At 56.7% G+C, this 115343-nt stretch carries 99 protein-coding genes (2 of these 99 only partly in view); 52 read left to right on the top strand and 47 right to left on the bottom strand.

Annotated elements, in window-relative coordinates:
* The 4 genes from ubiG to nrdB form a co-directional block, all read left to right on the top strand.
* Positions 1 to 192: the 3' end of a bifunctional 2-polyprenyl-6-hydroxyphenol methylase/3-demethylubiquinol 3-O-methyltransferase UbiG gene (gene ubiG, locus AC2D8U_RS04955; RefSeq protein ID WP_484617945.1), read on the top strand. Its footprint begins 522 nt before the window's first position; the window shows 192 of its 714 coding nt (coding positions 523–714); the start codon falls outside the window, past its left edge; the stop codon is at positions 190 to 192.
* 3 nt (positions 193 to 195) lie between these two features.
* Complete coding sequence (locus AC2D8U_RS04950) at positions 196 to 867, top strand: HAD family hydrolase (RefSeq protein ID WP_484617944.1); 672 nt, start codon at positions 196 to 198, stop codon at positions 865 to 867.
* Between the two features lie 364 nt (positions 868 to 1231).
* The gene (gene nrdA / locus AC2D8U_RS04945) at positions 1232 to 3547 is read left to right on the top strand and encodes a class 1a ribonucleoside-diphosphate reductase subunit alpha (protein WP_484617943.1); all 2316 of its coding nucleotides are present in this window, start codon (positions 1232 to 1234) and stop codon (positions 3545 to 3547) included.
* Between the two features lie 21 nt (positions 3548 to 3568).
* Entirely contained in the window at positions 3569 to 4705 is a 1137-nt protein-coding gene (gene nrdB / locus AC2D8U_RS04940) for a class Ia ribonucleoside-diphosphate reductase subunit beta (RefSeq protein WP_484617942.1), read from the top strand.
* Positions 4706 to 5002: 297 nt separating this feature from the next.
* Here the strand turns inward: nrdB and AC2D8U_RS04935 are convergent, their stop codons facing one another.
* The gene (locus AC2D8U_RS04935; protein ID WP_484617941.1) at positions 5003 to 6454 is read right to left on the bottom strand and encodes a sulfatase family protein; all 1452 of its coding nucleotides are present in this window, start codon (positions 6452 to 6454) and stop codon (positions 5003 to 5005) included.
* 223 nt (positions 6455 to 6677) lie between these two features.
* Here AC2D8U_RS04935 and AC2D8U_RS04930 point away from each other — a divergent pair, with 223 nt between their 5' ends.
* The gene (locus tag AC2D8U_RS04930; protein ID WP_484617940.1) at positions 6678 to 6956 is read left to right on the top strand and encodes a 2Fe-2S iron-sulfur cluster-binding protein; all 279 of its coding nucleotides are present in this window, start codon (positions 6678 to 6680) and stop codon (positions 6954 to 6956) included.
* Positions 6957 to 7096: 140 nt separating this feature from the next.
* Here AC2D8U_RS04930 and AC2D8U_RS04925 read toward each other — a convergent pair whose 3' ends face one another.
* Together AC2D8U_RS04925 and AC2D8U_RS04920 are read right to left on the bottom strand one after the other, a co-directional pair.
* Positions 7097 to 8020: a sensor domain-containing diguanylate cyclase gene (locus AC2D8U_RS04925; RefSeq protein ID WP_484617939.1), complete on the bottom strand. Its 924-nt coding sequence runs from the start codon at positions 8018 to 8020 to the stop codon at positions 7097 to 7099.
* Between the two features lie 251 nt (positions 8021 to 8271).
* Positions 8272 to 10290 carry an oxidoreductase gene (locus AC2D8U_RS04920; protein WP_484617938.1) on the bottom strand — a complete coding sequence of 673 codons (2019 nt, stop codon included), beginning with the start codon at positions 10288 to 10290 and terminating at the stop codon, positions 8272 to 8274.
* A 228-nt stretch (positions 10291 to 10518) separates the two neighbouring features.
* Between AC2D8U_RS04920 and sppA the strand changes: the two genes are divergently transcribed.
* Together sppA and ansA are read left to right on the top strand one after the other, a co-directional pair.
* Positions 10519 to 12351, top strand: coding sequence for a signal peptide peptidase SppA (sppA, locus tag AC2D8U_RS04915; protein WP_484617937.1), 1833 nt, complete (start codon positions 10519 to 10521; stop codon positions 12349 to 12351).
* Between the two features lie 108 nt (positions 12352 to 12459).
* Positions 12460 to 13470 (top strand): asparaginase, encoded by a 1011-nt coding sequence (gene ansA, locus AC2D8U_RS04910; RefSeq protein WP_484617936.1) that lies wholly within the window; start codon positions 12460 to 12462, stop codon positions 13468 to 13470.
* A gap of 61 nt (positions 13471 to 13531) precedes the next feature.
* On the opposite strand, the gene AC2D8U_RS04905 is transcribed toward ansA, so the two are convergent.
* The 4 genes from AC2D8U_RS04905 to AC2D8U_RS04890 form a co-directional block, all read right to left on the bottom strand.
* Positions 13532 to 13804, bottom strand: coding sequence for a YeaC family protein (locus AC2D8U_RS04905; RefSeq protein ID WP_484617935.1), 273 nt, complete (start codon positions 13802 to 13804; stop codon positions 13532 to 13534).
* Positions 13804 to 14127 carry a zinc ribbon domain-containing protein gene (locus tag AC2D8U_RS04900; protein ID WP_484617934.1) on the bottom strand — a complete coding sequence of 108 codons (324 nt, stop codon included), beginning with the start codon at positions 14125 to 14127 and terminating at the stop codon, positions 13804 to 13806. The genes AC2D8U_RS04905 and AC2D8U_RS04900 overlap by 1 nt, the downstream gene beginning before the upstream one ends.
* Positions 14128 to 14234: 107 nt before the next feature.
* Positions 14235 to 14732, bottom strand: coding sequence for a TlpA family protein disulfide reductase (locus tag AC2D8U_RS04895; protein ID WP_484617933.1), 498 nt, complete (start codon positions 14730 to 14732; stop codon positions 14235 to 14237).
* 65 nt (positions 14733 to 14797) lie between these two features.
* Positions 14798 to 16222, bottom strand: a complete 1425-nt coding sequence (locus tag AC2D8U_RS04890) for a glyceraldehyde-3-phosphate dehydrogenase (RefSeq protein ID WP_484617932.1) — start codon at positions 16220 to 16222, stop codon at positions 14798 to 14800.
* Between the two features lie 235 nt (positions 16223 to 16457).
* On the opposite strand from AC2D8U_RS04890, the gene AC2D8U_RS04885 reads away from it, so the two are divergent.
* The gene (locus tag AC2D8U_RS04885; protein ID WP_484617931.1) at positions 16458 to 17243 is read left to right on the top strand and encodes a DUF2989 domain-containing protein; all 786 of its coding nucleotides are present in this window, start codon (positions 16458 to 16460) and stop codon (positions 17241 to 17243) included.
* Positions 17244 to 17478: 235 nt separating this feature from the next.
* Complete coding sequence (gene gap, locus AC2D8U_RS04880; protein WP_484617930.1) at positions 17479 to 18489, top strand: type I glyceraldehyde-3-phosphate dehydrogenase; 1011 nt, start codon at positions 17479 to 17481, stop codon at positions 18487 to 18489.
* Positions 18490 to 18551: 62 nt separating this feature from the next.
* Here the strand turns inward: gap and AC2D8U_RS04875 are convergent, their stop codons facing one another.
* The 6 genes from AC2D8U_RS04875 to zwf form a co-directional block, all read right to left on the bottom strand.
* Positions 18552 to 19442 (bottom strand): hypothetical protein, encoded by an 891-nt coding sequence (locus AC2D8U_RS04875; protein ID WP_484617929.1) that lies wholly within the window; start codon positions 19440 to 19442, stop codon positions 18552 to 18554.
* 98 nt (positions 19443 to 19540) lie between these two features.
* Positions 19541 to 20920: a cytochrome C biosynthesis protein gene (locus AC2D8U_RS04870; protein ID WP_484617928.1), complete on the bottom strand. Its 1380-nt coding sequence runs from the start codon at positions 20918 to 20920 to the stop codon at positions 19541 to 19543.
* A 200-nt stretch (positions 20921 to 21120) separates the two neighbouring features.
* Entirely contained in the window at positions 21121 to 21762 is a 642-nt protein-coding gene (locus AC2D8U_RS04865) for a bifunctional 4-hydroxy-2-oxoglutarate aldolase/2-dehydro-3-deoxy-phosphogluconate aldolase (protein ID WP_484617927.1), read from the bottom strand.
* Positions 21763 to 21771: 9 nt separating this feature from the next.
* Positions 21772 to 23577, bottom strand: coding sequence for a phosphogluconate dehydratase (gene edd, locus AC2D8U_RS04860; RefSeq protein WP_484618384.1), 1806 nt, complete (start codon positions 23575 to 23577; stop codon positions 21772 to 21774).
* 2 nt (positions 23578 to 23579) lie between these two features.
* Positions 23580 to 24269 carry a 6-phosphogluconolactonase gene (gene pgl / locus AC2D8U_RS04855; RefSeq protein ID WP_484617926.1) on the bottom strand — a complete coding sequence of 230 codons (690 nt, stop codon included), beginning with the start codon at positions 24267 to 24269 and terminating at the stop codon, positions 23580 to 23582.
* 2 nt (positions 24270 to 24271) lie between these two features.
* A complete protein-coding gene (gene zwf, locus AC2D8U_RS04850; protein WP_484618383.1) occupies positions 24272 to 25687 on the bottom strand; it encodes a glucose-6-phosphate dehydrogenase in 1416 nt (471 codons plus the stop codon).
* A gap of 311 nt (positions 25688 to 25998) precedes the next feature.
* Between zwf and AC2D8U_RS04845 the strand changes: the two genes are divergently transcribed.
* The 5 genes from AC2D8U_RS04845 (at position 25999) to AC2D8U_RS04825 (ending at position 31800) form a co-directional block, all read left to right on the top strand.
* Positions 25999 to 26850 carry a MurR/RpiR family transcriptional regulator gene (locus AC2D8U_RS04845; protein WP_484617925.1) on the top strand — a complete coding sequence of 284 codons (852 nt, stop codon included), beginning with the start codon at positions 25999 to 26001 and terminating at the stop codon, positions 26848 to 26850.
* 1049 nt (positions 26851 to 27899) lie between these two features.
* Entirely contained in the window at positions 27900 to 29336 is a 1437-nt protein-coding gene (pyk, locus tag AC2D8U_RS04840) for a pyruvate kinase (RefSeq protein ID WP_484617924.1), read from the top strand.
* A gap of 399 nt (positions 29337 to 29735) precedes the next feature.
* Positions 29736 to 30923: a PP2C family protein-serine/threonine phosphatase gene (locus AC2D8U_RS04835; RefSeq protein ID WP_484617923.1), complete on the top strand. Its 1188-nt coding sequence runs from the start codon at positions 29736 to 29738 to the stop codon at positions 30921 to 30923.
* The gene (locus AC2D8U_RS04830; protein WP_484617922.1) at positions 30920 to 31240 is read left to right on the top strand and encodes an STAS domain-containing protein; all 321 of its coding nucleotides are present in this window, start codon (positions 30920 to 30922) and stop codon (positions 31238 to 31240) included. The genes AC2D8U_RS04835 and AC2D8U_RS04830 overlap by 4 nt, the downstream gene beginning before the upstream one ends.
* Positions 31241 to 31332: 92 nt before the next feature.
* Positions 31333 to 31800, top strand: coding sequence for an ATP-binding protein (locus AC2D8U_RS04825; protein ID WP_484617921.1), 468 nt, complete (start codon positions 31333 to 31335; stop codon positions 31798 to 31800).
* A 162-nt stretch (positions 31801 to 31962) separates the two neighbouring features.
* On the opposite strand, the gene serS is transcribed toward AC2D8U_RS04825, so the two are convergent.
* From serS to lrp, 6 genes are all read right to left on the bottom strand, one after another.
* Complete coding sequence (gene serS / locus AC2D8U_RS04820; RefSeq protein ID WP_484617920.1) at positions 31963 to 33252, bottom strand: serine--tRNA ligase; 1290 nt, start codon at positions 33250 to 33252, stop codon at positions 31963 to 31965.
* A 13-nt stretch (positions 33253 to 33265) separates the two neighbouring features.
* Entirely contained in the window at positions 33266 to 33640 is a 375-nt protein-coding gene (crcB, locus tag AC2D8U_RS04815) for a fluoride efflux transporter CrcB (protein ID WP_484617919.1), read from the bottom strand.
* Entirely contained in the window at positions 33633 to 34961 is a 1329-nt protein-coding gene (locus tag AC2D8U_RS04810; RefSeq protein WP_484617918.1) for a replication-associated recombination protein A, read from the bottom strand. The genes crcB and AC2D8U_RS04810 overlap by 8 nt, the downstream gene beginning before the upstream one ends.
* On the bottom strand, positions 34958 to 35563 hold the full coding sequence (gene lolA / locus AC2D8U_RS04805; protein ID WP_484617917.1) for an outer membrane lipoprotein periplasmic chaperone LolA: 606 nt from the start codon (positions 35561 to 35563) through the stop codon (positions 34958 to 34960). The genes AC2D8U_RS04810 and lolA overlap by 4 nt, the downstream gene beginning before the upstream one ends.
* Positions 35563 to 38001, bottom strand: a complete 2439-nt coding sequence (locus AC2D8U_RS04800) for a DNA translocase FtsK (RefSeq protein ID WP_484617916.1) — start codon at positions 37999 to 38001, stop codon at positions 35563 to 35565. Before AC2D8U_RS04800 ends, lolA begins: the two co-directional genes overlap by 1 nt.
* A 151-nt stretch (positions 38002 to 38152) precedes the next feature.
* Positions 38153 to 38662 carry a leucine-responsive transcriptional regulator Lrp gene (lrp, locus tag AC2D8U_RS04795; RefSeq protein ID WP_484617915.1) on the bottom strand — a complete coding sequence of 170 codons (510 nt, stop codon included), beginning with the start codon at positions 38660 to 38662 and terminating at the stop codon, positions 38153 to 38155.
* Between the two features lie 181 nt (positions 38663 to 38843).
* Between lrp and ald the strand changes: the two genes are divergently transcribed.
* The 4 genes from ald (at position 38844) to cydC (ending at position 44431) form a co-directional block, all read left to right on the top strand.
* A complete protein-coding gene (ald, locus tag AC2D8U_RS04790) occupies positions 38844 to 39962 on the top strand; it encodes an alanine dehydrogenase (RefSeq protein ID WP_484617914.1) in 1119 nt (372 codons plus the stop codon).
* Positions 39963 to 40070: 108 nt separating this feature from the next.
* A complete protein-coding gene (gene trxB / locus AC2D8U_RS04785) occupies positions 40071 to 41030 on the top strand; it encodes a thioredoxin-disulfide reductase (RefSeq protein ID WP_484617913.1) in 960 nt (319 codons plus the stop codon).
* Positions 41031 to 41076: 46 nt separating this feature from the next.
* Complete coding sequence (gene cydD, locus AC2D8U_RS04780; RefSeq protein WP_484617912.1) at positions 41077 to 42774, top strand: heme ABC transporter permease/ATP-binding protein CydD; 1698 nt, start codon at positions 41077 to 41079, stop codon at positions 42772 to 42774.
* Positions 42767 to 44431 (top strand): heme ABC transporter ATP-binding protein/permease CydC, encoded by a 1665-nt coding sequence (gene cydC, locus AC2D8U_RS04775; RefSeq protein ID WP_484617911.1) that lies wholly within the window; start codon positions 42767 to 42769, stop codon positions 44429 to 44431. The genes cydD and cydC overlap by 8 nt, the downstream gene beginning before the upstream one ends.
* 50 nt (positions 44432 to 44481) lie before the next feature.
* Here the strand turns inward: cydC and AC2D8U_RS04770 are convergent, their stop codons facing one another.
* Entirely contained in the window at positions 44482 to 44952 is a 471-nt protein-coding gene (locus AC2D8U_RS04770; RefSeq protein WP_484617910.1) for an outer membrane lipoprotein, read from the bottom strand.
* A gap of 50 nt (positions 44953 to 45002) precedes the next feature.
* Here AC2D8U_RS04770 and aat point away from each other — a divergent pair, with 50 nt between their 5' ends.
* The 3 genes from aat to infA all read left to right on the top strand — a co-directional run bounded on the left by aat (position 45003) and on the right by infA (position 46699).
* Positions 45003 to 45716: a leucyl/phenylalanyl-tRNA--protein transferase gene (gene aat / locus AC2D8U_RS04765; protein WP_484617909.1), complete on the top strand. Its 714-nt coding sequence runs from the start codon at positions 45003 to 45005 to the stop codon at positions 45714 to 45716.
* Complete coding sequence (locus AC2D8U_RS04760) at positions 45709 to 46410, top strand: arginyltransferase (protein WP_484617908.1); 702 nt, start codon at positions 45709 to 45711, stop codon at positions 46408 to 46410. The genes aat and AC2D8U_RS04760 overlap by 8 nt, the downstream gene beginning before the upstream one ends.
* Positions 46411 to 46480: 70 nt before the next feature.
* A complete protein-coding gene (gene infA / locus AC2D8U_RS04755) occupies positions 46481 to 46699 on the top strand; it encodes a translation initiation factor IF-1 (RefSeq protein WP_484617907.1) in 219 nt (72 codons plus the stop codon).
* Positions 46700 to 46786: 87 nt separating this feature from the next.
* Here the strand turns inward: infA and clpA are convergent, their stop codons facing one another.
* Both clpA and clpS read right to left on the bottom strand, forming a co-directional pair.
* Positions 46787 to 49075 (bottom strand): ATP-dependent Clp protease ATP-binding subunit ClpA, encoded by a 2289-nt coding sequence (gene clpA / locus AC2D8U_RS04750; RefSeq protein ID WP_484617906.1) that lies wholly within the window; start codon positions 49073 to 49075, stop codon positions 46787 to 46789.
* A gap of 25 nt (positions 49076 to 49100) precedes the next feature.
* Positions 49101 to 49397, bottom strand: a complete 297-nt coding sequence (gene clpS / locus AC2D8U_RS04745; RefSeq protein ID WP_484617905.1) for an ATP-dependent Clp protease adapter ClpS — start codon at positions 49395 to 49397, stop codon at positions 49101 to 49103.
* Positions 49398 to 49611: 214 nt separating this feature from the next.
* On the opposite strand from clpS, the gene cspD reads away from it, so the two are divergent.
* The gene (cspD, locus tag AC2D8U_RS04740; RefSeq protein WP_484617904.1) at positions 49612 to 49821 is read left to right on the top strand and encodes a cold shock domain-containing protein CspD; all 210 of its coding nucleotides are present in this window, start codon (positions 49612 to 49614) and stop codon (positions 49819 to 49821) included.
* A 248-nt stretch (positions 49822 to 50069) separates the two neighbouring features.
* On the opposite strand, the gene icd is transcribed toward cspD, so the two are convergent.
* Both icd and AC2D8U_RS04730 read right to left on the bottom strand, forming a co-directional pair.
* The gene (gene icd / locus AC2D8U_RS04735) at positions 50070 to 51323 is read right to left on the bottom strand and encodes an NADP-dependent isocitrate dehydrogenase (RefSeq protein WP_484617903.1); all 1254 of its coding nucleotides are present in this window, start codon (positions 51321 to 51323) and stop codon (positions 50070 to 50072) included.
* Between the two features lie 136 nt (positions 51324 to 51459).
* Positions 51460 to 53718 (bottom strand): NADP-dependent isocitrate dehydrogenase, encoded by a 2259-nt coding sequence (locus AC2D8U_RS04730; RefSeq protein WP_484617902.1) that lies wholly within the window; start codon positions 53716 to 53718, stop codon positions 51460 to 51462.
* Positions 53719 to 53870: 152 nt separating this feature from the next.
* Between AC2D8U_RS04730 and rluE the strand changes: the two genes are divergently transcribed.
* The 6 genes from rluE to AC2D8U_RS04700 all read left to right on the top strand — a co-directional run bounded on the left by rluE (position 53871) and on the right by AC2D8U_RS04700 (position 59455).
* Positions 53871 to 54551: a 23S rRNA pseudouridine(2457) synthase RluE gene (gene rluE / locus AC2D8U_RS04725; protein ID WP_484617901.1), complete on the top strand. Its 681-nt coding sequence runs from the start codon at positions 53871 to 53873 to the stop codon at positions 54549 to 54551.
* On the top strand, positions 54548 to 55009 hold the full coding sequence (locus AC2D8U_RS04720; RefSeq protein ID WP_484617900.1) for an NUDIX domain-containing protein: 462 nt from the start codon (positions 54548 to 54550) through the stop codon (positions 55007 to 55009). The genes rluE and AC2D8U_RS04720 overlap by 4 nt, the downstream gene beginning before the upstream one ends.
* Before the next feature lie 84 nt (positions 55010 to 55093).
* The gene (mnmA, locus tag AC2D8U_RS04715; RefSeq protein ID WP_484617899.1) at positions 55094 to 56197 is read left to right on the top strand and encodes a tRNA 2-thiouridine(34) synthase MnmA; all 1104 of its coding nucleotides are present in this window, start codon (positions 55094 to 55096) and stop codon (positions 56195 to 56197) included.
* A gap of 14 nt (positions 56198 to 56211) precedes the next feature.
* Complete coding sequence (gene hflD, locus AC2D8U_RS04710; protein ID WP_484617898.1) at positions 56212 to 56823, top strand: high frequency lysogenization protein HflD; 612 nt, start codon at positions 56212 to 56214, stop codon at positions 56821 to 56823.
* A gap of 32 nt (positions 56824 to 56855) precedes the next feature.
* A complete protein-coding gene (purB, locus tag AC2D8U_RS04705; RefSeq protein ID WP_484617897.1) occupies positions 56856 to 58223 on the top strand; it encodes an adenylosuccinate lyase in 1368 nt (455 codons plus the stop codon).
* Positions 58224 to 58324: 101 nt separating this feature from the next.
* Positions 58325 to 59455, top strand: coding sequence for a ribosomal protein uL16 3-hydroxylase (locus tag AC2D8U_RS04700; RefSeq protein WP_484617896.1), 1131 nt, complete (start codon positions 58325 to 58327; stop codon positions 59453 to 59455).
* A 70-nt stretch (positions 59456 to 59525) separates the two neighbouring features.
* Here AC2D8U_RS04700 and AC2D8U_RS04695 read toward each other — a convergent pair whose 3' ends face one another.
* Complete coding sequence (locus AC2D8U_RS04695; RefSeq protein WP_484617895.1) at positions 59526 to 62126, bottom strand: COG1361 family protein; 2601 nt, start codon at positions 62124 to 62126, stop codon at positions 59526 to 59528.
* 556 nt (positions 62127 to 62682) lie between these two features.
* Complete coding sequence (locus AC2D8U_RS04690) at positions 62683 to 63099, bottom strand: DUF4826 family protein (RefSeq protein WP_484617894.1); 417 nt, start codon at positions 63097 to 63099, stop codon at positions 62683 to 62685.
* A 201-nt stretch (positions 63100 to 63300) separates the two neighbouring features.
* Here AC2D8U_RS04690 and AC2D8U_RS04685 point away from each other — a divergent pair, with 201 nt between their 5' ends.
* The 5 genes from AC2D8U_RS04685 to AC2D8U_RS04665 all read left to right on the top strand — a co-directional run bounded on the left by AC2D8U_RS04685 (position 63301) and on the right by AC2D8U_RS04665 (position 68648).
* A complete protein-coding gene (locus AC2D8U_RS04685; RefSeq protein WP_484617893.1) occupies positions 63301 to 64332 on the top strand; it encodes a Glu/Leu/Phe/Val dehydrogenase dimerization domain-containing protein in 1032 nt (343 codons plus the stop codon).
* Positions 64333 to 64585: 253 nt separating this feature from the next.
* Positions 64586 to 66754, top strand: a complete 2169-nt coding sequence (locus AC2D8U_RS04680; protein WP_484617892.1) for a right-handed parallel beta-helix repeat-containing protein — start codon at positions 64586 to 64588, stop codon at positions 66752 to 66754.
* Between the two features lie 143 nt (positions 66755 to 66897).
* On the top strand, positions 66898 to 67506 hold the full coding sequence (locus AC2D8U_RS04675; RefSeq protein ID WP_484617891.1) for a type III secretion system chaperone family protein: 609 nt from the start codon (positions 66898 to 66900) through the stop codon (positions 67504 to 67506).
* A gap of 402 nt (positions 67507 to 67908) precedes the next feature.
* Positions 67909 to 68322 carry a lactoylglutathione lyase gene (gloA, locus tag AC2D8U_RS04670; protein WP_484617890.1) on the top strand — a complete coding sequence of 138 codons (414 nt, stop codon included), beginning with the start codon at positions 67909 to 67911 and terminating at the stop codon, positions 68320 to 68322.
* Positions 68323 to 68324: 2 nt separating this feature from the next.
* On the top strand, positions 68325 to 68648 hold the full coding sequence (locus AC2D8U_RS04665) for a DUF1294 domain-containing protein (protein ID WP_484617889.1): 324 nt from the start codon (positions 68325 to 68327) through the stop codon (positions 68646 to 68648).
* Positions 68649 to 69034: 386 nt separating this feature from the next.
* Here the strand turns inward: AC2D8U_RS04665 and AC2D8U_RS04660 are convergent, their stop codons facing one another.
* The 10 genes from AC2D8U_RS04660 to AC2D8U_RS04615 form a co-directional block, all read right to left on the bottom strand.
* Complete coding sequence (locus AC2D8U_RS04660; protein ID WP_484617888.1) at positions 69035 to 69514, bottom strand: hypothetical protein; 480 nt, start codon at positions 69512 to 69514, stop codon at positions 69035 to 69037.
* Positions 69515 to 69639: 125 nt separating this feature from the next.
* Entirely contained in the window at positions 69640 to 70647 is a 1008-nt protein-coding gene (gene ruvB / locus AC2D8U_RS04655) for a Holliday junction branch migration DNA helicase RuvB (protein WP_484617887.1), read from the bottom strand.
* A gap of 12 nt (positions 70648 to 70659) precedes the next feature.
* On the bottom strand, positions 70660 to 71277 hold the full coding sequence (gene ruvA / locus AC2D8U_RS04650; protein WP_484617886.1) for a Holliday junction branch migration protein RuvA: 618 nt from the start codon (positions 71275 to 71277) through the stop codon (positions 70660 to 70662).
* 241 nt (positions 71278 to 71518) lie between these two features.
* Positions 71519 to 72715 carry a DEAD/DEAH box helicase gene (locus tag AC2D8U_RS04645; RefSeq protein WP_484617885.1) on the bottom strand — a complete coding sequence of 399 codons (1197 nt, stop codon included), beginning with the start codon at positions 72713 to 72715 and terminating at the stop codon, positions 71519 to 71521.
* Positions 72716 to 72953: 238 nt separating this feature from the next.
* Complete coding sequence (locus tag AC2D8U_RS04640; RefSeq protein WP_484617884.1) at positions 72954 to 75980, bottom strand: glycoside hydrolase family 2 protein; 3027 nt, start codon at positions 75978 to 75980, stop codon at positions 72954 to 72956.
* Positions 75981 to 76280: 300 nt separating this feature from the next.
* Positions 76281 to 77861 (bottom strand): methyl-accepting chemotaxis protein, encoded by a 1581-nt coding sequence (locus tag AC2D8U_RS04635; RefSeq protein WP_484617883.1) that lies wholly within the window; start codon positions 77859 to 77861, stop codon positions 76281 to 76283.
* A gap of 194 nt (positions 77862 to 78055) precedes the next feature.
* The gene (gene ruvC / locus AC2D8U_RS04630; RefSeq protein WP_484617882.1) at positions 78056 to 78577 is read right to left on the bottom strand and encodes a crossover junction endodeoxyribonuclease RuvC; all 522 of its coding nucleotides are present in this window, start codon (positions 78575 to 78577) and stop codon (positions 78056 to 78058) included.
* Positions 78574 to 79320 (bottom strand): YebC/PmpR family DNA-binding transcriptional regulator, encoded by a 747-nt coding sequence (locus AC2D8U_RS04625; protein WP_484617881.1) that lies wholly within the window; start codon positions 79318 to 79320, stop codon positions 78574 to 78576. The genes ruvC and AC2D8U_RS04625 overlap by 4 nt, the downstream gene beginning before the upstream one ends.
* A gap of 100 nt (positions 79321 to 79420) precedes the next feature.
* Positions 79421 to 81187, bottom strand: a complete 1767-nt coding sequence (gene aspS / locus AC2D8U_RS04620; protein WP_484617880.1) for an aspartate--tRNA ligase — start codon at positions 81185 to 81187, stop codon at positions 79421 to 79423.
* 549 nt (positions 81188 to 81736) lie between these two features.
* Entirely contained in the window at positions 81737 to 82420 is a 684-nt protein-coding gene (locus tag AC2D8U_RS04615; protein ID WP_484617879.1) for a GGDEF domain-containing protein, read from the bottom strand.
* Between the two features lie 152 nt (positions 82421 to 82572).
* Here AC2D8U_RS04615 and cmoA point away from each other — a divergent pair, with 152 nt between their 5' ends.
* Genes cmoA through AC2D8U_RS04585 form a run of 6 tightly spaced genes read left to right on the top strand, consistent with a single transcriptional unit; the run spans position 82573 to position 88986 of the window.
* Complete coding sequence (gene cmoA / locus AC2D8U_RS04610) at positions 82573 to 83304, top strand: carboxy-S-adenosyl-L-methionine synthase CmoA (RefSeq protein WP_484617878.1); 732 nt, start codon at positions 82573 to 82575, stop codon at positions 83302 to 83304.
* Complete coding sequence (cmoB, locus tag AC2D8U_RS04605; protein ID WP_484618382.1) at positions 83301 to 84290, top strand: tRNA 5-methoxyuridine(34)/uridine 5-oxyacetic acid(34) synthase CmoB; 990 nt, start codon at positions 83301 to 83303, stop codon at positions 84288 to 84290. Before cmoA ends, cmoB begins: the two co-directional genes overlap by 4 nt.
* 7 nt (positions 84291 to 84297) lie before the next feature.
* Positions 84298 to 85032 (top strand): ATP-dependent zinc protease family protein, encoded by a 735-nt coding sequence (locus AC2D8U_RS04600; RefSeq protein ID WP_484617877.1) that lies wholly within the window; start codon positions 84298 to 84300, stop codon positions 85030 to 85032.
* Between the two features lie 12 nt (positions 85033 to 85044).
* Positions 85045 to 86550, top strand: coding sequence for an inactive transglutaminase family protein (locus AC2D8U_RS04595; protein ID WP_484617876.1), 1506 nt, complete (start codon positions 85045 to 85047; stop codon positions 86548 to 86550).
* Positions 86550 to 87506, top strand: coding sequence for an alpha-L-glutamate ligase-like protein (locus tag AC2D8U_RS04590; protein WP_484617875.1), 957 nt, complete (start codon positions 86550 to 86552; stop codon positions 87504 to 87506). Before AC2D8U_RS04595 ends, AC2D8U_RS04590 begins: the two co-directional genes overlap by 1 nt.
* A complete protein-coding gene (locus AC2D8U_RS04585) occupies positions 87487 to 88986 on the top strand; it encodes a hypothetical protein (RefSeq protein ID WP_484617874.1) in 1500 nt (499 codons plus the stop codon). The genes AC2D8U_RS04590 and AC2D8U_RS04585 overlap by 20 nt, the downstream gene beginning before the upstream one ends.
* On the opposite strand, the gene AC2D8U_RS04580 is transcribed toward AC2D8U_RS04585, so the two are convergent.
* Positions 88965 to 89585: an FMN-dependent NADH-azoreductase gene (locus AC2D8U_RS04580; protein ID WP_484617873.1), complete on the bottom strand. Its 621-nt coding sequence runs from the start codon at positions 89583 to 89585 to the stop codon at positions 88965 to 88967. The two genes, AC2D8U_RS04585 and AC2D8U_RS04580, sit on opposite strands and share 22 nt — an antisense overlap.
* Before the next feature lie 110 nt (positions 89586 to 89695).
* Between AC2D8U_RS04580 and AC2D8U_RS04575 the strand changes: the two genes are divergently transcribed.
* The 7 genes from AC2D8U_RS04575 to AC2D8U_RS04545 all read left to right on the top strand — a co-directional run bounded on the left by AC2D8U_RS04575 (position 89696) and on the right by AC2D8U_RS04545 (position 97006).
* The gene (locus tag AC2D8U_RS04575) at positions 89696 to 90613 is read left to right on the top strand and encodes a LysR family transcriptional regulator (protein WP_484617872.1); all 918 of its coding nucleotides are present in this window, start codon (positions 89696 to 89698) and stop codon (positions 90611 to 90613) included.
* 128 nt (positions 90614 to 90741) lie between these two features.
* Positions 90742 to 92106: an alanine/glycine:cation symporter family protein gene (locus tag AC2D8U_RS04570; RefSeq protein ID WP_484617871.1), complete on the top strand. Its 1365-nt coding sequence runs from the start codon at positions 90742 to 90744 to the stop codon at positions 92104 to 92106.
* Positions 92107 to 92167: 61 nt separating this feature from the next.
* On the top strand, positions 92168 to 92980 hold the full coding sequence (gene rhlP, locus AC2D8U_RS04565) for a rhombotarget lipoprotein (protein WP_484617870.1): 813 nt from the start codon (positions 92168 to 92170) through the stop codon (positions 92978 to 92980).
* Between the two features lie 223 nt (positions 92981 to 93203).
* Positions 93204 to 94226, top strand: coding sequence for a CDF family Co(II)/Ni(II) efflux transporter DmeF (gene dmeF / locus AC2D8U_RS04560; RefSeq protein ID WP_484617869.1), 1023 nt, complete (start codon positions 93204 to 93206; stop codon positions 94224 to 94226).
* Between the two features lie 34 nt (positions 94227 to 94260).
* Positions 94261 to 94569 (top strand): hypothetical protein, encoded by a 309-nt coding sequence (locus AC2D8U_RS04555; protein WP_484617868.1) that lies wholly within the window; start codon positions 94261 to 94263, stop codon positions 94567 to 94569.
* 278 nt (positions 94570 to 94847) lie between these two features.
* Entirely contained in the window at positions 94848 to 95918 is a 1071-nt protein-coding gene (gene rsgA, locus AC2D8U_RS04550; protein ID WP_484617867.1) for a ribosome small subunit-dependent GTPase A, read from the top strand.
* Positions 95919 to 96331: 413 nt separating this feature from the next.
* Positions 96332 to 97006 carry a hypothetical protein gene (locus AC2D8U_RS04545; RefSeq protein WP_484617866.1) on the top strand — a complete coding sequence of 225 codons (675 nt, stop codon included), beginning with the start codon at positions 96332 to 96334 and terminating at the stop codon, positions 97004 to 97006.
* An 89-nt stretch (positions 97007 to 97095) separates the two neighbouring features.
* On the opposite strand, the gene AC2D8U_RS04540 is transcribed toward AC2D8U_RS04545, so the two are convergent.
* On the bottom strand, positions 97096 to 97989 hold the full coding sequence (locus AC2D8U_RS04540; protein ID WP_484617865.1) for a LysR family transcriptional regulator: 894 nt from the start codon (positions 97987 to 97989) through the stop codon (positions 97096 to 97098).
* Between the two features lie 105 nt (positions 97990 to 98094).
* Here AC2D8U_RS04540 and AC2D8U_RS04535 point away from each other — a divergent pair, with 105 nt between their 5' ends.
* A complete protein-coding gene (locus tag AC2D8U_RS04535) occupies positions 98095 to 98694 on the top strand; it encodes a short chain dehydrogenase (protein ID WP_484617864.1) in 600 nt (199 codons plus the stop codon).
* Positions 98695 to 98730: 36 nt separating this feature from the next.
* On the opposite strand, the gene AC2D8U_RS04530 is transcribed toward AC2D8U_RS04535, so the two are convergent.
* The 3 genes from AC2D8U_RS04530 to AC2D8U_RS04520 are packed head-to-tail and all read right to left on the bottom strand — an operon-like array spanning position 98731 to position 101770.
* Complete coding sequence (locus tag AC2D8U_RS04530; RefSeq protein ID WP_484617863.1) at positions 98731 to 99876, bottom strand: ABC transporter permease; 1146 nt, start codon at positions 99874 to 99876, stop codon at positions 98731 to 98733.
* Positions 99873 to 100808: an ABC transporter ATP-binding protein gene (locus AC2D8U_RS04525; protein ID WP_484617862.1), complete on the bottom strand. Its 936-nt coding sequence runs from the start codon at positions 100806 to 100808 to the stop codon at positions 99873 to 99875. Before AC2D8U_RS04525 ends, AC2D8U_RS04530 begins: the two co-directional genes overlap by 4 nt.
* Positions 100805 to 101770, bottom strand: coding sequence for an HlyD family secretion protein (locus tag AC2D8U_RS04520; RefSeq protein ID WP_484617861.1), 966 nt, complete (start codon positions 101768 to 101770; stop codon positions 100805 to 100807). The genes AC2D8U_RS04525 and AC2D8U_RS04520 overlap by 4 nt, the downstream gene beginning before the upstream one ends.
* Before the next feature lie 237 nt (positions 101771 to 102007).
* Here AC2D8U_RS04520 and AC2D8U_RS04515 point away from each other — a divergent pair, with 237 nt between their 5' ends.
* From AC2D8U_RS04515 to AC2D8U_RS04500, 4 genes are all read left to right on the top strand, one after another.
* Positions 102008 to 102547: a hypothetical protein gene (locus tag AC2D8U_RS04515; protein WP_484617860.1), complete on the top strand. Its 540-nt coding sequence runs from the start codon at positions 102008 to 102010 to the stop codon at positions 102545 to 102547.
* Positions 102544 to 103584, top strand: a complete 1041-nt coding sequence (locus tag AC2D8U_RS04510; RefSeq protein WP_484617859.1) for a S66 family peptidase — start codon at positions 102544 to 102546, stop codon at positions 103582 to 103584. The genes AC2D8U_RS04515 and AC2D8U_RS04510 overlap by 4 nt, the downstream gene beginning before the upstream one ends.
* Before the next feature lie 369 nt (positions 103585 to 103953).
* Complete coding sequence (locus AC2D8U_RS04505; protein WP_484617858.1) at positions 103954 to 105327, top strand: sulfatase-like hydrolase/transferase; 1374 nt, start codon at positions 103954 to 103956, stop codon at positions 105325 to 105327.
* Positions 105328 to 106057: 730 nt separating this feature from the next.
* On the top strand, positions 106058 to 106783 hold the full coding sequence (locus AC2D8U_RS04500; RefSeq protein ID WP_484617857.1) for an HAD family hydrolase: 726 nt from the start codon (positions 106058 to 106060) through the stop codon (positions 106781 to 106783).
* A 35-nt stretch (positions 106784 to 106818) separates the two neighbouring features.
* On the opposite strand, the gene AC2D8U_RS04495 is transcribed toward AC2D8U_RS04500, so the two are convergent.
* The 5 genes from AC2D8U_RS04495 to AC2D8U_RS04475 all read right to left on the bottom strand — a co-directional run bounded on the left by AC2D8U_RS04495 (position 106819) and on the right by AC2D8U_RS04475 (position 113519).
* Entirely contained in the window at positions 106819 to 107361 is a 543-nt protein-coding gene (locus AC2D8U_RS04495; protein WP_484617856.1) for a TrmH family RNA methyltransferase, read from the bottom strand.
* Between the two features lie 747 nt (positions 107362 to 108108).
* Positions 108109 to 108720, bottom strand: a complete 612-nt coding sequence (locus tag AC2D8U_RS04490; protein ID WP_484617855.1) for a hypothetical protein — start codon at positions 108718 to 108720, stop codon at positions 108109 to 108111.
* Between the two features lie 300 nt (positions 108721 to 109020).
* Positions 109021 to 109521: a hypothetical protein gene (locus AC2D8U_RS04485; RefSeq protein ID WP_484617854.1), complete on the bottom strand. Its 501-nt coding sequence runs from the start codon at positions 109519 to 109521 to the stop codon at positions 109021 to 109023.
* Between the two features lie 135 nt (positions 109522 to 109656).
* Positions 109657 to 111417 (bottom strand): UvrD-helicase domain-containing protein, encoded by a 1761-nt coding sequence (locus AC2D8U_RS04480; protein ID WP_484617853.1) that lies wholly within the window; start codon positions 111415 to 111417, stop codon positions 109657 to 109659.
* A gap of 2 nt (positions 111418 to 111419) precedes the next feature.
* On the bottom strand, positions 111420 to 113519 hold the full coding sequence (locus tag AC2D8U_RS04475; protein WP_484617852.1) for an ATP-dependent nuclease: 2100 nt from the start codon (positions 113517 to 113519) through the stop codon (positions 111420 to 111422).
* Positions 113520 to 114012: 493 nt separating this feature from the next.
* Here AC2D8U_RS04475 and AC2D8U_RS04470 point away from each other — a divergent pair, with 493 nt between their 5' ends.
* Complete coding sequence (locus AC2D8U_RS04470) at positions 114013 to 114351, top strand: cytosolic protein (protein WP_484617851.1); 339 nt, start codon at positions 114013 to 114015, stop codon at positions 114349 to 114351.
* A gap of 503 nt (positions 114352 to 114854) precedes the next feature.
* On the opposite strand, the gene AC2D8U_RS04465 is transcribed toward AC2D8U_RS04470, so the two are convergent.
* Positions 114855 to 115343, bottom strand: the 3' end of a protein-coding gene (locus tag AC2D8U_RS04465) for a beta strand repeat-containing protein (protein ID WP_484617850.1). It continues 3882 nt past the right edge of the window; the window shows 489 of its 4371 coding nt (coding positions 3883–4371); its start codon lies beyond the right edge, outside the window; the stop codon is at positions 114855 to 114857.

The following is a 115343-nucleotide window of genomic DNA, read 5'->3' as shown; positions in this document are numbered from 1 at the left end:
GTACTGCCCAAAGGCACTCACGACTACAACAAGTACCTGCGCCCTTCCCAGTTGATCCGCTGGTGTGAAGAGGCCGGCTTGCAGGTACGTCATGCCGACGGCATGCGCTACAACCCCCTGACCGAAACCTTCAGCATGAGCCGGTCGACCAAGATCAACTATCTGATCCACGCCACTAAGCCGGAGATCTGAGCCTTGACCAAGCCTTTTAAAGGGGTACTGTTCGATCTCGACGGCACCCTACTCGATACCGCGCCCGATCTGGGCCGGGCCGCCAATGTGGCCCTGGCCCAGTACGGCTATCCGCCCATCAGCATGACCACCGCCGGTGAGGTCAGTTCTCACGGTACGGGGGGACTCCTTGGTGCGGCATTGGGAGGCCTGTTCACCCGCACCGATGTCGCCCCGTTACGCCGAGCCTTGTTGCAAGCATACCGACAAGCCTTGAGCGTCAATACTCAGGCATTTGCACAGATAGAGCCCCTGATCCATGCCCTGGATCAAGCCGATGTGCCCTGGGGGATCATCACTAACAAGCCTGGTTGGCTGACCGATCCCCTGCTCGATCAGTGGCCGCTGTTTAAACAATCACGCTGCCGGATCAGTGGTGATACCCTCAAGGTTGCCAAACCCCATCCCGAGCCCATGTGGCTGGGCGCCGAACAGTTGGGCCTGGAGTCCAGCGCCATCCTCTATATCGGTGATGCGGAGCGGGATATGGAGGCCGCACAGCGGTCCGGCATGACCGGCGTCATTGCCCTCTGGGGCTATCTGCGTCCCGAAGACCAACCCCACCTCTGGCCCGCTCAACACGCCATCGAGTCCCCGCTGGCGATCCTGGATCTGCTCGGTTTACCTAACGCATAAAATTGCGCCACTCAAGTCAGCCATCAAAAAAATCTTTGGTGGCTGATTTGTTAACCAAGTGCAGCGAAACTCCCCCTCCTGAGGCATATCATGGTAAGGCGCCACTAACCTGGCGGCAGCGATCACACTTTATGCACAATATGTCCACAGATCTATCTATTGAATCACGCGTCAAACCGCCCTATCTTGTAGTCAAGATCCTGACACATACTAGATATAGTGTTACAGATCGCTCATCAAACACAATTGCTTGACGCCAGCAGCATGGCGCAGCACACGGAGTGGATCAGACACAATGCCCCAATTGTGAGGTCTGATCGGCTCCCTTTTGACTTTCACAGGGACCAGGCGAGCGCGAACGTCAATGAACAGCAACCTTCTAGTAACAAAACGGAACGGGCGGCAAGAGCCCATCGATCTGGAGAAGATCCACCGGGTGATCTATTGGGCCGCCGACGGGCTCAACAATGTCTCCGTCTCTCAGGTGGAGCTGGCCGCACACATCCATTTTTACGACGGCATTGAAACCGAAGCGATCCATGAAACCATCATCAAAGCTGCCGCCGATCTGATCAGCGCCGAGGCGCCAGACTATCAGTACCTGGCCGCTCGCCTGGCGGTCTTCCACCTGCGCAAGAAAGCGTACGGACAGTTCAAGCCACCGCACCTGTACGATCATGTGGTCAAACTGGTCGAAGCGGGTCGCTACGACCCCCATATCCTGGCGGATTACAGCTTTGAAGAGCTGGACGAACTCAACCGCCATATCGATCACTGGCGCGATACCAAGTTCTCCTACGCTGCCGTTAAACAGCTGGAAGGCAAGTATCTGGTGCAAAACCGGGTCACCGGCGAGGTGTTTGAAAGCGCCCAGTTCCTCTACATGCTGGTCTCGGCCTGCCTGTTTTCGCACTACCCGAAGGCGACCCGGCTGGACTACGTCAAGCGTTTCTATGACGCCACCTCCCTGTTCAAGATCTCCCTGCCAACCCCAATCATGAGCGGAGTGCGCACCCCGACCCGCCAATTCAGCTCCTGTGTGCTGATCGAGTGTGGAGACAGCCTGGATTCCATCAACGCCACCTCCAGCTCCATCGTCAAGTACGTCAGCCAGCGGGCCGGGATCGGGATCAATGCCGGTAACCTGCGCGCCTTGGGCAGCCCGATCCGCGGGGGCGAAGCGTTCCACACCGGCCTGTTGCCCTTCTTCAAACATTTCCAGACCGCAGTGAAATCCTGCTCTCAAGGGGGCGTACGCGGCGGGGCCGCCACCCTGTTCTACCCCCTGTGGCACCTGGAGGTGGAAGATCTGCTGGTACTGAAGAACAACCGGGGCACCGACGCCAACCGCATTCGCCATATGGATTACGGCGTGCAGATCAACCACACCCTGTATCAGCGCCTGGTGGACGGCGGCGAGATCACCCTGTTCTCCCCCTCCGACGTGCCCGGCCTGTACGACGCCTTCTTCGCCGATCAGGCCGAGTTTGAACGGCTCTACTGCCAGTACGAGCAGGATGACAGCATTCGCAAGAAGCGGGTCAAGGCGATCGAACTGTTCAGCCTGATGATGCAAGAGCGTGCCAGCACCGGACGGATCTACATCCAGAACGTGGATCACTGCAACACCCACAGCCCGTTCGATCCCAAGGTGGCGCCGATCAAACAGTCCAACCTGTGTCTGGAGATCGCCCTGCCCACCAAGCCTTTGTCCCATACCGAGGACGAAAGCGGTGAGATCGCCCTGTGCACCCTCTCCGCCTTCAACCTGGGGGCCATCGACAGCCTGGATGAATTGGAGGAGCTGGCGGAGCTGGCCGTTCGTGCCCTGGACAACCTGCTCGATTACCAGGACTACCCCATCAAGGCGGCGAAGATCAGCACCATGAACCGCCGTACCCTGGGGGTGGGTGTCATCAACTTCGCCTACTACCTGGCCAAGCGCGGCAAGCGCTACTCCGACGGCAGTGCCAACAACCTCACCCATAAAACCTTTGAGGCGATCCAGTACTACCTGCTCAAGGCCTCCAACAACCTGGCCAAGGAGAAGGGGGCGTGCCCGGCCTTTAACGAGACCACCTACGCCCAGGGCATTCTGCCCATCGACACCTATAAAAAGGCGCTGGATCAGATCTGCGACGAGCCGCTGCACCTGGATTGGGAGTCACTGCGGACCGAGATCCGCGAGCATGGCCTGCGCAACTCCACCCTCTCGGCGCTGATGCCATCGGAGACCTCTTCACAGATCTCCAACGCCACCAACGGCATCGAGCCGCCCCGTGGCCTGATCAGCGTCAAGGGCTCCAAGGATGGGGTGATGAAGCAGGTGGTCCCCGGGATCGAAGAGCTGGCCGAACGCTACGAACTGCTCTGGGATATCCCCAGCAACGAGGGCTACCTGCAGCTGGTGGGCCTGATGCAGAAGTTTATCGATCAGGCGATCTCCGCCAACACCAACTATGATCCCGGCCGCTACGAGGGTAACCGGATGCCGATGAAGACCCTGCTCAGGGATCTGCTGCTGGCCTACCGCTACGGTCTTAAGACCCTCTACTACCAAAACACCCGGGACGGTCAGACCGACGCCCAAACCAGTAGCAAAGGCAACGGACAAAACACCGCCACCGTCGTCATTGAAGACGCCGAGGACGATTGTGCCGGCGGCGCCTGCAAGATTTAACGCTGGGATTTAGGAGATATCATGAGCCATCAATACAGTACTTTTTCCCGGATCAATAACGACGCCACCGCCGAGCCCATGTACCTGGGCAACCCGGTTAACGTGGCCCGTTACGATCAACAGCGTCACCGCATCTTCGAGGATCTGATCGAGAAGCAGCTCTCCTTCTTCTGGCGTCCGGAAGAGGTGGACGTCACCCAGGATCGCATCGACTTCAATGCCCTGCCCGATCACGAGCAGCATATCTTCCTGTCGAACCTCAAGTACCAGACCCTGCTGGACTCCATTCAGGGACGCAGTCCCAACGTGGCGCTGCTGCCCCTGGTTTCCCTGCCTGAGCTGGAAACCTGGATTGAGACCTGGTCCTTCTACGAGACGATCCACAGCCGCTCCTACACCCACATCATCCGCAACATCGTCAAAGATCCCGGCGTGGTGTTTGATGACATCGTGGTGAACGAGGAGATCCTCAAGCGGGCCGGCGATATCAGCCACTACTATGATGATCTGATCAGCGAAACCCAGCGGTACCAGCAGTTTGGCCCGGGTGACCACCAGATCAACGGCGAGACCGTGACCATCAGCCTACGGGGCCTGAAGAAGAAGCTGTACCTCTGCCTGATGTCGGTCAACGTGCTCGAAGCGGTGCGTTTCTACGTCTCCTTCGCCTGCTCCTTCGCCTTTGCCGAGCGGGAGAAGATGGAGGGTAACGCCAAGATCATCCGTCTTATCGCCCGGGACGAACAGCTCCACCTGGTGGGCACCCAGCATATGATCAACCTGATGGCCGACGGCCGGGACGATCCCGAGATGGCGGAGATCGCCATCGAGTGCCACGCCGAGTCCATCGAGATCTTCCGCCGCGCCGCCGAGCAGGAGAAGGCCTGGGCCGGCTACCTGTTCAAGGACGGCTCCATGATGGGGCTGAACCAGCAGATCATCGAAGACTATGTGGAGTTCATCACCAACGAGCGGATGGCCGGTCTGGGCCTGGCGCCCATCTTCGACAAGCGCACCAACCCCCTGCCCTGGATGAGCAAATGGCTGGAATCCGACGCCGTGCAAGTCGCGCCCCAGGAGGTGGAGGTCAGCTCCTACCTGACCAACCAGATCGACAAGGAGATCAGCGACGAAGATCTCGCCGGCTTCGAGCTCTAATCGTCCGGTAACGATACACAAAATCACCCAAGCAACCGGCACTTGGGAGCACAAAGAAGGCGAGCCGTTGCTCGCCTTTTTATGGCCATACTGACTACTGGAGATCGCTAAACGCCGACTTTAGCGCCTCAAAAAGGAGCTGCTGGAGAGGCAACCACATTACCGTCGATGCCCTCCTGCTAGCCGGGGATGATCCGGGTCGCCAACTGGCAACCAGTGCCATCGTCTTGATCCAGATCCAGGGCTAACGCCGTCCCAAGGCACCCTCCCCTTTAAGGCCGAGGTAACTCCAATGGCTCACTCCTTCGCGACCATCTGTTTTGGATTAGTGGACTGTAAATGGCGATTCTTTTCGAGTTGCTCAGTCAGATGCACAACCAGATCCGGCATGCGGCCTGCCAGATTGTTCGTTTCACCCGGATCAGCCTCGAGATCGAACAACTCTATTGCCTCGTACGTGCCGTTATTATGGCGTCGATATTGTTTTGCATGTCTCTGTATCGCCTCTTTGCTATGGCGCAATAACTTCCATTTTCCTTGGCGAATACCGATCAGCTCTCCTTTAGCAGAGAAAAATAACAGCTTGTCCCGAGGAGACTGCACAGCATCCCTATCTGACAGTAAGGCACTAATGTCGTAGCCATCCAGGACCTGATCCTCGGGGAGTTCGGCGCCGATCAGTGTTGCTAAGGTTGGGTAGAGATCTAGGGTTGAAGCCATTTGGTCGCGCACCTTGCCTTGAGCGATTAAACCCGGACCCCAGAAAACTGCAGGGACTCGCATTCCTCCTTCCCAGGAGAAAAACTTACCGTCGCGTAAAGGCCCGGCGCTACCAACCGAACCTGATTTTGGCCCTTTACCTATGGATAACCAAGGGCCGTTATCCGAGGTATAAATCACCAAGGTATTCTCATCTATCTCGGCGTCGCGAAGCGCCTGGACAATCTGTCCAGTACTCCAGTCGAGTTCGGCTATCGCATCACCGTAGGGGCCATAATCCGATGTACCAACAAACTCCTCACTTGCACCGATCGGTACGTGAGGCATGGTATGAGCAACATAAAGGAAAAATGGCCCGTCTTTGTGGGTACGAATAAAGGAAACCGCGCGCTCGGTGAACCTCTGAGTCCAAAGGTTTTGATCGGCGGGAAATTCAATCACTTCATTGCCTTCCATCAAAACCCCACGCTGATCTGATCCCTTGATCTTATCCAGCATATTCTCACGGCTACGGCCTTCTCGGAACACCACACCATCTGCCAGTTTTAAGTGGGCACTCATTACCATATCGTTGCTATAGGGCGTTCCATAGTAACTATCAAACCCTCGCTGCAGAGGCAAAAGCTCCTGTGTGTGGTGCCCCAGGTGCCACTTACCTATCATTCCGGTGGCGTAGCCTTGTTGTTGAAAGAGCTGGGGCAATAACACGAGGTTAGGATCTAACCCATGCTTCGAATGAGGAAACACGACACCATTGCCCAGTCCGATTTTGGTTGCATACATGCCGGTCAACAACGAGGCTCGAGATGGAGTACAGACCGACTGGGATACGTAGAAATCCGTGAAGCGAACCCCTTCTTTTGCAAGGGAGTCCAGTGCTGGGGTATTGATCCTATCTGCCCCATAGCTACCAAGATCACCATACCCTTGATCATCGGCCAGGATCACGATGACATTCGGGGCCGAATGGGCAGCAACAGCCGTACAAACCATTCCTAACCCTAAGCTATAGCGTATTATCTTCAGCATTTTACGTATCCTTGTAATGCTTGCGTGGACCAACTGCTAACGCTAACAAACCGCATGAGCGTACAAATGTAAAGACCTATCCAATGGACAAAGGCTATCCGTTGACGATGGCCACTGAGCAAAAATCCAACGAGCGGCCAATAAGCAACCTGCAAATGTCTCGGTAAAATCGGTTTGTTCTGCTAGGCAACTGCCTATAATCTTGCTCTCAATCAGCAGAACAATGACGTCATCCAGATCCCTGCCAATGAATCATAAAATAACTTTAAATACTGAAACTTGGGTTCATAAAGAAGGCGAACCCTTACTCGCGTCTCTAACACCCAGGGGTCACTACAGTGAATGTCAAAATGGCTATTGCGGGGCTTGCAAGACTCGGCTGGTCAGCGGCGAAGTACGCTACCTCACGCCGCCCATGGCCTACACCCGCCCCGGTGAGATCCTGCCCTGCTGCTGTACCCCGACCTCAGCACTGGTGTTGCATCAACCCGAGAGCACCTGACGACCGACATCGATGTCCCCTCTCCTTTCTTCCGTAAGGAGGTCAAAAGTCAGAGTGTAAGCCTCGGGCGCAGCGAACTGCCAAAACAGTGGTTCGACGTACGCCTGCTTTTGCCAGGACGAGAATCTCAGCGTCTGAAGTTACACGCCTTCGAGTTCCCTGAGATCCAGCCTGACGCCACGCTTTGCCCCACGTTTGGCTTGATACATCTGTTGATCGCTTCTCTCGATCAGAGTGGTGCAATCATCCATTTCATTGGCCAGGCTAGCCCCGATGGACACAGTGATCCGGATCTGCTCCCCAGCCTCCATCAGGTACCCTCCCCGGATCAACCGGTTTAAACGGGTAGACACCCTCGTTAATTCCGGCTCGCTGATATAGGGCAGGATCCCGACAAACTCGTCCCCCCCCCAGCGGCCGAAGGTATCGTAGGGACGACTGTTGGTGATCAGTGTCTGGGCGACATAACGCAGGACCTTATCCCCCACCAGGTGGCCATAGCTGTCATTGATCTGTTTGAAGTTGTCGATGTCAATAAAGAGTACGCCCAGACCTAGCCCAGTCTGGCGCTCCTCATCGAGCCGGCGCTGCAGTTCACCATCCAGATAACCCCGATTAGGCAATCGGGTCAATTCATCAACCAGCAAGCGCTTTTCCAGCTCCTTGAGCCTTAAGTTATTGGCTGCCTGATGGCTAATATCACTGAACAGTTCAATACCACCGATCACCTGACCTTCGGCGTCAAACAGCGGGGTAATTCGTACCGATACAGGTACCCTGTGCCCCTGCTTGTGATGCAGATAGACCTCGGCGGTACGGGGCTGACAATCCGTCATGGTATTGACCAAAGGGCAGTTGGTCATGCAGAGCTGATTACCCTCACAATCGATGTGAGTCAGAATGTTGTCCGAACAGGGACGTCCCACCACTTCGTCGGCGCTAAAGCCTGAGATCGCCTCCGCCGCCTTGTTCCAGTAGGTGATCACCCGGTCCTTGTTGACGAAATAAAAGCCGTCGTACAAATTGCTGACAACCGACTCCCAGTTGGCATCGCTGATCTTCATCCTTTAACCCTGTGCAATTACAACTCTATGGGTCTATCCAACGGAAAACAGCGTCCGAAGACGCCGTTCACTAGAAAAACCCTGTTTAGTTCAATACTTTACACAGGAGAGAAAGGAAAAATGCGATCCCCATCGGAGTAATGAAATTCGGTGTCAGAATGGCTGGTCCCGAGGATAAAAGAAACTGCAGGGGACCTTTATCGCCGTCCCCTGCAGTGGCTAAAAGCCAAATGATCCGCAAGTACGTATCCTCATAACGCCGCCACCACCTCCAACGCCTGGCGGATCGCCCGCTTGGCGTCCAGCTCCGCCGCCACGTCGGCGCCACCGATCAGGTGATAGGGGATCCCCTGCTCCTCCATGGCATGGGCCAGCGCTCGATTCGACTCCTGGCCCGCACACAACACCACGGTATCGACGCTCAGGCACTGGGACGTATCACCCAACCTGATGTGCAGCCCCTCCCCGTCCAGACGCTCATACTGCACTCCGGTGATCATATTAACCCCCCGATCCTTGAGCACGGCACGGTGGATCCAGCCCGTGGTCTTGCCCAGGCCAGCTCCCGGCTTACTGGTTTTGCGTTGCAACAGGGTGATCTCCCGCGCCGACTCGAAAGCGCTGCCATGTCGCTCGGTCAGACCGCCGTTGTTGTCATAAGCCAGATCGACCCCCCACTGGGCCCGCCATTGCTTGGGGTGCAAGGTTGGCGAGGCATGGGGCTCGGAGAGGTACTCGGCCATATCAAAGCCGATCCCCCCGGCGCCGATCAACGCCACCCGCTGCCCGGCTTTCACTTCCCCCCTGAGTACCTGCTGATAGGTCACGGCATGCTCAACACCGGGGAACTGGGGGATCCTGGGCACGACCCCCGTCGCCAGCACAACCCGATCGTACTCTGTCATCTGCTCCGGCGAGACCGCCTCGCCCAGGCGAAGCTCCACGTCGAGCGTCTGCAAACGGTGCTTGAAGTAGGCCAGCGTTTCCTGAAATTCCTCCTTGCCCGGGATCTTCGCCGCCAGATTAAACTGGCCCCCGAGGTTCTCGTTAAGCTCAAACAGAGTCACCTTGAACCCCCGCTCGGCGGCATAGCAGGCACTGGCCATGCCCGCCGGCCCGCCACCGACCACGGCAACCGTCGTCGGCTTTTCAACCGGAGTCAGGCTCAGCTCGGTCTCATAACAGGCAAAAGGATTCACCAGACAGGTGGCACGTTTAAGCTTGAAGGTATGATCCAGGCAGCCCTGGTTACAGCCGATACAGATGTTGATGTCGGCACGCCTGTCGGCAGCCGCCTTGGCAACAAAGTGGGGATCCGCCAGCATCGGCCGGGCCATGGAGACCATGTCCGCCTGCTCATCGGCCAGGATCTGCTCAGCAACCTCCGGCGTGTTGATCCGGTTGGTGGCCACCACGGGGACACTGACGTGCTGACGCAAACGTTGGGTGATCCCGGCAAATGCGCCCCGGGGAACACTGGTGGCGATGGTGGGGATCCGCGCCTCGTGCCAGCCTATCCCGGTATTGATGATATTGACCCCATCTTGTTCCAGCCACTTGGCCAGCTGCACCACCTCCTCCCAGCTGTTACCCCCCTCCACGAGATCCAGCATGGAGAGGCGGAAGATGAGGATAAACGCCTCACCCACAGCCTCCCGGATCGCCCGAACTGTCTCAAGCACGATCCGCGCGCGCCCCTCAAGGCTGCCACCGTAAGCATCATGACGTTGATTGGTGGCTCGGCACAGGAACTGGTTCAGCAGGTATCCTTCCGATCCCATGATCTCCACACCGTCATAACCCGCCTTTTGGGCCAGCCGAGCACAGCGGGCGTAGTCCTTGATGGTCTTGCGGATCCCAGACAGGCTCAGGGCCTTGGGCTTGAATCGGGAGATGGGGGACTGGATGGCACTGGGCGCCACGCACAGGGGATGGTAGCCGTAGCGACCGGCATGGAGGATCTGTAAGCAGATCTTACCCCCCTCGGCGTGCACCGCTTCGGTGATCTGTCGATGTTTTCGGACCTGCCAGCCGAAGGAGAGCTGGCTGGCATGGGGATAGAGACGGCCACGGAAGTTGGGGGAGATCCCTCCGGTGACCATCAGGCCAACGCCTCCTCGAGCACGCTCGGCATAAAAGGCCGCCAGCTTGGCAAAACCGCCCCGCTCCTCCTCCAGGCCGGTATGCATCGAGCCCATCAGCACCCGATTGTTTAATTGTGTAAAGCCCAGATCCAGCGGGCGCAACATATTGGGATAGGGGTTGCTCATCCTTAAACACCTGTTTGAAACTTTTGTTCCAGACTACTGCGTACTGTCGAGCAGCTCAAGTTTTCCTCAAAAACGACCGGACGATCACTTCTTTGCCCCGTCACCCTCGATGGGTGGAGCAAAAGCCGCCAGGAAGTGCTGATTTATCAAAAAGCCTTACAATTGGCACTCCCCATTGCCAGACCGGTTGCGATAGCATAGGGATACGCTCAATACCCAGGGACAAGCATGTCGACCCAACCCTCAATGTTCATGCGATTCATCAAGTTGATCGGATCGCTCATCAATACCTTCCGCCGCATCGTGGTGAACCTGGTGTTCTTTCTGGTGCTCGGCGCCCTGCTGGTTCTGTTTGTCCAGGAGGACACCGCCGAATTAGAGCCCGGCGCCGCACTGGTCCTTCACCTTGATGGCATCGTCGTCGAGCAGAAGCGTGAACTCGATCCCTTTGAGATCCTCACCGCCGATGCCGACGGGCCCAGGGAGATCCTGCTGGCCGATCTGCTCATGGCCATCGAGAAAGCCGCTACCGATCCTCGGATCAGCGGCCTGGTGTTGCGACCGGGTAATCTGGTGGCAGGCCTGGCCAAGCTGGATGATATCGGCCAGGCGATTGAGCGCTTCAAGGCCAGCGAGAAGCCGGTATTGATGCAGGCCGGTTACCTGGATCAGAGCAACTACTTCCTGGCCAGCTTCGCCGACGAGATCCAGCTCAATCCCGGCGGCATGGTGGCGATTGAGGGGATGGGGATCTACCGCCTCTACTACAAAGAGGTGTTGGAGAAGCTGAAGATCAACACCCACCTGTTCCGGGTCGGCAAGTACAAGTCGTTTGCCGAGTCCTACACCGAAGATGGGATGTCTGATCCGGCGAAAGAGGCCAACGAGGCGCTGCTGGGCGATCTGTGGGGCAGTTATACCCAGACCGTGGCGGCAAATCGCGACATTGATGCCGATCTGCTGAGCCTGGATCTCGATACCCTGGCACAACAACTCGCGCAGCATCAGGGGGACTTTGGCAAGCTGGCCCTGGAAAAGGGTTTGGTGGATGCCCTGATGACCGATGTTGAGATGCGCGATCAGCTGGTCCAGCGGTTCGGCACCCGCAAGGGTAAAGATGACGAGATCAAGGCCATTGGCCTGGACGGCTACCTCAGCCATGTCAAACCACAAGGGAGTTCCCAGGCCGACAACCAGGTCGGGGTGATCGTCGCCAAGGGGATGATCCTCAACGGAGAGCAGCCCGCCGGCACCATAGGCGGCGTCAGCACCGCCCGCCTGCTGCGCCAGGCCCGCCTTGATGACAAGATCAAATCCGTGGTACTGCGGATCGACAGTGGCGGCGGCAGCGCCTTCGCCTCAGAGCAGATCCGCCAGGAGCTGTTGGCCCTGCAACAGGCTGGCAAGCCCGTGGTCGCCTCCATGGGCAGCGTCGCCGCCTCCGGGGGTTACTGGATCGCCGCCAACGCCGATCACATCTTCGCTCAGCCCAACACCATCACAGGCTCCATCGGGATCATCAGCCTGATCACCACCTTCGAGGAGGCGGCTGAAGCGATTGGTGTCCATGCCGACGGTGTGGGCACGACAGAGATGGCAGGCCTCAGCGTCCTGCGCCCCCTGCCCGACGGTTTCAAGACGGTGTTGCAGTTGAACATGAACAAGGGTTACCGGGACTTTATCCAGCTGGTGTCCGAAGCTCGTAACATGAGCCTGGAAGCGGTGGACGCCGTGGCTCAGGGCCGTGTATGGAGCGGTCAGGCGGCATTGGGCCTGGGGCTGGTGGATGAACTGGGAGGCCTGGAAGAGGCACTGCAGACCGCGGCCAACCTCGCCCAGCTGGACCAGTTTGAACCCCGGATTATCGGCCCTAAGCTCAGCCCAGAGCAGGAGTTCATGCAACAACTGTTTGGCCAGGCCAGCGCCTGGCTGCCCGCCGCGCAACCCTCTACCCTGGAGCAACTGGGCCAGCAGCTGCTGGCGCCCCTCAAGATGCAGCTGGAGCTGAACGATCCCAAACACCTGTATCTGCTGTGTCTGGAGTGCCAAAACCCTCTTTAATGGGGTGGCGGCAAGCCATTTGAACTGATAGCCCGGCCCTGTGCCGGGCTTTATTTTCTGCCGCCGACCGCTATAATCCCGCCATCTTACTGATTCAGGTTCTCCTCTATGCAACGCAAACGGATCTACGTCGCCTATACGGGCGGCACTATCGGCATGCAACACACTGAGCACGGCTTTGCCCCGGTGGCCGGTTTTCTGACCGAAAGCGTTCGGGCCAACCCGGAGTTTCAGCGCGATGAAATGCCGGAGTTTGAGATCCACGAGTACGATCAGTTGATCGACTCCTCCAACATGAGCCCGGATGATTGGCAATTGATTGCCGACGATATCGCCGCGCACTATGACGAGTTTGACGGCTTCGTGATCCTCCATGGTACCGACACCATGGCGTTCACCGCTTCGGCTCTCTCCTTTATGCTGGAGGGTCTGAATAAACCGGTGATCGTAACCGGCTCCCAGATCCCCCTGGCCCAGCTGCGCAGTGACGGCCAGCAAAATCTGCTCAACGCTCTGTATATCGCGGCCAACTACCCCATCGCCGAAGTCTGCCTGTTCTTCAACAATGTACTGCTTCGCGGCAACCGCTGTACCAAGGTCCATGCCGACGGATTTGCCGCCTTCGGCAGCCCCAACATGGCCCCGCTGCTCAAGGCCGGGATTGAGATCCGCATGGGATCCGAAGCCCTACCTCCGGTGGAAGGCCGCCAGTTGACCGTGCATGCCATTACCCCCCAACCCATTGGTGTGGTCACCCTTTATCCGGGGATCAGCACAGAAGTGATCGCCAATATGCTGCAGCAGCCGGTCAAGGCGCTGATCCTGCTCTCCTACGGCGTCGGTAACGCCCCTGAGCGTGCCGACCTGCTGGCGCTGCTCAAGCAGGCACAGGAGCGAGAGATCATGGTGGTCAACCTGACCCAGTGTTTGCAGGGCAAGGTCAATATGTCTGGCTATGCGACAGGTAATGCGCTCTCCCGTGCCGGGGTGATCTCCGGATTCGATATGACCACGGAAGCGGCCCTGACCAAACTGCACTTCCTGCTGTCCCAGCCCCTGAGTTACAAAGAGCGCTGTCATCTAATGCAGCTCTCCCTGCGCGGCGAGTTGAGCCAGTAGGCCTGGAGAAAACGAAACGCCCCGGCAATGCCGGGGCGTTTTCTTATGCACACAGATCTTGCTACTCAGGCTTGAGCGTGGTGATCCGCTCCTCTTGGAACTGGCGCTTCAATTCATCCTTGGACAAGTGATTAAGCTGGCCCTGACTGCCCACCGTCAGATGCTGCGTCTGCTGTGCATGCCGAGACTGCCACAACATCAGCGCCTGCATGGCGCTGTCCCGCTGCGACGGGCTGACCGCGCTGCCATCAGGCCATTTACCCAGCTCGACGGCCTCCTGCAATCTTGCCACCATTTCAGGGGTCAGGCTGTCTACCGTCCGTTGCCAATCCATTAGCGTCTCCTTTTTGCCAAAATAAGCCTTACCCGGGTCACCAGATAGAAAACGGATCCCGCAGCCATTGATGTCATACCGACGTTTTGCCGCCAGCCCTGTGCCGCTTCACCACCCCACCACCATAAAGCAAAACCGCCCACCAGCAGGAACATGGAGATGAAGCTGTGGGTCATCAGGCGCTGCTCATCGTGGATCGCCTTGAGCCGGGCGGCACGTTCTAGTGCTTCTGGATCGGCAGAGAGACTCTGTTTGCAGTGGGGACAATGGGGGGCTTTATCGGAAATTCGTTTGCCGCAGGCGGCACATCGGATCAACGCCATCGGGCACTCCGTATTGGGAAACTTTCCGCCCAATATACTGAACCCGAACTCCGGCGGCAAAAGATATAACCTTTGCCAGCTCCATCCCAGGCATTAGTCAAAGGGGGTTACAGCACATCGAACCACTTGAGATACAAGGCCAACATCCAACCTGGCATATAGCCGGTACGCCGGGCCACCACCTGTCCCTCAGCATCGATCACGACATAACTGGGAAACGCCTGGATCCCCAGCGCTTGGGCCAGTGCCGGAGTACCGAGCAACACGGTCTCGGGATCGATCTCGTTCCCGACAAACTCGGCCACTTCCGCCACCGAGCCATAGGACAAGGCAACCGGCACCAGGCTGGGGTGATCTTCATGAATATCGACCACGCCCCCCATGGTCAGATCACAGATGGCACACCAGGGCGCAAACAGGTAAAGCAGTTGGGCATGGCCATCACTGGGCAACACCTGCTCCCCGCCGTGCAGATCCGTCACCACCATAGGGGCCAGGTTGGTGCCGACCTTGATCATGCCATAGGCCCGCCACTGACCGACAAACCAGAACACCAGCGCCATGATACAGCCATAGATCACGGCATTTCTTAACAGTTTTTCCATTAGCTTCCGCATTCACCAAAAAGGCCGGCCCAGGGGCCGACCTTCATTGCTGGACCTAATGGCGATTATGGCAGGGACAGGGCATTGACTCCCAGCATTTTCTGCATCACCTGGACCACCTGACAGCTGTAACCAAACTCGTTGTCGTACCAGACATAGAGCACTGCCCTGTCGCCATCGACAATGGTGGCTTCGGAATCGACGATCCCGGCGAAACGGCTTCCCACCAGATCCGTACTGACGATCTCGCTGGACGCGGTAAAGTCGATCTGATTTTGCAGCGGCGAATGCAGGGACACCCAACGCAGATACTCGTTCATCTCGTCGCGACTGGTGGCCTGCGCCAGGTTGAGGTTCATGATCGCCATGGACACATTGGGCGTCGGTACCCGGATCGCATTACCCGTCAACTTACCCTTCAACTCAGGGAACGCCTTGGCAACAGCCTTTGCCGCCCCGGTGGAGGTGATCACCATATTCAAAGGGGCGCTGCGCCCACGTCGTTCCGCTTTGTGGTAGTTGTCGATCAGGTTCTGATCATTGGTATAGGAGTGGACCGTTTCCACATGGCCGCTGTTGATCCCGAACTTGTCGTAGATCGATTTGAGCACAGGCGTAATGGCATTGGTGGTACAGGAGGCGGCAGAGAGGATGGTGTCCTCATCGCAAACCGTATCGTCATTCACCCCGTACACCACGTTTTTGATCTCGCCCTTGGCCGGGGCCGTCAGCAACACCTTGGCGGCACCCTTGGACTTGAGGTGCTGTCCCAATCCCTCTTCATCACTCCAGATCCCGGTATTGTCCACCACCAGAGCGTTGTCGATACCGTACTGGGTATAATCCACCTGATCCGGGCTGTCGGCATAGATCACCTGGATATAGGTTCCGTTGGCGATCAGAGCACTGTTTTCGCCATCCACCTCGATAGAGCCATTGAAAGGCCCATGGATCGAATCCCGACGCAACAGGCTGGCGCGCTTATCCAGATCACCGTTTCGGCCGCCCCGCACCACGATAGCCCTCAACCTCAAGGTATTGGAGACACCGGTACGCTCAATCAGTAAGCGGGCCAACAGGCGACCAATCCGGCCAAAGCCGTATAACACCACATCCCTGGGCGCCAACTCCTTGTCCAGCGCCGGTGCCAGTTGCTCGGCCATATACGCATCAATCTCACCGGCGTCATTGTGGTTGCGCCAATAGTTCACCGCCAATTTACCGATATCCACCCTGGCATGCTTGACGTTCAGACGACTTAAGGACTCGACAAAGGGAAAGCTTTCTCTGAGCCGCAACTTATTGCCTTCATATTTTTTCACTAGGCGGTGGGCCTTGGTGATATCTATGGTCGAGGCATTGAGCAGTGGCCGCCCATAGATCAATACTTCGACCCCTTGATTACGGTACAGCTTGCCGATCAGTGGCTGCATCGCCTCAGCCAGTTCGAAGCGTTCCTGCCAACTTTGAAGGTACTTATCTGCGGTCATGGTACGGATCCTAATAATGCGTCCCGCATCGGCACGTGTCCGGGGGAACATTTATCCAATTTCACTCAAGTGTCACGCCCAGCACAGGCACTGACGTCCAAAATTTATACAGACATTCTACAAATTTGGTGGACAGCATTCCACAAGGAGCCACTGACTAAGGTGTTGCTAAATAACCCTTTTCTTAGGAGGCTTGGTGATTTTGTGGTTATATTACGCGATAACTAGAATCAAATTGGCCTGGGCAATTTTTATCCTTTTGCTCATACCGGGTTGTGATCGAGCCATTCCCCTCGCTCAGATCTGTCGGCAGTCACCCCAGTTGTGTGTCGATACCAATACCAACGGATGGTGCCGCCATTCTCGGGCCGATCTTATCCAGGCGCGCTATCAATATCAGCAGACTCGCCACCCGGAAGCCCAGTACCAGGCCCTCCTCGCCCTCGAATCCCACACCAGTTGCATGGAACGCCTCAGTGCAGTCGTCCCGACTAAACGGCGTCTAACCGATGCCAGAAATGTCCACTTCTTGCTCGCACAAAAGGCACTGGCTCGACTACAGGCGCAAACAAAGAACGACCCGGATCCTGTGCTAAGTCTCTACCATTGGAGCCGATTTGGCGATACGTTGGCCAAACAGAGATTTCTGAGCATCGAACGAAGGAACGGCTTATCCACCCCCTTGGCCTGGCACCTCGCCGGTGTCTACTACATAGATCAAGATCCGCAAAAAGCGCGCCGTTACCTTCTTGCAGCCGTGACCAACAGGCCGATCGATCGACGACAACATCACACCTTACTGCGCACCCTTCACTACAGCTATCGCAACATCGATAGCGGCCACGAAGGGTTCATTTTTGCCTGGCTGGCCGATGGCCAAGATCCGGACTTCGATGTCGAAGCCAATGCCAACTTTTACGCTATCCCTTCGGGCCAAATCCCGAGCTTGATCGATCAGGCCGAGACCATTGCCGACGCCTTGGAAGCGGGTGAGTTTGATCCAACCCACTTTGGCCTGTAATCAACTTTCATTCTGAATGTCCGTTTCTTGACCAAACTCACCCTTCTGAAGCCCAGCCTGTGGCAGATTCAAAAGACTCAGGTCAAACCCTGTACTAGAGTTGTTTGCGTCGGCAAAAAAAAGCTTTTTTTTATGTTTGATTACCAACAATTTGCGGTCTGTCGCTTTGCGACCCGCCAAATTTAATGTAACTTTACTACAAAATTAAACTGCTAACTTAACTAGGACTACCAGGATGATTAAGGTTGCCATTAACGGTTACGGTCGTATCGGCCGTAACGTAGTACGCGCTCTGTACGAGAGCAACAAAGACTACCCAATTCAGATCGTTGCTATCAACGATCTGGGCGACGCGGCTATCAACGCTCACCTGACCAAGTACGACACCGTACACGGTCGCTTCAACGCCGAAGTTGAGCAGGTTGAAGGCGGTATCAAGATCAACGGCGACGAGATCAAGACCTTCTCCGAGCGTAACCCTGCCGACCTGCCTTGGGCTGAGCTGGGTGTCGACGTTGTTTTCGAATGTACCGGCATTTTCACCACCAAAGAGAAGGCTTCTGCTCACATCTCTGCCGGTGCCAAGAAAGTGATCATCTCCGCCCCAGGCAAACAGGTTGACGCCACCGTAGTTTACGGTGTGAACCAAGACGTTCTGACCTCCGACATGACCGTGATCTCCAACGCGTCTTGTACCACCAACTGTCTGGCCCCGTTTGCCAAGGCTCTGCACGACGCCGTTGGCATCGAGAACGGCCTGATGACCACCATTCACGCCTACACCAACGATCAGCGTCTGTCTGACGTTTACCACACCGATCTGCGTCGTGCCCGTGCTGCCGCTTCCAACATGATCCCAACCGCTACCGGTGCCGCTGCGGCCGTTGGCCTGGTGATCCCTGAGCTGGCTGGCAAACTGGACGGCGGAGCGGTACGCGTACCGACCCTGAACGTTTCCGTGGTTGATCTGTCCTTCGTTGCCAAGAAAGACACCAGCGTTGAAGAGATCAACGGCATCATTGAGAAAGCCGTTGCCGCCAACCCTATCCTGGCTGAAGTCCTGTACGTAAACCACGAGCCGCTGGTTTCCTCTGACTTCAACCACTGCCCAGCGTCTTCCGTTTTCGACGCCACTCAGACCCGTGTATCCGGCCGCCTGGTTAAGGTAATGTCCTGGTACGACAACGAGTGGGGCTTCTCCAACCGCATGCTGGACAACGCCGTTGCCCTGATGAACGCCAAGTAAGTTCATCCCCTGCGGATCAAAAAAGGCATCGCTACGGCGATGCCTTTTTTATATCCGCTCCCCTACTCGGCATCCTGCCACAGTGGCTGCGCACTCACTGTCTGGTAATCCCCACGCAAGATCCCCCATAGATCCAAAGGTGCGATGTCGGGATTATGCCAATCCAGGCTATGACGACTCCCGTCCAGCTGAATACAGGGCACAGAATAGCGCGAATTGCGTCGTCCCATGCTGTCCAGACGTCCCAAATACTGAGTGACCGCAGACAAACCACTCGGAAACTCTGCGACAGCGCCCAGGGTGATCATCTCGACTCGGCTCAATCGCGCCAGGGCAGTGGGATCCTGACTGATGGCATGGAGTGCAGTCGCCATCAGCAAGCCGCCTTTGGAGTGCCCCAAGACACTCTGTACACTGCGCTGGGGATCACTCAACACGCGATACAGGGACCAGAGATCGGGTGCTCCTCGTACCAGGCCGACTTCCCAGAGCGCTTCCAGACCCGTGAGAAAGGGATTAGGCCACCAGGGGAAATGCAGCCGTCGGCCGATACGTCCTAGCGCTTTGATTTGATTGTGGCCACCCAGACCCAAATACCCTTCTAACCCCTCCTGCACGAGATCCTGCCTGCCATAACCGCAGACGATTGCAGCAACGGGTTCATTATGATGATCGGCCACCACACGGGCCAGCGCCGCAGCGCCCAGATCTGAGCTGCCCACACCGGCCAGGGTAAACCTCCGGATCAAGGGGCCCGGCTCCGCTCGAAACGTTCGATAGGAGCAATAACGCCTTAGCCTAACCGCGCCACTTCTCTTACCCGGCTCCACAACCAGGATCGTCCCCTCACGGGAACACTCGCTGCCCAGCCAGGCTTGCTCTGCCTCACTGAGATCCGAGATGGGGTAATAATACCGATCCGGATCAGACAGCACCTCGTTCCATTCCTGCACCATAGCATCCTTGTCCGTGTGTAATTCAGCCCTTTACCGATAAATCAGCAGCCAGACACTCGCTCCATCCATCACTTCTTATCCATGCCGCCCAGGGTTCAGGGTTCATCCCGTAAGCGCCGGGGCCAGTAACGTCTTACCAGTACGACAAACGTCGTTGCCACCACAGAGCCTAAGATCAGCCCGATGGCCACGCCTGCATCCTGCAATGCAGTGGGATCCAGCAACAACATCGCGCCCATGCCCAACATCATCATGCCGGACATCAGCTTCAAGGTCTGCCCCTCTTTCTCGGTTAATTTGCGTTTGCCCATGGTCGCGGCAAACAACAGGACAATGGTAGCCAGGGGAACGACGTAGACCAGGTTATAAAAAACCAGGTAGAAATAGTGCTCGGCAGAAGTCAGGCTGTGCATCGACAGCACGCTGGTATAGATCATCGGAAAGCCAGCGGTGCATAACAGCTCATAGGCATTGGCCAGGATCGCCAACACGACACTGCCCCCAATCATCACCGGCAGGCTAGAAGCCTTGGTCAACTGCCCCATCCGCTTGATCAAACTGCTGCGATTCTCCGCCGACATGGAGAGTGAGACATCGCCTTTCTGAGTCGCATACTCACGAACATTAACTGCGCCGGCAAAGACCGCCAGGCCGCCGGCCACCATCATGATGCGGCCCCCTCCGGAGCCACCAAGCCATAAAAACAGGTTGAGCCAGGCGGCCATAAAGAGGAAATAGATAAACCCTGAAAAGAAAACAAAGATCCCGCCGACGATCAACATCCGCGATCGGCTGCGAGCATTCACCATAATGGACAGTAAAAACAACAGGACAAAGAAAGCGCAGGGATTAAAAGCATCCACTCCACCCAGCACCACGGTCAGCATCGGCAGCGACAATTCCTGAGGGGACACCGCGCCGAACAGTGGCAAGGTTACTTGGGGAACCGATGGCGCCAGGGTCGCTTCCTGGATCCCACAGGTACCAGTCTCCCCGGCCCCCTCCCCTTCGCAGGTCCCAAACAGTCCCTGAGGCTCACGGGCGCCATACAGGGCACTCTCATCCTTCGAGGGTTCGAGTTGCCCCCCCTGAGCCTGAAAGCATTGTTTAAGCCTCTGTACCAGGAAGCGACCCGTGTCTTCGGCACTGAGAAACCCGACACTGGCCTGGCCACAGTTGGCAATATAGGGTACCGAGCTGGGGGCCACACCGGTTTCTTTGGCCAGGATCTGCCAAAACTTCGAGACTCCCGGGTCCGCCACATTCATCGCCTTAAGATCAACCCAGGGATAGACGCTGGCCACCTCCTGCAAAAAGGGGTGAGCCTTGGCGCAATGAGGGCAGGTATCGGAGTAAAACAGGTAGAGGGTGATCTGTGGCTCGCCCTTCGGATCCGGCTGGCTCCAGGCTGGCGGACTGGCGCTCAAAGAGGCACTACACAGGGAAAACAGCAAAGCCATCACTAGGCGCATCATGATATATCCTTAACGATTGCACTCAATCTGTGCTTGAACCTAGAGTACGTTAAAATCCTATAGTTCTTTTTTACCACCAATGATGTTGCAACTTTGTTGCCACAGTCACGCTTTTTGTTCCCGTACAGAAGTTTGCTTCATATTTCATAAAAAAACGGCGCCCAATCGGGCGCCGTTTTCTCTTCAAGCCAGGAGTGTAATTACTTCACACCGGCCAAAGCTTCTTTAGACAGCTGGGTGATCTTATCCCAGTCACCGTTTGCCATGGCATCGGTTGGGGCGACCCAGGAGCCACCACAGGCTTTCACTTGCGGGATAGCCAGGTAGTCGTTGTAGTTGTGCAGACCGATACCGCCGGTTGGGCAGAAGGTCAACTGAGGCAGAGGGCCCAGGATGGATTTCAGGGCTTTAACGCCACCGTTGGCTTCCGCAGGGAAGAACTTCAGGTGATCGTAGCCGTGCTCCAGCGCCTGCATGGCGTCGGAAACGGAAGCCACGCCCGGGATCAGCGGGATGGAGCGCTCTTTGGCCGCCTTCAGCAGGGTCGGAGTCGCCCCCGGAGAGATGGCGAACTGGGCACCGGCCTCGATCACCTGGTCCAGGTGCTCGGCGGTCAGTACGGTACCGGCACCCACCAGAGCTTCTGGCACGGCTTCACGGATGGCGCGGATCGCTTCCACTGCACACTCGGTACGCAGGGTGATCTCCAGGATCTCGATGCCACCGGCGACCAGGGCTTTAGCCAGGGGAACCGCTTCTTCCAGCTTGTTGATCACCATAACCGGCACAACCTGGGAGCGAGCAAAAACCTCAGCGGGTTGCATTTGCCATTGGTTACTCATAATTCTTCCTTACTTAATTACTGCGGAGGCACCCTGGTCCGGGCGGCCCAGCATGGTACGGAAACGGGCGAACAGATCGCGGCCGCAACCGATGTCATTGGCGCTCAGATCCACGGCCGGGATCTCGCGCTGGTTTAGTTCTTGTTCTTCAACCAGCAAGTTCAACTCACCGGTTTGCGCGTTCAGACGCACCAGATCGCCGTTCTGGATCTTGGCGATCAGACCACCGTCCAGGGCTTCCGGAGTCACGTGGATGGCGGCAGGCACCTTACCAGAGGCACCGGACATACGACCGTCGGTAACCAAGGCCACCTTGAAGCCACGATCCTGCAGTACCGCCAATGGTGGCGTCAGCTTGTGCAGCTCTGGCATACCATTGGCTTTCGGGCCCTGGTAGCGCACGACTACGATGCAATCCTTGTCCAGCTCACCGGCTTTGAACATAGGCTCCAGGTCGTACTGGGACTCGATCACCACGGCCGGGGCCTCGACGATCTGATGCTCCGGCTCGACGGCAGACACCTTGATCACCGCGTTGCCCAGGTTGCCGTTAAGCAACTGCATGCCACCGGTGGCCTGGAACGGGTTGTCGATAGGACGCAGTACGTCCTCATCACCGGACTGCTGCGGGCCATCAACCCACTGCAGCTTGCCGTCCACCATGGTCGGAACCTTGGTGTAGAGCTCCAGACCTTCACCTACGATGGTCTGAACATCCTCGTGGATCAGGCCACCCTTACGCAGCTGAGCCATCAGGAACGCCATGCCACCAGCCTGGTGGAAGTGGTTGATGTCAGCCTGACCGTTCGGGTACACACGCGCCAGCAGAGGGGTCGCGGCGGACAGTTCGGCAAAATCTTCCCAGGTCACGATCACGCCTGCGGCGCGGGCCATGGCCACCAGGTGCATGGTCAGGTTGGTGGAGCCGCCGGTAGAGAGCAGCGCTACGATACCGTTGACCACGGACTTCGCGGAGTAGATATCGGCCATCTTACCTGTGCCGTTCTGAGCGTTGCGGCACACCAGTTGGGCCGCCGCATCGGTCAGAGACTCACGCAGATTGCCGGATGGCGGTACGAAGGAGGAACCCGGCAGTTGCAGGCCCATGGCTTCGACAGCCAGCTGGTTGGAGTTGGCAGTCCCGTAGAAGGTGCAGGTGCCAGGGCTGTGATAAGAAGCAGACTCGGCTTCCAGCAGCGCCTCTTCTCCCACTTTACCCTGGGCGTACTCTTGACGTACGCGGGCTTTTTCCTTGTTTGGCAGGCCGGACGGCATCGGACCGGCTGGAACCAGTACGGTCGGCAGATGACCGAAGCTCAGCGCCCCCATCACCATACCTGGGATGATCTTGTCACACACGCCCAACTGAAGGGTACCGTCGAACATGTTGTGAGACAGGCCTACGGCAGTGGCCATGGCGATCACTTCACGGGACAGCAGGGACATCTCCATGCCCGGCTGACCCTGGGTCACACCGTCGCACATCGCAGGAACGCCACCGGCGACCTGAGCCACGGAGCCCACTTCACGACAGGCTTTCTTGATCTGCTCTGGGTAGGTCTCATAAGGCTGGTGCGCAGACAACATGTCGTTGTAAGAGGTCACGATGCCAATGTTGGACTTATTCAGGGCCTTCAGATCGGCCTTGTCAGCCTTGCCACACGCGGCGAAACCGTGGGCCAGGTTAGAGCAGCCCAGAGTGCCACGAACCACGCCCTTGGCTTCCTGAGCCGCCATGTTGGCCAGGTACTGAGCACGAGTCTCTTTACTGCGCTCAATGATGCGATCGGTGATCGCCTTAATTTTCGGGTTCAGCATTACGCTTCGCTCCAGTATACGTCGACAGGGGCCTGCTGAAGAACAGCACGAATAGGCAGTTCACGGGCATCATCGCCCGCCAGAGCCGCATCCAACACGTCCTTCTTACCTTGACCGGCAATGTGCAGGTAGGTATTGCGCGCTTCCAGGATCGCCTTCAGAGACAGGGTGATCCGAGCGTGCGGGGCCTTGGTCGGGTGGGTGGCCAGCAGCAGTTCTTCGGTGCCAAAGCCCTCTTCCAGCTGATCACAGCATGGGAACAGGGAGGCCGTGTGGCCATCGCCGCCCATGCCCAGGATCACCACGTCAAAGGGACGACCAAAGGCGGACAGGCGTTCGGTGGCTTCCGCCAGGCCCTCTTCCGGTGTGGGGTGGCCGGTCACCGGAGAGACATAGTTGGCAACCGCTGCCTTGTTCTGGACCAGGTTGTCTCGAACCAGACGATCATTGGAATCGGCGTGATCCGGGGCAACCCAACGCTCGTCCACCAGGGAGATGTTGACCTTGGCCCAATCGATGTCGATCTGGTTCATCGCCTTGAACAGTGGCAGCGGCGTGCCGCCACCGGAGACAAACAGGGACGCGCTACCGCGCTCGGCAATGGCCTCGGCCAGTTGCTTGGTGATCTTGTCTGCCAGGGCAACAACCAGCTCTTCGCCTTTGGCAAAAGTGTGCATGTTAGCAGTCATGCTTACTCCTCCCAGGCGCGGCCGTCGCGGGTGATCATCGCCACAGAGGCAACCGGACCCCAGCTGCCTGCCGGGTAGTTCTTCGGCGGCTCGTTGGAGGCTTCCCAAGCGTTGAGGATGGAATCACACCAGGTCCAGGCCTGTTCCACTTCATCGCGACGAACAAACAGTGCCTGGTTACCCAGCATGCACTCGAGCAGCAGACGCTCGTAGGCATCGGCGATGCGCTCGTTCTTGAACGTATCAGAGAAGGAAAGATCCAGCTTGGTAGTCTGCAGACGGGTGGTGGAATCCAGACCAGGAACCTTGTTCATCATCTGGATCTCAACCCCTTCGTGAGGCTGCAGGCGAATGGTCAGTTTGTTCGCTGGCAGATCACGATAGAGATCTTTGTACAGGTTGTGAGGCGGGTTCTTGAAGTGAACCACGATCTCGGAATGCTTGGTCGGCATGCGCTTACCGGAACGCAGGTAGAAAGGCACGCCAGCCCAACGCCAGTTGTCGATGTCCACGCGCATGGCTACAAAGGTTTCGCAGTTGGACTCGGTGTTGGCGCCCTCCTCTTCCAGGTAACCCGGTACGGACTCACCCTTGAGGAAACCTTTGGTGTACTGGCCGCGAACGGTGTTTTCGTAGATGTTGCTTTGATCGATCGGGCGCAGGGACTTAAGTACCTTTACCTTCTCGTCACGGATGGAGTCGGCATCCAGGTTCACCGGCGGATCCATGGCAACCAGAGACAGTACCTGCAGCAGGTGGTTCTGGATCATGTCGCGCATCTGACCTGCATCGTCGAAGTACCCCCAACGACCTTCGATCCCGACCTCTTCGGCCACAGTGATCTGCACATGATCGATGGTGCGGTTATCCCATTTGGAGGAGAACAGGGAGTTAGCAAATCGCAGCGCCACCAGGTTTTGTACGGTTTCTTTGCCCAGGTAGTGGTCGATGCGGTAGATCTGTTTCTCTTCGAAATATTCGGCAACCTGATTGTTGATCACCTTAGAAGATTCGAGGTCGTTGCCGATTGGCTTTTCCAAAACAACTCGGGTATCAGACTTGATGAGCCCATTTTCTTTCAGACAGTTGCCGATGGCACCATAGATGGAAGGCGGGGTTGCGAAGTAGTTCACCATCACACTGTTCGGGTTCAGGATATCTTTCAACCCTTCGAAACCCTCAGGAGCAGTAAAGTCGGTGGCGTAGTAGGCCAGACGCTTTACAAACCGCTCAACCACTTTCGTTTCGAGCCCTTCTTTAACAAAGGTGTTCAATGCCTTACGTACAGCATCAACGTACTCTTCCTGCGCCATCGCACTACGCGCGATGCCAACAATACGCGTGTCCGCGTGCAACAGTCCTGCGCGATCCAGTTGGTACATGGCTGGCAGCAACTTACGTCGCGCCAAGTCGCCCATGGTGCCAAAAAGCACAAAATCGCAGGATTGGACTGATGAATCTGTGTTAACAGCCACTTCCGTCTCCTCTTGAGGGCGGTACACCCGCCCAAAATGTAATTTAGCTACATTAGAATGAAAATTTGCCACTGATGCAAGGGCCAAGCACGCATGGACACTGGCTAAATTACAATTGTGTTAGTAAGATACCGAAAATGCGATCAGGGCCATATTGATTGCATGGCACTACGCCTTATATTAGCAACCAACGCCGTTGCTCCAGTGATGGACCAAGTAAACAATAGCCCACGGATTAGAGTCATAGCCGTTTTATGAATACGATCGATAAGATCCAGAAAAATCTGGCCAATTTCAGCAAGTCGGAACGCAAGGTCGCAGAAGTGATCCTGGCGGATCCCCAGCTGTCGATTCAGTGCAGCATCGCCACCCTGGCCAAAATGGCCGACGTCAGTGAACCGACCGTTAACCGGTTCTGTCGCCGACTCGATACCAAGGGCTTCCCGGATTTCAAACTCCATTTAGCGCAGAGCCTGGCCAATGGGACGCCGTACGTCTCCCGACATGTCGAGGCCAATGACAGTGCCGAGGCCTACACCAATAAGATCTTCGAATCTTCCATGGCGGCACTGGACAGTGCAAAGCAGACGATAGACCCTCAGGCTATCAACCATGCGGTGGACATGCTCACTCAGGCCGATCAGATCTCCTTCTTCGGTTTGGGGGCTTCGGCAGCCGTTGCTCACGACGCCCTGAATAAATTCTTCCGCTTCAATATCCCGGTCTCCTGCTTCGACGATGTCTTGATGATGCGGATGAGTTGCATCAACGCCCGGGACGGCAACGTCATAGTGCTGTTTTCCCACACGGGCCGTACCAAGGCTCTGGTCGAAGTGGCTCGCATGGCCCGTGAAAATCACGCCCAGGTGATCGCCCTTACCGCCAAAGACAGCCCTCTGGCGAAGGAATGCACCCTGGCCCTGACCATGGATGTACCCGAGGATACGGACCTCTATATGCCGATGGCGTCGCGCTTGGCCCAGATGGTTGCCGTCGATGTTCTGGCAACGGGTTTCACCCTGCGCCGGGGACCTCGCTTCCGGGAAAACCTGAAACGGGTAAAAGAGTCACTCAAAGAGTCTCGCTTCGAAAAACCCAATCAGTGATCAAAAAGGCATCCATCAGGATGCCTTTTTTGTGGTTCTTCGCGCCCCCCAGGAGAATAAGGGTCGCACCAGGCCGACTCTGGCCGAAGCCCTGCCGCACCGGGTGGCAATTAGGATATGCCCCCAATGAAGGCTCAGAGGCGTCAGGGCGGAGCGCGCATCCGGCAGCAGCCCTTGTGTTAGTGGCTTATCAGCCCCCCTGCTGTCGCGGCACGGATGCTTCCTGCGCGGTACCACACCAACGGGACGAATCCCCTCGGTGAACCGCGATAGGCACTTGCCCGCCAGGGCGACCACACAGGTCGGATAACCTACGCGCCACCAAAGCCGTCACCAGTGAGAATCCCGGTCACAAAACCGCGATGAGCCTTGTTGTATTGCTAAAGGGTAACCGCTACGAAGCTAGAGCTGCTGGCTGATCCCCTGAGAGGTCGCCATCTTCTTGCCCTACAAGGGCCGTGTCTGATCCATGGCCATCAGAGAGTGAGCACGACGCTTCATGCGCAGAGCCTGGCTGAGGCTAGCCTCGGGCTCAGTCTAAGGTGGCCTGTACCCTTACCTTTGGTGGCACAACACACCTGGGACCCCCTCACACAGCAAAGTGCCATCTCGGATATCTGCAGAAAATGCCCACAGTATGGCCGAGCCTGTCTCAGTTTCGCTGGTGTGCCTTGAAAACCACCCTGAGTCTGACCGAATTCAGTGATGTGTAAGGGTAACAATCAGCACATTGGTGGCCGAGATATCGTTAGCAACAAGCATTTCTAATCGGCTAAGTCATGAGGATCACTCATCCCCTCAGCCCCCTTGCCTTCTCCACTGATCGTGCGGTTCGATTCAGTAAAATTGCAACCGGCCATCAAAGTTTAAAACCCTGGGCGAACCTCACAAAATCGAACAATACTCTTAACAAGTGGCCAACTTGTGTGCATTCTGTTCTGAATACGTATTCAACACCGATTACTGCCTTGAACTGAATGTTGTTTTATTCCAAAGTTGGAGACAATTTTTTAACTATGCTCACTGACGACCAAGTAATGGAGCCACGCATGCTCAGAAGAACCAAGATAGTAACCACCCTGGGACCCGCCACGGATCGCGATAACAACCTAGAAAAGGTGATCCTGGCTGGCGCCAATGTGGTCCGTATGAATTTCTCCCACGGCAGCCCCGAGGATCACATCGAGCGCGCCAACAGCGTTCGAGCCCTGGCGGCAAAACATGGCCGACATGTCGCCATTCTTGGCGATCTGCAAGGCCCCAAGATCCGGGTCTCAACCTTCAAAGACGGCAAGATCCAACTTGGCATTGGAGATCACTTTGTCCTAGACAGCGCCATGGGCAAGGGAGAGGGAACCCAGGAGCGTGTCGGCCTGGACTACAAAGAGCTGCCCAATGACGTCGCCCCCGGCGACATCCTGATGCTGGATGACGGCCGGGTGCAGCTCAAAGTTGAGAAAGTCGAAGGCACAGAAGTCCATACTACAGTGACCGTTGCCGGGCCACTGTCCAATAACAAGGGGATCAACAAACTCGGCGGGGGCTTATCCGCGCCAGCCCTGACCGATAAGGACAAGGCCGACATTCTGACTGCAGCCAAGATCCAGGTTGAGTACCTGGCCGTCTCCTTCCCCCGCACAGGTGCCGATCTGGACTATGCCCGCTCTCTGGCACAACAGGCCGGGCTCAACGCCGCCATCGTTGCCAAGGTCGAGCGTGCCGAAGCCGTCGCCACCGATGAAGCCCTGGACGATGTGATCCTCGCCTCCGACGTGGTGATGGTGGCCCGTGGCGATCTGGGTGTGGAAATTGGTGATCCCGAGCTCGTTGGCGTGCAAAAGAAGATGATTGAGCGTAGTCGGGCCCTCAATCGTGTCGTGATCACTGCGACCCAGATGATGGAATCCATGATCTCCAGTCCCATGCCTACCCGTGCGGAAGTGATGGATGTGGCCAACGCCGTACTCGATGGCACCGATGCAGTAATGTTGTCCGCCGAAACCGCCGCAGGCGACTTCCCGGAAGAGACCGTTCAGGCTATGGCCCGGGTCTGTATTGGGGCGGAAAAACACCCCAGCGTATCGGTCTCCAGTCACCGACTGAGCGAAAAGTTTGACTCGGTTGAAGAAACCATTGCCATGGCAACCATGTACGCAGCCAACCATTTGCCTGGGGTAAAAGCGATCCTGGCCCTTACCGAGTCAGGCACTACACCGCAATTGATGAGCCGGATCACCTCGAACCTGCCGATCATTGCCCTCTCTCGCCATGCCAATACCCTAAACCGTTTGGCTCTCGTCAGAGGGGTAGCCCCGGTTTACTTCGATTCCAGCGCTTATAACGAAGACAGTATTGCCCAGGCCGCGCTTGAGTGTGTCAAAGCCAGTGGCCTCGTAAAAAGTGGCGATCTGCTGATGATGACCAAAGGCGATATGATGGAGACCATCGGTGGCACCAACACCTGCAAGATCGTGACCGTCGCTTAACCGCCGGTCCTTTCCTGCTACCCAGGGAGCCCGTATGGGCTCCTTTTTATTTGTCACTCCCTCACTCACTGCCCTACCTGGTATTGCTTCCAGAGCAATGCCCGCTCCAATTCCTTACCTCTTTAAAACAAAAGTTAAGACACTGAACAAACAGAGATACACCAATTTATCCTGAACAAAAATTGGGAAGCCTCAAGCGCTCACCCCATCATGAGTTGCCGAGCTAACCTTGCTCCCTCCGTAAGCGGTTCGCAATCAGAAGAGCATTCACCCTAGTCACAGGATGAACTTCACGCCAAAAAAGTCACACTCATATCGTCAACGAGTTGCTGGATAAAAAATCTTCAACTAGCGTTAGGGCAGTGACTACAGGATCTTGTGCATCAAACGGATTTATATATGAAAATTTTGCTTGTCGAGGATGCTAAAGACGTCCGCCAAGCGCTCTGTGCAACGCTAACCCATTTTGGCTATCAGGTTCTGACGGCTGAGGATGGTATCGATGCCCTGATAACGTTAGAGCAGAACCCCAAGATCCAGATGGTGGTGTCCGACATCAGAATGCCAAGGATGGATGGACACACCTTATGCCGGGAACTCAAAGGAGATAACAAACCCTTCCTCTATTTCATCATGCTTTCATCCCATGACCAGCCGGATGAGATCGCCCATGGTTTGCATATTGGAGCCGATGACTTTGTCGGCAAGCAAGCTCCCTTGACCGAGCTCAAGGCCCGCATCGAGGTGGGACGACGCATCGTCAAGCTCAATAATCAACTCAGAGAGCAAAACGATCAATTACATCAAGCCTATGACAAAATTGAAAAAGATCTCCTTATGGCTGCTGATCTGCACAAAAGTATGTTGCCCAACCATAACAGCCTGCCCACGACTCAATTTGCATGGTTTTGCCAGAGTTCGGCCTTCCTTGGGGGGGATATGTTCGACTATCAACAATTGGATGAAACAACCCTCGCCTTCTACCTGCTCGACGTATCCGGACACGGCGTTCCCGCCGCCCTACTCTCCTTCACACTGAAGTACGCCCTGTCTCCGAGCCAAGAAGGAACCACCCTGCTCAAACGCCCCCTGCAAAGTCCCCCCTATTACGAGATCCTCGAGCCCATCGAGGTCGTATCCAAGCTCAATCAGCGCTACATTTCCCAAGGCAATAATGCCCAGTATTTCACCATGATCTATGCCCTGTTCAACATAGAAACCGGAGATCTCACCCTATGCCAAGCGGGTCATCCTGGCCTGGTGCATCAGAGCACCGACACCACTCAAGAGCACAGCCAAACGGGCTTCCCCGTAGGCCTATTACCAGAAGCCCAATTCGAGCAGTTTAAGCTAACACTCACCCCCGGCGATCGACTCTACCTGTTTTCCGACGGCGTTATCGAGTGCTTCAACGCCAACCAGGAAGAGTTCGGTACAACAAGGCTGATCCAGTTACTCGAAAGCCAGCGGGATATTGAACTTAGGAAGCAAACCGAGGCGGTCCACTCCGCCTTGCTCGACTGGCATGAGGGTGGGTCATTTGATGACGATGTGGCGTTTCTTGCCATTGAGTGGCAGGGCAAATGATGACGTTATCCACCCGGGTTGAACAAGGCAGGCTGATAATTACTCTCGATGTTGAGCGTCTGGATGCCGCCTCCGCCGTCAGGCTCAAGCAGGCCATGGAAGAGTGGGCCATAACACAACACGCTCGACTAACACTCGATCTGTCCAGTGTAAATTTCATGGATTCCAATGGTTTATCAGCACTGATCGCGCTGTACAAGAACGTCAATATCGAGCAAATAGAGATAGTCGGACTGCAGCCACCGGTTCGCCAACTGTTCCGTCTTACGCGCATGGATCAGATATTCCAGTACGATAGCGACTCCGGCGCACATTAAGACCGAGTCCTGGACAGTACTCAAAAAGCACTAGATCAATGAAGCCCAACCAGAGTGCCGAATACACCAATAAGGAACAACAGGAAGCCACTATGAACAGGGAACTCACGCTCAGCGGCGAAGCCTCCTATGAAACCGTCGCAATGATTGCCAAAGCCATAAGTGGCATGTACCACCTGACTGTCCTTCCTGCCGTTGACATCGATATGGTAGAACTCGCCGTAGTTGAAGTGGGCAACAACACCGTAGAGCACGCCTATAAAGAAGAATCCAGCCAGTTTATATGGGCCAAATTCAAGTACAGCCGATCCAGCGTTGCCATCACCATCTCAGATGAAGGAGATCAGATCCCGGATGGGATTGTCCGCCAACTGAACCAGGCTACCCTGCCCGAGATGGATCCGACACTGCCCGAAACCTGGTCGACCTCGGGTCGAGGCTTTGGGATCATTAATCAGGTTATGGATGAAGTGCGATACTTTCAGGCCAACGGTAAGAACCACTTTGAGATGATCAAATACGTCAGCCAGTTCGTTAAGGAAGGGAGCACTCGGGCATAAAAATGCCGGCCCGAAGGCCGGCAAGATCAGAGCCAGTGTATGGCCCAGGTGTACAAGGCGCCTGCGAATAGGCGGGATGCAATCAGTAGAAAAACCGTGATCACCGCCAGATAAAGCACAGAGCGCACCCAGCGCTGCTCTGGACTCATTAACCGCCCTTAATCACCCGATATGGGTTTGACCCGCCATGTAGGGCTGGAGGGCCGCAGGGATCTCGATACGACCATCTGCTTGCTGGTAGTTCTCCAGGATAGCAACCAGGGTACGACCCACGGCCAGGCCGGAGCCATTGAGGGTATGCAGCAGCTCAGGCTTCTTCTCACCGGTACGGCGGAAGCGCGCCTGCATACGGCGGGCTTGGAAGTCCCCCATGTTGGAACAAGAAGAGATCTCCCGGTACTTGTTCTGGCTGGGTACCCAGACTTCCAGATCATAGGTCTTGGTCGCACCAAAGCCCATATCACCGGTACACAGCACCACTTTGCGGTACGGCAAGCCCAGCAACTGCAGGACCTTTTCCGCCTGACCGGTCAGCTCTTCCAATGCCGCCATGGAGTCCTCAGGCTTCACCAACTGCACCAGCTCAACCTTGTCAAACTGGTGTTGACGGATCAAACCACGGGTATCACGACCGGAAGAACCGGCCTCCGAGCGGAAACAAGGGGTATGTGCGGTCATCTTCACCGGCAGATCCGCTTCATCCAGGATCTCATTCCGCGCAAAATTGGTCAGTGGAACTTCTGCAGTCGGGATCAGGGACAACACACGGTCGGTGTCTTCGGACAGGGGCTGGGTGTGGAACAGATCTTCACCAAACTTGGGCAACTGGCCGGTACCAAACAGACTGTCGGCGTTCACCAGGTAAGGGACGTACATCTCCTGGTAGCCATGCTCGGTAGTGTGCAAGTCCAGCATAAACTGAGCCAAGGCACGATGCATTCGAGCCACCTGGCCACGCATCACCACGAAGCGGGAGCCGGACAGCTTTGCAGCCATGGCAAAATCAATGCCGTTGACACCTTCACCGACGTCAACATGGTCCTTAACCTCAAAGTCAAACTGACGGGGCTCTCCCCAAGTCAGCACTTCGACGTTCTCATCCTCATCGGCGCCTACAGGCACAGACTCGTCAGGCAGGTTAGGGATCCCCGCCGCAGCCTGATCCAGCTCTGCCAGCAGTTGAGCCAACTCAGCTTTCTTGGCATCCAACGCCGCACCCAGATCGGACACTTCGGCCAGCAAGGGGGCGATATCTTCGCCCCTTGCCTTGGCCTGGCCAATGGACTTGGAGCGACTGTTGCGATCGGCCTGGAGCTGCTCGGTTTCCACCTGCAGCGACTTACGACGCTCTTCCAGTTCGGTCAGGCGGGTTACATCCAAGATAAAGCCACGAGTGGCCAATCGCTCAGCGGTTTGCGCCAGTTCGGCGCGCAGGTATTTGCTGTCTAACATATCGCTCTTTTTATCAGCTTTGAGAAGTGACCAGCTGCTGACCGAGATAAACCATGCCCAGGCACAGTCCCACGTTCAGCAACACGTTCATCAGGGCCTTAAACCACTCTCCCTGCTGCATCATCAGCAGTGTTTCATTGGAGAAGGTGGAGAAGGTCGTCAGGGCTCCCAGCATGCCGACACCAATAAAGGCTTTCAGTGCCGGTGAGACGCTGGCGGTCATGGTCAGGGCGTATAATGCCCCCATGGCAAAGGAGCCCACACAGTTAACCACCAGTGTACCAAAGGGAAACCCGGTTCCGAATAGCCTCAGGGCAAGAATTGAGGTGCCATAGCGCAAACTGGCGCCAATTGCGCCGCCACAGGCGACGGCAATGAGGTTATTCATAACGCTTTTTTTCACTCGTTTGATTGAGCTGGGCCAAATAACGCAGCTTTTCCGCGATTTTTTTCTCCAGCCCACGTTCGGTGGGTTGATACAAGCGCGTTCCCTGTAACGCTTGTGGCAGGTAGATCTCACCCGCAGCATAGGCACCGGGCTCGTCATGGGCATAACGGTACTCCTCACCATGTCCCATGGATTTGAGCAGGGCGGTCGGCGCATTGCGCAGATGCACCGGCACCTCCAGATCGCAAGTGTCCTTAGCCAACTTCTTGGCCGCCGAAAATGCCCGGTAAACCGCATTACTTTTCGGCGCACAGGCCAGGTAGACCAAGGCTTGGGCGATGGCCCGCTCCCCCTCCGCCGGGCCGACCCGATGGAAGCAATCCCAAGCGTTCAGCGCCACCTCCATGGCACGAGGATCCGCATTGCCCACATCCTCCGAGGCGATGGCCAGGGCCCTGCGCGCCACATAGAGGGGATCCCCACCACCGGCCAGGATCCGCGCATACCAGTAGAGGGCCGCATCAGGATCGCTGCCCCGCACCGATTTGTGCACGGCGGAGATCATGTCGTAAAACTGATCCCCCTTGTTATCAAAACGGGCCACCGGCTCGCCAGCGACCTCAGCCAGCTGTTCCAGGGTCATGGCGCCCTGCCCTGCCAACTCGGACATCAACTCAAGCAGGTTAAGGGCACGGCGGGCATCGCCATCGACCAAGGCCGCCAGCGCCTCGGACACTTCCAGAGGCAGTGTCAGTCCTTTCCCCCCCAGGCCGCGCTCCCCATCTTCCATTGCCTGCCTCAGGATCCGACCAATCTCCTCCGCCGTCAGGCGTTTGATCAGGTGAACCCGAGCACGGGATAACAGGGCGTTATTGATCTCAAAAGAGGGATTCTCCGTCGTTGCCCCGACGAAAATAACCGTGCCATCTTCGATATGGGGCAAGAAGGCATCCTGCTGGCTCTTATTGAAGCGGTGCACCTCGTCAACAAACAGCAGGGTCTGTCGACCGTGAGTCGCCGCGATCTCCTTGGCCTTGTCGATGGCCGAGCGGATCTCCTTGACCCCGGAGGTCACCGCCGAGATCCGCTCAACATGAGCGTTACAGTGGCTGGCGACCAACTCGGCCAGGGTGGTTTTCCCCGTCCCCGGGGGGCCCCACAACAGCATGGAATGTGCCCGGCCTGCCTCCAGAGCCTGGCGCAGTGGCTTGCCCTCGGCCAACAGGTGGGACTGGCCAATATACTCCTGCAGATCCCGTGGCCGCATTCGCGCGGCTAAGGGACGAAAGTCCGGGCCAAAGTTGAAGCTCATGCTACTCATGGGGTGCGCTGATCGTCCACCAAAGTGCCAGGAGGCGGCGTAAAGGCGAAGCGTTCCGGTGCCAGTGCGGACGTGGCGAACTCCGACAGGAGCATCAGAGTACGGGTACCCTGGGCATCGACCAACTGCAGCCGGTCGATCTGCGCCCCGGTAAAGCAGACCGACATCTGGATCTGGCCCCCCTGCTGATCGTTGAGCTCAAAGCAGTCGCCCGTTTGCTCAACCTGCCAGCGGGCCCACACCTCAGGCTCCTGTGATGACAACAGGGTAAGGGGCGTTTGATCCAGGGTGTCAGCCACGGACGTGACGATCACCTGCTCCACATAGGGATCGTAAAACCACACCGCCTCCCCATCGCTGATCAGGGTCAGCGGTTCGGGATCATTTTGCTCCCAGAGGAATTTCATCGGCGCCTGCAGGGCAAGCTGTCCGGTACTTTCCTGCACCAAGTTATCGTCAAAGTCATACGCTTGTTGAGTAAATACAGCGGTAAACTGGGGCAAAGCCGCCAGTTTCGCCTTAAGCTGCTGCGCATCGTCGGCAAAGACCGCGAAGGCGGGCAGCAGGGTACCCAGTAACAGGGCACTAACGGGTTTCATCATCAATTTTGTCCTGGAACCAATACTTCCCGGTTACCGTTGTGGCCCGGGGCACTTACCAAACCGCTCTCCTGCATCTGTTCGACCAGTCGAGCAGCACGGTTATAGCCAATCTTCAATTTACGCTGAACGCTGGAGATCGATGCGCGACGCGATTCAATCACGAAGGCCACCGCCTCGTCATAGAGGGGATCCTGCTCACTGTCGCTGCCACTCGCCTCACCGGGCAACAGGACAGATTCGCCACCACTCTCCCCCGACAGGATCTCATCCACGTACTGGGGTTTACCACGGGCACTCCAGTCGGCCACCACCTTGTGCACCTCATGGTCATCAACAAAGGCACCATGCACCCGGATCGGAACCCCGGTGCCCGGCGGCAGGTAGAGCATGTCGCCCTGGCCCAGAAGCTGCTCCGCCCCCTGTTGATCCAGAATGGTTCGTGAATCGACCCGGCTGGACACCTGGAAAGCGATACGGGTGGGGATGTTGGCTTTGATCAGGCCGGTGATCACATCCACCGACGGCCGCTGGGTCGCCAGGATCAGATGGATCCCTGCCGCCCTCGCCTTTTGCGCGATACGGGCAATCAATTCTTCCACCTTCTTGCCGACGATCATCATCATATCGGCAAACTCATCCACCACCACCACAATGGAGGGCAGTTTCTCCAGTTCGGGAGCCTCGGTCTCCATGGACTGTTCCGGCTTCCAGAAGGGATCCTTGAGCGGTTCACCCCGCTCCTGGGCCTCGAGGATCTTAGCGTTGTAGCCCTTGAGGTTACGTACTCCCATAGCCGACATCAATTTATAGCGACGCTCCATCTCCCCGACACACCAGCGCAGGGCGTTGGACGCCTCCTTCATATCGGTCACCACCTCACACAGAAGGTGCGGGATCCCTTCATAGACCGACAACTCCAACATTTTGGGATCGATCATGATAAGGCGAACATCTTCCGGTTTCGATTTATATAACAGGCTGAGGATCATCACGTTGACCCCAACGGACTTACCGGAACCCGTGGTGCCGGCCACGAGCAGGTGGGGCATCTTGGCCAGATCCACCACCACCGCCTGACCGGAAATGTCCTGGCCCAGGACCATGGTGAGGTTGGAGTTGGCCTCCTCGAACGCCCCGGAACCCAGCACATCGCGCAGGTACACGATCTCGCGACTGCCGTTCGGCAGCTCGAGTCCTATCACCGACTTGCCGGGGATCACCTCAACCACGCGCACACTGACGGCCGACAGGGCCCGAGCCAGATCTTTCGCCAGGTTGGTGATCTTGGAGACTTTGACCCCGGGGGCCAGATCCAGTTCAAATCGGGTGATCACCGGCCCCGGATGGACATCGACCACCCGAGCTTCAATGCTGAAATCTGCCAGCTTGGCTTCGACCAGTCGGGCTATCCCATCAAGCTCCTCTTGAGTGATGGGGTTTTGCGACTTATGAGGGCGGTCAAGCAGCTCCAGGGTCGGCAGGGGTGTGCTGGGCACAACCAAGGGGGCCTTGCCCGACAGCGCACGCTCCTTATTCAAAGCCGTCTCCAAATAGGGCTCCAGCACCGGCTCGGGAGTCGCGTCTAGCGGCAGGAGGGCGTCGATAGATTCCTCTACCTGCCAGGGCACACTCAATTCGGGTTCCTTACGCTCTGCCGACACCGTTGCCACTACTGGCTCAGCGCGAGACTGCGCCAATGGCGCAGAGAGTGCCTCAGGCACCGGCTCATTAACGCCCGCTGTCGCCAATGCGGGTTCAACCCCATCCTGACCACGCCCTTTGAAGCGCTCAAACACCTCCATAAAGCCACGGGTATCCTCACTGTCCTGAGATTCCTGGCTGAAATGCTTAGGTAGATGCCATAGCCAAAGGCACAGGGCGATCACGCTGGCGCCAACCCAGTCGGCCAAGGTCAGCCAACTGATCCCTGTCATCAGGGTAAATCCGGCAGCAATAAAGCACAGTAGGATCAGCGTGGTACCAATGAAGTTGAAGATTGGGAGGGTTGCCGCTGCGATGACATCCCCGAGTACCCCACCGGCGGAAAAATAATGGATATCATCGGCATTGAGGGATGCCAGGGTGGCGACGCTAAGTACCGTCAGCAAAAATCCGATCAGGCGCAAACCAATGGAAAAATAATCCAGTTCGGTCAGGTGGTAAGCCTGGTGAAACACCAACCAGCCGATCAGAGCCACCACAAAGGGGAGCATAAAAGCGGTGATCCCGAAAACAAACAAGAGCACATCGGCGATCCAGGCCCCCGCCATCCCCATGGCGTTGCGCACTTCACCGTCCCACGCCACCTGGCTCCATCCAGGATCGGCCGGATGATAGGTGGCCAGGGCAAACAAAGTAAACAGGGCAGCCAGGGTGGTGAGGATCAACCCCCCTTCCAGCAATCGCTGCCAGCCAGTCAGGGGCTGTAACTTGGTCATCGAGCGCCTTAGCATTAAAAAAGGGTAAACGTAGCGCTACCTTAGCAAACTCATCGGGTCGATGCATGGCTCCGCGGTGCGCCCGCTCAGGGAAACAACAAAAAAGTGCCCCGTAGGGCACTTTTTGTGATTCCGCTGGAAGAAACGCGCCTCATGCAAGGCTTGCCGCCCCGGACGCTATCTGGACTCGACTGGTCTGTTTGACCTCTTCCATAACCACATAGGTACGGGTGTCTTTGACCGATGGCAACTTCAGCAAAGTCTCCGACAGTAGACGTCGGTATGCGGTCATATCGCTCACACGAGTTTTCAACAGGTAATCAAAGTCACCGGACACCAGGTGACACTCCTGCACATCTTCCAGCTCCATCACGGCACGATTGAACTCGTCAAACACCTCTGGAGAGTCCCGATTGAGCGAGATCTCGACGTACACCAACAAAGACGCACCCAAATAATGCGGGTTCACCTGAGCGGTATAACCTAGGATAAAGCCCTGCCTTTCCAAGCGCTTGACCCGCTCCAAACATGGTGTCGGACTCAAGCCTACTCGCTTAGACAACTCGACGTTTGAGATCCGCCCATCCCGTTGCAGTTCATTCAGGATGTTTCGGTCGATCCGATCAAGTTCTTTCAACGGCTTTTTCTTGTTATACGCCATACTAACTTCCTTTATTCCCGTCTTTTGCGAGATTTTCTTCCATTTGCACCGAGATATAGTGAGGGAAATGCTCCCAATCGCAGAATATACTAAATTTGCTGTTGAGGCCAAGTGAAACATAACAAATTGTTTTCAAAGGTAAGCAATTCGCTAATAACCCAGAATGGAGGCAGGTAAAACAATGATTATCGGTGTACCTAAGGAGATAAAAAACCACGAATACCGGGTTGGAATGACACCCGGAAGCGTGGGCGAGTTAGTGCAAAGAGGCCACACCGTACTGATTGAAAGTCAGGCCGGCAGTGGGATCGGTTGCTGCGACCAGGATTATGTGGAGGCGGGTGGTCGCATCCTTCCTCACGCATCAGAGGTGTTTGCCCAGGCGGAGATGATTGTCAAGGTAAAAGAGCCTCAGGCGATCGAACGGGCCATGTTGCGACCCGGCCAGCTCCTCTTCACCTATCTGCATCTGGCACCGGATCCTGAGCAAACGCGCGATCTGGTCAACAGCGGCGCCACCTGTATTGCCTATGAAACCGTCACGGATAGTCAGGGCGGCCTCCCCCTCCTAGCCCCCATGTCTGAAGTGGCCGGACGCATGTCTATCCAGGCTGGCGCCCAGGCCCTGGAAAAATCCAATCTCGGCCGCGGCATGCTGCTCGGTGGCGTACCCGGTGTAGAGCCCGCTAAAGTGGTCATCATAGGTGGTGGCATGGTGGGGCGTAACGCCGCCTTGATGGCCGTGGGCATGGGCGCCGATGTGACCATTCTGGACCGCAATGTCAATGTGCTGCGAGAGCTCAACACCCAGTTTGAAAACCGCGCCAAGGTGATCTATTCCACCGCCGAGGCCCTGGACAAACACGTGACGCAAGCCGATCTGGTGATCGGTGGCGTATTGATCCCCGGCGCCGCAGCCCCAAAACTGGTGACCCGCGCCCATATCGCACAAATGAAACCTGGCGCCGCCATCGTGGATGTTGCCATCGATCAGGGGGGCTGTGTCGAAACCTCCAAACCCACCACCCATCAGGACCCCATCTATCTGGTGGATGACGTCGTACATTACTGCGTGGCCAACATGCCCGGCGCCGTACCACGCACCTCCACCTTTGCCCTGAACAACGCCACCCTCCCCTTTATCATTGCCCTGGCAGAAAAAGGCCCGACTCAGGCCATGCTGGATGATCCCCACCTCATGGGTGGCCTGAATGTCATTGACGGTAAGATCACCTGCAAAGAGGTGGCACACGCGCTGCATCTTGAGTATTACGATCCGGCCGAGTTGCTAAAAGCCTGATAAGGGTAATCGATTTAACCATTGAAACGGGCGCTACTGCGCCCGTTTCTTTTGCCCGGTCTTTTACATACAATCGCCGCTACGCGAATGCACAACTCGGAGTACCAGATGAGCGAAGCCAAACACTGCCAACTGTTGATCCTGGGATCAGGCCCTGCCGGTTATACCGCCGCAGTGTATGCCGCCCGGGCAAACCTCAATCCTGTCCTGGTGACGGGAATGCAACAGGGCGGACAGCTCACGACCACCACGGAAGTGGAAAACTGGCCCGGCGATCCCACGGATCTGACCGGCCCCGGCCTGATGGAGCGGATGCACGCCCATGCCGAACGTTTCGACACCCAGATCCTGTTTGATCACATCAACGAAGTGGATCTGGCCAACCGGCCGTTTCGCCTTAAAGGTGACAATGGGGAGTACACCTGTGATGCGCTGATCATCGCCACCGGGGCCAGTGCCAAGTACCTGGGTCTGGCGTCCGAAGAAGCCTACAAGGGCAAAGGCGTTTCCGCCTGTGCCACCTGTGATGGATTCTTCTACCGCAACAAGCCGGTTGCCGTGATTGGTGGGGGTAATACGGCCGTGGAGGAAGCCCTCTACCTGTCCAATATCGCTTCCCAGGTCCATCTGGTGCACCGTCGTGACAGCTTCCGAGCCGAAAAGATCCTGGTTAAGCGGCTGATGGAAAAAGTCCAGAGCGGTAATATTGTGCTCCATACGGATCGTACTCTGGACGAAGTTCTGGGCGATCCCATGGGCGTCACCGGGGCCCGCATCAAGGACACCCGCAGTGATGCCACCGAGGAGTTGAAGGTAGACGGCGTCTTCGTTGCCATCGGCCACAGCCCCAACACCGGGATCTTCGAAGGCCAGCTGGCCATGAAGGATGGTTACATCGTGGTCAACAGTGGCCTCAACGGTAATGCGACCCAGACCTCAGTACCCGGCGTTTATGCGGCTGGCGACGTCATGGATCACACCTACCGCCAGGCGATCACCTCCGCCGGTACCGGCTGCATGGCCGCCCTGGACGCTGAACGTTTCCTCGACGGCCTGGGCCAAAGCTAATCCACCGGAGTGAATCAAAGGGGCCTTTCCGGCCCCTTTTTGCTGTATGAAAACAATTAATGAGAAAGAAAGTCTGGCGTGGTTGCGTCAGGCCGCCGTCGCCGGACGCAACTGGAGCACCCTGGCACTGCTATGTGGTTATGCCAATGGCCTACTGCTCATCGGCCAGGCCTGGCTTTTGGCAGGGCTGCTTCATGGCCTGATCATCGATGCCCGATCACTGAACGAATTCACCTCACACCTGCTGCTGCTCGCCCTGCTCTTTCCCGGCCGAGCCGGGATCGTCTGGGCCAAGGAGTACTGTGGTTTTCAGGCGGGTGCTCAGGTAAGGCAAACCCTACGCGAAGGCTTGCTGGCACGCCTGGATGCCTTGGGACCGGCCTTTGTCCAGCAAAGGGCGGCGGGCAGCTGGAGCAGCCTGTTGCTCGAGCAGACGGAAAAGATCCAGGAGTTTTATGCCAAATATCTGATTCAGGTTCGGCTGGTCGCCCTGATCCCCCTGACCATCCTACTCCTGGTACTGCCCCTAAACTGGGCCGCCGGGCTGATCTTCCTGTTTACTGCGCCCCTGACCGTACTCTTTATGATCCTGGTGGGGATGGGTGCCGCCGATGCCAACAAGCGCAATTTCCTGGCCCTGGCCCGACTCTCCGGCCACTTCCTGGACCGCCTAAAGGGACTGCCGACCATACGGCTGTTTGATCAGCTGGAGGCAGAAGCGGACAAGATGGACCACGCCAGTGAACAGTTTCGCCTGCGCACCATGGAGGTGTTACGCATGGCCTTCCTCTCCAGCGCCGTGCTGGAGTTCTTTGCCTCCATCTCCATCGCCGTGATCGCCGTCTATTTTGGCTTCAGCTATCTGGGCGAACTTAATTTTGGTCATTATGGTGCGGGCGTCACCCTGTTCAGCGGCCTGTTTATCCTGATGCTGGCCCCGGATTTCTTCCAGCCGTTTCGCGATCTGGGTACCTACTACCATGCTAAGGCGGAAGCCGTTGGTGCAGCCGATGAACTCCGTACCCTGATGGCCCAGCCGCTGCCCAGCAAGGACAGTGCCGAAGCATGTGAAGAGCAGACGCAGATCGCCATCGAGGCCCGGGATCTGGTGGTTCTGGCTCAGGATGGCACTGTGCTGACATCACCCTTGAGTTTTTCTCTGAAGGCGGGACAGAGCCTGGCCCTGGCCGGTCCCACCGGCTGTGGAAAAACCTCAGTAATGCAGGCACTGATGGGGATCCTGCCCTACCAGGGATCACTCCAGATCAATGGGACCGAGATCGATCAGTGGCAACGAACTCAGTGGCTGCGTCATATCACCTGGCTGGGGCAAAATCCCAAGCTGATCTACGGCTCCGTTGCTGACAACTTGCGCTTGGCCAACCCTGAGGCCAGCGATGCTCAGCTGTGGCAAGCTTTGGACGCCGCCCACGCCACTGAGTTTGTCACCCGCCTGCCCGGGCAGTTGAACTATCGCATTGAAGATCGTGCCGGTGGCCTGTCCGTCGGTCAGGCCCAGCGGATCGCCATGGCCCGGGCCCTGCTCAAACCCGCTCCCCTGCTGCTGTTGGATGAGCCAACCGCCAGCCTGGACAGCCACAGTGAAGCATTGCTTCAGGAGAGCCTGCGTCAGGCCATGAAGGGCCGTACCACGGTCACCATCAGCCACCGAGTACAACAGCAGCAGGAAGCCGATCTGTGCCTGTTCCTTACTCCATACAGCCAGGAGGCCAGCCATGACTGAGCTACTGCCCTTCTTACGCCTGTTTCGCCAGCACTGGCAGCGACTCGCCCTCGGAGCCGGACTCTCCCTACTGACCCTGTTGGCCAGCATCGGACTGCTCTCCCTCTCAGGTTGGTTTATTGCCGCCAGTGCGGTTGCCGGCCTGGTGATCAGTCGCAGCAGTGAGTTTAACTACATGATGCCTGCCGGTGGCGTACGCGGTCTGTCCATTGCCCGCACCGTCGCCCGCTGGGGCGAGCGGGTGATCAGCCATGATGCCACCTTCCGCCTGCTCACCACCCTGCGCAGTTGGTTCTTCCGTCGCCTGGGCCTGCTTTCCCCGGCTCAGCTGGCCAAGTGGCGAGATGCCGACGTACTCAACCGTATGGTGGCCGATGTTGATGCACTGGATCACCTGTACCTGCGCCTGATCACGCCTGTGGTTGCCGGCAGCCTGGCGATCCTCGGCGTCTCGGTCCTGCTGGCCTGGATCGATCTGCGACTCGGCCTCACCCTGGCCGCCGTCCTGTTCAGCCTGCTGTTACTGCTGCCCCCCCTGTTCTATCGACTTGGTCGCCGTCCCGGCGAAGCCCTGGCCCGGGCGCACGCCGACTATCGTCAGGAGCTGGTGGATTACCTCGATGGCCAGACCGAGATGCTGGTGTTTGCCGCCGCCGAGACACAGCGCCAACGCCTGGGCCGCACCGAGCGCAGCCTGCTTCAGGCACAGCGTCAGATGGCCAGCCTGACCGGGCTCTCAACCGGCTTGCTGACCCTGCTCAACGGCTACCTGTTGCTCATGATGCTATGGCTGGCCAGCAGCCAGCTGGATCTCAACGGCTCTCAAGGTCCCCTGCTCGCCCTGGTGGTGTTTGCGACCCTGGCCAGTTTCGAGGCGTTAACCCCGGTCGCCACAGCATTCCAACACCTGAGCCATACCCTGGCCGCTGCCCGCCGCCTGACGCCTATCCTGGAAACGGCGGAGGCGTCCCACTATGGTAACAGGCCCAAGCAGGCGAGCCAGGGGGCACTGAGCCTGCAGGGCCTGCATTACCGCTATCCATCGGGACTGGATCCTGTGATCCGGGATCTCTCCTTGGAGCTGGCTCCCGGCGAGAAGATCGCGCTGATCGGCCAGACCGGCTGTGGCAAGTCGACCCTGTTACAACTGCTGTGTCGAGAGGTTGAGCCTGAAGCCGGTCAGATCCTGCTCAATGGTGCATCCATCCAGTCCTACCAGCACAATGCCCTGCGCAGCCAGATCTGCCTGATCAGCCAGCGAGTGCATATTTTCAATGACTCACTGGCCAATAACCTGAGGCTGGCGGCTCCCGATGCCACCGATGAGGAGCTGGTCAAGGTGCTCAAGCTGGTCAAACTGGAGCTCCTGCTACAGGGCCAGGGGCTGGGGCAATGGTTGGGTGAAGGGGGACGGCAGCTGTCCGGGGGCGAGCAGCGCCGCATCGGTCTGGCCAGGGCCCTGTTGCATCCGGCCGAACTGCTGCTGCTGGATGAACCTACGGAGGGGCTCGATGATGCCACCGAGCGGGAGATCCTCAACTGTCTGTTTGACCACAGGCCCGAGCGAAGCCTGCTCTACGTCACCCATAAGGACGCGGCGCTGTCGCGTATGGACCGGGTGCTGCGTATGGAGAGCGGGCGTCTGCGCCCGGCCTGATAAACGGGTAACACAAACGGGCGGCCTCAGGGCCGCCCGTTTACCTAAGCTCAATAGGCTTTGTCGACCCGAACCTGGCCTCCACGCAGATAGACGATGCGGACCAGATCACCGGCCATAAACCGCATTCCCGGATCAAAGTCCTGCACCACCATTACGCGTTCTCCCTGCTCCGACAGGATCATCATCTCTATCAGCCGGTATCTCTGGGTCTGGTAGGCCGGTGAGCGTCGATCGGCGATCCCTGCCCCCGCTAAGGCACCAAGAATGGTCGCCACATCCCGCCCTGAGCCGCTGCCAAACTGGTTTCCGATCACACCACCGATCAACGCCCCACCGAACACCTTCCAGCCCCGGCTCTGATCCGCCACCAGCTCCTCCCGGGTGATCTCCCGAACCGATTCCACGTCACCATACACCACCTGGTCAACAGGCACCGCGGTATTACGGTTATACTTGGCCCAGACGGGTCCGGACAGGATCGTGGACAGCAAGAGTATCGACAACACTCCGATCCTCATGTCATGCTCCTTATGGTTCAATCAGTCTCGCGGATAGTAATTAGGGTAACATGCTCAACGCCGTTCAGTATCTCGATTATCAGGACGCTTCCTTCCCATCTCCTCAACTTGCGCTGGAGGATCCTAACGGCCTGCTGGCCATCGGCGGCGATCTCTCGCCCCGGCGACTGATGCAGGCCTACCGGGAGGGGATCTTTCCCTGGTTCAACGAGGGCGACCCCATCCTCTGGTGGAGCCCGGATCCTCGCGCCATCTTTGATCCCAAGGCCATACGCCCCAGCCGCAGCACCCTCCGCAGCGTCCGCCGTGGTAGTTGGCACTACAGCATCAACCAGGCTTTTGATCAGGTGATTGCCCAGTGCGCCGCACCTCGAAGCAATGAACCTGGCACCTGGATCTGTACGCCCATGCGCCAAGCCTACCAGGCGCTGCACCGCCTGAACCTGGCCCACTCGGTGGAGATCTGGCAACAGGAGCAACTGATCGGTGGACTCTACGGTGTCTCCGTCGGCGGCGTCTTTTGCGGTGAGTCCATGTTTCATCGACAGACGGATGCGTCCAAGGCAGCCTTCTGGGCCCTGGGACAGGAGAGCCATCGCCTAGGCTGCGAACTGATCGACGCCCAGATCATCAACCCCCATCTGTTGCGACTGGGTGCGACCAGCGTTTCCAGAACGGATTTTCTCGCCCATTTACATCAGCTTAGAGATAAATCGGTCGACTGGAGCCATTGGTCGGTTACACAGGGGCGATTCGATGTCTGATATAGCGCACATAAGAATGGGCTTAAGCGGTACTTTTGCCTGCAGTTATCTGGCCGACTGCCAAGAGCAACTGCTGCTTAACTATGATCCGGTCGACGTCCACCAGTATGGACAACTGTTGGCTTTGGGATTCCGGCGCTCTGGCACACAGATCTACCGGCCCCACTGCCCCCAATGCCAGGCCTGTCAGCCAATACGACTGCCCGTCGATCGGTTTCGGCCCAGTCGATCACAAAAGCGGGTGATCGCCAAGAACCAGGATCTCCAATGGCGCGTCACCCTGACGCCGCAACCCTACCATTACCGCCTCTATCACCATTACATCGCCCAGCGGCACAAAGACGGCTCCATGTACCCCTCTTCCGATCAACAGTATGACCGTTTCCTGTTGTGCCACTGGGCACAGGTGCTGTTTCTCGAGGCCTGGCTGGAGGATGAGCTGGTTTTGGTGGCCGTAACCGATCTACTGCCCCAGGCCCTGTCCGCCACCTACACCTTTTTCAAGCCCGAGTTGGCGGCCCGCTCTCTGGGTACCCGAGCCGTCTTGGCTCAGATCGCCCTGGCCCAGCAATTGCACCGCCAGCACCTATACTTGGGCTACCAGATAGACACCTGCCAGAATATGGCGTACAAAAGGCAATTCCAGCCAGCTGAGTACTTTAATGGCCATGGCTGGTCGAACCGGCCACGCTAATGGCTTTACAGCGCAGTGCTTTTACGGCATGATACGCGCGATTTTTCTTATCTAATGGGATGTTTGCTCGATGGCAAAAGAAGACAGTATCGAGATGCAAGGCACAGTCCTTGAGACTCTGCCTAATACCATGTTCCGCGTGGAGCTGGAAAACGGACATGTGGTTACTGCCCACATCTCCGGCAAGATGCGTAAGCACTACATTCGCATTCTGACCGGTGACCAAGTGACTGTAGCGTTGACTCCATACGATCTGACCAAGGGTCGCATCGTGTTCCGCTCTCGTTAATACGGTCATCCCCACAAAAAAACCCGGTAGCTACCGGGTTTTTTTGTGGGCTCGGGCCGTGTCGAGACACGGCCCAGGGCTCAAGGCTCAGTCGGTCGCCACCGGCAGTTTGTTGCTCAGATAACTGAACACCAACTCCCCATCCTTGACGTCGATCACCACGTCGCCTCCCTTCTGTAGCTGACCAAACAGGATCTCATTCGCCAGCGGCTTCTTAACCTGCTCCTGTACCAGACGCGACATGGGTCTTGCCCCCATATTGCGATCATAGCCCTTCTCAGCCAGCCAAACCCTTGCCTCGGCCGTCACCTCCAGATGCACACTGCGTGAGTCCAGTTGCGCCTGCAGTTCCACCAGGAACTTATCAACCACCTTGGCAATCACCTGCATATCCAAGTGATTAAACCAGACGATGCCATCCAGACGGTTACGAAACTCCGGAGTAAATACCCGGTTGATCTCACTCAAGGCATCATGGCTGTGATCCTGCTGTTTAAAGCCGATAGACTTGCGCACAGTTTCCTGAACCCCGGCGTTGGTGGTCATCACCAGGATCACGTTACGAAAATCGGCTTTCCGGCCATTGTTGTCGGTCAGGGTCCCATGATCCATCACCTGCAACAACAGGTTGTAGACATCAGGGTGGGCCTTCTCGATCTCATCAAGCAGCACGACCGAATGGGGGTGCTTAAGCACCGCATCGGTCAGCAGGCCGCCTTGATCGTACCCAACGTAACCTGGGGGGGCACCAACCAGGCGGCTGACGCTGTGACGCTCCATATATTCAGACATGTCAAAGCGGATCAGCTCAACCCCCATTTGACGCGCCAACTGGGCGGTCACCTCTGTCTTCCCGACCCCGGTGGGGCCAGCAAACAGGAAGTTACCCACGGGTTTACCTTCGTTACCCAAGCCACTGCGCGCCAAGCGGATTGCCGCCGTCAGGGCGTCGATGGCGGGATCCTGGCCAAACACCACCATTTTCAAGTTGCGATCCAGGTTGGCCAACACCTCCTTGTCGGTTGCCGACACGGACTTGGCCGGGATCCGCGCGATCTTGGCAACAATCGCCTCAATGTCACTGACGGAGATGGTCTTCTTACGCTTGGACGAGGGCATCATCGCCATCCGGGCACCCGCCTCATCGATCACATCGATCGCCTTGTCCGGCAGTTGACGTTCGTTGATGTGCTTATCGGAGAGCGCGGAGGCCGCACTCAAGGCCGACTGGGTATAACGTACCTGGTGGTGCTCCTCATACCGGCTCTTGAGGCCCATCAGGATCTGAGTGGTTTCCGCCACACTGGGCTCCGACACATCGATCTTCTGGAAGCGACGGGCCAGGGCACGATCCTTTTCGAAGATCCCCTGGTACTCCTGGTAGGTGGTCGAGCCAACACAACGCAGCTTGCCGCTGGAGAGCAGAGGTTTAAGCAGGTTGGACGCATCCATCATCCCGCCTGAAGCCGCCCCGGCACCAATGATGGTATGGATCTCATCAATAAACAGGATGGCATTGGGATCTTTTTGCAGTTGCCGCAACACCGCCTTAAAACGTTTTTCAAAGTCGCCCCGATATTTGGTCCCTGCCAACAGGGCCCCCATATCCAGGCTATAGATGGTGCACTCGGCCATCACTTCAGGCACATCTTCCTGGGTGATACGGTACGCCAGGCCCTCAGCGATGGCCGTTTTACCCACCCCGGCCTCACCCACCAGCAGTGGATTGTTCTTGCGACGACGGCACAACACCTGAATGGTCCGCTCGACCTCTTCCTGACGCCCGATCAGCGGGTCGATCTGACCGGCAATGGCCTGCTTGTTGAGGTTGCTGGCAAAGTTCTCCAGGCGATCCCCGGAGGCCTCCTCCTCCTTCTCCATACCCAGCCCGGGGCTGTCTTGCGCTTCGCTGTCATTGCCCAGATCCGGCTCTTGCTGATCGCGCTTCACCACGCCATGGGCAATAAAATTCACCACATCCAATCGGGTCACATCGGATTTACGCAGCAGGTAGACCGCCTGAGACTCCTGCTCAGAGAAGATGGCCACCAGTACATTGGCCCCGGAGACCTCATTGCGCCCACTGCTTTGCACGTGAAAGACCGCACGCTGAAGCACCCGCTGGAATCCCAGGGTCGGCTGGGTCTCCCGATCATTGTCATCTTCCGGGATCAGGGGCGTGGTCTGTTCGATAAAGACCTCAACTTCATTACGCAAAGCATCCAAGCGTGCGCCACACGCCAGTAGGGCCTCCTTGGCAGATGGATTATCCAACAAGGCGAGCAGCAGGTGCTCAACCGTCATAAACTCATGACGGCTGCGCCGGGCCTGCTGGAATGCCGTATTGAGCGTTACTTCAAGGTCTTTATTCAGCATAGATGCTATCCCCCTCAGTCATCATTCAGGCTTGTTCGGTGGAACACAGCAGCGGGTGCTGGTTCTCTCGGGCGTACCGATTCACCTGAGCCGCTTTGGTTTCAGCGATGTCCAATGTGAACACGCCGCACACGCCTTTCCCCTTATAATGGACCGTTAACATCACTTCTGTCGCCTTTTCTTCCTCCATATTGAAAAAACGTCTCAGGATCTCCACCACAAACTCCATCGGCGTATAATCGTCGTTGTTCAGGATCACCTTATACAGCCTGGGTGGCTCCAGGGCCTGTTCCAGTTTTTCCTTCTCTACAACCTGTTCCATTTCGTATTGCTTGCTCATAGCAGAAGCTTAATCACTCACTTATAAGAAATAACTCGGGAGCAAATATTTCTTGACTCCGGTGTTATCCTTTTGTTAATTGGTATTGGTACAGCGCTTAAGCGCTGACATTTTTCCAGCCCTCATCTGACGTTATAGGGTTTGCGAGAAGTGATTACAAGATACATGGGAAGGACACAGCAGAGGAAGTCGAGGTATGGCTCAAGGAACGGTAAAGTGGTTCAATAATGCAAAAGGGTTCGGGTTCATCTGTCCAGACGGAGGTGGCGATGACGTGTTTGCGCACTATTCAACCATTGATATGGACGGCTATCGCACATTGAAGGCTGGACAGGAAGTACAGTTTGATATGCAGAAAGGTCCGAAGGGGATGCACGCCTCCAACATTCAGCCGGCCAATAAGTAACTCGTAACTCCAACTAGAAAAAGCCGACCTTAGGGGTCGGCTTTTTATTGTGCTCCAGACGATGGCAACTCAGGGATTCCCTGCCTGAAGCCAGGACAAATCACCATCCCCAGCCCGGTCGCGGAGCTGCCCTCGGAGCATCGACAGTGTTAACTTGAAAGGGGCTCTCTTGGCTCATCGGCAAGAAACAGCGACAACCGAAAACGGACGACACAATGCCGTCCGCTGTCCAGCTCTGCCGACAGTCCCTACATCTGCTCAATCACCGCGTCGCCAAACGCAGAGCAGCTGAGCAGGGTCGCTCCCTCCATCAAGCGCTCGAAGTCATAGGTGACCGTCTTGGCAGCAATGGTCCCCTCCATACCACGGATGATCAGATCGGCGGCCTCGGTCCACCCCAGGTGACGAAGCATCATCTCTCCGGAGAGGATCAGGGAGCCCGGATTGACCTTGTCCTGTCCGGCATACTTGGGAGCCGTGCCATGGGTCGCTTCAAACAGGGCAACACCGTCACCGATGTTGGCACCGGGGGCAATACCGATCCCACCGACCTGGGCGGCCAGCGCATCGGAGATGTAATCCCCGTTGAGGTTCATGGTCGCAATCACATCGTACTCGGCCGGTCTCAGCAGGATCTGTTGCAGGAAGGCATCGGCGATCACGTCTTTAACCAGGATGGTCTTGCCGGACTTGGGGTTGGTGAATTCGCACCAGGGGCCGCCATCCACAAGTTGAGCACCAAACTCCCGCTGTGCCAGCTGGTAGCCAAAGTCCTTAAAGGCACCCTCGGTGAACTTCATGATATTGCCCTTGTGAACCAGGGTCAGGGAGTCGCGGTCATTATCGATCACATACTGAAGGGCCGCCCGGACCAGACGCTCGGTCCCCTCCTTGGAGATCGGTTTAACCCCGATCCCGCAGTTATGCTCGAAACGGATCTTGGTCACCCCCATCTCCTGGGTCAGGAAGCGGATCACCTTGTCCGCCTCCGCCGTTCCTGCCTGCCACTCGACCCCGGCATAGATATCCTCGGAGTTTTCCCTGAAGATCACCATATCGGTCAACTCGGGTTGTTTGAGTGGGCTTGGCGTCCCCTGGTAGTAGCGGACCGGGCGTAAGCAGGTATAGAGATCCAACTGCTGACGCAAGGCCACGTTCAAAGAGCGGATCCCCCCGCCCACCGGGGTGGTCAACGGCCCCTTGATCGCCACCTTGTACTCCTGGATCGCCGCCAGCGTCTCCTCCGGCAACCAGGTGTCGGCCCCGTAGAGCTGGGTGGATTTCTCACCACAGTAGATCTCCATCCAGTGCAGTTTGCGCGCACCGCCATAGGCTTTCTCTACGGCCGCATCGAGCACCTTACGCATGGGGGGGGTGACGTCAACGCCGATCCCATCTCCCTCGATATAGGGGATAATAGGATGGTCGGGCACCAGCAACGCACCCTGGTCGTCAAGCCCGATGATCTGCCCGTCGACGGGCCGTTGGATCTTGGATTCCATTGAGCACTCCTTGTGTTCTAAAGGGATCTCACTTGCGAGTTCATTCCTTAGGTTACTGTGCTTTATTGCTCCTCGCCAGAAAGAAAAAACCGCCGGAAAATCCGGCGGTTTTGTCAATTCGCTAAAGGTCGAAGCTTCAGGCGGATTCGGTCATCCCCACCTGCTGAACGATGGAGCCGGCAAAGGCGCTCAACGCCTGGTTGAAGGTGGCACTGGGGCGCATCGCCTTGTCGAGCAGGGCGCGATCCCCGTGGTAGTACCCTGCCATCTCCACCGGCTGACCCTGTGCGGCGTTTAGCTCCGCCACAATGGCGACCTCCTGCTCGCTCAAGGCTTCTGCCAGGGGGGCAAACAGCACCTGAAGCTCCCGATCCTCGGTCTGGGCCGCCAGGACCTGTGCCCAGTAGAGAGCCAGGTAGAAGTGGCTGCCCCGGTTGTCCAGTTCACCCACACGCCGGGACGGTGACTTGTTCTCCTCCAGGAAACGGCTATTGGCCACGTTCATCGCCTCCGCCAGGACCTTGGCCTTGGCATTGCCGGTTTGTGCCGCCAGCTCTTCAAGCGAAACGGCAATGGCCAAAAACTCACCCAGGGAGTCCCAGCGCAGGTGGTTCTCTTCCACAAACTGCTGTACGTGCTTAGGCGCACTGCCCCCGGCACCGGTCTCAAACAGGCCGCCACCGGCCAACAGGGGCACGATAGAGAGCATCTTGGCAGAGGTGCCCAGCTCCAGAATGGGGAACAGATCCGTCAGGTAGTCGCGCAGTACGTTACCGGTCACCGAGATGGTATCTTGACCCGCGTGCACCCGATCCAGGGTGTAGCGCACCGCATCAACCGGAGAGAGGATCTTGATGACCAGTCCATTGGTGTCGTGATCCTTGAGATACAGATCCACCTTCTTGATCAAATTGGCATCGTGCGCCCGGGCCTGATCCAGCCAGAATACCGCCGGGTTCCCGGTCAACTTGGCGCGCTTCACCGCCAGCTTGACCCAATCGCGGATCGGCGCATCCTTGGTCTGACACATGCGCCAGATATCCCCGGCTTCCACGGCATGGGACAGCAGCACCTCACCGGCCTGGTTCACCACGCGTACGGTACCGGCCTGAGCCAGTTTGAAGGTCTTATCATGGGAGCCGTACTCTTCGGCTTTTTGCGCCATCAGACCGACGTTGGAGACGTTGCCCATGGTGACCGGATCAAAGGCACCGTGCAGCTTACAAAACTCGATGGTCTCCTGGAACACACCGGCGTAACAGCGATCCGGGATCACCGCCTTGGTGTCCTGCTGCTGATCATCCTTGTTCCACATCTGGCCGGAGCTGCGGATCATCGCCGGCATGGAGGCATCGATGATCACATCGCTGGGTACATGCAGGTTGGTGATCCCTTTATGAGAATTGACCATGGCCAGATCCGGGCCATTGGCGTAGGCCGCCTGCAGATCCGCTTCCACTTCGGCGCGCTGCGCCTCAGGCAGATTGGCGATTTTGGCATAGACATCGCCCAAGCCGTTGCTGACATCGATCCCCAGCTCGGCAAACCGCTCACCATGCTTGGCAAACACATCGGCAAAGAACGCCTCGACGCAGTAACCAAACATGATGGGATCGGACACCTTCATCATGGTGGCTTTCAGGTGCAGGGAGAACAGGATCCCCTTCTCCTTGGCGTCCTGGATCTGCTCGGCGAAGAAGGCCTTGAGCGCCTTGGCACTCATGCGGGAGGCATCGATCACCTCACCGGCCTGCAGCGGCGTGGACGCCTTAAGCGTGCTGACGCTGCCATCGGCAGCAACAAATTCGATCTTTACATCATCCGCTTCGGCGCAGACATGGGACTGCTCACTGCCGTAGAAATCGCCGTCGGCCATATGGGCCACATGGGATTGTGAGTCGCGGGACCAGGCGCCCATGGAGTGGGGATTGGCCTGAGCATACTGTTTCACTGCCTGGGCAACCCGACGATCCGAATTCCCCTCGCGCAATACGGGGTTAACCGCGCTGCCCAGAACCTTGGCATAACGAGCCTGGATTGCCTGTTCCGCCTCATTCTGCGGCTCAGACGGATAGTCGGGAATGGCAAAGCCCTGGGACTGCAGCTCGGCGATCGCCGCCTGCAACTGAGGGATGGACGCAGAGATGTTGGGCAACTTGATGATGTTGGCCTCGGGCGTCTTGGCCAGTTCGCCCAACTCCGCCAGAGCATCCGCCATACGCTGCGATTCGGTCAACTGCTCAGGGAAGCCCGCCAGGATCCGGCCCGCCAGGGAGATATCCCGAGTCTCCACGTCGACCTGTGCTGCCGTGGTAAACGCCTTGACAATGGGCAACAGCGAGTGAGTCGCCAGCGCAGGGGCTTCGTCCGTATAGGTGTAGATGATCTTTGACATAGATTGCGTGTCCTTTTTTCCTTGTCCCGTCCAGCGATCTGAGTCGCATTTGTTGTTTTTCTGTCGCGGCGCATAGGATAGACCAATCAATCTGTGAGGGAAATGCCATAATGTGCTAGTCCCAAAGGATCAGATCACGATAAAATCACCTTATGCATCAAAGTAATAGTTCAAGAAGTGGTCGGTCCACTACTGGTACCCCGTCCCGAAGTGCCCGTCGCGGCAAGGCCCAGCGCTCCAGAGCGCCGGCAAATCGGCCACAGGGTCAGACCAAACGGCCCACCGCCGGGCCCCGCAAGATCGTACTGGTCAATAAACCCTTCGACGTCCTGACCCAGTTTACCGATGGCCAGGGACGCCAGACCCTGGCCGATTATGTGCCGATCCCGGAGATCTACCCGGCGGGTCGACTCGATAGGGATTCCGAAGGGCTGGTTCTGCTGACCAACGACGGTGTGCTGCAGGCCAAACTCACCCAACCGGGCAAGAAGACGAGTAAAACCTACTATGTGCAGGTCGAGGGGATCCCCTCGGACGACGCCATCGAGGCCCTGTGTCACGGCGTAGAGCTCAAGGACGGTTTGACCCTGCCCGCCAAGGTGAGAAGGGTCGCCGAGCCCCAATGGCTGTGGCGGCGCGAGCCCCCCATCCGTGAGCGCAAAAACATCCCCACCAGCTGGCTCGAAGTCACCCTCACCGAAGGGCGCAACCGCCAGGTTCGCAGGATGACTGCCCATATTGGTCACCCCACCCTGAGGTTGATCCGCTACCGGATCGGCAACTGGACCCTGGATGGTCTGGCGCTGGGCCAGTATCGGGAGCTTACCCCTTGACCCAGCGCTTCCTGCCCCACGTCACCGTCGCTTGCGTGATCCACAGCCAGGATCACTACCTGCTGGTGGAGGAGGTGATCGACGGTGAGCCGGTACTCAATCAAGCCGCTGGCCACCTGGAGGCGGATGAGACTCTGGAAGCGGCCTGCCGCCGAGAGATCTGGGAGGAAACCGGCCTGACCCTGTCACCCAGCCAGTTGATCGGCATCTACCAGTTTATCGCCGCCGATGGCACGCCATTTGTCCGCTTTACCTTTGCCGCCCAGATGCCAGCGCCGATCCCCTGCCAGCCCAGGGATCCCCAGATCCGCCGCTGCCTCTGGCTGACCCTTGACCAGTTAAAACAACAGGCTGGGCGTTGCCGAAGTGCCCTGGTGATCCGCACCATCGAAGATCATCTCAAGGGCCACTCCCTGCCAATAGAGCAGGCATTGCACAACCGACTCTTTCACGGCTAAGCGCATTGGCGATTGCCCCTCACTCCGTGGTAGAATGCGGCCCCCTAAAACACTTGTGTTCGATCTTTGAAGCCCAAAAACGTTATGTCTGAAAACCGCAATAAAAAGGTGATCGTCGGTATGTCCGGCGGCGTCGATTCTTCCGTTTCCGCCTACCTGCTGCTGCAACAGGGCTACCAGGTGGAAGGTCTGTTTATGAAAAACTGGGAAGAGGACGATTCCGAAGAGTACTGCGCTGCGGCGGAGGATCTGGCGGACGCCCAGGCGGTGTGCGACAAACTCGGGATCGAACTGCACAGCGTCAACTTCGCCGCCGAGTACTGGGACAATGTGTTCGAGTACTTCCTGGCAGAGTACAAGGCCGGGCGAACCCCGAACCCGGATATCCTGTGCAACAAGGAGATCAAGTTCAAAGCCTTCCTGGAGTTTGCCGCCGAAGCGCTGGACGCCGATTACATCGCCACCGGCCACTATGTGCGTCGTCGCGATAACAAGGATGGCAGCGTCGAGATGCTGCGCGGCCTCGATGGCAACAAAGATCAGAGCTACTTCCTCTACACCCTGGGGGAAGATCAGGTGGCTCAGACCCTGTTCCCCGTGGGTGAGCTGGAGAAGCCCGAAGTGCGCCGCATCGCCGAAGAGCAGGGTTTGATCACCGCAGGTAAAAAGGATTCCACCGGGATCTGCTTTATCGGCGAGCGTAAATTCAAAGACTTTTTGGCCAAGTACCTGCCGGCTCAACCCGGCAAGATCGAAACCTGTGAAGGCGAAGTGGTTGGCCAGCACGAAGGCCTGATGTATCACACCCTGGGTCAACGCAAGGGCCTGAGGATCGGCGGCATGAAGAACGCCGGTGATCAACCCTGGTACGTGGTCGATAAAGACCTAGAGCGCAATGTCCTGGTGGTTGGCCAGGGCAGTGACCACCCTCGCCTCTTTTCCAACGGCCTTGTCGCGGGGCAGCTGGACTGGGTCGACCGTAAGGGTCCCCAGCAGACCACAGAGATGACGGTAAAGACCCGCTACCGCCAGCAGGATGTGCCCTGCACCGTTACCCCTCTGGGCAATGGCGAGCTGGAAGTGCGTTTCCACGAGCCGGTCAGCTCGGTCACTCCGGGCCAGTCCGCCGTCTTCTATCAAGGTGAGGTTTGCCTGGGTGGCGGCATCATCGAACGTGTCATCCGCTAAGGACAAAAATAATAATGACCGAACTGCAACTGCGTACCATGGCGTTTGCCGGGATCTGCCAGGCCATTCACCAGGTTCGTGAGATCGCCCGTTACGGCAAAAGCGACGATGCCCTGCTCGGCGCCAGCATCCAATCTATCCTCGCCACCGATCCGGAACGTCCGCAGGACGTGTATGGGGATGCCGATCTGCACCACGGCTACCAGGTCGTGGTGGATCAACTGGGTGATGGCCAGCGCAAAGACGTTGATCTGACCCGCTACCTGGTGGGGATCCTGGCGCTGGAGCGCAAGCTGGCCAAGAAGCCGGCCGCCATGAATATGCTGGCCGAGCGCCTGTCCCAGGTAAAACGCCAGACCGCCCACTTCGAGGTGACCGACGAGCAGGTGCTGGCGAATCTGGCCTCCGTCTACTCCGACGTGATCAGCCCCCTGGGTGCCCGGATCCAGGTGGTGGGCGCCCCCATCCAGCTGCAGCAGAACCTCAACCAATACAAAATTCGTACCCTACTGCTTGCCGCGATCCGCTCTGCGGTCCTGTGGCGACAGCTCGGTGGCAAACGCCGCCAACTGGTGCTGTCCCGCAAGGCCCTGGTGCATACCGCAGCGCAAGCCATTAAAAACTAAAAATGACCAACCCCATTTCTCAAGGAGTCATCATGGAACTTTCCGCCCTGACCGCCATCTCCCCGGTAGATGGTCGCTACGGCAGCCGCACCGTTGAACTGCGCAGTATCTTCAGCGAATTCGGCCTGGTTAAATACCGCGTTCAGGTAGAAATTTCCTGGCTGAAACTGCTGGCCACCTGCCCGGAGATCGCCGAAGTACCTTGCTTCAGCGAAGCCGCCATGGCCCATCTTGATGCCATCAACGACAACTTCTGCGAGGCCGATGCGGCCCGTGTGAAGGAGATCGAGCGCACCACCAACCACGACGTGAAAGCGGTTGAGTACTTCCTCAAGGAGCGCATCGCCGATAACGCCGAGCTGGCGGCCGTAGGTGAATTCGTTCACTTCGCCTGTACCTCCGAGGACATCAACAACCTGTCCCACGCCCTGATGCTGCACAACGCCCGTGAGCAGGTGATCCTGCCTCAGCTGAACCAGCTGGTGGACGCCATGTTCGAACTGGCCAAGCGCTACGCCCGCATCCCTATGATGGCCCGTACCCACGGTCAGCCTGCCTCCCCCACCACCATGGGCAAGGAGATGGCCAACGTGGCCATTCGTCTGCAACGTCAGGTGAAGCAGATCAGCGAAGTTCAGCTGCTGGGTAAGATCAACGGCGCCGTGGGTAACTACAACGCCCACCTGTCCGCCTACCCGAACGTCGACTGGCATCAGCTGTCCGAGCGCTTCGTCACCAGCTTAGGGTTGACCTGGAACCCCTGGACCACCCAGATCGAGCCCCACGACTACATCGCCGAGCTGTTCGACGCCATGGCCCGCTTCAACACCATCCTGATCGACTTCGATCGCGACGTGTGGGGCTACATCGCCCTGGGTCACTTCAAACAGAAAACCATCGCCGGTGAAATTGGCTCCTCCACCATGCCGCACAAGGTGAACCCGATTGACTTCGAAAACTCCGAAGGCAACCTGGGTCTGGCCAACGCCCTGTTCCAGCACCTGGCCGCCAAACTGCCGATCTCCCGCTGGCAGCGCGATCTGACCGACTCCACGGTGATCCGTAACCTGGGTGTTGGTGTGGGCTACTCCATGATCGCCTACCAGGCCACCATGAAGGGGATCTCCAAGCTGGAAGTGAACGAGCAGTCTCTGCTGGACGAGCTGGACAGCAACTGGGAGTTGCTGGCCGAGCCGATCCAGACCGTGATGCGCCGCTACGGCATCGAAAAGCCCTACGAGAAGCTCAAAGAGCTGACCCGCGGCAAGCGCGTCAACCAGCAGATCATGGCCGACTTTATCGACGGTCTGGAGATGCCAGACAGCGTCAAAGCCGAGCTCAAGCTGCTGACCCCGGCCAACTACATCGGCCGTGCCGTTGAGTTTGTTGAGTCCCTGTAAGACGCTGCCTTGATGCGATAAAACGCCGCCCAGACTGAATCGGTCCGGGCGGCGTTTTTGTATTGACCAACCTCCGCAAGAGAAGGAAAAGGGAAGATCCCATGTCCTACCCACTGCAACTGAATATTGACGAGTTTCTCTCACACTATTGGCAACAAAAGCCCGTACTGCTGCGACAGGCCTTTACCGACTTTGTCGATCCGATCGAGCCGGACGAACTGGCGGGGCTGGCACTGGAGGAGGGGGTGGCCAGCCGCATCGTCATTCGTGATGGCGATAACTGGCGCGGCGAGTCCGGCCCCCGTGAAGAGTATGACAGCCAGGGGACCGAGAACTGGCAGCTGCTGGTGCAGGCCATCAACCACTACCTGCCCGAAGCCCAGGAGTTGGCCCAGGCCTTTCGTTTCCTGCCGGATTGGCGTTTGGATGATGTGATGGCCTCCTTCGCCGTCCCCGGCGGCGGCGTCGGACCCCACATCGACAACTACGACGTGTTCATCATTCAAGGCCGGGGACAGCGCCGCTGGCAGGTGGGCGATCGCGGGATCCATGCTCCCCGCCCCAACAGCCAGGGCATGGCGTTGGTTGAGGATTTTGCCCCCATCATCGACGAAGTGATGAACCCGGGAGATATCCTCTATATCCCCCCGGGATACCCCCACTGCGGCCAGACCCTCACCCCATCCCTCTCCTACTCCGTCGGCTTTCGCGCCCCGAGCCAACAAGAGTTGATCTCCGCCCTGGCCGATACTCTGATGGATCAGGATCTGGGACAGGTCCGCTTTACCAGCGACCGCGAGCCAAACAACCCGGCTCAGATCACGCAGGCAGATCAAAACGGCATGGCCAAGCTGGTCAACACCCTGGTGGCCGACCCCGATCTCTGGCCTCCCCTGCTCGGCACCCTGCTCAGCCAGAACCGGTTCGAACTGGCACTCTGGCCACCGGAAACAGCACTGACCCTCGACGATCTCCATGATGCCCTCAACAAGGGGGCAGCCCTGCAGCGGATCGGCGGGCTCAAGGTGCTGCAACTGGAAGGCGACTCGGCCAACCGGCTGTTTATCGATGGTCAGTGTTGGTGCCTACCGGATGCGCTGCGCACCGAGGCAAACCATCTGGCGGAGTGTGATCGGCTCAAAGCGGGAGATCTGGCTCGCCTGCTGGCCGAACCGGCAGCCGCCAACGAGCTGCTGGACTGGATCAACCTGGGTTACTGGTATCTGGATTGAGCCCTGGGCGCCGTGTAAAAGAAACGCCCCGGTATCAAACCGGGGCGTTATTACACGAGCCTAAACCTCCTTATGGAGTGATCTTGAGGATGTTCTGCAGGGTGATGGTGTGCTGCAGCGGCGTTACCGCATTGCCTTCATTATCCTTCGCCACCACTTCCACCTTGGAACTGATATCGCCATTGAAGTCGATGCTGCGCACGAAGTAACAGCTGTAGACATCATCATTGCTGGCTGTGCCATCGGCCGCTGCCAATTCAGGCCCAGGTGCTGAGCCGAAGGTGTCGGTCAGGATACAGGCAGGAGTGCTGCCAGGGGCCAGGTTAAAGTCAGCAGGATCCGCATGGTAGGCGGGCAATGAGATGTTGGCATTGCTTTGCCCCAGGATATGCTGAATGGACTCAATATCCACGGCTTCCGGTGACAGGTTGGTCACAGTGATCTTGAACAGCACCACAGCATGGGTCGCTTCGTGAACCACGGTCGCGGTGGGATCCCGGTTGATGATATCCACCGAGGCGGGGGCTGTAGCCGTGATCTTCGGCCCAGTGGGATCATCCACATCCACACCGGTCACCTTGGCCAGGTTGTCTTCGCTGTCGCCCACATCGCCGATGGGGTTACCGCCACTGTCCAGGCCCACGGTTCGCGTGAGGCTACAGGTAAAGGTCTCATCTTTCGCCAATTCGACCGGATTGCCACTGTTGGCGTTAAGCAGAGTCTTGCCTCCCGTATCCTTACAGTCATTGGTGATATTGGCGATGGACAAGACTGTGCCATCCACCAGGGTGATGGTGTCCTCCAGCTTCTCCAGTCGAGCCGTATCAGCGAAGGTAGTGATGTTTTTGATCACGAAGGTGTAGGTAACGCTGCCTGACGGTTCCATGACCGAACCCGGCGAGGGTGTCTTGGTCAGCTGCAGGGTTGGCGGCGTGTTGGTGACGGTCACCAGGGCCGGATCACTGGCCTCAGCAGTCCCGCCTTCGTCGTCGGAGACCTTCACCACAGCCTTGTTGTGTTCAACATCGCCGTCATTACCGGCGGCACCGTCGACAAACAGGCTGAAGGAGCAGGTCTTGACGTCGCCGGGTGCCATGGTCACGCCGGACAGATCATCACAGGTATTGCTGCTGTCGGTCCAGGTCAGCAGGTTATAGTCACCGCTGCCGTTACAGCTCACCGTACCCACCATGCCACTGGTAGAGATGTAGTCCTCCAGGCAATCCAGGGTGACCGTATCGGAGTCGCTGGGGTTGGTGATGGTCAGATCGTACTTCACCACCGCACCGGGCTCTGGCACGGTCGTTGGGGTTACCACCTTATCGATCTCAATCTTCGGTGGAACATCGATCACTGCGGTCAGTGCGGTATCACTGCCGGAGGTCGACTCATTGGTTTCCGAGGTCCCTACAACCGTGATGCGATCATAGAAAGTTCCCAGATCGGACCCACTGCGCTCGCCCCCGATAAAGCGGGTAAAGCTACAGCGAACGAAGTTTGGCGTGGCCAGTTCGTTATCGTCCACCTGGGCGCGCAGCAGATCACTGCTGGGATCCCAGACAACGCCCGTGGTCGTTGGGGTCGCCGTCAGTGTCTCCGGATACTCCAGACAGGCCAGATCGGCCACGTCGGTAAAGAGATCCAGGCTGCTATCCGGGGTATCATAATCCCCATCCACAGGTGCCGACCCGCCTGTCCAGTAGTTCAACAGATCATCGGTCAAGCTGTCCAAGGTGATGTCATTGCCAAACAGAGAGGGGTTGGCAAAATCAAAGGTCACGGTCGCAGTAAAGCCCGGCTCCTTACCCGAGGCGGGGCTGATGTTTTTCACCACGGTCAGGGGCGGAGTGGGTACCTTGATCGGTACGGAGAAGTCATCATCACAGTTACACTTGGAGGGCGAGCCTGGATAGGCATCTTCGGGATTGTCACAGTACTCGTCGGCCCCCGGCTGACGCCAGCTCAGACAGACCGGCAGATCCAGATCGCCATCCTTGTTTTTGTCGACACACTTGGTGGTAACGGTAATGGCGAAGAACTGGGGGCTGGTGAAATCATCGATGTCACCACAAAAATCCTGTCCCGAGCCGTCACTGGGGATCACACAGCTATTGTTTTTCCCTGAGCAATCCTTGTCCTCATTACAAACCTGGCTGGTATCCTCGCTGCAATAACCGATCTCGCCATCGAGATCGTTCAAGTAACCGTTGCTGTCACTGAACAGTGGGGCGGTCGAGACCTGACAGGAACCAAATTTGGCGTTGGCCTGGCCGTCGGTGGCAAACCAGACGCCCAGATCGTGTCGCTCCTGGGCACTCAACTCAAATTGAAATACGGCGGAAAAGGTGACGTCCTCACCCGCCGTACACTCATCGACGCCATCATTGGGGTCGGGATCGCCTGCGGTGATCTCGATATCACTGACCGAGGCCACCCGAATATCGTTGGAGGTACAGGTTAATCCACTGATCCCATTTTGACTGGCGACATCCTCCATGCAGGCATTTTGCAGATCCGGCAGGCGTTCACTGCTGGTGGGGGCAAAAGGCGCATTGCCGGAGATCTTCCAATCGTCTGTGGGCAGGGTGGACGTGGCGGAAACCGAAGCGGCAAACACCACCCCGACGGCCGTCGCAATCACCGTCGGACGAATTAGCGTTCGTAAGCGCATATCGAACTCCTAGGGGACACTCTTAGACAGGTTTACCTTCGTGGTTCCAGTGGTACGAAGACATTCACCCAACAAAAGGGAGACCCTGTTTTTCAGCACGATACAGCCGCAACATGCCGTTGTGACCTTCGCATGCCGTTGATCCATAAGCTACACAGGGCAGCTTGTTTAAAAGGAAAGTTGGAGGATTATTCCGGGTAACAGCGCCTGAAAACGCGCGCTGTTACCCTTGCTCGTATGAAAGCGGGTAACCCGACTGGGTAAGAGAAAATCGGCGTGATCCATCATGGCCTCCTGGGCCGGTTCGTCACAATAATTCGGTGGCCAAAGTAGATACGCATCAGGGATCTACGGCCAACAGCCTGGTGAACAAGATCAACCGCTTCAGATCCTAGCCCAGCCTGAACGGGTTTCAAGCCGCTTAGAACAGCACTTTTTTAACTGTCAGAATTACTGAGTGAAATAGTTTCGAATTTTTGATCGCTGTTTCCTGCCTGCGGACAAACCGAAAGAGCCACTCAATTGAGTGGCTCTTTCGGTTTGGACCGAGAGTCCATTATCCGTTGACCGCCATCTCTCCCCAGAGTCGGTCCTCGCGGTGCAGATCGGCCAGGCCATGGGCCTTGCTGATCATCAGCTTCGCCAGCCGATGCTGAGTGTCATCATGGCTGCGAGAGAGGTTCTCCGCCTTGAGTTGCCAGTTCAGGGAGAAGTGGCGCACGACTTCCCGGGCGTCGGTGGCGGCACTTTCCGGGATCAGATCCGTGGGCAGATCGCCGCTGATCACCCAGAAGCGACGCTTGCCCGGCCCGCTCTCCTCCAGTTTCCATATGGCGAGAAAAGGGGGCAAGATCCGGCTCTCATTCTCCAGTACTTTTCCCGGTAACACGCCCTTCTCCGCCAGGAAGCGATTGGCTTTTTGAAACTGCTCCCGAACCCAGGCCTGCTCTTGTTGTGGTGTGACTCTATCCATGGCCTTTTCCTTCTTCGGCTTACCGCGTTCCACTGCGGCCACTCTCCCTAACCACCAAGTTAATGTCAAGCAAGCTTGCCAGGTCAGTCAGCAGCGCTTGAGAGTGGACACTGGGTCGTGACCGGTCTCATTGATAAGGTGCGTGCATACTCATAAGCACAGCGTTAGACGCATAGGCTTCACGATAAGGGAGACACTCAGGTGGCGATCTTTTCTCACCCCTCTTTCGATCAGCACGAACAGGTGCTCTTTGTCCACGACAAGGCCTCGGGCCTCAAGGCGATCATTGCCATCCATGACACCAGCTTGGGGCCCGCCGTTGGCGGGTGCCGCATGTGGCCCTATGACAGCGAGGATGAAGCGCTGACCGATGTGCTGCGCCTCTCCCGTGGCATGACCTACAAGAATGCCCTGGCCGGGCTGGCCTTTGGCGGCGGCAAATCCGTGATCATTGGCGATCCGAACTCGGACAAGTCCGAAGCCCTGTTTCGTGCCTTTGGCCGGGCCGTCCACGCCCTCGGAGGACGCTATTACTCGGCAGAGGACGTGGGGATCGACACCGCCGACATCATGATCGCCCATCAGGAAACCCCCTATATGGCGGGACTTGAGGGTAAGAGTGGCGATCCCTCCCCCTTCACCGCACTGGGTACCTTTGTGGGGATCAAAGCCGCGGTGAAACACCGGCTGAACAAAACATCACTAGAGGGGCTTAAAGTTGCCGTACAGGGCCTGGGACATGTGGGTTTCGCCCTGTGTGAACATCTTCACCGGGTCGGCGCCGAGCTGGTGGTGTGTGATCTCAGTGTCAAACAGCTCGACCGGGCGGCGACCGAATTGGGGGCCGAGATCGTCGGCTTGAATGAGATCTATCGACAAGCGGTGGACGTGTATGCCCCCTGCGCCCTGGGCGCCACCCTCAATGACGACACCATTCCCCAGTTGAAAGCGAGCATCGTCGCCGGCTGTGCCAATAATCAATTGGCCGATCCTCACCATGGGCTAATGTTGCGCGATCTCGGGATCCTCTACGCCCCGGACTATGTGATCAACGCCGGCGGGATCATCAATGTCTCCTTCGAACGTGACTACAATGCCGATGCCTCAAAGGGCAAAATTCACAAGATCTACGACACCCTGCTTAGGATCTTTGAACAGGCCGAATTGACGGGAAATACCACAGAGCAGGTGGCCGATGAGATGGCCCGAACCATTATTTTGGCCCGGCGTTGAACCCGAGACAGGGCTCTGGCCGCCGCTCTCCCCGAGCCGAAGTTCGAACCCTGGGCCCGACCGCCCCATCCCAGGATGCCCTCGCCAGGCATGATCGCCCTCCTTCCTATCCTGGCTATGTCAGCGGTTCAAAAAAACACCTCAGACAAAAATGTAACCTAAGCCACAGTTACTGAGTGATTTTTAGTGTTATCTTGTATTTTCAACTGCTTAACAATACCAATTTCAAAACAATAAGGAGAAAAAGGCTTCCATGAAAGGATCGATAACAGCCGTGGTATTTGGGGTATCGCTGGGCTTTGCCGGCATCACCCATTCCGCCGAGCTTTACCTGTCGCCCCAGGGAGATGATAGGGCCAAAGGTAGCGAGAAGGCCCCACTTGCCACCCTGGCCGAGGCCCAAAGGCGTGTTCAGCGTCTGTTAAACAAGGGCGAAGATGAGATCCGGGTTCATCTCGCTTCGGGTCGATACCGGCTTGAGGCCCCCCTGGAGTTCGGGCCCAAGGATGCGGGCACTGGCTCGCAGAAGGTGATCTATCAAGGTCCTGAGAACGGGTTCGCCGAGCTCAGCGGTGGCTTGGCGCTTTCCGGCTGGCAGCCTGTCGCAGGGTCGCCGCTGTGGCAACTGCCCCTTCCCCAGGAGGCCGTTGCCGACGACTGGCAACTGCATGCCCTGTGGATAGACGGGCAACGGCAAACCTTGGCGCGCTGGCCCAATGCCGACGCCGATCAGCCAATCTACAATGTGCTTGCCAATGATGTCGCCAAAGACTGGAGCCGATACGCCATCACCATCGAAAACGGCGAGGGCCTGGCCAATGTCGCGGATCTCAACCAGGTCCGCCTGCGGGGCTACAAGGTCTGGGCCAGTACCCACAAGCTGATCGAGTCCTATGATCCGGACAGCCGGGAGCTGGTACTCAAGCCGCCCCATGCGCCAGCCCCCTCGTTTAACCGGCTGCGCGCCCACAGCGCCTACTATTTCGAAAACGATCCCAGCTTCCTGGATCAGCCCGGCGAATGGTTTTACGACCGTAACTCCCAGATCCTCACCTACTGGCCCCACGCCGACATGGATCTGCGCCAAAGCGATACGGTGATCCCTCGTCTAAACACCTTGGTGCGGATCCAGGGCACGCCGGAACAACCGGTCGAGAACCTGCATTTTAGAAACATTCGCTTTTCTCACACGGATTTCCAGTACCCGGAGCACGGCTTCGAGGGCGGCCAGTCGGCGGTCAGCTACGAGCTGACGACTGAGATAAAGAGTAAGCTCAGAGCCGAACTCGACACCGCAGTGGATCTGCAATACACCAACAACGTCAGTTTCGAAGCCACCGAGTTTAGGAACCTGGCCACCAATGGCCTGACTTTCGGCATAGGTGCCCGGCACAGTTCGGTTGAAGGCTCCGAATTTACCGATATCGGTGCCAATAACATCCAGGTTGGTCTCAACAACCCCAATCCGGATCAGCCCGAGCATATCCGTATCGCCAACAACTACATCCATGACTCCACCATCACCTTCTGGAGCGGGATCGGGATCTCCGGCAAATACGCCAACGACATCGACATCACCCACAACACCCTGCGCAACCTGGCCTACAACGGGATCAGCATAGGTTGGCGTTGGGATGACACACCCACGGGTACCGAGCGCTACCGGGTGACCCACAACCATATCTCCCATATGGTGCAGCAGGTCAATGACGGCGGTGGTCTCTACACCCTGGGCTACCAGCCCGGCACCCTGATCTTCGAAAACGTGATCCACGATATCCATCGCGGGATCACCCATCATGGCGTTGCGAACCGGGGCGTGTTCTTCGATGAGGGCAGCAAAGGCTACTACGTACAGGACAATATCCTGTTCGATACCCTCAATGACTATGTCTACAACAAGAGCCGTAAGGATTACATGATCTGGGGCGAGGGTAACCTGCATGGCTTGAGTCGGGACGATCTCACCGGCCACGAGCCTGCCCTGAAAAGCGCCGGCCTGGAGCCACAGTGGGCCAAACGTCTGCTCCCCGACCACCTGCAACCGGAAAAGGTGTTGCCCCAACCAAAGGCCGACATCAAGCTTTACACCGACGAAGAAGCCTTGGCGATCCACAAGACCCTGCAATCGATCTGTAAGGCCGATCCCTTCGGTACTTCGCTGCAGATTATGGCCAACCTGGGGCTGGATGAGCAGCGCCTGAGGTTTGCTGGCGATCAGGGCCTGGCCAACACCCTGCAACTGGGCCGCCGCAAGATCAGCAAGTGGCAGCTCTCCGAGAGCTATGACATCTGGTTTGTTCATCGACTGGATGATGATGGTCAGTACGAGATCCGCCACTGCAATGTACTGGGGCAAGCCCGTCCCTGGCCCCATGAGCCGCCCGCATACAACCGCATACGCCTGGCCAACAAGCAGTAACATCGCCTTTGGCTAAACCCGACGCCCGGCATCCAGCCGGGCGTTTGTTTTTCGACTAGGCCATCTCCACACACTGTGAGTAAAAGTCCTCATAGCACTGAGCGTTAGCTCATCACAGACGGTTATTCACGACTTCAGCCTCGATGACACAGAGCAAAAGCTTCCCCGACAAGCACAGCCTAAAGGTGCATTTTGCCGGCATCAGCGGTATCCTATCGGCCGAAGTTCGTCCCATAGAGAGTTTTCCCATGCCTGCCTTGCCGATCCCCGATCACGACACCCTCAAGTCCTGGTTGGAGCACTGCCAGATCGACTACTACCTTTGCGGGTCCTGCCAGGGACTGCACCTGCCTGTGCTGCAGGAAAATACGGGGATCTATGATGCCAAGGTGGAGATCGAAGGTGACTTTGTCTACTTGTCAGCCTCGATCGAGGTACGGCCCAGTGGATTGATGACGGCCTTCGCCCAGATGAGCCAACTCAACAGCCACTACCCGACCCTGAAGATCTTTATCGAGATGGTGGACGACACCCTGCCTCGGATCCTGCTGTGTCATAACCTGGCCCTGGCGCCCGGGATCAGCCCAGAGCAGTTCGAGTACTTTGTTCAGGACTGCATCGACCAAATGGCCCAGGCAGCCAAGGAGATCGAAGAGCTGGGCGTGGTGTACACCTCAGAGGATGGCGTAGAGCCGGAGTCCGAGGGAGAGGCGGCTAACAAGGGGCCGCTTTCCCCTATCATCATGCATTAAAAAACGCCGGCAATTGCCGGCGTTGCTTTTGCTGGAAACCAGCTTAGCCAAAGATCATGGCGGCCATGGCCACGATACCGCTCAGGATGGCCGCAGCCGATACCAGAGCGAATTTTACGTCAGTATTCACTGCGTAACTCTCCTTAGTGTTATTGGTATTTCCCCCCGAGACCAGAGTAAGGAAATTAAGCACAGAGTGGGGTTCGGCAAGTCAGCAACGTGATTGGGATCACAACGGTATTTCCGCCCCCCTTTATCGATGGAAGCGATTAAGACTAACCTGATGTTTATGAATGTGATTTCTCTCTAATAAGCCATTTTCGCGCGCTCTGCCACAGCCAGTATCCGCACACTCTGATAGGCTCTAAGTCATCATCAACGTCTTAACCCAAGGAGTCTGCCATGCCTCAAGTCCTGCACACCATGCTGCGTGTCGGTGATCTGGATAAGTCCATCACCTTCTATACCGACGTGCTCGGCATGAAGTTGCTGCGTAAATCCGTCAATGAAGAGTACAAATACACCCTGGCCTTCGTCGGCTACGGCGAGGAAAGTGAAGGCCACGCCGTCATTGAGCTGACCTATAACTGGGGGGTTGGCAGCTATGAGCATGGCAATGCCTTTGGCCATATTGCCCTGGGTTTTGAAGATATCTACGCCGCCTGTGAAGCCATCTGCGCGGCTGGCGGCACCATCAGCCGTGAGCCGGGACCTGTGCTGGGGGGCTCGACCCACATCGCCTTTGTGGAAGATCCCGATGGTTACAAAATCGAACTGATCCAGCGCAGCCAGGCCAGCGAAGGCGTAGGCGACTGAGCATGGTCGGCTTTTTACTGGCACTGATCTGGGTGCTGTTGCTGATGCTTCAGGGGCCACTGGGTTGGTTGCCCCTGTATGCCGCGATGAGCATGCTCACCTTGCTGCTGTTTGGTTTGGATAAACGCTTCGCCCTCACCCAGCGCCGCCGGATCCCGGAAAAGACGCTTCACCTGTTTGAACTGTTCGGCGGCTGGCCCGGCGCCTTTATCGCGGCTCGCGTGTTTCGCCACAAGATCCGCAAGCTGTCCTATATGGCGGTGCTATACGGCATCGTCCTGATCCACTTCCTTGGCCTGGCCAGCTGGCACTATCTCGCAAAATAGATAACGCCGTCGATGGACGGCGTGATCTTTACCTCTATCACTGCGGGACCAAAGGATTGCCAAGGCCCGTGGTCACTCGTCTGTTCCACCAGAGCTCCAGGAAAAAAACTTCTTACACAGAACCGGTCTGATCACCACGGCTCCCCTGCGGCCTTGGATCGGTACTATGACGGTCAACAGGGATCCTGAGTCCCCCTTCGACTAACGCGTGCTCCCTGAGCAAGGGCCACACAGCAGCTTTGGCACAAACGATCCCAACTCGATACATAACGGGCTTCGGGCGCATTCAGCCAATTAGTCTCGCAAGCATACCGAGCTGCCCCCGATTAAATTCTCGACCTTGAGATACCTATCACTCGCAATGAAAGTAACACAACAGATTGAAATTAAGCGGACTTACTGGTTTCTCCTGCCACGGGTTTATCAGATAACGCCAGATAAATGCGCCCGATAATTACCTCGGTGATCAGAATCACAAAGATCACGGCAAAAAAAGCCACGATACCGTTTAGGGGTCCGCTGAAGATCACCTTGTCACCGAACAAGAGGTTGATCGCTTCCAACATGACGATCTTAGAACCAACCAAGATCAGGTAGGTTGACACGGCTCGATAGATTTTTGGGGCCGTACCGGGTTTGCTCTTAAAGTGGTCGGCTAATCGGTGCTCCAGGCCGATTGCAGCCTTTAATAACACCTGAAGCAGGATAGCTGCTGCCAGTGATATCGTGAATGAGTCGATACTGACGTAATCCCAATACTCCTCAAACAGGTTCAGCACCGTCAAATCGACCAACACAGCGAGCGTGTACCCGACGAACACCCTCTGTTGGGTATTAAACCCAGACTCCAAAACCGTCTTTGACATCGTCCACCTCCAGATCTCGCAGTGCTCGAGACAGACTTGAACTTAGTCCAGATGCGCTGGATCCACCGTGTATCTTCCCTTAACAAAAGCCCCAGCTCAGGGGCTGGGGCTATTTCGGTCAATCGCTATTCCGGTCGGACAGAACCAAAATGCAGATAGGCCCGATCCGTGGCCATTCGCCCCCTCGGGGTGCGCTGCAAAAAACCCTGCTGGATCAAGTAGGGTTCCAGTACATCCTCAATGGTTTCCCGCTCCTCTCCGATGGCGGCCGCCAGGTTCTCCAGCCCCACAGGGCCACCGGAGAACTTCTCTATGATGGTGGTCAGCATCTTGCGATCCAGGTAGTCGAACCCCTCCTTGTCCACGTCCAGCAGATCCAGCGCCGCCGACGCCACCTCTGCGGTGATCCTGCCATCGAACTTCACCTCGGCAAAATCCCGCACTCGACGCAGCAAGCGGTTGGCGATCCTGGGTGTGCCTCGGCTACGCCGGGCGATCTCCACCGCACCGGCCGGTGCCATCTCCAGTCCCAGCACCTCGGCGCTGCGCTGTACGATACCGGTGAGATCCTTCACATTGTAAAACTCCAGCCGCATCGGAATGCCGAAACGGGCCCGCAGGGGCGAAGTCAGTGCGCCGGCACGGGTGGTTGCACCCACCAGGGTAAAAGGCGGCAGATCCAGCTTGATGGAGCGGGCCGCAGGCCCCTCACCTATCATGATATCCAGTTGATAGTCCTCCATCGCCGGATAGAGCACCTCCTCGACCACTGGGCTCAGCCGATGGATCTCATCGATAAACAGGACGTCATTGGGCTCGAGGTTGGTCAACAGCGCCGCCAGATCCCCCGCCTTCTCCAGGACCGGCCCGGAGGTGGACTTGATGTTAACCCCCATCTCGTTGGCGACGATGTTGGCCAGGGTGGTTTTGCCCAGACCTGGCGGACCGAAGATCAACAGGTGGTCCAGCGCCTCGCCCCGATTGCGGGCGGCCTGAATAAACACCTCTAGCTGCGCTTTGGCCTCGTCCTGCCCAGTGTAATCGGTCAGCATCTTAGGCCGCATGGCGCGATCGATCACCGCCTCTTCCCGGCTCTCCACCGGGGCCGCCACCAAACGATCCGCTTCAATCATGATTTACGCGCCTCACAACATCGCCTTGAGGGCGTCTTTGATCAGTTGCTCCGAGCTGGCACCGGGCGCCGCCACCTTGGCGATCGCCTTGGCCGCCATCGGCGCCTTATAGCCCAGGGCCACCAGGGCAGCGATGGCGTCCTCTTGCGGATCGGCCACGAAGGTCGTTTCCACCTCTGGATTGCCCGCCAGGCGATCCGCATAGGGGGTCAGCAGCGGCGCGGCAAAGTTCTTCAGGCGATCCCGCATCTCCACCACCAGGCGCTCGGCGGTCTTTTTGCCCACGCCCGGGATCTTGGTCAATCCTGCGACGTTTTCCGCCTGCACTGCATCGACAAACTGCTCGGCGGACATGCCCGACAGGATGGCCAGGGCCATCTTGGGGCCGACGCCGTTGGTCTTGATCAACTCTCGAAACAGGGCGCGTTCCTGCTGGCTGGCAAAACCATAGAGCAGCTGCGCGTCTTCACGCACCACAAAGTGGGTCACGATCACTGCCTCGGCGCCGATCTCTGGCAACTGGTAGAAGCTGGACATCGGCATCTGGATCTCATAGCCAACGCCGCCACACTCTATCAGCACTTCCGGTGCGGCCTTCTCGACCAACACTCCCCGCAGGCGTCCAATCACGCACTTTCTCCCCTAGATGGCAGCGGCAGCAAAACCACTGTCGATATTTACAGTATTAAAGCGATCCTAACGGTTTTTACGCCGGGCGTCATCCCATGATCCCAATAAAACACGGCGCTATCCACCGAAGAGACCCAGCCGCCGACAATACTTACCGTGAGATCGCCGGATCAAGGGCCACACCCCATCGCGGGGGCCGACGCTGCTTGTCCCAGCCCACACGAGTCCTCCTTGAACCTGGCTATTTTGCCGTATCAGGCCGTTTGTGCTTAGGCACGTAGTTCAGGATGGAGATGGGCACTGCCTTTCTCGGTTCAAACCCCTCCACCACCCTTCTTGGGATCAGGTGATCCAGCCGGCTCTCGATCATGCACAGATTCTTAAAATCGTCTTTGGAGACCAGGGAGATCGCCTCCCCCTTCGCACCCGCCCGACCGGTACGGCCGATGCGGTGGACGTACTCATCGGCCGGGTACGGCAGATCGTAATTCACCACCCGGGCCAACCCCTCGATATCGATCCCCCGGGCGGCGACACCGGTCGCCACCAGGTAGCGGAACTTGCCAGCCTTGAAGTCCGCCAGGATCTGCTCGCGGACCGCCTGGGTCCGGCCACTGTGGATGCAATCGGCCTCGATCCCGCGTTTCGCCAACTGGCTCACCAGCTTGGCGGCGCCGTGCTTGGTTTCGATAAAGATCAGGGTCTGCTCCCACTGGCCCTCAAGGATCAGGTGACTGAGCAGGGCCGACTTCTTGTCCTTGTCCACGGTCACCAGCCATTGGTCGATCTCCGCCTTGGAGGCGCTGCGTTTGCTGATCACGATCTCATGGGCACGCTCAATCGCCGACTTAGCCAGGGCCCGCACCCTGTTGCCCAGGGTGGCAGAAAACAGCATCGACTGGCGTGCCTGGGGCAGGCGATCGACGATGTCGTTGATCTCGTCGATAAAGCCCATGTCGAGCATGCGGTCCGCTTCATCCAGCACCAGGTATTCCACTTCGTCCAGGTGCAGGGCGCGGCGATGCACCATATCCAGCAAGCGCCCCGGTGTTGCCACCAGCAGATCCACCCCCTCACTCAGGCATTCGCGCTGGGGCCGGATCTCAACGCCACCGTACAGGGCCAGCGAGCTGAGGCTCAGTTCGCTGCCATAGGCGTCGATGCTGCCCTGGATCTGGACCGCGAGCTCCCGGGTCGGTACCAGGATGAGTGCCCGCACCCGCTTCCGGCGGACCGGCTCACGGCCGCTGAGTCGCTCCAGCAGAGGCAGGACGAAACCGGCGGTCTTGCCGGTGCCGGTCTGGGCCGCGGCGATCAGGTTCTTCCCCTGCAGGGCCAAGGGGATCGCCTGCTGCTGAATGGGCGTTGGTTGTCGATAGCCCAATTGAGTCAGGGCACGCAGGATGGGATCGGAGAGTCCAAGGGAGGAGAATGACATTGAGGCGCTCACATGGGGAGTTTGAAGGCGTTGGATCGCCGGCGATGGGAGATTGACCCACCCCGTCGACACAGGCGCTGTTTAATCACAGGATCATACCAGATCCGGGCAGGCGTGGTGAGCTGGCGTGGGCCCAGGGGTCTGTTGCCATCACGCACTGGCCATCACAACGCTTCGGGGAGCAAAAAGCAGGCCGAAGCCTGCTTGGTCTTGCATGGGATCCCGCAATAACGTTGCGCTACGAGTCTTTATCCTCGACCACGAACAGCATCATCATGCGAAAATGCATTTTACGTTGCTTGATCTGTTTAAGCCCCTCGGCGGACACATCCAGGTTGCTGGGGATCAGCACCTCACTGTTCTTCTCGAAGCGGCGCCGATACAGGATGTGATTTTCCATGCCCTGGTTCAGCGAAAAGCTGGCGTCGAGTTTCTCATAGTCATCCACCAACCATTTGGGCGTCGGCAGCTTGTCCACATGGGCCACATAGACCCAGGCATCCTTCTTCACGACAAAGCCCGCCACATCGGCCGCCCAGTAGTTCCAGTCCCTGAAGGGCAAGCGGATCTGCTCGGCTTGAGCGACCAGCGGGTGGATTGTCTTAAAGGGATTGGGGTAATCGCTGTAGGCCGGTTGACCGATCGCCGGCTTCACCAGGTCCGCCCCGGCGCTGGAGGGCCCGGTATAGGTGAGATCCGTAACGATCCCGTCGGGTCTCTCCACCTCAAAGGGCACGTCCTGCGCCGCCAGCACAAGATCGGCTTTCGGCGGTGGCGGTAAGGACACGACCGGTTTCGCTGCCGGAATGGAAGGCATCAGCGTCGTCAACCCGTTACTGATCGCCGCATCAGCGACTGGCACAGTGACGGTGGCCGATGTTAGCCCCTTGGTACGGGCCTTAAGGGTAACCTTGCCGCTCTCCAGGGTTGAGCGTACGGCAACCCGGTTGATGCCGGACTCCAGATCCAGATAGGTATGGTTGATGGTTTTGATCTTGCCGCTGTTATAGCCACCACGCCAGATCCCGGGCCCATCCAGTTCGAACTCCACCTTGCCATCCCACACCAGCACGCGCTCGCCGTGCTTATCCACGGCTTCGACGTCGAACAGGGCGACATCACTGCCGTTGGCGAGGAAGCCATCGGGACCCAGCATGGGCGTGATCCTCAGCGCCACCGCTTCCCCTGTTGAGTGCTTGCTCATCCGTCCCACTTCCTTGCCATCGTTATAGGCAATGGCCAGGACCTCACCCGCTTCGAAGGGCACATCGGTCCAGGAGAAGATCAACGGATGTTGATTGCGGTGCACATCGGTGCCGACAGTGCGTCCCTCACGACCCAAGGACTTCCCATTGACAAAGAGTTCGACCTCCTCGGCATTGGACACCACGTACTGGGTTTTTTCCGTCCCCTTGGGATAGTTCCAGTGGCCCAGCAGATGCAGGTCCGGTTCATCGGCGAAGATCACCCGAGAGGTGTAGTAGGCCTCCTTGGGCAGGCGCACGCCATCCACCTCGCCGGAGGTTCGCGCCACTTCGGTGTCCACGCGACCGCCACTGGTGGAGTCGGAAAAGATCCAGTTGGCACCGCCGGCATGGGCACGGTAACTGACCTTATCCCATTGCCAGACCTGGTTGAGAGCAAACTGCTCGGCGGTCAGATCGTAACTGCCGTTGGCATGCCAGTTTTCATAGCCAGGAGTCTGGCGATCCCAAACCCGGCGGGGACTCTCTTCCCGGTTGTATTCCCCCTCGATGGGCGTCATCCCCTCGCGATAGCCGCCCCCCTCCATGGTAATGGAGACGTTGCTGTACCTGCCGACCACTGTATCGGGTGAGCGGTGACCATAGCCACGACCACCGTGGGGATCAAACTGATTCACCCAACCCGTGAGTTCCTGAACATGGGGCTCGCTCACCTTACGGTTGCCCCCCTCCCAGACAATGATGGAGGGGTGATTGCGGAAATAGATGATGGCATCACGAAAGGCCTGACTACGCACATCCCAAGGATGTCCTTCCACATCCTCTTCGCCATCGACCCCGACCTGAAGCGTCATGATCCCCAGCTGATCGGCAGCGATCTGCGACACTTTTGCCCCGGCGGTGTGACCCCAACGCACCATATTGCCATTGGCCTCTCCCATCAATGACAGGGTGTAATAATGCATCCAATCCGGTTGCGCCGCGCCCAGACCAGGCCACTCATTGGTGGATTTTTGTCCCCAGCCTCTGAGCTTCACATAGCGATCATTGATGAAAAAGCCGGTATAGGGATTAAAGGTCATCCAGCGGACGCCCAGGGGCTCGCGGCCCTCGTCCACGGTCTTGCCATCGAGAAGAACCTGGGTATGCACCTCATAGAGGTGGGGGTAAGCCGGCTCCCACAGTCGTGGCGATGCCAATGTTGCCCGCATGGGGATCACCCGCTTTTCACCCGGTTTCAGGCTGGCGCGCTCGCTCAGAGTCAGGGCGACGCTGCCATCAGCATCCCGCACCGTCGACACGATCTCCACTGCCACTGTCTTAGCACTGGCATTGGCGATCTCCGGCTCCACCCCCACCGTCGCCTGGGACCGTGACGCATCAATCGCGTAGGTATAAGTACCGACGGTCCCTAGGTTGGAATAGATGGGCAGAGTTAAATGCACCGGCTCCTTCACATGCAACTTAACGTTACGGTAGATCCCGCCATGGGCCGGGTGCCAGTGAGGATTGTTCCAGGGCAGTTTTGCGCCCCCTTCATAGACGTGCCATTTCCTGCCCTTGCCCTCTTCATCCTTGACGAAGCGGTTATCCGCCATCACGGCAATGACATTATCCTCGCCCCACTTGAGCTTGTCGGAGAGATCAAAGCCAAACGCCACGAACCCGTTTTCGGAGCCACCGAGTAGTTCGCCATTGAGGTACACTTTGGACAGCTGTCGAACCGCTTCAAACTCGATGAAGACCTGCTTGCCCTGCCACGCCTTAGGCGGGGTGAAATGCTTGCGATACCAGGTCCGTCCCGACCATTGATCCCGCTCGCCAACATGCCCCTGCTGGGACCAATCATCGAAGGTGTCAATATCGTTGAAGGTATGGGGGGCCGAGACGGTGTCCCATCCGGAATCATCCAATGTGGGATCCTGCCCCTGCTCAACATCCTGCTTAATAAACTGCCACGCGGGATTAAAGTTAAGGGTCTGCGCGCTGCTCGTCGCGGCACTTAGGCCGAGTAACAACGCCATGCCCGCAGCAATGAGATCCCTTCTCCAAGCTATCATCCTGATTTGCTCCACAGTTACTTTGGCCGCTCAGCGGAAACGACCTGTCGCTTCAATGAGTCAGCTCTCTGTGCATCCTAATGCCCAGCCAAACTACCCCACAATTCACTCACAGTGTCGCAACAACATCCGTACAGCAACAAGGCCAGTAAAGGTAATGTTTGGTAAACCTTTAGGCGATCGGAGTGCGGCAAGTCAGCACCGAAAGATGGACTGCAGGGTCCCAATGAAAATTAAAAAGCGGGCGTCATGCCCGCTTAGAGAATAGTGATCCCGTCTTGGACGGCTGCCCCCGGCTCCCTATAAGCGGAAGAACCCCAACAGTTTTCTCTGCTCTTCCGACAGGCAGGCCAACTCTTGAGCAGCTGTGCTGCACTGAATGATCCCGGCGACATTTTGATCGACCAACTGCAGTTGGGCCTCGACATTGTCCACCACCCCCTGGGTGATGGTTCGCTGCTCCAAGGCCTGCCCCGCGACTTTTTCATTGATCTGGCACATGCGAGAGACGGCGTTGGCGATCTCGGCAAATGCGGCCTGTACCTGGCTCGATACCAATTGCGACTTGGACACCACGTCGGCATTGTAATCCATCCGCTCGCGGGCATTCTGCGCCAGGGCCTGGAGGTTATTGACGATCGCCTGGATCCGTACCGTCGACTCCTGGGTCCTGCCGGCCAGCGTCCTCACCTCATCGGCCACCACGGCAAATCCGCGTCCCTGCTCCCCCGCCCTGGCGGCCTCGATGGCCGCATTCAATGCCAGCAAGTTGGTCTGCTCGGCGATGGCAGTGATCACCTCGATCACTTCGCCGATCTCCACCGAAGAGCCATGCAACTGCTGGACGATGGCCACCGACTCGGATGCCGACTGCTGTACCTGTTGATCCAGGCTACGTGCCTGGGTCAAAGACTCATCGCCCTGCTCGACGCACTGGCCCACTTCAGCCACAACCCCCTGGGCGGTCTCGGCTTCCTCACTGATCGCCCTGCCCGACTGTGCCAGAGAGTTGATGGCATCGGTCAGGTGTTCAAAGTGGTTGCGCTCCGTCTGGGCGTTGGTTTGTGCCTGACTCATCACCGCAGTGAGTTCCGTCGAGGCGGAGGCAACATTGTCCGCCACCTGATTAGAGCGGCCAACGATCTCACGTAACTGACTCGCCAGCTGCAGAGTATCCCGATAGATCCCCCGCTCATCCCCCCGGGCCTCAATCAACAGTTCCCCCTGGCTGATGGCCTTGATCTCCTCCGAGATCTGTTTAGGCTCCCCACCAACGTACTGATTGATATAACGCCATAACACCAGATTCAGGCCCGCCATGACCAACAGGCCTATCACCATGACCCAGATCAAAGCCGTCTGGGTATTTCGGGCCATCTTGCTGCCACTGCGATACAACTGCTGGGCAATCACCTCCTGGATCCCCGTCAGTTCAGCACCTATCTCCGAGAGATGATCCACCCTCAGGTACAGCTCGGCGATGATCTGATCTGTCACCGCTTCGCCCTGAACCAGCGCCAAGTAGCGCTTCACTACATCCGCCTGCTGTGAGAAGCGTTTCGCAATCGCTGCCTCATCCGGCGTCAGAAAGGTCTGCATATAATCGGACCAGATCCGATCAACCGTTTGCAATCCTGAGTGCACCGAGTGCTCCATCTCGGCCCGGGTGGTCAGCCCCAGTGCATGCTTGTTAAAAGCATCGATGATGCTGACGGCAAAGGTATCGTTGATCACCTTGAGTTGCCCCATGGGGATCACCCGGTCTTCATACAGCTCCGACAAATTGGCATAGAGACCACGATAGGAAAAAGTAACGAGCAACAGGAAAATCAGTCCAATCAGGGTATTGAACAGCATCTGCATAGCTAGGCGAATTTTCATCTTATTGTTTTAATTGTGAAAAGGTACCTATTTAAAGCGACTTTGATAACCCGTATTTAAAGGCCATGTCTGTCGCCACAGGGACATTTCCTGCCTGGCCCGGCAAAGTCCCAGACGTTCCGCCTTGCCCGGTCTAAGCCACTGCAAGACATTAAAAAAGCAGGCTGATTGCCCGCTTTTTCACTGTAAATCGATCAGCGATAACGCCCTGCGATCCGAGCCGTCGCCTTACCCGCCATCGCCACCAGCCCCCGCTGCATATGGGCATGGGTGATGGCGATGGCCAGGGCATCTGCCGCATCGGCCTGAGGGGTACCCGGCAACTTGAGCAGGTTCTTCACCATATGCTGCACCTGCTCCTTCTTCGCCCCCCCGGTGCCCACCACGGCGTTTTTGATCTGGGTCGGGCTGTATTCCGATACGGGTAACTCGGCATTCATCGCCGCGACGATTGCCGCGCCCCTGGCCTGGCCGAGTTTGAGCGCCGAATCGGCATTGCGCCCCATAAACACCCGTTCGATGGCAAACTCGTTGGGTTGAAACTGGCGAACCAACTCAGATACGCCGTCATAGATGATCTTGAGCCGTTGTGGCAGCTCCTCCTGCGGCAAGCGAATACAGCCACTGCCCAGATAGGTAAAACGGCGACCACAAAAACGGATCACCCCATAACCGGTCAGACGGGAGCCGGGATCGATCCCCAGGATCACGCTCAAGCCAGTTGCTCCATGACATCGTCGGCGATCTCCGCGTTGTGGTAGACCTCCTGCACATCGTCGTGATCTTCCAGCACATCGATAAGGCGCAAAAACTTCTCCGCGGTTTTCAGATCCAGCTCAGCCTTGGTGGATGGGATCATGGTGACCTCGGCGTTCACCGCCTCCAGGCCCGCCGCATCCAGGACATCCTTGACCCCACCAAAGGCCTCCGGAGTGGTCATCACATCGATGCTGCCATCCTCATGGGTATCCACATCCTCGGCCCCCGCTTCCAGCGCCGCATCCATCACCAACTCCTCCTCCACACCCGGTGCATAGGAGATCACCCCGCTCTTGGTAAAGAGGTAGGATACACTGCCGTCGGTACCAAGATTGCCGCCGGACTTGGTGAAGGCGCTGCGCACGCCAGAAACGGTACGGTTGCGATTATCGGTCATGGTTTCCACCATCACCGCCGTGCCGCCCGGACCATAGCCTTCATAGATGATGGTCTCCAGCGCCTGGCCTTCCAACTCACCGGCCCCACGCTTGACCGCACGTTCAACCGTGTCGCGGGGCATGTTGTTGGACAAGGACTTGTCGATGGCCGCGCGCAGGCGGGCGTTGGAATCCGGATCCGAGCCGCCTTCCCGGGCCGCCACGGTCAACTCTCGAATGAGCTTGGTAAAGATCTTGCCGCGTTTGGCATCCTGGGCCGCCTTGCGGTGCTTAATGTTGGACCATTTACTGTGGCCAGCCATAAAATCTCTCCTTTATCTTAATCCCTTAACTTAACCCGTACGCCAAGGGAAACAAACCCGGCACGAAGGCCGGGTTTTTAGTTCAGTGCGGTTCGCGCAATTACGCTTTGTCTTGCTGAGGGATCGCCTGGATCCCCAACTCCACCAACTGCTCAGGGTTGGCAACACCCGGTGCATTGGTCAGCGGACAGGCCGCCGTGGTGGTTTTCGGGAAGGCCATCACTTCACGAATGGACTCAGCACCCACCATCAACATCACCAGGCGGTCCAGGCCAAAGGCCAGGCCGGCGTGCGGTGGCGTACCAAACTTCAGGGCATCCAGCAGGAAGCCGAACTTCTCTTTCGCTTCCTCGTCGGAGATCCCCAGTACGCGGAAGGCGGCAGATTGCATCTCGGCCTTGTGGATCCGTACAGAGCCACCGCCCACTTCACAGCCGTTCAATACCATGTCATAGGCATCGGACAGAGCGCCGTCAGGGTTGGCTTCCAACTCTTCCGGGGTCATATCGCGCGGGGCAGTAAAGGGGTGGTGCAGTGCGTAGTAACGACCATCGGCCTTCTCAAACATCGGGAAGTCCACAACCCACAGCGGTGCCCAACCTTCGGCCACCAGGTTAAAGTCTTCACCGGCCTTGAGGCGCAGCGCCCCCATGGCGTCGGCCACGACCTTGGCGCTGTCGGCACCGAACAGGATGATGTCGGTGGCTTGGGCACTGGTACGCTCGATGATGGCGTCGACAATCTCGTCGGACAGGAACTTGGCCACCGGAGACTGGACGCCCTCGATCCCCTTGCCCGTCTCGTTGATCTTCATCCAGGCCAGACCCTTGGCACCGTAGATCCCTACGTACTTGGTGTACTCGTCGATCTGCTTACGGGACAGGGAAGCGCCTTTAGGAATGCGCAGGGCCGCGACACGCCCTTCTGGATCCTGGGCCGGACCGGAGAACACCTTGAACTCCACATCCGCCAGCAGATCGGCCACGTCAACCAGCTCCAGCGGGTTACGCAGATCCGGTTTGTCGGAGCCGTAGCGACGCATCGCCTCTTCGTAGCTCATGTGCGGGAACGCAGGCAGATCAACGTCCATCATCTTCTTGAAGATGGTGCGGATCATGGTCTCCGTGGTCGCCATCACCTCATCGGCACTCATGAAGGAGGTTTCGATATCGATCTGGGTGAACTCAGGCTGACGATCCGCACGCAGATCTTCATCACGGAAACACTTGACGATCTGGTAGTAGCGATCCATGCCGGACATCATCAGCAACTGCTTAAACAGCTGTGGGGACTGCGGCAGAGCAAAGAACTGCCCCTTATGGGTACGGCTGGGCACCAGGTAATCACGGGCCCCTTCCGGCGTGGCAGCGGTCAGGATGGGGGTTTCCACATCCATAAAGCCTTCACCGTCAAGGAAGCGACGCACTTCGGAGGTAAACTGGGCGCGGAACTTCATCTTCTGCGCCATCTCGGGACGACGCAGATCCAGATAACGATACTTCAGACGCTGCTCTTCGCTTACATCGGTGTTGAAGTCGATGGGCAGAACATCAGCCTTGTTGATGATGGTCAGCTCTTTGCCCAGGATCTCAATGGCACCGGTCGTCATGCCTTTATTGATCTGGCTGTCCGGGCGCAGGCGCACCAGGCCTTTCACCTGAACACAGAATTCGCTGCGCAGGCTGGATGCCGTGGCAAACACCTCTGGCAGATCCGGATCGTACACCACCTGTACGACGCCTTCGCGGTCGCGCAGATCGAGGAAAACTACCCCACCCAGATCACGGCGGCGGTTTACCCAGCCCACCAGGGTGACTTCTTGGCCGTTCAAGGCCTCTGTGACATGTCCACAATAATGGCTGCGCATCGACAGCTCCTGTTACTAAATGCGATTTGGTGAAGGCGCCAACGGCACCTCCACAGGAAATTGGCAAGGCGGGCATTATAAAGAAAAACGACGGCAATCAGAAGCGTTGGCCACCATAGCCATCGCACGCATCAGACACCGAGCAAGATCGAGCAGTTATCGACCAGGGGTGGGGTGAAATATCGCCCTCAAGAGGACCTCAATTAAGCATTGCCCTAATGAATTTATGCGTCTTAACGTTTTTGAAAAGAAGCCTAAACCTCCATGCCCTACCCTGTGCATTCGCCGACGTCGAGGACGATGCCTGCCCCCATTCTCTACGCAGTGCGAAGGGACAAGAGGGGAAAAAGACGATATTCCGAACTCAGCATCTCCCCCAATTGAGGTTTAGCGAGGCAAAGGGGGGCGGTTGTCGTCGAAGCGCCAAGGAGGGGGTTGGCGGATCTATGAACCGCATCAGGTCGTTCCGAGCAACACTTATCTGGGCACAGCCCCTAATTATCCACTGCGGGTCCCGGTAACACCAACGCGAGTGAAGAACAAAGAACGCTAGGCGACCTGATAGCCGCTGCTGCCGCCGCGCCCCACCCGCTTCATCGAGGCTTCGGCGACCTGCAACAGGGCCACACCTTCGACCCCATGCCTGGGGTAGAGGGCGATCCCGATATTGATGCGTAACCGGCTATCCCCCTTCTCGGTCTCATTGTGCAGTTCGACGCCATCGATCAGGGAGCGGGCCACTTGGGTCGCGCCCTCACAGTCGACGACAGGATCGAGCAATAGCACAAACTGCTCCGGCTCCAACCGAGCCAAGGTATCTGCCCGTCGCAAGCTCTGTTTCCAGCGATGGATCAGACAATACAATTGATCGTCGGCCGCCTCCTGACCCAGTTTTTGACTCAGCTCTCGAAAATTGTTCAGTTGGATCAGCAGCAGACCCAGGTTGCTCTGGTTTCGCCCGTGTCGTGCCAGGGCATGGGCAAAGCGATCGTCGAACAAACGGCGATTCGGCAATCCGGTCACCGGATCCTGATTGTCCGGGCTACTGAGCTGGCTGCTCAACTGTATGTTACGCCATCGTTCGCGTCGGTATAGAGCCAGTAACACCAAACTAACCAGTACCAGCCCCCCGGCTACGGCCGTGCCCCCCCAATCCACCCATTGAGCAGGCGTTGCCGCCATGACTGGCAGGCTCAAGCCCAAGCCACCAATCGCGCCAATCTGTCGTTTCATCGTGCTAATCCCCAGGGCCACTACCAGACACTCCTAGCAAAACATCGAATTCGGTACAAAATTAAGCAATAGAACCCGCTTACGACAGCGTTTTCTTGCCGTCTGACGTCTCCCGGCGCTAAAATCGTTGGCTTGTTCAACAGGAACCCGCTATGACCGCCAAGCAAGACCGGATCTTCTCCAAACCGTTGACACAAGTCGGAGATTTTCGCTTCGACGATAAAGTGGCGTCGGTCTTTCCCGATATGATCTCCCGCTCCATCCCAGGATATGGAGAGATCCTGCACACCCTCTCACAATTGGCTGAGCGCTGCGTCCAGTCAGACAGCCGAGTCTATGATCTCGGCTGCTCTCTGGGGGCGGCAACCATCGCGATGCGCCGAGGCATACGACAACCCAATGTCAAAATCATAGCCATTGATAACTCAGAGGCCATGGTAAAACGGGCACAAGATCATATGCAGGCCTTCGTCAGCGACGTCCCGGTAGAGCTGATCTGCGCCGATATCCGCGACGTCGACATCAAAAATGCCTCCATGGTGGTGCTGAACTTTACCCTGCAGTTTCTGTCGCCAGAGGACCGGGATGCATTGATCCAAAAGATCTACCAAGGCATGAAACCCGGCGGGATCCTGGTGGTCTCCGAGAAGCTGGTGTTCGACCAACCTAAATTGCACACACTGATCGATGATCTGCACTTGGACTTTAAACGTGCCAATGGCTATTCGGAATTGGAGATCAGCCAGAAGCGGACGGCACTGGAGAACGTGATGCGCCCCGAGACCCTGGCTCGGCACAAGGCCCGCTTTGCCCAAGCCGGTTTCAGCGAGTCTGAACTTTGGTTCCAGTGTTATAACTTTGCCTCAATGGTAGCGATAAAATAATGGATTTCAGTGGCTTTTTTAAACGCATTGCCGGTAGCCGTCTTAATCACTGGCTGGAAACCGCACCGAGCCAATTGGCCCAGTGGCGCAAGTTCCATCGCAATGGCCAGTTTCCCAAGTGGGAGAAAGTACTGGCCAAGTTGCCGAGCACTGCCCCTGCCTATTCGGATATCCAGACCCGGGTTGCCTTTGGCGCCGCCGACGAACTGAGTGAAGGCGAACAAAAAAAACTGCACAACCTGCTCAAATGCCTGTGTCCCTGGCGAAAAGGCCCCTTTGACCTCTATGGGATCCACATTGATACTGAGTGGCGCAGCGATTGGAAATGGGATCGCGTCAAGCAACACATCAGTCCGCTGAAACACCGCACCGTATTGGATGTAGGCTGTGGCAGCGGCTATCACATGTGGCGAATGCTGGGCGAAGGCGCCGATCTGGTGATCGGCGTCGACCCTTCCGATCTGTTCCTGGCCCAGTTCGAGGCGGTACGCAAGCTCAGCGGTGGCAACGAAGACATCCACCTGCTTCCTTTGGGGATCCAACAGTTACCGCCGCTGCACGCCTTCGATACGGTCTTCTCCATGGGAGTGCTGTACCATCGTCGCAGCCCCATCGACCACCTGTATCAATTGCAGGACCAACTTAAGCCCGGCGGAGAACTTGTACTCGAAACTCTGGTCATAGACGGTGATGAAAATCAGGTGCTTGTACCTGAAGACCGTTATGGGAAAATGAACAACGTCTGGTTCCTGCCCTCGGCCAAGGCCCTGATCCTCTGGTTGGAGAAATGCGGTTTCGAACAGGTCCGACTGGTTGATGAAGATATCACGTCCACCCAAGAACAACGGGCGACTGAATGGATGACCAATGAGTCTCTGGTCGACTACCTAGACTCTCAAGATCCCGGCAAAACTGTCGAAGGTTATCCCGCCCCAAAACGCGCCACCATTATTGCCCAAAAGCCCGGCTCATCATTGAAAGGATAGACAGCCAATGACCCAACGTATTTTGCTTGCCCTGATCGCCACTGCCGCCCTGGCAGGATGCGCCCAGCGTCCTCAGCCGGCCACCAGCGACCAGCTGACCAACGCCATGGAAACCCAGTATGCGCGAATGGAAGGCCTGATGAACCGGCGCTGTGCAGAGCAATTCCAGGCCGATGAAGCGGCTTTGGCCTACCAGTCCCAGGTCATTGAGCAGCTCACCGGGATGAACGCGGGTATGGCGGCCCTGGTGGCCAATGCCAACAAGCCACCGGTGCAGTGTCCTGAGGTCGAAGCCGATCCCCTGACCGACAAGTTGGTTTTGGGCGAAGTGGAGCGTGTCTATGTTCAGGAAGTGGGTGAAGCCTTTGAGGCCCGGGTGGATACCGGTGCCGCCAGTTCCTCCATCACCGCGACCAACATCCGTCTGTTTGAGCGCGATGGCAAGCAGTGGGTGCGTTTCGAGATCCCAACGGTCGAAGGCAGTGCCGAGCCCGAGTCAACCATCGAAGCTCGTGTCGCCCGTTTTGTCAGCATCAAACGTGCTTCCAGTGCCGAACCTGAGCGTCGTCCGGTCATTCTGGCACGTCTTAAGGTCGGGAACTATGTCGCCGAAACCGAGCTAAATCTCACCGATCGCAGCCACATGGAATATCCTCTATTACTGGGCCGCAAGTTTTTCAAAGACATTGCCGTTGTCGACGTAAGTCGTCAGTATATTTTGTCTGGCCAGAACGACCAATAAAAGGATCTCACCGTGTCGCGCAAGCCTTTTTACCTCCTGATCTTTCTGCTGGTTGCCAGTGGGGTTATCTATACCGGCTATCGCCATAATGTCGATAACATTCCCTTCTTCCCCGGCAGTGTGCAAACCACCTGGACCGTTGAAGCCCGTGTGACCTTCAATGCCAACGGACCGGTAGAGGCTTCCCTGGCCCTGCCCAGTGATCCCGCCTTTACCCTGCTGTCCGAGTCGGCGGCCTCCCCGGGTTACGGGCTGGCCATGACTCAGGTCAACAATGATCGCCGGGCCCAGTGGACCATACGAAACGCGCAAGGCAACCAGGAGCTGTACTACACGGCGAACCTGGTTCCCACGGGCAACCTGGCATTGGCTGACCATCAGATCCCCTACCCGGTCCGAGAGCGGGTGTGGGACGAGGGTCTGGATACTGCGGCACAGGCAGTGATCGCCAAGGCATGGGAAAAGAGTGCCAATAATCGCTCCTTTGCCCACCGGCTGACGCAGATGGTGGCCAACCCGGAACAGCAGCAAAACGTCGCCCTGCTGCTGGCCCGCTACGAGCCAGCCCTGCTGCTCCATCGGCTGTTGGAAAGCGCCGGTGTGCCCTCCCAGGTCGTGTATGCACTGAATCTGGAGGATGGCCGCCGACGTCAGTCCCTGCGTCCCTGGGTCGAAGTACAGGAGGGGGCCAATGGTTACCTGTTTGATCCCAGCTCCGGTACCGAAGGGCGCAGCGAAAACCTCTTGCTGTGGCAGCGCCATGGGGGTTCCATCCTGGAACTGACCGGGGGCAGCAACTCCAGCGTCAGCTTCTCCATGATCGAAGATACCCGCCCAGCCCTGGCCACCGCCGTTGATATGATGATCGGCGACGGCAATGGCCGCGGTCTCTCCCTGTATAACCTGCCGCTGGAAGAGCAAGCGTTGCTGCGGGGCCTGTTCCTGATCCCCATTGGCGTACTGGTCGTCGTGTTCCTTCGGGTGCTGATCGGCATCAAAACCTCGGGCACCTTTATGCCGGTGCTGATCGCCCTGGCCTTCATTCAAACCAAACTGCTCACCGGCCTGATCGGTTTCCTGCTGATCGTCGCCTGTGGCCTGGTGATCCGCTCCTACCTGTCCAACCTCAACCTGCTGCTCATATCGCGAATATCCGCGGTGGTGATCGTTGTACTGGGGATCATCGCAGGCTTTACCCTGTTGGCCTTTAACCTGGGCCTGACCGAAGGGCTGACCATCACCTTCTTCCCGATGATCATCCTGGCCTGGACCATCGAGCGCATGTCCATCCTGTGGGAGGAAGAGGGTCCCAAAGAGGTGGTCGTCCAGGGAGGCGGCAGCTTGATGGTGGCCGTGATCACCTACCTGGCGATGGACAATGATCTGGTACGACACTGGGCGTTCAACTTCCTTGGCGTTCACCTGGTGGTGTTGGCCCTGATCCTCGTTATGGGTCAATACACCGGCTACCGACTGCTTGAGCTGCGCCGATTCCGGCCCCTGGTTGAGGATAAGTGATGCTATTTTGCGATCCTCGAAAACTGCGTAGTCGCGGGATCATGGGGATGAACCAACGTAACATCTCCTACATCGGACGCTATAACCCCCGCTCTTTATACAAACGGGTGGACGATAAGCTGATCACCAAACAGATGGCGGTCGATGCCCAGATCAGCACACCGGGACTCATCTCGGTGATCAGCGAACAACACGAGATCGCCGAGCTGTCCCAACGCCTGAACGGGCAAACCGGTTTTTGCATTAAACCGGCACAAGGATCCGGCGGCAAGGGGATCCTGGTGATCACCAAGGTCGAAGATGGCAAGTTCTTCAAACCCTCCGGTGACGAGGTGACCCTGGCGGATATGGAGCGTCATTGCTCCAATATCCTGGCTGGCCTGTTTAGCCTGGGGGGCAAGAATGATGTGGCGGTGATCGAAGCCTTGATCCGCTTCGATCCTGTGTTTGAAGGGATCTCCTACGAAGGTGTACCCGATATCCGGCTGATCATCTTCAAAGGGTTTCCCATCATGGGAATGTTGCGCTGCTCCACCCACGCCTCCGACGGCAAAGCCAACCTGCACCAGGGGGCCGTGGGGATCGGTGTCGATATCGCCACAGGTCAAGCGATACGGGCGGTTCAATATGACGAACCGGTACAGCACCATCCCGACACGGGTAAAGATCTCTTCTCTGTCCAGGTCCCCCATTGGGAGCGTCTGTTGGAGTTGGCTTCCGGCTGCTATGAAATGTGCGGTCTGGGCTACCTGGGTACCGACATGGTTCTGGACAGCGAACGGGGCCCCCTGTTGCTGGAGCTCAACGCCCGACCCGGCCTGGCCATTCAGATCGCCAACGATCAGGGCCTGCTCCCCAGGCTCAAGAAGATCGAATCCCTAGGCGATCAGAGCTTCACCGTCAAAGAGCGGATCGCCATGGCCAAGGAGTGGTTTGGTGGGCAGCCGCTGGGCTAAGCCCCGCACTCGCAGACACAACGCCCCGATCACGATCGGGGCGTTTCTTTGCTGCGTGGTCTTCTGCGTCTTTCCGGCTCGTGCCGATCTGATTGATCACTGCCTGAGCCAGATTGAAGTCGCTCAACAAGAGTCCTCATCGCGCCAGCAGTTACTGCTGCTACGCCTGCTTCAAGACCAGCTACAGCGAATAGCCCAAGACATGGACTCCAACGCACTCGGACGCTGTGCACTTGCGCTGCGCACGGCGCTATCCCCTCACCTGGCTCAGCCGGTGACCCCTCCCGAACACGATGCCCTGCTGGCGCACTGGCGACACCTCAGTCACACCGCCAATAAGACCCTGGTGTTAAATGATCCTCGCTGCCTGCAAGGGATCCGGCTCGATGATAGTCCGGTCCAGCCTCCCTACACCCTGGTACTTGCGCCCCGGACCGTTAAAACCTATTTACAACAGGCAAGCCACGCAGGCTGCCGCAAAGCCATCTGGCGACGTTTTGAGAATCGGGGCTACCCGCAAAATGCCCCCCTGGTAACCCAGCTCCTGAGCTTGGAATGGCACGCAGCCCGCATGGCCGGTTTCGCCTCGCCCCAGCAACAGCAGCTTGCCGCCCTGCCCGTGTCGGCGGAAGCCCTGCTCGATCATCTCCAGCCCGATGACACCACCCTTCCCTGGCGTCACCCTGCCCTGCCAGGGGAGGCTGAGCCGGTGCTTGGCCAATCATCACAACAGATGGCCCCGGCGCTGATTGCGGCCCTGGCAGGTAAACTGGCGTTGACCCTGGAGGAGATCGAGGAGCAGCATTGGCAGATCTGGCAGGAACGGCGGCTGTTGGGCTACCTCAGGCTGCAGCCAGGGCCACACTCCCAACTAGTGGTTGCGCAAAATCACTGGATCAACCATACCCCCGCCCAGCTGGAGCTGCATCACCGTCAAGGGCCGTGGCGGCCATCACACTGGTATCAATGGGCCGAGTTGGTCGGACAAACGCTGGGAAGGCTGCAGGGACAGGCCATCGAACAACCGGCCCCCTCTCAGTACGAAGCCGCGGCCCAATGGGCCTTGGAATGGGCCCGCGACCCAGTCCTGCAGGAGGCGATCGCCGGAGAAAAACTTCGCGTTAAACCCCGCTATCCGGCATACAAACTGATTGAAGCTCGCCTTGCCCTGGGCCTTTGGCAGGCACCCAGCCTGGATGATCAAGCCCTGTCCAAACTTCAACAGGCGCTCTTTCAGCGCCACTATGGAGAGGGGGCGCCAGAGCCCTTATACCCCTGGTACAGCAATCCACGATTGCTGCTGATCGGACCGAGCCTGGTCCTCCCCCTCTATTACACTTGGCAGGCCGAGCAATGGGTGGCGCAACAGCGAGCCGGCCAGCTCTCCGACCGACAGGTATGGCAACGCTTGAGCGAACCACTCCCTCCCTCGGTTGCTCCCCCCCTAGTCCAGGCTCATTACGAGGCGTCGTCGCCCTGATCGGCCAGCCGTGCCAGCAACTGTTTCTTTGCCTGCCCAACCCCTTCCTGATCGGAAGCCACCCCCTCGGCGATCACGACGGACACATCGCTGATCCCGATAAAGCCCAGCACGGTGCGCAGGTAAGTGTCCTGATGATTCCTGACGGCCGCCGGTCCCTCGCTGAAGCGGCCACCTCGCGTGGCGATCACCAGGGCTTTTTTCTCCTCAAGCAAGCCCACCGGACCTGTCTCGGTGTATCTGAAGGTCACGCCCACCCGGCAGATCAAATCGATCCAGGCTTTGAGGTTGCTGGGCACGGAGAAGTTGTACATGGGGGTCGCGATCACCAGTTCGTCGGCCGCCTTCACCTCTTCCACCAGGCTGTTGGAGAGTGCGATACGCTCCTGGCCCGCGTCATCGAGTTGATCCGCAGGCGTATAGAATGCGCCAAAGGTGGCCTCATCCAGGTGGGGCGGCGGCATCGCCCCCACATCCCGAACCAACACGCGGCCTTCCGGATATTTCGCGCTCCAGGCATCCTGATAGCCTTGGGCGAGTTCCCGGCTGTGGCTATTGGCTAGCTTCGCGCTGGCATTGACGATGAGCAAGGTTTTCATGGTGCATTCCTATTGTCGGTGGCTTCGATTGATAAGGAGAAGAATACTTGCACCATTACGAAACAAAATCGCATAATTTCGATACCACCTTTCGATAAAAAAGAAACAACATGTACCGTCCTCACACCACGTTAGAACAGTGGCGGATCCTGCAGGCCGTAGTCGATCATGGGGGCTATGCCCATGCCGCCAATGCCCTCAATAAATCTCAGTCATCCCTCAATCACGCGGTCGCCAAACTGCAACAGATGCTGGGCGTCCCTCTGTTGGAGGTCAAAGGGCGCAAGGCGGTCCTGACACCCCAGGGCAAAGTCATGTTGCGACGCTCCCGTACCCTGACGGCAGAGATTGAGCAGTTGGAAACGTTGGCGCGCAACCTGGAGCAGGGCTGGGAGCCTGAGCTCGTCATCTCTCGTGAGATCCTCTACCCAACCCAGGCCCTGTACCAGGCCATGAGCCATTTCTATCCACAAAGCCGAGGCACCCGCCTTACCGTGATCGACAATGTGCTCTCCGGCACCAGCGACGCCATCACCCAAAAACGCTGTGATGTTGCCATCACGGCGCGTGTACCGCCGGGTTACCGCGGACAATCTCTGGGCGTAGTAAAAATGCTGTTGTTGTGCCACAAGAGTCATCCACTGACATCGGAAGCCGAGATAGACGGTAATCGACTCGCACAAGAGTTGCAGATCGTGATCCGGGATACCGGCTCTTTGGCCGATCAGGAGCTGGGTTGGCTCAAAGCCGAACAGCGCTGGACCTTCTCAAATTTCCACGAGGCGATCGCCATCCTCAAGCAGGGGGTGGGGTTTTGCTGGGTTCCTGAGGAGCTGGCACACCAGGCCATGGCCGACGGCCAACTGGTTCATCTACGCCAGGCCAGCATGAACACCAACTTGCTCACCATGGCCCTGGTATTTCCCGATCCCGACCGGCTTGGCCCTGCCGCACGCCTTTTCGCCGAACTCCTGGTGGCCTTTAGCCCCTACCAGCAACAGGCGAGTGCCTATGTACAACACACTTAGTCGCAGCAACCATAACCAAGAACAAAGTTGATCCGAACCCACCTGTGCGCTGTGAAACTTTTTATGATAAAGATCACAACCATAAAATATGAAGTACAGCCGTCACATAGAAGTACAGGAGATCACGGATGAGTTGGCTAACGGATCTGGTATCAACATTGAACGGCATCGTATGGGGCATCCCCATGCTGGTGTTGATTTTGGGAGTCGGTCTTTTCCTCACCATCGGCCTAGGGTTTATGCCCATGCGCAAGCTGGGTACCGGCTTTCGCCTGCTGTGGCAAGGACGCAGCGATAAAGAGGGGGATAAGGGAGATATCAGTGCCTTTAACGCCCTGATGACCTCCCTCTCCGCCACCATCGGCACCGGCAACATCGCCGGGGTTGCCACCGCCGTGGCCATGGGTGGCCCGGGCGCCCTGTTCTGGATGTGGTGTACCGCCCTGGTAGGGATGGCCACCAAATACGCCGAAGCCGTCTGTGCCGTAAAGTATCGGGAAAAAGGCAGTAACGGCGAGTACGTCGGCGGCCCCATGTACTACATCAAAAACGGTCTGGGCGCCAAGTGGGCCTGGTTGGGCACCGCCTTTGCCCTGTTTGGCTCCATTGCTGGCTTTGGCATCGGCAACGGCACCCAGTCCAACTCCGTGGCCCAGGCGCTGGAGAGTAACTTCTCCATCGACCCTCTGCTCACCGGCATCGTGCTGATGGTGCTGGTCGGTGCCGTGCTGATGGGCGGGATCAAGCGGATCGCCGTGGTGGCCGGCAAGCTGGTGCCCCTGATGGCGATCTTCTACGTCTCCGCAGGCCTGATCATCCTGGCCATGAATGTCACCGAGATCCCCGCCGCCATTGAGCTGGTCATTGTCAGTGCCTTTACCCCGGTCGCCGCTCAAGGCGGGTTTGCCGGGGCCGCGGTGTGGATGGCGATCCGTTTCGGGGTCGCTCGCGGCGTGTTCTCCAACGAAGCGGGCCTGGGCAGCGCCCCCATCGCTCACGCCAGTGCCAAAACCAACAACCCGGTTCGCCAGGGCCTGATCGCCATGCTGGGGACCTTTATCGATACCATCATCGTCTGCTCCATCACCGGCCTGGCCATCATCCTGACCGGCGTCTGGGATTCAGGCCAGAGTGGCGCCACCTTGACCACGGCCGCCTTTGGCGCCAGCCTGCCCTACGGTAACATCATCGTTTCCCTCTCCCTGGTGGTCTTTGCCTTCACCACCATCCTGGGCTGGAGCGTTTATTGTGAGCGCTGTGTCCAGTACCTGTTTGGCAATAAGGCGATCCAGCCCTTCCGCCTGGTATTCACCCTGGCGGTGCCCCTGGGGGCCGTCGCCACCCTGGACTTCGTCTGGCTGCTGGCCGATACCCTCAACGCCATGATGGCGATCCCCAACTTGATCGCCCTGCTGTTGCTCAGCCCCGTGGTGTTCCGCCTGACCCGCGAGTATTTTGCAAAGTCTAAGGAAGTTGCCGAACCCGTGGCGTAAGCCGTCGCCGACCTGTTCTTCAGGTCGGCTTTATTTTCCCGGTAAGTCAGGAGAAACAGCGATGCGATCCGTTTTCATTATCACGCTATTGCTCGCCCTTGGCGGCTGCAGCGCCATTCAAGACTCAGGGCACACCGATAAGACGGTATCGAGCAGCCTGATGCAGTACCTTTACCCGAAACACAGCGACAGACGGAGTCAAGCTGTCGAGATCCCCAGGGTGGCACTGCCCGCCAATATCGGCATTGCCTTCGTCCCTTCCAACCGCCGGCCCATTCCAATGGATCAGGAGCTGGCACTGCTGGAGCAGATCCGGGCCGAGTTTCTCCAGTACGACTACATCGACCGCATAGAAACCATCCCCAGCACTTACCTCAAGGGCAATGACGGTTTCGATGGGCTTCGCCAGGTGGCACGTCTTTACGACGTCGAACTGATGGCGCTGATCTCCTTCGATCAGATCACGCAAAGCTTCGCCAACAACAGTGCCCTGCTGTACTGGACCATCGTCGGCCTCTATACCATTCCCGGCAACGAGAACAGCGTTCGCACCTTCGTCGATACCGCCGTATTTGACGTCAAGAGCGAGAAGCTTCTGCTACGAGCCCCCGGCATTCATCAGTCCAAGGACACCAGCACGGCACAAAATCGTCGGCAGAACCTGACCGAGCAGGCACAGGAAGGCTTTAACCAGGCCGTCTTCGACATGCTCCCCAAGCTGCAAAGCGAACTGGCCCGATTCACCACCCGGGTAAAGGAGGAGCAGGTGATCCAGATCGAAACCCGACCCGGATACCGAGGGGGACCCATAATGCCCACAACCTTATTGATGCTATTGCCCCTGGTACTGATTCGACGCACCCGCACCGCCTGATCCTCAGCCGTCATACTGGGCCGGGCAGACACTCCTCCCGGTTGGCTGTCCGGCTAAATGCCCCCTGTGGAAAGGCTGCCTGCCGTGCTGAGGCGAGCGCTCGCTTTGGTCACACCCGGCTCGGCTCCCTTTCGTCAACAAGTGAATTGACTCCCGCGATGGCGAACGTCATTATTGGAATCGATTCTCATTTATATACCATCACAGTGAAGTGACTCGCGCCATGCACCATGATCAGATCCACCACTGGCACCACGAACATACCTTCAAACAAGACCAGAAGCGCCCCGGCGAATCCCGCACCCTAATCGTCATTGCCATCACTCTGGTGATGATGGTTCTTGAGCTGGTGGCCGGCTGGCTCTATGGCTCCATGGCCCTGCTGGCAGACGGCCTGCACATGGGCTCCCACGCCGCCGCCCTGAGCATCAGTGCCTTCGCCTACTTCTATGCCCGCCGCCATGCGCAAAACCGTGACTTCAGCTTCGGCACCGGCAAGGTCAATGCCCTGGCCGGGTTCAGCGGCGCCATCCTGCTCGCCCTGTTCGCCCTGGCCATGGCTTTTGAGAGCGTGATGCGGCTGTTTGAGCCCGTGTCCATCGCCTACAACCAGGCCATTGGTGTCGCCCTCCTGGGATTGCTGGTCAATGGCGTCTGCGTCTGGATCCTGGGTGTGGATCACCACCATCATGATGGAGAGCACCATCATCATGGAGAGCACCATCATGATGGAGAGCACCATCATGATGGAGAGCACCATCATGATGGAGAGCACCATCATGATGGAGAGCACCACCACACTGGCCACCACGATGCCCATGGCCATGATCACAACCTACGCTCCGCCTACCTGCATGTGTTGGCGGATGCCCTCACCTCACTGCTGGCGATCTTTGCCCTGCTGGCGGCCAAGTACACAGGTGTCGACTGGATGGACCCGCTAATGGGAGTGGTTGGGGCTGTACTGGTGGCCAAATGGTCTGTCGGTCTGCTCACCAGCAGCGCCGGGGTACTGCTGGACAAGCAAGCCGATGACGCCTTCTGCCAACGCGTTACCGCAGCGCTAGAGCAGGACGGCGACACCAGGGTTACCGATCTCCATGTCTGGGCCATCGGACCCGGGATCTACTCGGCCCAGATCGCCGTCGTCGCCAATGCCCCCAGGAGCGTTGCGCACTACAAGGCGCAGATCCCCCAGACGCTTGGAGTCGTCCATCTGAATGTAGAAGTACATCAGTGCGCCTAACCGTCCTGTGCTCGCAACTTAGGAGAGGGTGCTCATGCTCGGCCACAGCAGCGCCCGGTTCCGCCTAAGCGTCCTTTCTCGCCGGAACTGGCTGGGGATCCTAGGCAATACCCTACTGCTGGGATCCCTGGGTGCGGGTCTGGTTGCAGGGGGGATCACGCTGTGGGAGTGGCTGGAAAACCCCGGGGGGATCTTTCATGGCGCCGAGGGCACCCAGTGGAACTTTGTCCGGGATACCGCCAGCAGTTGGTTCTGGCCCACCCTGAGGTGGCTCACTCCACTCAGCGCCATCATTGAGATCCGGCGCCGACAGTACCGACAGTACCGACAGCAACAAGACTGAGCTCGGCCGCCCCCGGGATCACCCTGCCCTTGTGCGCCCCCTCCCCTTTTGGTCCACTCAATTGGTGGCCCGAGGACCTCTTGGGATATGATCGACCCCGTCATGAGATCAAAAACAGGAGAAAGAAGATGATTGTGGTAAAGCCTAACCGGGCCGCGGAGCACGCCCAGCGCTGATCTGCGCACGCCCGGACTGATTTGCCAACGGCCTAAGCCGCTGGCCACCCATGAAATTTTCAATCGCCGCCACAGAGTGTGGGGCGATGTCCGGGAAACACAATGAACCCAACACAAATGCCTTTGGCCCCGCTCTCTTTATCTCAGCTGGGCTGGAAACCGTTTTTTCAACAACAGCTGCCCCTGGAACAGTGGGACGCCCTGCCTGCCAGGGTAATGGTGGTCCACCGTAACCGGGTCGAACTGCTGTGCGAGCAGGGACCGGTCGATCTGCTCCTCTTAGCCAGCACACCCCCTCTCGCCGTCGGTGACTGGCTGCTGCTGGATCATCAGCACCAGTTCATCACCCTGCTGACGAGACAAAGCCTGTTTCGCCGCAAGGCCGCTGGCAGTAAGCTGGAAGAGCAGCTTATTGCGGCCAACGTCGATACCCTGGCCATCGTCACTTCGATGAATGACGACTTCAACCTCAGCCGGATCGAGCGCTACCTGGCCTTGGCCCGGGAGGCAGGAGTGGATCCCATAGTGGTCCTGACCAAGGCCGATCTCTGCACCGCTCAGGGCAGCGATCCCGAGTCTTTTCGAAGCCGGGTGCAGGCGCTGGATCCCTATCTGGTGGTCGAAACCGTCAATGCCCTGGCTGCCGAGACGGCAACACGTCTGGCCCCCTGGTGCGGCATAGGTAAGACCCTGGCGTTGATGGGCTCCTCCGGGGTGGGCAAATCCACCCTGCTCAATACCCTATTGGGGTGCAGCGTGCAGGATACCGCCGGGATCCGCGAGGATGACAGCAAGGGGCGCCACACCACCACGGGACGCTCCATGCACCCCATGGCCCATGGGGGCCTGCTGTTGGACACTCCCGGCATGCGGGAGTTGCAACTGACCGACTGTGAAGAGGGGGTCAATACCGTGTTCCAGGAGATCACCGAGCTGGCGCAACAATGCCGCTTTGCCGATTGCCAGCACGGTGGCGAGCCGGGCTGTGCCATCGGCAAAGCGCTGGCGGACGGCCGCCTGGATCCACGCCGACTGAGCAGTTATCAGAAACTGTTGCGTGAACAGGCCTACAACAGCGAGTCCCTGGCGCAAAAACGTGCCCGGAACAAAGATCTGGGCAAGCTGTACCGCTCGGTACAAAGTCATCGTCAACTCCTCAAGGGTAAGCGATAAGCGCCTCATCTTTTCACAAAGTCAGGCCCCCTCTCCTTGCGGAGAGGGGGCCTTTTTTTTCGTTAAGCATGCCCTGTCCCATACGGCCATACCCTTTTTCAGCGGCGCTCTTGACCAAGAAACAAGCGCCTTGCGCTCCTGGGGACTCAGGTACAGAGCAGAGTAAGCGCATAGGTCAACGGAACAGGAAAAGCCGGTTAACCAGGGCCAAAAACAAAATGCCTTTGCGATCAATTCACTTGGCATTTTTGCTTGCGTCGCACCCGGGAAACTGTGCCTTTTTTGTTTGCATCCCGGCTACAAAACTGTCATCGTTGCCGCAAATTTGAACGGCACTCATGCGCCGTTTTGGCATGGCAGGGACGCATGTCAGCTCCAATATATATAAGTATATAAACCCCTTAGAGGTATTCATGCGTCTTCGCTTAACCATCTACGCCCTGCTGATGGGCCTAACGACCTTCTCCGCATCGGCAGTGGAGCTGTTGCTTTCCCACTCCCCCCAGCGCGCCCCCGCAGTTCCCTTGCAGGGACAGAGTGTTGACGGTCCCATCTATGTGTTCGTGGATCCCCCCCATGAGATCGCCACCATCGACTTCTCCGTCGATGGACTGCCGCTGCAAACCGAAGAGTTTCCGCCGTTTGATCTCAAAGGCACCGATAGCCAAGGCAATGCCTATCCATTGAATACCCAAAGCCTGTCCGATGGGCGCCATACCGTAACGACTCGGGTTGCCCTGCTCGATGGCAGCGAAGCCCACCTGACGGCGGACTTTATCGTGGCCAATGCCCCGGCCAGCATCTACCTGTCCGAGCCCACCGTATTTTGGAGTGCCGGAGCCGACGAAACCCTGAGTGAGGAGATCCTGATCACCGAATCGAATGGTGAGGCCCTACCCTTTAACATCAGTGTCTACGCCGACTGGTTGCAGATCAGCTCAGATAAGGAAACCACGCCGGATGTACTCAAACTGGTGGCCGATACCTCCGATCTGAGCCCGGGTCTCTATGATGCTGAGGTCTACATCGACGTGGCAGGCTACCCGGGCCTGATCCTGGAAGTCAGTCTCGCTGTCGGCGAGATCTGAACCTGGCTACCCGGCGCATCCATACTCATGCCCGGTCCCCAAACCTGGCAGCACTCACCGTTCGTTAGGTGTCGTATCGGAACGAGGATTCAGCTCGCCAGGCCGGGCCGGTTGGCCAGCAGGTGATCAACCAGGGCTCGCAAAGGCGCACTGCTAGTACGATGCGCAGGGTAAACCAGGGAGATGGGAATGGCAGGCAGACGAAACGCTTCCAGCATTGTGATCAGGCGCCCGTCTGCCAGATAGGGCTCAAGCATAAACCTGGGCAACTGGACCACTCCTAGCCCATCGGCGGCAAACTGAGCCACCAACTCCCCCTGATTCGTGTCCAGCACGCCGTCAACACGAACATGACGCTCCGCGCCCTGCTCCTGGTAGCGCCAACGGCGCATCTGACGACTCGAGCTGTCGAGCAGACAGCGATGGGACACCAACTCCCTTGGATGGCTAGGCGTGCCGTAACGCGCCAGATAGCCCGGGCTGGCGGCAAACTCGACCTGAAGCTGGGCGTAAGGACGTGCCACCAGTGCCGAATCCGGCAACTCACCTACCCGAATGGCGAGATCAATCCCCTCCTCCACCAGATTGACGTAGCGGTTAACCAGCACCCAGCTGATCTTCACCTCAGGGTGCTCGGCAATAAACGCAGAGATCGCCCGTTGCACGCCCAACTCGCCACTGCTCTGGGGCGCCGAGATCCGCAAGTGACCGGCGATCGTCCCCTGACGGTCCCGGGCCCCGGTCGCCAGTTGATCCAACCGTCCCAGGATCTGTTCAAACTCAGCCAGAAAATACTCCCCCTCCGGCGTCAGGTGCATCGCCCGGGTGGTGCGCAACAACAGCTGGCAAGCATAGTGGGCTTCGAGATCGGCGACCTGACGACTGACCGCCGAGGTCACCAGCCCCAACTCTCGGGCCGCACCGCTAAAGCTCATATGAGCGACCACGCGAGTGAAGGTACGCATCGCCTTGAGCAGGTCCATTTTTCTCATTTTGTGAAAATTGATTTCAGATGGGGGTTATTTTTTCACTATACGCACAAAGCTATCCTCTCTCCATCAATAACCCCCAGCTTCAAGGAGCAAGAGATGAACGTACTTTTGATTGGCGCCACAGGGACCATTGGCCAGGCCGTAACACAACGTCTGGCCGCATCACACCGGGTGATCACGGCGGGCTTTCGCGATGGTGATCACCGGATCGATCTGGCCAACCCCGACTCCATTCGTTCCCTGTTTGAGGCAGCAGGCCCGGTAGATGCCGTGATCGCCACCGCCGGTCAGGCCAACTTCGGCCCCCTGGCACAGCAAAGTGATGAGGATCTGCAACTGGCCCTGAATAACAAACTGATGGGCCAGATCAACCTGCTGCGGATCGGCCAGTCGTTCGTTCGTCCCGGCGGCAGCATCACCCTGACCTCGGGCATACTGGCCCGCCAGCCCATCCCGGGCAGCAGCAGTGTGGCCATGGCCAATGGGGCATTGGAAAGCTATGTCCGCGCCGCGGCCCTGGAGCTCGACAGCCTGCGCCTAAACGTCGTGGCGCCGGCCTTTGTCAAGGAAACCATGGCGATGATGGGGATGGATCCCAGCCCGGGGATCTCGGCGGCCGACACCGCCAACGCCTATGTTGCGGCCCTGGAGGGCAAGATGCATGGACAGACACTGGATGTTACCGACTACCTCTAGTGCCACTGGCGGCGGCCGCAACGAGTGGCCGCCGCTCTAATCCAGGGTCTTCTTAAACCTCATCGCCGCCAGGACCAAGCCAACCAGGGTAAAGAGTCCCAGCCAGATCATGTCCGTCATCAGATCGGCAACACTCGCCTCCCTGAGCACAACACCACGGATCGCCCGCATAAAGTGAGTGGCCGGCAGCAGCTCTGCGATCCACTGCGCCCCTTTGGGCATCCCTTCATAGGGGAACATAAAGCCGGACAGCAGGATGGAGGGCAGCAGCACAAACACCGTCAGCTGCATCGCCTGCAACTGGCTGCGGGCGATGGTGGAGATCAACAGGCCCAACACCAGGCTGGCGGCGATAAACAGCAGGGTCACCGCCAGCAGATCAAACAGGGCGCCGCCGATGGGCACTCGAAACAACCAATGCCCCAAACTGAGAATGATCGCCATCTGAACCAAGCCGACAAAGACATAGGGGATGATCTTACCCAACATCAACTCCATCGAGTGTACCGGCGTGGTGATCAGCAGCTCCAGGTTGCCCCGTTCCCGCTCCCGGACGATGGCCAGGGAGGTATAGAGGATCATGGTCATGGTGAGGATCACGCCGATAAGCCCAGGTACGATATTCACCACGGTGCGCTGCTCCGGGTTAAACAGCAGCGCAACCTCGAAGGTGGGAACCGGACGATTGACCGGCTGTTTGAGCAACTCCCCCAAAGGCATCCTGCGCAATGACTTGATGGCACCGGCCACCACAGTATCGCTGCCATCCACCAGCCACTGCGCCACGGGTCGGCTCAAGGGCTCACCCGTGGGCCCGGGTGTTTCCAGTCCCACCGCGCCATGACGGGCCAGTCGGTTGTCCACATCATCTGGGATGATCAACAGGGCACGCACCTCGCCACGGATCAGGGCCTGGCGCCCCGGCTCCACGGCGCTGAACCCTTGCGTTACCCTGACCACCTGGGTCGCAGAGACGATCTGCACCAGGGTGCGACTCAGGCCGGTCTGGCTCAGATCGACCACGGCGATGGGCAACCCCCGTATATTGGTGTTGATGGCATAGCCGAACAGGCAAAGTTGGATCAGGGGGATCATCACCACCATGCCAAAGGTCAAGCGATCCCGTCTTAGTTGCACCAACTCCTTGGTGAAGATCGCCCAGATCCGCCGCAGGGCGTTCATGGCCGCTCCCTCCCTGTGCACATCACAAACACATCCTCCAGGCTGGGCCGTACGATCTGACACTCCGAGATCTGAGCCCATTCCGGAAGTGAGCCCAGCCAGCCCAGGGGATCGGCCTGGCCCTGATCGATCAACACTCTAAGGCGCGTCCCCAGCTGAGCTGCGCTACGGACCGGCCCATAGGCCAGCAGACGGGACTTGAGTCCCCGCAACTCAGGACCGGTCAACTCCACCACATGCACCCCCATGGCGGCCATCAAACCCTGGGGGGTATCGTCCCCCCGCTTTCTGCCCGCCTCGAGGATCGCCAACCTGTGGCAGCGCTCCGCCTCGTCCATATAGTGGGTGGACACCAGGATACTGGTTCCCTGATCGCACAAGTCAAACAGCTGCTCCCAAAAGTCCCGGCGATTTTGGGGGTCCACCGCCGAGGTGGGTTCATCGAGAAACAGCAAAGGGGGGCGGTGGAGCACCGCTGCCGCCAGGGCGAGTCGCTGGCGTTGGCCGCCGCTCATGCTGGCCGCCAACTGGTCGGCCCGTTGGCTCAGGCCGTAAATACCGAGCAACTCATCGATGCGATGCCGGGCCTGCTGCCGCCCTAATCCATAGATCCGGGCGATAAACTGGAGGTTCTCCCGAACGCTGAGATCGCCGTAGAGGGAGAACCTCTGGGTCATATAGCCGATCCGGCGTTTGAGGGATTCCGCCTGCCTGGGCAGGGTCTGACCCAGCACCTGGATCTCGCCCTCGCTGGGGGCCAATAACCCAGTCAACATGCGGATCGCCGTGGTTTTGCCGGACCCATTGGGCCCGAGAAAGCCATAGATGATCCCGGGCTCCACGGTAAGATCGAGCCCGTCGATCGCTTTGAGCGTGCCGAAACGGCGGACCAGGCCCCGGGCACGGATCACCGGCTCGCCGAGATCCCTCATGGCAGCACCACCTGGGCTGGCAGGCCATTGGGCAGATCGGAGGCTTCCTTGGGAAGCTGGACTTCGGCCAGGTACATGAGGCGACTGCGCTCCGATTCGTTGAGGGCATAGTAGGGAGTGAAGGCCGGCGTATCGGCGATCCAGCGAACCCGCCCCTGATAGGCCTGCTCGATCCCATCGACCCTTACCTCGAGGTGATCACCTGCCCGGATCCGGGCTCGATAGGGCTCAGGCACATACACCCTGGCGTAGGGCGCCTCCCCCACCAGAAGGATCGCCAGGGGGCTGCCCTGACGGACCCGCTCGCCAAGGTTCCATGGAAGGTTATCCAGCAGACCCTCCCGGGTGGCGCGAATGGTCAGATCCTCAAGCCGCTTGCGCTCACTGGCGGCCACTGCCAGGGCCGCGGACAGTTGCGCCTCAGCCATACGCAGATCTTCCTCCCGCGTCCCGTTAGTCAGCTCCAGCAGGCGCTCCTGAGCACTGCGCAGGGCAGCGTGCGCGGCATCACGCTGGGCACGAATATGATCCCGGTCCGCCTCGCTTGCCAGTTGTCGCCGCACCAGGTTGTCGGTGCGCTCATAGCTGCGTTCGGCGTCCAATAGGGTGGCCTGCGCGCCGGAGACCTCAGCCTGGGCTGCGGCAACCAACTCGGGGCGAGCACCATTTCTCAGCTTATCCAGATTTGCCTGGGCAGCGGCGATCTCCGCCTGCGCCCGGGCCAGGATCGCCTGCTGTTGGCGATCATCCAGGCGCGCCAGCACCGTCCCCTGACGGACTCGCGTCCCCTGGGCTACAGGCAGATCGATCAATACCTCGGACACCGTCGCCGAGTGGGTGATCCGCTCCCGCTCCAGGATCCCTAAGGCCAGGGATTCGGGGTCACCCGTGCAACCGCTCAGGCTTCCCATTAGCAGGCTACCGGCCACCAGGCCAACACGGCGTACTGAGTTCCAGATCATGGGCTTGCTCTCCCCTGACTTTATGGGTCGCTGTTTTGAGCTTATCCCATTTTCATTGCCGACGTTGCTGAGTACGATCAAGGGGCTGGCTATTGAGTCAACGCAAATCGTTGACTTTCTCACCAGGTAAACTTTCCCAAACCATTTTCACCTACAACACCATTGACAGAGATGGCACCGGATCATAAAGCTAGTCCCGCCAAGGTCGGCAATTCCTTGATCCGGAGGATCTCTAAGATGACACTACCCCGAATCCCATCGGCCGCACTCTGGGCGATGGCACTCCTGCTTAGTGCGCCGGTTCTGGCCCAAGAGCAGCGCCTCTACCCCGCTTCAGAACTGTCAGCAAGCCAATTTATGCTGGCAGCCAGCACCGCCTATGAGGGACGGGGCTGGCAGATCACAAAAACCCAGGAAAAACCCTATCCCGCCGTCATCGCAACCTTGGATCATCGAGGCTATCTGTGCACCGTCGCACTCACACAAAAAGAGAGTGGGATCTGGCTTTCGGACAGGTGTGTCCGTAAATACCAAACTGGCCGCACAAAAGAGACCCGGATCCCGGACAACTGGGCAAACAACCTTCGTAAGGATCTTGGTCCCCTGTTGAGCAAGCACCAAACCAACCAACAGCCCGCCAACTCCAAAACGCCGATCACCACCGCCGAACGGCTACGAGAGCTCCAGGAGTTATTGAAGGAGGGGCTGATCAGCGAGCAAGAGCACCAAGCCTTGCGTCAGCAGATCCTCATGGAACTGGTCAAGGTTAGCGAATGACACACAGAGTGGTCCAGCCCAGGGGGCCGGTGGTGCGTTACCCGGCTCCGCTCAAACCCGGCGACGCCATAGGTTTCTTTTCCCCGTCGGCACCGGCAACGGCATGGGCGCCCAAACGTTTTGCGCGGGCAAAGGCCTTTCTTGAGCAGAAGGGATTTCCCCTGGTGGCAGGCAGCCTGACCGGCCACAGCGATCATTACCGCTCCGGCACCGTCGCCGAGCGTGCCGCCGAGCTCAATGGCTTGATCCGGGATCCCAAGGTGCGCTGTATCATCTCCACCATAGGGGGAAGTAACAGCAACGCCCTGCTGCCCTATATCGATTACCCAGCCCTGATGGCCGATCCCAAGATCATCGTCGGCTACTCCGACGTCACGGCGCTGCTGCTTGGGATCCATGCCCAAACCGGGCTGATCCCCCTCTATGGGCCCGCGCTGGTCGCCTCCTTTGGCGAATTTGCCCCCCTGGTAGAGGAGACTTTCGACTATTTTCAAGCGATAGCCTGCGGCCAAGCGCATCCCCCCCACCCTCTTCCCATGCCGACTCACTGGACCGATCAACGGGTAAACTGGGAAGGTCAGAACGGCCCCAAACGCACCTTTCCCAATGCCTGCGACTACCTGGGCAGCGGCCAGATCCAGGGACGGGTGATCGGCGGCAACCTCAACACCATGATGGCGATCTGGGGCAGCCCCTATATGCCGCCCATTTGCCACGGCGACATCCTCTTTATCGAGGACAGCCTCAAGGATATCGCCACGGTGGAGCGCAGTTTCGCCTTTCTCAAGATCAACGGCGTGTTTGATCGCGTAGCAGCGGTGATCCTGGGAAAACATGAAGGATTTGATGATCGGGGGACCGGAAGAACGCCACTGGATGTATTGTTGGAGCTCCTCGATGGACAACGCCTCCCCCTGGTCAACGGCTTTGACTGTTGTCACACCCACCCCATGCTTACCCTGCCCCTGTTCACCCAGCTGAACATCGACTTCGAGCACCAACAGATCAGCCTGGTTGAGGATTGGCTCAGCCGCTAAGCCCAGGCATCGCGCCCTGCTGTCCCAGAGACGTGAGCAGCCGCCAGCATTACCCGAGGCTTTGAGCGATGCACCTTACTTCCCCCCACCAAGGTATGTAGGCAACATTATTGTTGACCCGGTTACATAAGCCCGTTTCGCAAGCGCTGACACCGTGAAATCCTTTCCCGCTCCCCTTGGCAATGCCCTCCCTGGACCCCACTGGCAGGCAGACACAGTTTCCCTCAGGGTTTAACAACATTGATTTGACTCACTTTTATCCAAAACTTATGTTGGTTCATTACATCTCTTCTACCTATGGGCCAGCCCCCAGGAAAAACGTTCTCACGTAAGCGGCCACCGACATTGAGATAGAGAAGGATACTCACCATGAATACAGCACAGATGTTTGCCGGCGTAACAACCATAGCGGTTGCAATGATCTGTTCGGCACAGGCTGCCCAGGAACCGCCCAATGTCATCCTGATCCTTGCCGACGATCTGGGCTTTGCCCAGACCGGTCTTACCGGCGCTAATGGTTATCAAACGCCTAATATTGATCGCATCGGACTGGAAGGTATTCAGTTTGAAAATGCTTACGTGACCTCCGCCATCTGCGGTCCGAGTCGGACCGGCCTGCTTACGGGCAAATATCAGCAACGGCTGGGCCGGGAAGGTAATGGAGGGGGGATCCCATTGGATGAACAAACCATTGCTAATCGACTGGGCGACCTAGGCTATCAGACCATGGCCATCGGTAAGTGGCACGAGCCTAAACAGGACCCGTATCTGCCAACAAATCGGGGCTTCGATGCCTTTTATGGCTTCAATAACGGCGCCAGCTCCTACTGGCGCCAAACCATGCAAAGAGACCTTACCACCGTAGAGATCCCGCCCGGCTCCTACGTCACCGAGTTGTTTGGCGATGAAGCCGTGAACTTCATCGATCGCCACCATCAAGACCCCTTCTTCCTTTACCTCTCGTTCAACGCACCGCATGGGCCTTTCCAGGCGACTCAGACAGATTTGGAACGGGTCAAAACCCTGGATAAGGGGATCGAGGGTGACATTCGACCCGTTGTCGCCGCCATGGTCCTGAGCATGGACGATCAGATCGGCCGGGTTCTGGCACGTTTGAAGCACCATAACATCGACGACAACACCCTGATCATCTTCCTCAGCGATAACGGCGGTCTCTACATCGATAAAAACGGCTTACCTTATCCCGAACATAAAAGGATGGACAACGGGCCATATCGAATGGGCAAGAGCAGTCTGTACGAGGGGGGGATCCATGTGCCTTTCTTTATACGTTGGCCACAACAGATCAAACCGGGAGTAAGAAAACAGGTCATCAGCTCACTAGACATAATGCCCACGCTCCTGGGTGCAGCCGGAGCCAAGGTAACGCCGGAGCAGGATCTCGACGGCGTTGATCTTGAACCGCTGTTTATCCATCCCCAGGCCAAGCTCCCTCAGCGCAATCTCTACTGGAAAATGGACAAGTATCGTTATGCCATGCGGGCCAGCGATGGCTGGAAACTCGGCCAGATGGAGTTTAAGAAACTGCGTCGCTCGCAGATCACCCCGGATCTGGAGCTGCCCGCCGTGCTCTACAACCTCAATGAAGATATTGGCGAGAGCCAGGATAGGCTGTATCAAAATCCGGAGAGAGCACGCTGGATGTGGCAGGAGATGAAAGCTTGGCTGGAAACGACGGATCCCAAACTGTCGGCCGTGATCCCCGATCAACGCCTGGAGTAACCTCTCCACAACCCGATCTCGAGCCATTTAAGATGGCATAACGCACTCGGCATAGGCATCGACGGGTGCCTTGCTGTTTATCACAGGAGCGAACATTATCCTCGCCAACCCCTTGTCGATTTTAAGATTCATCACTTCCTGCAGCCATCACCGAGCCGCTTGTTCAGCAACAGCGCGGCTCAATACCAGATCAGGGAACAGGGTGCTCTGAAGTCGATCACGGGCCAAGATCTTGCTGCAGCACTGGGTCGGAATGAACAAGCTGGCTGATCCCCCAGGTCCTCATCCTCAACCACAGGGTAAAGAGCCTGGGCCATCAGGAATACTAATTTAAGAGCCGGTTGTGGAGCTCTGAGCACCTAAGCCTGCGGCAGTACAACCGGATAGTGCATCGGCGGGTTGATATGCTTAATCTCGACTCTACGCTGTATGGCACCATACTCCATGCGGAGAACCAAACCCTCATACATCTATCAACAGTCGAAGAACCTCAGTGCTGTTCAACGGCTTCTCGGCCACAGCAAACATGAGAACACTATTCGTTACCTAGGCATTGAGACTGAAGACGCACTCGAACTATCAGCTAGCCTAGAGCTTTGATAAGAAAGCCAGGGGTGGCTATGCACACCCCAAAGGAGTCACTGGGGGATTTTAATGACTCTGACCCCTTGAACCAAAGATGCTTTAGGAGTTGGTATACTGGCACCAGCCTATGACTTATGGATATCCCATGTACAAAGCATTACTGCTCGACCTTGATGAAACGCTGTGCGACACCACGGGTGCCAACAACCAGGCTTTGAGTGCTATGGCTCAACAAGCCAAGACCCTGTTTCCCAGCATCGACGAAACTCAGTTTGCCCAGCGTTATCTGACCGGGATCTACCGTGAATTCACCGAACAGCAAAAAGCTCGCTACCTACCGATTGAGGATGAGGAGGCGTTCCGACTGCAACTGATTGCCGACATTCTCGATGAGATGGATCACGCCGTGCCCAGCCCAGAAGTTGCGATTGAGCTTCAGCACAGCTTCGATCATACCCGCAGCGAGCGGTTCGATTTCTTCGCCGGGATAAAAGCGAAATTGGCACAATGGCGCGAGCACTACACGTTGGTGGTGATCACCAACGGCCCGGTTTTTTCGCAGCAAGCCAAGGTGGAGATTGTTGATCTGGTTTCTCAGGTGGATCACATCATCATCGGTGGTCAGGAACCGGAGCAAAAACCGGCAGTCAGCATCTTTCAAAAAGCGTTGTCACTGGCCCAGTGCGAAGCCCATGATGCACTCCATGTTGGCGACTCTCTGGCGGCTGATATTGCCGGTGCCAACGCCTCCGGGATCGCCTCTCTGTGGATCAGCCACGGCAACGAAAATAACAGCGCACACACACCGACCCACGTCGTCACCACCCCAGCGGAGTTCGCCGCTTATATCGACGCACTGCCTCGTCACTAAATCAAGTACGGGGAGATCTCACGCCTCGTCTGCACCTAACGACCGCGATGTGCCTTCGCATGGCGGTCGTACATTACGATGGCCCCACACACGGCCACGTTCAATGAAGCCGGTGTATCGATCTTCAGATAGCGTAAATGCGCTGTCTTTTTGGTTTGCGGTAGATGCTCTGCTGGGATCTCATCATGCAGATCAGTGAAGTGCTGCTTAATCTGAGTCAGTTCCGCGCTGGTGAAACCCGAAAGTTCCGGGCCTAGCAAATAGCTGGCATTCGGTGCATGCTCATACGTCTCCAATAACTCTGCACCGTCGACGGTTTCCACCACATTCAGCGTGGTCTGCGCCGGTAGGTGTTTAAGGTAATCGGTCAGCGTCTCAAAGTAATACACCGCAACATGGGACAAGCCATCCTGAGTGTCCATCTGGTGGGAAAACTTGTGGATGTTCCCTTTGTATTTATCGCGAATAACCCCGCCAATCACCGCAACGGAAGCCACGCCTAAGTTCTGGGCGCAGCGCAGCAACGTGGCGATATTTTCCCGGGAACGAGGATTGAGAAGCGCAAAATTGGTCACCATAAAAGACAATCCCAATAAAGAATGAAACGGAAAAGGCTTAACGGTGATCCATTGAGCCTGAGAATAGATTGCGCTGAAATTTACAGGTGACAGATCTCCTTAACAAGCGGGATGGCGCAGATAGCGGCCTAGGGTTTAACAAACTTGATCCAATTGTGACACTGAGCAAGGTGGCGGACCCGAAGGATGATGATTGATCGGATGCACATCCGGTGGCTCCGCTCGTCCATAAATGGGCATTGATTGACGCAAAACAAAGCCCGACTCTGAGCTCCCGATTTAATGGTGTATATTCCGCCACCTATCGACCACCGTTCCGAACAAACCTGGCCACGTCTCCAAAACAAACTGGCCAGTGTTCCGCTGAGAACTGGCCAGTAACCACCAGCAACCTAACCTGTTCAAAACAGCAGGCCGATCAGTTCAAACCAGTAGAGATGATCTATTTTTCGGATCGGATCAGTTCGCGGCGCCTGGCCAAACTGAACGCCCTGATGCTGAGGGCTGGACATTTCTACTGGTTTGGCCTGGACACTTTGGTTCCCGAAGCACCCTGCCCGATGCGGCTTGGATCGGCAGCGATCGCCCCGGTCCGGCCATTCAGAGAGTCTGATTCTTTAGGATAAAGGGTTAAGTTATCTGAACCCTTTATCCCTTCATTGAAGGAGGTGAGCAGCCAGACTAGCAGCGAACTTCCCTTCAAAGTCTTACCAGCCACGTAACGTCGGTCTGGACTATCGAAGCCACTTAAAGATGTTCTGGAGATTTGCGGCTTTCTCCTAACCCAAAGGGATTCGCTGGCTCGGCCTTAGGTTTTGTACCGGGTGGAAAAAGTCGAAATATTATCCCACTGGAATCCCGATAGTATTTCGTACCCTCCTGATCGTAATCTAGCCACGGCCCAATATCTTTTGAGTCTGTGCTCTCCTGTGTCCAGCCTTCTGAATCATACGTTGGTTCTGCGGTATAGGTTTGAGATCCTGGGATAACTGCAATACTCTGTGACATGAACTGAGAGTATGCTTCATCCCTGAAGTCAGGCCTTACATTTGGACTTAGAACCTCTTTCCAGTACTGACTTTTTGCTGCTTGCTTTTCTTCCTTAGACAAAGAAACAAAATCAGGGTTATCTAAAACCTCACTCCAAGTTGAAAGGCCCGTTGACTTTGCAATGTCATCCCAATCAAATACGATTGGATGCTGGCCAAGGCAAGCATCTTTAACTAAAGAAACTGCTTCTGCAGTTTTAATGTCATTAAGGTTTTCAAGTAAACACTTATCATAATCTAGAGGCTTCTTTGTGCACCCACTAGTGAATACACAAATTAAAAGAATGGATGTAATTCTTTCTATGTTCATATGCTTCGAAATCAGTGTCCGTTTAGATCTAGAGTGGAGTATATCTTCAAGTGGGTCAACAGCAAACCCCGGCTCAAACTGACAACTCAAAAGGCCATTTGGTGCCGAATCGAGCATTGTCAGTGTACCCCCAAGAGCCCAGGTTAATACTGACCACCACTGGCAGCGAGCGCCCCGAACCGACCGTTTAGAGACAGGAGCTACAACGCCTTCCTAACGGTAGACAACGCACGCTATACAGCCCAGCTTAAAATTTGTGCCGTAAGCACTGAGGCCAATCTACATGAAAGTGGCCAAGCGTTAGGATTGCCTGTTAAGTGATTTGTCATGCTTTCTCGACTCACTCAGAGCGACTTTCTCATAACTATTAAAAGCTAGTATTGATAAGCCAATGAAAAACACTGACAAGGGAGTTTTATTCATTACTTTCCAAGCACCTATCCAATCTATTGGAGATTTAGCCCATTCAATGTTGAAGATAACCATAAGGTCTATGACAGAAAACGGTAGCCAAGATCCAAAACGCAAGTATGAGTAAACTTGATAGCCAAAGATTCCTACACCTATCAGCAAGAGAGAACTAGAGAATATGAAGCTCAAAGCCTGCCCAATACGAGACTGAATTTTTCCTGAAGTACTTTGAGGCACAAGCGAAGTAATGAAGCCCCATAAAACAGGAAGCATAAATATGATACATATTGCAGTAAAAACCAGCCAAACTGGATTCTGAGTGTAAACTAAAATGCTTACAATGAATATACTTCCTAGTAATAAGCAACCTAGAAACAGTTTCTCAAGCAAGTATAGATTCTTTTCTGACATAACTTCCCTTAAACATAACGCCGCGCTCACCGGAAAATTGGAGCGCAGTGGAAATTTGTCCGAGTGCAGCGCCTTGTTAGTGCTACCACTAGGAATACAAAACAAATCATACCTTCAATCATATGGATAGTTGTATGCACTCAACATGGCAGAGGTTTCATAAGGGTTTCCACCTTGAGTTCTGCGCCCATATTCCGCAAATAAAAAAAGCTTCTCTTTTGCTCTTGAGGCTATTACATAAAGCATTTTGGACTCAGAATTTTGTCCTACTTGAGCAGGTTGATTAATTATGTCACTCCAATGGGGGACAAAACCTTTAAGTAAACCGAATGCTATCACTGTCTTATACTCTTCCCCCTTTACCCCATGACAAGAGTTTACAACTATTCCAGTGGACTCCTTAAAAAAGCTCTTAAGGGCAACTACCGTGTCTTCATATTGACCGTTGTTGTTTTCTATATTTGAAGTAGCTTTTTCAAAGAACAGGTCAAACTGTTCCTTGAGCAACAAATCGTGCGCTAAATCTATGTCTAATTCGTTCAACATAAACTCAAAGCACTCTTTAAGGTATTCTGTGCCTACAACAGCATTACTGTTAAAGGAGTTAATAACTTTAAGCAGCTTCTTAGCGGTTAAATCACGGGTATGATGATGACTTTCTGTGAGATTATTTAGCAATTCATTTGCCCATCTAACACGAGCACTTAGCAACCTTCCTGATGGCTCAGTCAATACCAATTTGGAAACTATTAACCAAAAATTGTCTTGCTGGCCGTGAAATGGTGACAAGGCTGGAGCGTCAAATTTTACTTGCGGTAGTAAAGTTATGAGTTTCTTTGTCATTGACCTTATCGGTGCCCACTGAGGAGCAATAACACATATATCATTTTCATTTGTACCATTATTGAGTTCTGATTGAATTAACTCTGATATAGCTTCGGCCAAACGGTCTTTGTCTACTGACTGATTAAAAAAGCTTATGGTTCCATGTTCATTTCTATGCGTTGCTTTTGATAAACCTCCTTGAACTCCTCTAAAAACAGAGAAGTAGTCAACCAGTCTTTGCGTAGAGCGGTAATTGTCGCTAAATGTAAAGAGGTTGATATTGCTACCCATAAATTCTGCGTTTAATTCTGCTAAGGAAAGGGATTTCCCCCCAATGCCTCCATAAATTGCTTGATTCTCGTCGCCTACAATAAACAAAGATGGCTTTTTATGTGACTCGTTAAATATTTTGGATAAAATTGCATATTGAAGATCTTGTGTATCTTGAACTTCATCAACGCATATGTGAGTAAATATATTGCTTAACGTTTGGGCAATTTCTGGCAGCGCTTCCATTAACTGAAATGCAAAATAGAGTGACTGGTCAAAATCAATTTTCTTTCTTGAAGATAGTATCTGACGGTATTCCTGCTCTACTTCTTTTTCTCGGACATTACGGTTTTCAACCACGCCTTGCCTATTAAAGGTTGTATTTACGTCATCAAAAATTCTTAAACCTTTATCAGCTTTTAATTTGTTAAGAATTCTTCTTGTTTCAAATTCATCTGCAATTGAATAACCAGAATTAAGTGTTGCAGAATATGAGGCATAAGGCTTTATTATCCACTCGAGTGCAAATGAGTGAATCGTCCCAGCCCAAACGCGGCCACTTTCGATGGTGTAATTTTCTTCTAGTCTTGTCTTTATTTCATCGGCAGCTCTGTTTGTGAAAGTTACAGCAAGCACTTTATTGTTTTTATGTTTTAACTCCTTAACGCCTTTTGCTATTCGTGCTGTAAGAGCTCTAGTTTTTCCACTTCCTGGACACGCTGTAACGTATGCATTTCCGTTGCAGTTTACAGCAGCGTGCTGTTCAACGCTTAATTTCATACTTATCTATCCAGCTGTCCAATCAGATAAGACAAGTCATCATCAGGGCATTGTTTTTCAAACTCATCAATACAGGCATTAATATCCACGTAGTTGTCGGTAAAAAATTGTATTGGTTTATCTTTATCATCCATTACTGGCATTGGGTTAGAAAGCCTGTAACAGCACATCTTATAAAGAATTTGAGGCGCAAGCTTGCGACCACATGAAAATGCAATTGCATCTAGTATGTAATTGGGGACGTAAGTTTGAGAAGTTACTTTTTCAGAAGTCAGCAGAGACAACCATCCTTTACCAACCTTGTCGGCTAGACGCAGTATTTCTTTTCCATAGATTTCAACTGCACCATTTTCAAGCAAGCCTATTGACTTAGCTATACTGGCTTGCTGTTGATAAATTGAGGGGAGCACTTCTTTGATTTCAATTGAATTATCAGCACCTACGAAGTCAACTTCAAAAGTATGATTGGCGTAAAAAGCGCTAATAAAATCATTATCCTTAGTATGTTCGTCTAGCTTGTCCTTTCTAAGTAACCCTGATTTTTGAGAGTTTCGACATGACTTTTGATACTTGTTGTCATCAGCCTCATCATCAGGAAGGGGTTCGATAGATGTATCTAAGTCAGTAATAATTGCACAGTGTTTTCGTATTCTTTCGGGATGAAACAAGTTTGAAATGTGCTCGAAAAAGGCACTATCCATGCTTATTAGGCTAATTCCAAGCTCGTCCAGTGATACGCCAATAGCCTTTTTAACTAAAGCAGGAATCAATATAAGCTCCGCTTCACCCTCCACTAAAATTACTCCCTTAGCAAAAAGAAGTGTTGAGCGGGTGGCGTTCAAATATCTTTCTATGCGGCTACACTCTGTTAGATTTAGATTGTTTGAAGGTTGAAAAACATCAACGTGATTTTCGTTCAACCCAAGTATGTTCATCTCGGAAATCTTTGCCACTGATGAAATATGGGTTGAGTGCGTTGATAGGAATACTTGAGTCTTATTAACAGCGTGATTTTCAAACAATGTTTTTTGAATATGAGTATGAATGTGAGCTTCGGGCTCTTCTATGACTAAGAACTGTGCGGCTTTATCGGCTTCTTGTTTTCGCTCATATTCTAGTAGTTTTAGTGCGACATAAATTAAGTTAGCACCACCAAGACTAAGCTCATTGAGGTCACCACTATAACCGTCAACATAATTGTCACCGACAGTTAGCGAAAGTTTTTGTAGCAGTTTATCTAGCTCATTTGGTAGAGACGACTCAATATCAATGATTGGGGAAAATGTATAACCAACCGTTTTATGCAGTGTATTTTGAATTCCTCTGGAAACCTGTTTAATTTCATCCAACTCAGAAATTGCATTGTTTATGTCAGAAACAAGGGTAGTAATGTTTTCTGAATCTTTATTGGATATTTCAGATTCCAGCCCTTTTAACAAAGCTATTAACGGGCTGTTTCTATAGTTTTTTAAGTCTGAAACTACATCTCTCAATGCCTTTACAAAAGTAAAGGATACTTCTTCGTGCAGTGGTGAAAGCTTTACTCCATAAGCTTTAAAATCTTTGTCGTCAGGATCAGGAAACACAAAGTTTTGAAAGTCACCAACTAGGTCCCGGTATGTATGGTCGCATAGGAAATCGGCGTTAGCTCTCCCAGAAAATACAGGCTCATAATCTTCTATACTAATCTCATCAATGAGTTGCTGGGCTAACGCTGCATTTCCACTCGCTTCAAATAGCGCTTGTCTTATTTTCAGACAAGGCCTGAAATAATAAGTTAAAGTGCCTTTTTCGCTGCCATCCATATGACCAGCATCGTGTTTTAGCATTTGACAGCCTTCATGAGCTGACAGCTCATCAAAATCTACCGAAATCACAATCCAGTGACCTTTCCAGTCCCCGAGATTACGGCAAAAATCGCTATCTCGTAACTTTGTGATATTTCTGGGTAGCGACTCGTCAAGCAGGAGCCTCAGAGCAAAAAGCGCATTGGTTTTCCCTGAACCATTTTCACCAAGAATAGTGTTAACGCCTTTTTTAAACTCGAAACTTGCACTTAGAAAATTTCTAAAATTTCGTATTCTTAATGAGCTTATGTACATCCCTTATCCTCGATTTCTTCGATACTCCCACAAGAGCACTAACAGTGGTGTTATCGCGCCCTTAGGCACCTTTATTGTCGCATTAACACCAGTGAATGTGAGACCACGCTAGCAAGAGTTCTCTGCTGAATCAATGCCTTAGACGTCAATTGGGGGTGTTCTCAGGGTGAAACAGAGAATCCTGCCGGTGAAAGTGCGCTTAGACAGCGAACGGCCGGTTGTGGCGCCGAAGCAGTCATCCGCTCTTGCTCTCACCTAGCTCTTAAAAGCGCAGCGTTCCCAGAACCCAGTGCCTTCTAATGGTCACAAAGCCGCCCTTCATTTTTGCTCTTCCTCGGCCTTAGCCGTGCTAAGGCCCTAGCACCTGCTACTGGCGCCCAAGGAAGCCACCGACAGCGCATGGCCCAGAGGCGCCCCACTTGCTAGCCAAATTACCCTCTGTGCTCTGGCCAGCAAATGATACAATTTCGATATCTGAACCATCGAGAACCTTATGTATATCCACCCTGTTAACGGCATCGACTGGCTGGTGATCACCGCCTATGAAGAGCTAAAAACCATGTTCATTGAAGACGCCGGGGTTATACCGACTTACTTTTCGGCTGACAGCGAGCTAAGTCTGATTGACCAGGCTAAGCGCGCTTATGGGCACCTGCCAAAATGTTCCGGTAGGGTGACTGATACCGGCACTTACCAAAGACCGGAGATAGAGGAAGATCTGAACCCACAACTCGCTTGTTTGGTAGAAGGACGAGGTCGGGTGTTTATCTACTTTGGCGGTTATGTGGCTTTTGTGGATGACGAGCAGACTTTTATTACTCGGATGGATTAAGAAGTAACCGGCGGTAAATGGCGCCAGAGCGGCCCTTCAGCGACAGCACCTCAACCGCCGCAAATCACTGTTCTACATAAGCTTGAATCGTAGCTCCCACCATTCATATGGTTTTACAGAACTAACCGATCCCCCTGCTGTTCTTCGCCGCGTTTGAGTCCCTCGAACCAAGTCGACTGGTTGATAACCACCTGCTTGGGCGTGAGCCGCTCTGGGTGTCAGTCAGGTGCTTATGCCACTCCAAAAAAACGGCCCGCAAGCTGAGCTTGCGGGCCGTTTCTCTCTTTGGATGCGGGGAGCTTTACCCTTAGCCTTTATAGATCTTGGGGTTAAAGGCTTCCTGCAGCCAGTCGCCCAGCAGGTTGATCACCAGCACCAGGGCCACCAGCACCAGGCCGGGGAACAGGGTGATCCACCCACAGTAGCCAAAATGAAGCGCAAAGCCCCACCAAGATGCCGGGTGGGGCTTTTCTTATCAGTTTTTTACCTTCTGAAGGTACGACTCAGTCGCAATCCAAACCATAGGTACCAACCGTGACGCCATCCACGGATACCGTCGCCGTATCGACGGTAGCAAATGCCGAGGTACAACTGACCGACAGGCTATAACTGCCATCCCCGTTGTCCGTTACCTGAGGCATAGGAACGATAGTGAAGCCAATAAACTGTGAGGTTACCGTCACACTATGCCTGCCATGACCCACTAAGGAGTTATCGGCCTGGCGTAACATCACCGTCACGATTTGCGGCGTACCAACGACCACATTCAAGCTGGTCGGTGCGACCGTGGTATTGGTTACATCCACCTGAGTAAAGGTGATGGTCTGAGTCTGACTGATCGCCACACCACCGACGGAAACAGATACCCCATAATCACCGGCATCACTTGCCTCGACCACCAAGGTGTAGGTCCCGTCATTGTTATCGGTATTGCTGTTTATCGTAAGCCCGGTCACAGGTGTCATCGTCAGCGCGCCATAGGAAGCGCCCCA

The sequence above is a fragment of the Ferrimonas sp. YIN67 genome (genome assembly GCF_057219095.1).
The sequence above is the reverse complement of the archived record's forward strand: the minus strand, read 5'-3'. Positions and strand labels throughout refer to the sequence as shown.

What these genes read in the sequence shown, in the direction of transcription:
- AC2D8U_RS04930 (WP_484617940.1), top strand. Translation starts at nt 6,678, where the DNA reads ATGACGTCATCCAGATCCCTGCCAATGAATCATAAAATAACTTTAAAT.
- AC2D8U_RS04835 (WP_484617923.1), top strand. Translation starts at nt 29,736, where the DNA reads ATGAAAATTTTGCTTGTCGAGGATGCTAAAGACGTCCGCCAAGCGCTC.
- gap (WP_484617930.1), top strand. Translation starts at nt 17,479, where the DNA reads ATGATTAAGGTTGCCATTAACGGTTACGGTCGTATCGGCCGTAACGTA.
- AC2D8U_RS04555 (WP_484617868.1), top strand. Translation starts at nt 94,261, where the DNA reads ATGCTCGGCCACAGCAGCGCCCGGTTCCGCCTAAGCGTCCTTTCTCGC.
- infA (WP_484617907.1), top strand. Translation starts at nt 46,481, where the DNA reads ATGGCAAAAGAAGACAGTATCGAGATGCAAGGCACAGTCCTTGAGACT.
- AC2D8U_RS04700 (WP_484617896.1), top strand. Translation starts at nt 58,325, where the DNA reads ATGTCCTACCCACTGCAACTGAATATTGACGAGTTTCTCTCACACTAT.
- AC2D8U_RS04870 (WP_484617928.1), bottom strand. Translation starts at nt 20,920, where the DNA reads ATGATGCGCCTAGTGATGGCTTTGCTGTTTTCCCTGTGTAGTGCCTCT.
- nrdB (WP_484617942.1), top strand. Translation starts at nt 3,569, where the DNA reads ATGAGCCATCAATACAGTACTTTTTCCCGGATCAATAACGACGCCACC.
- lrp (WP_484617915.1), bottom strand. Translation starts at nt 38,662, where the DNA reads ATGGCGTATAACAAGAAAAAGCCGTTGAAAGAACTTGATCGGATCGAC.
- AC2D8U_RS04570 (WP_484617871.1), top strand. Translation starts at nt 90,742, where the DNA reads ATGAGTTGGCTAACGGATCTGGTATCAACATTGAACGGCATCGTATGG.
- AC2D8U_RS04895 (WP_484617933.1), bottom strand. Translation starts at nt 14,732, where the DNA reads ATGGAAAAACTGTTAAGAAATGCCGTGATCTATGGCTGTATCATGGCG.
- ansA (WP_484617936.1), top strand. Translation starts at nt 12,460, where the DNA reads ATGCAACGCAAACGGATCTACGTCGCCTATACGGGCGGCACTATCGGC.
- icd (WP_484617903.1), bottom strand. Translation starts at nt 51,323, where the DNA reads ATGGAATCCAAGATCCAACGGCCCGTCGACGGGCAGATCATCGGGCTT.
- AC2D8U_RS04830 (WP_484617922.1), top strand. Translation starts at nt 30,920, where the DNA reads ATGATGACGTTATCCACCCGGGTTGAACAAGGCAGGCTGATAATTACT.
- cydD (WP_484617912.1), top strand. Translation starts at nt 41,077, where the DNA reads ATGAAAACAATTAATGAGAAAGAAAGTCTGGCGTGGTTGCGTCAGGCC.
- AC2D8U_RS04810 (WP_484617918.1), bottom strand. Translation starts at nt 34,961, where the DNA reads ATGAGTAGCATGAGCTTCAACTTTGGCCCGGACTTTCGTCCCTTAGCC.
- lolA (WP_484617917.1), bottom strand. Translation starts at nt 35,563, where the DNA reads ATGATGAAACCCGTTAGTGCCCTGTTACTGGGTACCCTGCTGCCCGCC.
- AC2D8U_RS04480 (WP_484617853.1), bottom strand. Translation starts at nt 111,417, where the DNA reads ATGAAATTAAGCGTTGAACAGCACGCTGCTGTAAACTGCAACGGAAAT.
- trxB (WP_484617913.1), top strand. Translation starts at nt 40,071, where the DNA reads ATGAGCGAAGCCAAACACTGCCAACTGTTGATCCTGGGATCAGGCCCT.
- AC2D8U_RS04540 (WP_484617865.1), bottom strand. Translation starts at nt 97,989, where the DNA reads ATGGACCTGCTCAAGGCGATGCGTACCTTCACTCGCGTGGTCGCTCAT.
- hflD (WP_484617898.1), top strand. Translation starts at nt 56,212, where the DNA reads ATGACCGAACTGCAACTGCGTACCATGGCGTTTGCCGGGATCTGCCAG.
- clpS (WP_484617905.1), bottom strand. Translation starts at nt 49,397, where the DNA reads ATGGAACAGGTTGTAGAGAAGGAAAAACTGGAACAGGCCCTGGAGCCA.
- mnmA (WP_484617899.1), top strand. Translation starts at nt 55,094, where the DNA reads ATGTCTGAAAACCGCAATAAAAAGGTGATCGTCGGTATGTCCGGCGGC.
- pyk (WP_484617924.1), top strand. Translation starts at nt 27,900, where the DNA reads ATGCTCAGAAGAACCAAGATAGTAACCACCCTGGGACCCGCCACGGAT.
- aat (WP_484617909.1), top strand. Translation starts at nt 45,003, where the DNA reads ATGCTCAACGCCGTTCAGTATCTCGATTATCAGGACGCTTCCTTCCCA.
- AC2D8U_RS04470 (WP_484617851.1), top strand. Translation starts at nt 114,013, where the DNA reads ATGTATATCCACCCTGTTAACGGCATCGACTGGCTGGTGATCACCGCC.
- AC2D8U_RS04935 (WP_484617941.1), bottom strand. Translation starts at nt 6,454, where the DNA reads ATGCTGAAGATAATACGCTATAGCTTAGGGTTAGGAATGGTTTGTACG.
- AC2D8U_RS04730 (WP_484617902.1), bottom strand. Translation starts at nt 53,718, where the DNA reads ATGTCAAAGATCATCTACACCTATACGGACGAAGCCCCTGCGCTGGCG.
- AC2D8U_RS04600 (WP_484617877.1), top strand. Translation starts at nt 84,298, where the DNA reads ATGACCCAACGTATTTTGCTTGCCCTGATCGCCACTGCCGCCCTGGCA.
- gloA (WP_484617890.1), top strand. Translation starts at nt 67,909, where the DNA reads ATGCCTCAAGTCCTGCACACCATGCTGCGTGTCGGTGATCTGGATAAG.
- AC2D8U_RS04645 (WP_484617885.1), bottom strand. Translation starts at nt 72,715, where the DNA reads ATGTCATTCTCCTCCCTTGGACTCTCCGATCCCATCCTGCGTGCCCTG.
- AC2D8U_RS04770 (WP_484617910.1), bottom strand. Translation starts at nt 44,952, where the DNA reads ATGAGGATCGGAGTGTTGTCGATACTCTTGCTGTCCACGATCCTGTCC.
- serS (WP_484617920.1), bottom strand. Translation starts at nt 33,252, where the DNA reads ATGTTAGACAGCAAATACCTGCGCGCCGAACTGGCGCAAACCGCTGAG.
- dmeF (WP_484617869.1), top strand. Translation starts at nt 93,204, where the DNA reads ATGCACCATGATCAGATCCACCACTGGCACCACGAACATACCTTCAAA.
- pgl (WP_484617926.1), bottom strand. Translation starts at nt 24,269, where the DNA reads ATGACTGCTAACATGCACACTTTTGCCAAAGGCGAAGAGCTGGTTGTT.
- AC2D8U_RS04615 (WP_484617879.1), bottom strand. Translation starts at nt 82,420, where the DNA reads ATGAAACGACAGATTGGCGCGATTGGTGGCTTGGGCTTGAGCCTGCCA.
- AC2D8U_RS04825 (WP_484617921.1), top strand. Translation starts at nt 31,333, where the DNA reads ATGAACAGGGAACTCACGCTCAGCGGCGAAGCCTCCTATGAAACCGTC.
- AC2D8U_RS04530 (WP_484617863.1), bottom strand. Translation starts at nt 99,876, where the DNA reads ATGAACGCCCTGCGGCGGATCTGGGCGATCTTCACCAAGGAGTTGGTG.
- AC2D8U_RS04580 (WP_484617873.1), bottom strand. Translation starts at nt 89,585, where the DNA reads ATGAAAACCTTGCTCATCGTCAATGCCAGCGCGAAGCTAGCCAATAGC.
- rsgA (WP_484617867.1), top strand. Translation starts at nt 94,848, where the DNA reads ATGAACCCAACACAAATGCCTTTGGCCCCGCTCTCTTTATCTCAGCTG.
- AC2D8U_RS04660 (WP_484617888.1), bottom strand. Translation starts at nt 69,514, where the DNA reads ATGTCAAAGACGGTTTTGGAGTCTGGGTTTAATACCCAACAGAGGGTG.
- AC2D8U_RS04905 (WP_484617935.1), bottom strand. Translation starts at nt 13,804, where the DNA reads ATGGATTGGCAACGGACGGTAGACAGCCTGACCCCTGAAATGGTGGCA.
- AC2D8U_RS04890 (WP_484617932.1), bottom strand. Translation starts at nt 16,222, where the DNA reads ATGACCGCAGATAAGTACCTTCAAAGTTGGCAGGAACGCTTCGAACTG.
- AC2D8U_RS04575 (WP_484617872.1), top strand. Translation starts at nt 89,696, where the DNA reads ATGTACCGTCCTCACACCACGTTAGAACAGTGGCGGATCCTGCAGGCC.
- aspS (WP_484617880.1), bottom strand. Translation starts at nt 81,187, where the DNA reads ATGCGCAGCCATTATTGTGGACATGTCACAGAGGCCTTGAACGGCCAA.
- AC2D8U_RS04505 (WP_484617858.1), top strand. Translation starts at nt 103,954, where the DNA reads ATGAATACAGCACAGATGTTTGCCGGCGTAACAACCATAGCGGTTGCA.
- AC2D8U_RS04545 (WP_484617866.1), top strand. Translation starts at nt 96,332, where the DNA reads ATGCGTCTTCGCTTAACCATCTACGCCCTGCTGATGGGCCTAACGACC.
- cspD (WP_484617904.1), top strand. Translation starts at nt 49,612, where the DNA reads ATGGCTCAAGGAACGGTAAAGTGGTTCAATAATGCAAAAGGGTTCGGG.
- AC2D8U_RS04640 (WP_484617884.1), bottom strand. Translation starts at nt 75,980, where the DNA reads ATGATAGCTTGGAGAAGGGATCTCATTGCTGCGGGCATGGCGTTGTTA.
- AC2D8U_RS04510 (WP_484617859.1), top strand. Translation starts at nt 102,544, where the DNA reads ATGACACACAGAGTGGTCCAGCCCAGGGGGCCGGTGGTGCGTTACCCG.
- ruvB (WP_484617887.1), bottom strand. Translation starts at nt 70,647, where the DNA reads ATGATTGAAGCGGATCGTTTGGTGGCGGCCCCGGTGGAGAGCCGGGAA.
- AC2D8U_RS04690 (WP_484617894.1), bottom strand. Translation starts at nt 63,099, where the DNA reads ATGGATAGAGTCACACCACAACAAGAGCAGGCCTGGGTTCGGGAGCAG.
- AC2D8U_RS04760 (WP_484617908.1), top strand. Translation starts at nt 45,709, where the DNA reads ATGTCTGATATAGCGCACATAAGAATGGGCTTAAGCGGTACTTTTGCC.
- AC2D8U_RS04515 (WP_484617860.1), top strand. Translation starts at nt 102,008, where the DNA reads ATGACACTACCCCGAATCCCATCGGCCGCACTCTGGGCGATGGCACTC.
- zwf (WP_484618383.1), bottom strand. Translation starts at nt 25,687, where the DNA reads ATGGGCGACTTGGCGCGACGTAAGTTGCTGCCAGCCATGTACCAACTG.
- cydC (WP_484617911.1), top strand. Translation starts at nt 42,767, where the DNA reads ATGACTGAGCTACTGCCCTTCTTACGCCTGTTTCGCCAGCACTGGCAG.
- AC2D8U_RS04500 (WP_484617857.1), top strand. Translation starts at nt 106,058, where the DNA reads ATGTACAAAGCATTACTGCTCGACCTTGATGAAACGCTGTGCGACACC.
- AC2D8U_RS04680 (WP_484617892.1), top strand. Translation starts at nt 64,586, where the DNA reads ATGAAAGGATCGATAACAGCCGTGGTATTTGGGGTATCGCTGGGCTTT.
- AC2D8U_RS04495 (WP_484617856.1), bottom strand. Translation starts at nt 107,361, where the DNA reads ATGGTGACCAATTTTGCGCTTCTCAATCCTCGTTCCCGGGAAAATATC.
- AC2D8U_RS04535 (WP_484617864.1), top strand. Translation starts at nt 98,095, where the DNA reads ATGAACGTACTTTTGATTGGCGCCACAGGGACCATTGGCCAGGCCGTA.
- AC2D8U_RS04475 (WP_484617852.1), bottom strand. Translation starts at nt 113,519, where the DNA reads ATGTACATAAGCTCATTAAGAATACGAAATTTTAGAAATTTTCTAAGT.
- AC2D8U_RS04900 (WP_484617934.1), bottom strand. Translation starts at nt 14,127, where the DNA reads ATGGCGTTGATCCGATGTGCCGCCTGCGGCAAACGAATTTCCGATAAA.
- AC2D8U_RS04925 (WP_484617939.1), bottom strand. Translation starts at nt 8,020, where the DNA reads ATGAAGATCAGCGATGCCAACTGGGAGTCGGTTGTCAGCAATTTGTAC.
- AC2D8U_RS04665 (WP_484617889.1), top strand. Translation starts at nt 68,325, where the DNA reads ATGGTCGGCTTTTTACTGGCACTGATCTGGGTGCTGTTGCTGATGCTT.
- AC2D8U_RS04920 (WP_484617938.1), bottom strand. Translation starts at nt 10,290, where the DNA reads ATGAGCAACCCCTATCCCAATATGTTGCGCCCGCTGGATCTGGGCTTT.
- sppA (WP_484617937.1), top strand. Translation starts at nt 10,519, where the DNA reads ATGTCGACCCAACCCTCAATGTTCATGCGATTCATCAAGTTGATCGGA.
- AC2D8U_RS04800 (WP_484617916.1), bottom strand. Translation starts at nt 38,001, where the DNA reads ATGACCAAGTTACAGCCCCTGACTGGCTGGCAGCGATTGCTGGAAGGG.
- clpA (WP_484617906.1), bottom strand. Translation starts at nt 49,075, where the DNA reads ATGCTGAATAAAGACCTTGAAGTAACGCTCAATACGGCATTCCAGCAG.
- rluE (WP_484617901.1), top strand. Translation starts at nt 53,871, where the DNA reads ATGCATCAAAGTAATAGTTCAAGAAGTGGTCGGTCCACTACTGGTACC.
- AC2D8U_RS04865 (WP_484617927.1), bottom strand. Translation starts at nt 21,762, where the DNA reads ATGAGTAACCAATGGCAAATGCAACCCGCTGAGGTTTTTGCTCGCTCC.
- AC2D8U_RS04675 (WP_484617891.1), top strand. Translation starts at nt 66,898, where the DNA reads ATGACACAGAGCAAAAGCTTCCCCGACAAGCACAGCCTAAAGGTGCAT.
- AC2D8U_RS04695 (WP_484617895.1), bottom strand. Translation starts at nt 62,126, where the DNA reads ATGCGCTTACGAACGCTAATTCGTCCGACGGTGATTGCGACGGCCGTC.
- rhlP (WP_484617870.1), top strand. Translation starts at nt 92,168, where the DNA reads ATGCGATCCGTTTTCATTATCACGCTATTGCTCGCCCTTGGCGGCTGC.
- purB (WP_484617897.1), top strand. Translation starts at nt 56,856, where the DNA reads ATGGAACTTTCCGCCCTGACCGCCATCTCCCCGGTAGATGGTCGCTAC.
- cmoA (WP_484617878.1), top strand. Translation starts at nt 82,573, where the DNA reads ATGACCGCCAAGCAAGACCGGATCTTCTCCAAACCGTTGACACAAGTC.
- crcB (WP_484617919.1), bottom strand. Translation starts at nt 33,640, where the DNA reads ATGAATAACCTCATTGCCGTCGCCTGTGGCGGCGCAATTGGCGCCAGT.
- AC2D8U_RS04490 (WP_484617855.1), bottom strand. Translation starts at nt 108,720, where the DNA reads ATGAACATAGAAAGAATTACATCCATTCTTTTAATTTGTGTATTCACT.
- AC2D8U_RS04625 (WP_484617881.1), bottom strand. Translation starts at nt 79,320, where the DNA reads ATGGCTGGCCACAGTAAATGGTCCAACATTAAGCACCGCAAGGCGGCC.
- AC2D8U_RS04635 (WP_484617883.1), bottom strand. Translation starts at nt 77,861, where the DNA reads ATGAAAATTCGCCTAGCTATGCAGATGCTGTTCAATACCCTGATTGGA.
- AC2D8U_RS04520 (WP_484617861.1), bottom strand. Translation starts at nt 101,770, where the DNA reads ATGATCTGGAACTCAGTACGCCGTGTTGGCCTGGTGGCCGGTAGCCTG.
- AC2D8U_RS04590 (WP_484617875.1), top strand. Translation starts at nt 86,550, where the DNA reads ATGCTATTTTGCGATCCTCGAAAACTGCGTAGTCGCGGGATCATGGGG.
- AC2D8U_RS04525 (WP_484617862.1), bottom strand. Translation starts at nt 100,808, where the DNA reads ATGAGGGATCTCGGCGAGCCGGTGATCCGTGCCCGGGGCCTGGTCCGC.
- AC2D8U_RS04845 (WP_484617925.1), top strand. Translation starts at nt 25,999, where the DNA reads ATGAATACGATCGATAAGATCCAGAAAAATCTGGCCAATTTCAGCAAG.
- ald (WP_484617914.1), top strand. Translation starts at nt 38,844, where the DNA reads ATGATTATCGGTGTACCTAAGGAGATAAAAAACCACGAATACCGGGTT.
- nrdA (WP_484617943.1), top strand. Translation starts at nt 1,232, where the DNA reads ATGAACAGCAACCTTCTAGTAACAAAACGGAACGGGCGGCAAGAGCCC.